Origin of the sequence: Nonomuraea sp. GTA35 (genome assembly GCF_041950525.1) — a bacterium.
Lineage (GTDB): Bacteria > Actinomycetota > Actinomycetes > Streptosporangiales > Streptosporangiaceae > Nonomuraea.
On sequence record NZ_JBGNUV010000022.1, the window covers coordinates 1 to 110,766 of the forward strand.

Here is a 110,766-nt window from a genome sequence, read left to right on the forward strand (position 1 = left end):
CTGGTACAGCAGCGCGTTAACGATCTCGCGCATCTGGTACTTGCCCTGGTGGCCGCTGACCGAAGGGTGGGCGGCCTTCCATGCCGTGATCACCGGCTCGATGAGGGCCCACCGCTCATCGGATAAGTCCGTCGCGTACGGCTTGCGTTCACTCACCCGGCCATCTCAACACGTCCACGCCCACCAGGCAGGCATAACGCTACAGATTCACTCGATCACACTATGACATCAGGGACATCGACCCGCAGACCGCCCTCTCAGATCTTGATGACAGTGACACGTGCGCCGCACAGTGCGGCGAGGTCCTCGGGGTCGGAGGTGAGGACCGTGACGGGGGCGGGGGCAGCGAGGGCCGTCGCGCTGAGCATGGCGTCGATGGCGTACTTGTGCCCGTGCAGGCCGGCGTTGGACAAGAGTGTGGAGGCGTGGCGGGCGATTGGTTCGGTGACCGGCTCGACGATAAGGCGGGACAGCGTCCACTCCAGGGCCGGCCGGTTGACGCGGGGGTGGACCACCTCGACGAGGGTGGCCGCGGAGGTGATGACGCGGAGGTCGTCGGCACGGGCGAGAGCGAGCCAGGCGGTGACCGTACGGTCGCGTAGGACGGCCTTGGCCAGTCCCTCGCTGTCGAGGACAAGGGTGCCGCCGGGAGCGGCGGGAGAACGAGTCACGCGGCGTCCGCCCCACCATCGGCCTGTTCCCGCCGGGCCTGGTGGAGCTGGTCGCGCAGTGCCTGTATCTCGTCGTCGGTGATGGGGCCGTGCTCGGCCTCGGCGACCTGGATGAGCTCGTTGAGGTTGTCGCGCTCGATCTGGCGGGCGACGGCGGCGGCGACGTAGGCGGACAGGCCGGAGGGGCCGCTTCGGGATCGGGCGGCCTCGGCGATGCCGCGCGGCATGGTGATCGAATACTTGCCAGTAGGCTCGCTCATGCTCTCTATGCTACCTCTCATCCTCCCGCGATCTCGCGACCGCCTGTTGGCGTCGGAGGACCGCCACCGGTGAGTTGGGCACCGGTGAGAGCCGAGCGGTCGCGTTTCCGGTGCACTCATCGCATTCGCACCTGTGGAGGAGGCGATCAGCGGTCCCGAGCAGGGTGGCCTCCTGCCAGGCCGCCATGGCGTCCGCTACCGCGCCTGGCCACAGCTCCGGCGCTCGGCCGCCGGCGGGCCGGTGGGACCTGACTTTCGACAGGGGCATCGGTAGACGATCGGCGGATGATGCGCCGGGCTCGGCTTCGACAGGCTGATGCCGTGAACACATTCTTTCCGGGGCGGTGGATCGGCGGTGTGGCGCTCATCCTGGGGCCGGTGGTCATGTGCGCCGGGTATCTGCTGCGCCACCTGAGCACCGTCACCGCCCTCACCCCTCAGCAGCACGCCTGGGCCGAGGCGCAGCCTTTCGCCGCCTACGGACAACTCCTCGCCTACACCTCAGAACCCGCCCTGCTCACCCTCTCCTACGCGGTCTTCGCACTGGGAGCGATCCTGCTCTTCCCCGCCTTCGCCGCCCTGGCCCAGCGCGTGGGCGGCGGCCTCGCCTGCTGGGGGGCGACTCTGCTGGTCGCCGGGCTCTTCGCCCGCCTGTACTTCGCCGGCGCGGATCAGACCGCCTTCCAGCTCACGGAGGTCATGGGGCTGGAACAGGCGACGAACGCGATCATGAAGGAGTACGTGGACATCTCCTACGGGCCGTGGCGGATTCCGGTGTGGGCCTCGGTCGGCCAGTACGCGGGCTCTCTCCTGCTGGCCATCGCCGCCTGGCGCTCAGGCGTCCTCGGCACCGCCCGCTCCTTGATGGTGCTGCTGGCAGGAGGCACCTGGATGGGTGTGCTGAAGGGCGCCTCCGTTCCCGACGTCCTGGTCACCGGGCTGCTCTGCGTGGCGCTGGTCCCGCTGGGCGTGCAGGTGTGGCGGGGGCGGCCGTCTGCCCCGGCCGGGCGGTCGAAGGTGCTGAGCTGGTGAGGAAGGGTCCGCGGCCCGGAGGCCAGGAGGTCATGGGCCGTGGCTTGGTAGGGTGCCCAGGTCGCACCGCTCGGTGAGGTACGGCAGCGTTCCCAGGGAGAGGACACCAGGCGACGATGCAGGCGTCAGAACTCCAGCGTGCGAAGGCCGTGGCCATGTCGATCGCCGCCTCACTCGGCCTGCCGGCCGACGACGCGGTCGTCCTGCATGACTCGAACAAGCTCACCCTGCGGCTGCTGCCCTGTGACGTCCTGGCGCGGGTGGCGCCGGTGGCGCATCAGGTCGCACAGTTCGAGGTCCAGCTTGCTCAGCGGCTCGCCGGCTCAGGGTGTCCTGTGGCCGCCCTCGAGCCGCGGGTGGAGCCGCGCGTCCATGAACGCGATGGCTTCGAGGTCACGCTGTGGACCTACTACGAGCCCGTGAACCCTGGCGAGATCCCGCCGGCCGACTTCGCCGATGCGCTCCAGCGGCTGCATGCCGGCATGCGCGAGCTCGATGACGTCCCGACGCCGCACTTCACGGATCGGGTCGAGGAGGCCCAGCGGCTCGTGGCGAGCCGCGAACGCACGCCGGCGCTCGCCGACGCGGACCGGGCGCTGCTCGGCGACACGTTACGGCGCCTGAGACGGGTGATCGGCGAGCGCGGCGCCCCCGAGCAGTTGTTGCACGGCGAGCCGCACCCGGGCAACCTGCTCGCCACGGAGAACGGGCTGCTGTTCATCGATTTCGAGACGTGTTGCCGTGGGCCTGTCGAGTTCGACCTCGCCCATGCGCCCGAAGAAGTCGGCAAGCACTATCCGGGTGTCGATCAGGACTTGCTGCGCGAGTGCCGGATCCTCATGCTGGCGATGATCACAGCGTGGCGGTGGGATCGAGACGACCAACTGCCGGACGGGCGCCGGCTGGGCGTGGAGTGGCTCGGTCAGATCCGAGCGGCGCTCGATCACGACAGGCTGGACGGCCGTGGTTGATCGCGGGCCTTCGACGTCGCGGCCGGTCGGCCGGCTGTCGACGCCGGGAGCTGCCGTGATCCGCCTCGCCTGACGCGGCGGGGAAACTCCGTGGCGACGCGCTGGTGGCCACGCCATGATGACCTGATGCGCAAGGCGACCGCCTACCATGACGCACTCGGCGATCACTTCGCCGAACGTGCGCAGACCAGTCCCTACAACGCCTACACCGACAGACCGGCGATGCTCGGACTCGCGGGGGAGGTCTCCGGGGCCAGAATTCTGGATGCGGGCTGTGGGGCAGGCCATTACGCGGCCGAGCTCTTGGCTCGTGGAGCTCGGGTGGTCGGCATCGACGGCAGCGCCACGCTGCTGCGCCACGCGCGGGCACGCGTGAACGGCGATGCGGAACTGCGTCTCCACGATCTTGAGGAGCCGCTCGGCTTCGCCGCCGACGGGTCCTTCGACGGGGTGGTCTGCGCCCTCGTGTACGAGCACGTCAGGAACCGCGTGCAACTGCTGAGCGAACTACGCCGCGTCCTTCGGCCTGGTGGCTGGCTCCTGGTTTCGACCACCCATCCCACAGCCGACTGGCGCCACTTCGGCGGCTCGTACTTCAGCCACGACTGGCGGGACCTGCCCCTCGGGGACAGCGAGCTCTCGATCCACTACCAGCGCATGCCGCTGGAGACCTTCCTGGGTGAGCTGCTGGCCGCCGGGTTCGTGCTGGAGCAGTTGATCGAGCCGCGCCCCACGGCCGACCTTCGGGAGATCGACGAGGCCGCCTACGACAAGCTCCATCGGACGCCGTCGTTCCTTGCGGTGAAGCTGCGACGTCCTTGATGGTCACGGGGTCCGGAGGGGACCCCGTGACGGGCTGGAGGGCGGGCATGGTGGTCAGGCGGCGTCGAGGGCTTCGGTGATCTTGCGGGCCATGTCGGTCGTGGTGGGGTTGGGCCGGCCCTGCTGAGCGGCGTCGACGGCGACGGTGACGGTGCGGCGGAAGTTGTCGGCCTCGTCGGGGGCGTGCTGCTTGAGCAGGGTGATGGAGGCGGTCAGGGCGGGCAGCACCTGGTCGGCGAGCTCGGCCACGGTCTTGCCGTACTTCACGCCCTTGGGGGCCTTGGCCAGGATGTGGCCGACCAGGCCGGTGGCCGAGGTCAGGGCGATGGAGCCGTTGGTGGCGGCCTTGTGGGCCGAGCCGGCGGCGCCGGCGGCCGACATCAGCGAGACCGCGCCCCAGGCGGCGATGCGGAGGGTGAGCTGGTCCTGGCCGGAGAGGGTGATCGACATGGCGGGTGCTCCTTGGAGAGTTTCCGGTTGAACGGGCGGGCGTTGCACCGTTCATGTCGTTCACGATCGTCGACCGCGCTGATACTGGGCCGTCGCCGTGCTGATGCGACCGCTGACATGACGGCTGTGCGGTGGGAGCCTGGTCAGCGGGCGGGATCAGCGGGCGGCACCGCCGCTGTCGCCGATCATGCGCGGCCGGGCATGGAGCGGGTGTTCCACCCGAGCCTCGCCTGGGCTTGGGACGCCACCTCGGGATGCGGGTCCTCGGCGAGAACCCGCAGAACGGCTTGCGGGGTGGAGGGCCATGCGGCCAGCCACCATCGCACGTTCACCGAGGGGTCATGGGCAAGGCGTCGCAGCTCGTCGAGGGGGAGCCTGTCCGACTGCACCGCGGCCGCCCGAACGAGGGCCGACTTGTCGTTCGCGAGGATGCGATAGCCGTCGAGGGTGGTGCGGGGGTTCTGGGTGGCGCGGGCGCGAACCTTGGGGTCGGCGTCGGTCATCAGGACGGCGAGGAGGTGCGGGTCGCCGGTGTGTGCGGCCAGGCCGGCTCGAACGTCCGCGGAGGGATCTGCGGCAAGTGTCGCGTTCGTTTCCCCGTCCAAGCCGCCGCTCTCGGCGAGCAGGCGGCGCAGAACCTCGTCCGCGGAACGGCAGATGGCGCGGCGGACCTCGGCGTCGGCGGCCGGATGGTCCGGCAGTGACCAGCGGACCGACCAGTGCGGATCGTCCACCAGGACGATGAGGACCGCAGGGGGACAGGCGGGATTCTCGGCCACGGCCTGACGGGTCTTCAGGTCCGGGTCGCCGGCGAGTGCGCGTAACAGGCCTGCCGGCGCGTCGCTGCGAGCCGCCAGGGCGCGCCTGATCGTGCGAGACGGGTCCGCGGCCATGGCTTCGAGGAGCTCCGGGGGTGTGCCGGGATCGGCCGCCACGGCCAGCCGGACCGCGACCTTCCTGGCGCGGGCGCGTGCCGCGAGGTCGGTTCCGCCGCTCGTCTCCGAAGCCGTTGGTCGTGGCCGCACCGTTCCGTCCTCACTCGAAGGGAGGCAGCATCATCGCAGCCGGCACCGACAGTCCGGCTTCGGCAGGCGGCCGTTTCGCGCTCGGGCAGTCCTCAAGGGACGGGGTCCGGTTCGAGGGCCCGCCAGTTCAGGTGTTCCCGGCGGAGGCGTTCCATGGCCATCCAGCCGAGCGAGAACGGCAGGCCCCCCAGCGCGACGACCGACAGGACGTCGAGCCCGGTCACGTCGAAGACGCCGCCGATGTCGCCGAACAGCTGGGCGACGGTCTGGAAGGCCAGGTGGAAGCCGATGCCCGCCCAGATGTCGCCCGTGGCGATGCGGAAGCCGCCGAGGAGCAGGGCGAACAGGAAGAAGATGACGAGGCGTTCGAGGGAGGTGGCGGATCCGGTCAGGAAGCCGAAGAGGGTGAACAGGGCGGCCTGGGCGAGGACCGCCTGCCAGGCCGGCACCACGGTCATGAGGTTGCGCTGCAGGTAGCCGCGGAAGACGAGTTCCTCCGGCAGCGCCTCGTACAGGAGGACGAGGACGATCAGGAGCAGCGCCGCCTGGAGGGCGTCCGCGGCGGAGGCGCGCAGGCTGATCTCGGTCCAGCCGAAGCCGAGACAGAGCGCGAACCCGCAGGCGGCGGGGATGAGCCAGCAGGCCATGCCGAGCAGCAGGTTGCGCCAGCCGGTACGTGGGGAGGGCAGCCCGAGGCCGGCCCAGGGGCGGCGGTCGAGCAGGCGGCGCGCGGCCACGATCACGGGGACGACGAGGACCGTCGTCAGGATCGCCCTGGCGGCATGGGTGAAGCGGTCGTAGTCGTAGCCGAGCGGGGTGCCGTGGTAGACGAACAACCACAGCAGGACGGCGGCGGCGAAGACGATGAGTATGCGCCAGATCGGGGCGGGACGAGAATCGCGGGCTCTTTCGGGGTCGGACACGTCAGGCTCGCTCTCCACGAATGGCCTGGCAATGGCTTTCGGCAGGCTCCGGCCGCGTTCAAGGAGAGTCGGGTGCGCCGGGCCGGTACTGCCAGACGAATTCCAGCCACGGCGGGGCGACTCCCGTGAAATGCGCCCAGCTGCCCGGTTCCGCGCCGGGATAGTCGCCTCGCACTTCCGACAGGAACGTCAGCACGAAGCCTTCCCGGATCAAGCTGTTGGTCATCCGGCTCAACGTCTGCCGGTACTCCCTGGGTTCCCGGATGCGGTTGCCGGACGGCCTTCTGTCGTAGACCCATTCCTGGTCGGGATAGGAGGTCGTGGTCTCGTCCGTGTAGGGCTGGGTGAGCGTGTAACCGGCGCCGTTCCAGGAATGGTGAGTGAGCCCGGAGAAGAACGGGTTGGCGCACATCAGGTAATAGTGGCCGCCTTTTCCGACGACTTTCGCGACCTCGCGGAAGACGATCCGGCAGTCGGGGACGAAGGTCAGCGAGTACGGATGCCAGACCAGCTCGAAGGAGGAGCCGCCGAGGGCCGACAGGTCGCGCATGTCCCCCTGGACCGTGCGGACGGTGGCGCCGTAGTGCTCCGCGGCCGAGCGGTCCCGCTCCAGTTGGCCCGAGGAGATGTCGAAGACCGTCACGTCGGCCCCCAGCAGGGCGAAGGCCGCCGACTGCTGCCCGCCTCCGCCCGCCAGGCAGAGCACCTTCCGGCCGGCGAGGTCGCCGGGGAGGCCGAGCCGTTCCAGGCCCAGATAGGCCCGGGCCTTCTCCTCGTCCAGGTCGAGCATGGGGCGGGTGAACAACGCGTCCGCCTCCACCAGGGCTTCCCAGCGTTCCGCGTTGTAGCGGTAGACCTCGTCCTGCACGGCGAACACCCTAACCCTCGCCCCACGGCGGGGACGAGCCATTAAGTCCCGGGAAGTCGCGTCTGCGGCGGATCGGGCTGAGCAGGAGGACGGCGAGCGAGCCGAGCTGGACGGCGGCCATCAGCCACATGGTCTCCCGGACCCCGATCGACTCGCCCAGCATGCCGCCGAGCAGCCCGCCGAGGGGGATCGCTCCGTAGTTCAGCGTCGAGGTGCTCGCGGTGATCCGCCCGAACAGCTCGGGCGGGCAGTACTGCTGGCGGAAGGTGCTGGTCAGGATGTTCGAGGCGACGATGCCCGCGCCCGCGCAGAAGCCCGACAGGGTGAAGCAGGCCAGGCCCGCGCCGCCGTCGCCGACCGGCCCGAGCAGCAGCATCGGCGCGGCGAACGCCTCGCACAGCAGGAACCCGCGCGCCGTGCCGAACCGGGCGGCGACGCGGCCGGCCAGCGCCGCCCCGAACAGGCCGCCCGCGCCGGCCAGCGCCAGCACCAGGCCGACCTGGCCCGCGCCCGCGCCGAGCTGCCGGGCGAGGAACACGACCTGGATCGACTGGTAACCCATCAACGCGAGGTTGGACATCGCGCTGAAGAGGGTGAGCGTGCGCAGGTACGGGTCGGGGACGACGAACCGTACCCCGTCGCGGATCTCCGCGAGCAGCCGCCGCTCCGCCGTGCCGCGCGGGCGGGCCTCGCGCGTGCGTACGGAGCGCAGGCAGAGCGCGGCTACCGCGAAGCCGGCCGCGTCGGCCAGCACGCCGCTGACCGCGCCGAAGACGTGCGCGAGGAGCCCAGCCAGGCCGGGGCCGGCGATCTGCGCCGCCGATTCGCTGCCCTGGAGCTTGGTGTTGGCCTCCAGCAGCCGCTCGCTTCCCACCAGGACGGGCAGGTACGCCCGGTAGGCGAGGGTGAAGAACACCTTCGCCACCCCGCCCACCGTGGCCACCAGGAGCAGGTGCGCCATCGTGAGCCCGCCCAGCCACGCCGCGACCGGCACGCTCGCGAACGCCACCGCCGACACGGTGTTGCAGGCCAGCATCACCGGCCGTTTCCGCATCCGGTCCACCCAGGCGCCGGCGGGCAGCCCGGCCACCAACCACGGCACCCAGGCGGCCGCGGTCAGCAGCCCGACGGCGAGGGTGCCGGCGTCCAGCGTCACCACGGCGACCAGGGGGAGTGCGACGCCGGCGACGGAGCTGCCCAGCATGCTGGTCGTCTCGCCGGCCCACAACAGCCGGAAGTCGCGCATCCCCAGCAGCCCGCCGCGCGTGACCGGCGAGGCCGGGGTCACGGCTGTCCGGGCACGGCACGGACGGTGAGGAAGACGAGCTTGCGCTCCTGCCCGTCGTCGGGGATCTCTCTGTCGGCCAGGGAGGACAGCAGGGCGAGGATCCGTTCCTCCAGCTCGGCGAGCTCGGCGACCGACAGCCGCGCCCAGTGGTCGGAGGTGAACGCCGCTCGCCGCCACGGCTCCGGGTAGCCGTCGCGCTCGGCGAACCACTGCCTGACCAGGCCGGCCTGGCGGTCGAGCAGCAACGATTCCGCGGCCGCCGCGACGGGGTCGCCGGGGAAGTCCGACGGCGACCAGCTCAGGACGTCCGGCGATCTGCGCCACCAGCGTTCGCGGCGGTCGCGGGCGAGCTCGGGGGCCTCCTCCACGAGCTCGCAGGCGGCGAGGACCTTGAGGTGGTGGCTGATGTTGCCGACGGCCTGGCCGGTCCTGGCGGCGAGGGCGGAGGCCGTCGAGGGGCCGTCGACCCGGAGGAGGTCGAGCAGGCGCCGGCGCAGGGGATGGGACATCGCGGCCAGCACCTTGGAGTCGCGGATCTCGCGCGTCGGGCGGTCGGGCATGGGCCCAGCGTAGATGCACAAGAGCCCTTGTACAACAACTCTTGTGGGTCAGCTTCGGAGCTGGGTGTTGAGCCGGGCGGCCTGGCGGGTGAGGTGATCCCGCTCGGGCAGGTTGGGCGCCGATCGGGCGGCTTCGGCGTAGAGGCGTGCCGCCGTCACCAGGTCGCCGTCACGCTCGTGCAGGTACGCCGCGGCGGCGGTGTGGCGGGGCAGGGAGGGGTCGACCTCGGCCAGGGCGGCCAGGCCGGCGCGCGGGCCGTCGGCCTCGCCGACCGCGACGGCCCGGTTGAGGCGGGCCACGGGGCTGCCGGTGAGGCGCACGAGCTCGTCGTACCACTCGACGATCTGCACCCAGTCGGTCTCCGCGGCCGTGAGGGCGTCGGCGTGCAGCGCGGCGATCGCGGCCTGGGCCTGGAACTCGCCCAGCCGGTCGCGGGCGAGGGCGGCCTGGAGCACGTCCACGCCCTCGGCGATCAGGCGGGTGTCCCACAGGCCGCGGTCCTGCTCGGCGAGCGGCACGAGCCTGCCGCCTGGGCCCGTCCGTGCGGCGCGGCGGGCGTGGTGCAGCAGCATGAGTGCGAGCAGGCCCGCCACCTCCTCGTGCTTCGTCCTGGCCGCGAGCTGGCGGGTGAGCCGGATCGCCTCGGCGGCGAGGTCCACGTCGCCGGAGTACCCCTCGTTGAAGACGAGGTAGAGCACGCGCAGCACCGTGGCGACGTCACCGGGCTGGTTGAACCGGACGGCCGAGACGGTCCGCTTGGCCCGGCTGATGCGCTGCGCCATCGTCGCCTTCGGCACCAGGTAGGCCTGCGCGATCTGGCGGGTGGTCAGGCCGCCGACCGCGCGCAGCGTCAGCGCGACGGCCGAGGCGGGGGTCAGCGACGGGTGCGCGCACAGGAAGTAGAGCTGGAGCGTGTCGTCCACCTCCTCGCCCGGTCCGGGTTCGGGCTCGCCCTCGACGAGCACCTCGCGGTGCCGCCTGGAGGTGTCGGCGCGGGCGGCGTCGAGGAACTTGCGCCAGGCGACGGTGACCAGCCAGCCCTTGGGGTCGCGCGGCGGACCGTCCGGCCACACGCGCACGGCCTCGATCAGGGCTTCCTGTACGGCGTCCTCGGCCGCCGCGAAGTCGGCCCCGCGACGGACCAGGACGCTGATCACCGTGGGAGTCAGGGCCCGTAGCAGGGGCTCGTCCACCGTTCGTCACTCCGTGACGGTCGGGCACGCGGACATGAACGGGCGTACTTCGAGCCACTCGTGGATCGGCTCGCCACCCGCGCCCGGAGCCGCGGACAGCTCCGCGGCCAGCTCGAGCGCCCGCTCGTACGTCTCGACGTCGATCACCATCCAGCCGGCGATCAGGTCCTTGGTCTCCGCGAAGGGGCCGTCGGTGACCGGCGGCCGCCCCTCGCCGCCGTACCGGACGAACGTGCCCTCCGGGGAGAGCTCCTGGTTGTCGACGAACTCGCCGGTGCTCCTGAGCCGGGCGGCGAAGTCCCGCATGTACTGCACGTGGGCCGAGAGCTCCTCCGGCGTCCACTGGTCCATCGGCACGTCGTTGGCCGCCGCCGGCGCGCCCCGGTAGTGCTTGAGGAGCAGGTACTTGGCCATCGTGTTCTCCTTTGTGCGGTACGGCCCATTGTGGCCGGTGTTCACTGCGGGGACGGAGCCGCGCGCGGGTTCTCGACATCCCGCCGACACGAATCTTCAGAGGCGGCGTTCCTCTCTCTGCCGGATCAGCTCCTCGACCGCGCTCGGCAGGGTCGTCTCGAAGTCGATCAGCTTCGCCCACGTCGGGGTCACGACGACCCGCACCATGCCGTCGTAGAGCGAACGCACCTCCGCCTCCCACTCGACCCGCTGCTCGGGGGTCATCCGGTAGGAGCCGTTCATCTGGAGGTACTCGTCCGGGATGCCCTCGACGACGTCCAGCTCGGCCCGGCCGCGGATGAGCAGGATCTTGGGCGGGTGCACCTCGGTGTCGATCGTCAGGGCGACCATCGGGTTCTCGCGCAGGGCGTGGAGCTTCGGGGCGTTCTTCGTGGTGCACATGACGATCTCCGCGCCGTTCCAGGTGAACCCGATCGGGACGTTGCGGGGAGTTCCGTCCTTGGCGACGTAGGCCAGCCGGGTCAGGTCGCGGGCCAGCAGTTCCTGGCTGTACGGGCGGTTCAGAACCTCGGCGATCTCGTTGGGCTGCATGGGCGTTCCCTTCCGTCGCGGCGGCCGGTGGTGGCCGCTGATGTCCCTGGGACGGAGCCGGGCGGGCATTCTCGACATCCATCGGCGCGCGAATTTTTCACTGAAGCCGGAGCCGGAGCGTCGCCGCGGTGGGGAGGTGGTCGCTGCCGGTGGCGGGCAGCGTCCAGGTGGTGGCCGGGGTCGCGCCGCGGGCCATGATGTGGTCGATCCGGGCGAGAGGGAAGGCGGCGGGCCAGGTGAAGCCGAACCCGTCGAGCGCCGGGGCCAGCAGGGAGGTGAGCGGGGACAGGCCGCGGTCGTGCACGGTGCCGTTGAGGTCGCCCAGCAGGACGATCCGCTCCAGCTTCTCGGCGGCCACGGCGGTGGCCAGCGCGGCGGCGCTCTCGTCGCGCCAGGCCGTGCCGAAGCCGTCCTGAGGGCGGAGGCGCACCGAAGGGAGATGGGCGACATATGCCGCTATATCGCCTACCGGGGTTCGTACGGTGGCGCGCAGTCCGCGGTTCCAGTCGGCGGTGACGTCCTGGGGTTTGATGGCGACGGGGCGGCCGTCGGCGAGGGGAAGCCTGGACCAGAGCCCGACGGTGCCCACGACCACGCGATGGGGGTGCTCCGGAGCGAGGGCGGCCTCGTAGACGGGCAGGGCCTGGGGTGTCAGCTCCTGCAGGGCGATGAGGTCGGCTCCGGCGCCGGCGAGGGCGCGGGCCGTCCCCCCGGGATCGGCGTTGTCGTCGGCGACGTTGTGCTGGAGCACCGTGAGGGTGGGCCCCGGTTCAGGGCCGCCCGCGATCACCGAGCCGGGGAACACCGACGTGCCGAACATGATCACCCAGACCGTCGCCGGCAGGGCCACGGCCGTGAGCGCGATGGCCGAGCGCCGTGACGACGCCAGGACGAGCAGCGCCACGACCACCAGGCCGAGCCAGGGAAGGAACGTCTCCAGCAGGCTGCCCACGTTGCCCACGGCGTTGGGGACGGCGGAGTGGAACGCCAGCAGCCCGGCGACCAGCACGGCCGACGAGATCAGGACCCACGGCCTGCGGGCGCGCGGGCTCGTGTCCCGGCGCGCGTCGCGCGTCACCGATCGAGCTGCTCGACGAGGAGGCGCAGCAGCGTCTCGGGCGCCTCGACGTGCGGGTCGTGCCCCGTCGGCAGGGACACCTGCCGGACCAGCGGGCACTCCTGCGTGACCGCGTCGAGCTGCCGCCGCGTCCACGAGCAGTACGCCTCCCAGGCCGGTACGAGCCGGTCGGGGAACACCGCGGCGAAGGCCATCGCATCACCGCTGACCACCAGCAGCGGGCATCGCGCGCCCCGATAGACGGGGAACAGGTCCGGGCGTCTATCTCCCGCATGACCTGCAGGAACGGCTCCGGAAGCCCCCGGCCCAGCTCCGCCAGGAACGCGGTCATCTCCCGGCAGGCGGTGGCCGCCGCGGCCTCGTCCAGGCCGGCGAACTGGTCGGGGCGCGTCGGGTTGCCGTGGCCGTCGAGGTTCACCGCGAGCCGGCACTCCGGATGCCCGGCCGCCCACAGGGCCGCGACCATGCCGCCGAGGGAGTGGCCGACGATCACCGGCCGGCGCAGCCCGTACGCGCCCGCGACGGCGGTGACGTCCCCGAGCGCCGCCGCCCACGACCACGGCGCGGCTCCGGACTCCCCGTGACCGCGCAGGTCCATGGACACCGGCCGGAAGCCGGCGCCCACGAGCAGCCCGGCGAAGGCCTCCCAGTCGCCGCGCGTCCGGCCGCCGCCGTGCAGCAGCAGCACGTCCTGTCCGGATCCGCCGTGGTCCTCCGCCACGATCGGCACGCCGCCGCCCACGACCGTGGTCGCCCCGGTGCTCATCTCGGATCGAGGAGCAGATAGTCGATCTTGCCGTCGTCCCCGACGGAGATCTTCGTGTCGTACTTCTTGGCTAACGCCGGGATCGATCGCATGGGGCTCCTGGAGATCAGCTTTGCGGAGAGCAGGAATGCTAGCAACCCGCCCCGACGGAAAAGCGCCGGCGCGGGCCGTCGGCACACAGGTCAGAGCAGGACGACGGGGTTGGTGAGCGCCGCCATGCGGCCGTCCGCGTGACGGATCTCGACGCGGACGAACGCCGACTCCGCCGCGCCGGTCCGCCACTCCACGATGCCCGCCCCGCCGCCGGGCAACGACTCGCGCAGCACCGTACCGAGTTCGGTGTGAAAGGTGACGGCGCCGGAGGGGACGCCGCGCACGTCCACCCGGACGGCGACCGGCTCGCCGCCGGTATCCAGGCGCTCCCCGATGCCGGCGCGGCCGTCGCCGGCGGTCGCCTCGAAGGACAGCTCGATCGCGGCCGATCCGGCGATCCAGCTCCGGCCGGCGCGGATCCCCGCGAGCAGGGCGGGGCCGCTGAGCTCATCGGCCAGGACGACGGTGTGCGGCGTGCCCAGCTGCCCCTCAAGATGGGTGTCGCTGTTGCCCATCGCGGGCCGCCACGAGCCCCGGTGGACGTCATGGGCCAGTCCGCGGCCCCATTCGGCCAGCGCGGCCTCGTTGTTCGCGTTCCACGGCAGGCCGGAGGTCCACTGGCCGTTCCACACCTCCACCACGTCGAACCCCTGGTACGGGTACATGAACACCCCGGACGGGTACGGCGCGTGCGGGTGGGCCGCCACGCACAGGCCGCCGGAGTGGCGCACCTGGCCCAGGTGGCGGTCCACGGCGTCGTCGCGGACGCCGTAGCGCCATTCGACCACTTCGCCGGGGGCGAGGCCGAGCGCCAGCCAGTGGCCGGTGCGGGTGGTCACCTCCTGGCCGGGGATCACCAGCAGGTCGTCGCCGGACAGCGAGGCCCACTCGTCGTGCGCGGCGGGGGTGTTGTGCTCGGTGACGGCGATGAAGTCGAGCCCGGCGGCGCGCGCGGCGGCAGCCAGGTGCGACGGCGTCAGGTCCGCGCCGTGCGAGAGGAACGAGTGCACATGGCAGTCACCGCGGAACCAGCGTCGCGGGCCATGATCCGTCGCCATCCCGGCAGCATACTAAGCGGGTGGCGCCGCGTCCTCGGTGGTGATGCGGGTGCCGATGTCCTCGCCCTCGCAGATCGCCCGCATGACGCCCCTGGCGGCCACGTCGAAGACGTGCATGCGCAGGCCCTGCTCGTTGGCCAGCACGAACGCGCTCTCGTCCATGACCCGCACCCCGGCCGCCAGCGCCTCCCGGTAGGTGAGGTTCGTGTAGCGCTTGGCGTCGGGATCGAGGTTCGGGTCGCTGTCGTACACGCCGTCCACGCCGCGCTTGGCCACCAGCAGGGCGTCCGCGTCGAGCTCCAGGGCCCGCTGCACGGCGGGGTAGTCGGTCGTGACGTACGGCTGGCCGATGCCGCCGGCCAGCAGCACGATGAGGTCGCGGCGCAGGTGCCGGTCGGCGCGCAGCCGGATGAACGGCTCGGCCACGCTCTGCATGGGCATGGCGGTCATGACCCGCACGTCCGTGTCCGAGCGGGCGGTCAGCACGCCGCGCAGCATCAACGCGTTCATGACCGTGCCCAGCATGCCGATGTTGTCGGCCTCGGCCCTGCCGATGCCCCAGCCCTCCGCCATGCGCCCGCGGAAGTAGTTGCCGCCGCCGATCACCACGGCGATCTGCACGCCGAGGTCGTGGACGGAGAGGATCTCGTCGGCGAGCTGGGCCAGGCTCGCCGGGTCGGTGCCCCAGCCGGCCTCTCCGGAGAGTGCCTCGCCGCTGAGCTTGACCACGACACGTGAGTAACGACGCATGCCCGCAATCCCTTCGCGGTCGCGCGCTTGGCGACCCGGACAAGGATACGTGGCCTTCGTCCGCTCCCAGGGGCAGCGGAGCGCGGTCGAGATCTGCCGGCCGCAGGGCGCGGTCGAGGTCCGCATCGGCGCCGTCACGGACGGCCGCAGGGCACCGACGCGGGTCTACTGGGCGCAGGGCGCCGGCGAGGCCGTCACAGGGCCAGCACGCCGACCGTCTGGTCGCCGCTCACTTCCCCGGTGAGCTCGAACCCGAGCTTGCGGTAGAACCCCTCGGGCCCGCCGTCGCCCGGGTGCCACGTGACGTACATCCGCGTCGCCCCCCGCCGCCTGAGCTCGGCCGCCACGGACGAGACGGCGAACCGCCCGACCCCGCGCCCCTGCGCGCCGGGTGTCACGTTGAGCCGCCACAGCCCGGACCGGAAGTCGACCCCCTTGCCGTTCCAGTCGATGTCGAGGAACGCCATGAGGAACCCCACCGCGTCGGACCCGTCGAGGATGAGGCGCGGCCAGGCCGTCCGGGGATGGACGTAGGCCTCGGCCAGCGACTTCACCACCGACGTGACGAAGTGCTCCTGGTCGGGGCGGACCCGTACGGCGATGGCCGCGTCGAGGTTGGCGGGGGTGACGGGCACGAGGCGCAGGTCAGGCGTCATGGGCGGATCCTGTGGGAAGGCGGGACGGTCGCTCCAGTGGACTCCCGCCGGGCGACCCGCCGCCACTCGTTTTCGGCGCGGGGCCTCGGAGTAGTGGCCGAAGTGCTGCTGCCTCCGGCGCTCGGCGAGACCGATGGCCGTCATGGCCACGCCGGCCAGCAGCGCCAGCGCGCAGACCAAGGGGATGAGGTCCCACCGCGAGGTCGCGGCGGTGACGATGGCGATCGGCACGCCCGCATCACCGCTCCAGCGCCAGTTTCACGCCGAGCCCGACGAAGATGCCGCCCGTGGCGACGTCGATGCGGCGCCGGGCGGCGCGCCGGTGGCGCAGCCAGCCGCCGATGCGGCCCGCGAGCACGCCGACCGCGCCGTCCACGAGGAATTCCAGCGCGATGAGAATGACCCCGAGAATCGCGAACTGCAGCCACACCTGACCCAGGCTCGGATTGATGAACTGCGGGAGGAAGGCGATGGTGAAGGTGACCATCTTCGGGTTCAGCAGGTTGGTCGTCAAACCGCTCAGGTATGCCCGGCGCCCCGACATGCCGCCGCCGCCCACCGCCACCTCCAAGGGGCTGTCGTCGCGGTTGCGGATGGCCTGGACACCCAGGTAGATCAGGTACGCGGCCCCGGCGATCCGCACCACCGTGAACGCGACCGGCACCGCCTCGAACAGCGCCGCAAGACCCGCCGCCGCCACCGCGACGTGAACGGCCTCGCTGGTGGCCACGCCGGCGGTGGCGAGCAGGCCGGCCCGGGGGCCGCCACGCATCCCGCACCCCAGCACGAACAGCATGTCCGGTCCCGGGGTGATCATGGCCACGATCGTGGTTACGGTGAAAAGCGCAAGAAGATGGGAGTCGATAGGCATGGCCGAATTCTCCCACGACGCCCAAAAAGATGGGAAAAATGGTGACATCTACCTGGGATGAGGCGTTCGCGGATCGATATGCGGAATGGTCGGCGCACATGGCGGCCGACATCGCGTTCTACGTCGGCCTCGCCCAGGAGGCGGACGGGCCGCTCGTCGAGCTGGCGATCGGGAACGGGCGGGTCGCCATCCCGGTCGCGCGGGCGACGGGGCGGCGCGTCACCGGCGTCGACCTCTCCCCGGCCATGCTCGAACAGGCCCGCACGAACGCCGCCGAGCAGGGCGTCCGGCTCGACCTGCGCGAGGGCGACCTGCGCGAGCTCACCCTGGAGGAGCCGGCGGCGCTGGTCTACTGCCCGTTCCGGTCGCTGCAGCACCTCCCGACCTGGGCCGACCGCCGCCGCGTCTTCGAGCGGGTCGCCGCGTCGCTGCGCCCAGGGGGCCGCTTCGCCTGGAACGCCCTCGCCTTCGACCACCACCTCGCCGCCCGCTTCGACGGGATGCGCCGGCAGGAGCCGGTGCCGCACACGACCCGCTTCGCCGTGGGTGACAACCGGATCGACATCGTGCTGGACGACGGGGCGACGAGCTCGTCCTGGTGGGCGACGAAGAACGAGTGGCTCGGGCTGATCGACGTCGCGGGGCTGGAGCTGGAGGCGTTGTACGGGGGGTTCGCCCGCGAGCCCTTCACCGAGGACAGCCGCGAGTACGTCTTCGTCACCCGCAGGCCCGGCCGGTAGGCGGCGTCACAGCGAGCCCAGGGACGTCTCACGACCATGCGCGATCCCACCGCGAGCGCCGGGGGGACGGCCCCGCCCCGCGCCGGGCGGGGCCGTCCGGCGCGCGCTCAGGTCCGGTTGCTCACAACCTCCCCGAGCAGCTTGAAGAACGCGTCACCGCGGACGATCTCGAACGGGTCGCCGAGCAGCTCACCCAGCTCCGCGATGTCGCTCGGCGCCCAGTTCCAGGCGTTGACCGCCCCGGCGACGAACAGCGGCCGCGCGCCGTCCCAGCCCTCGATGTGCCTGACCAGCGTGTCCCGGTACTCCTGCGCCTTGCCCTGCGGCGAGAAGTTCCCGATCACGGGCAGCCCCGCGGGGGCCGCCTGCAGGTCGCCGCTCTCCCACGACTGGATGATGCCGCGCAGCGGCGTGTTCTTCCTGTACGAGGCCGCGATCCGCTCGTCGAGTGCCACCCAGCCGTCGCCCGCCGCGTTGCGATGGTTGTAGGCGTAGACCAGGTCCATCCCCGTACGGCGCAGGAACCGCCCGGTCAGCGCGGTGTAGGCGTCGAGGTCGTCCTGCGGCCACGACCCCGGGTAGGTGTAGCCGGCGCCGGAGGGGCCCGCGATCAGCAGGTCGTTGTCCGTGGCCGTGCGCTGGTAGTACGCCAGCAGCGCCGGCCCGATCTCGGCCAGCAGCGGGCTGACCGTCCAGTTGGTGGGCACCTGGCCGCGCGCGGGGTCGTCCCAGATCCGGCGCATCCTGCGCTGGCAGTACTGGATGTTGTCGCCCTCGCCGACGGTGAGCGTCAGGTAGACGCGGTTGCGCAGCGTGGTGCGCGGCCTCGGGCGTACGCGGTCGGAGACCCTGGCCTGGACGCCCGCGTGCACGGTGGCGTTCATGTAGTAGTCGGCGGGCACCACCTCGACCGCGTGTTGCGAGGCCCGGTCCACCCCGCCCCACTCGCCTGCCACGTCGTTGGAGAACCAGCCCGCGTACGGCGTGGTGGGTTTCACCTTGCTCAGGATCTCGTCCAGCAGCGCGCCCGTCTCGCCGCTGGGCGGCAGCCAGAACACCATGGCCCGCATCGCCACCGTGTAGTCGCGGAAGTACGGGAAGGGCTCCACCCGGGTGGGCGCCGTGGTGGTGGCGGTGACCAGGAACTGGTTCCACAGGTCCACCTCGACGAGCAGCTGCCGCGTGCCGGCGGGGGCGGTGAAGCGATAGATGAAGTAGTTGCCGCCGTCGGCGAAGCGGTTGGCGTCCCCGCCGATGGCGGAGTTGAGGCCGTCGAAGAGGTACGGGGTCTCGGCGTCGGTGCCGGGCGTGAACGAGGCGATCTGCGTCCCGTCGGCCTTCACCACGACAGAGCCGACCGAGGCGCCCCAGCCGTCGTCGCCCAGCGAGTCCTGGAAGCGCAGGTAGACGCCGTCCTGGCCGGTCAGCTCCTGGCTGAGGTCGAACGTGCGGACCTGCCGGTTCGAGGAGTCCCTGATCCGCTCGGTCTCCCTGGCCACCTCGCGCCATCGCACGTCCTCGACCCGCACCGTCCTGGTCGGTGGCAGGCCGCTGAGCAGGGCCTTCGTGCAGCGGGGGAACAGGTTGGCGAGCTGCCAGCGGTACGTGGCGAGCACGTCGCCGGGGTCGAAGCGGCCGCGCAGGTCGGTGATGACCTCGAAGCCGTGCTCGGCGGCCTGTTCGGCGGTGGCGGCGACGGCGTTCTCCAGGCCGGCCAGGGTGGTGGCGACGTTCACCGAGTCGGGGACGGCCGGGTCGTGCAGGATCGCGCCGCGGGCCTCGCCCCGGTAGCGGGCGATCAGGTCGAGGGGCCGGTCGTGGCGGGTGATCCGGGCGCCGGTGCTGTCCAGCCAGGCGGTGTCGTAGTTCTCGGTGGTGTAGTCGAAGTACAGGCGGGGGCGGCGGCGGTTGATGACTCCCTGGAGGGTGGTCAGGAGTAACTGGTCGTCGCCGTGCAGGGTGCTGAGGTCGGCGAAGTCGAGGCTGGTGGGGCGGCCGAAGCCGGGGAGGAGGGGGGTCGCGGCGGCGGCCTGGGCGGGGAGGGAGACTCCGAGCCCGCCGGCCGCGAGGACCACGCCGTTCGCCCGCAGGAAGGTACGTCGGGACACCATCACGTTCACTGCTCCTCGTCGGGGGGAGACCAGGAATGACAGCGTTGTCATCTGCTGGTGTGAACGTAACAACGTGACGGAATGTTGTCCATGGTGTAAAACGCGCCGGCAGGGATTCAGGCGGTCGAACCGTACTTTCGGCCGGTACTGCGATCATGCCCCGGCTCCTACCGTGGGTGGCATGCGGGAGCGATGGGAGGCCGCCGGGCTCGGCGTCGCGTTCGCGGTGGTGCTCGCCGAGTGGGGCTACCGGATCGTGGACAGCTGGGGCGGTGGCTACTGGGTGCCCGGCTGCGTGGCGGGTGCGGTGGCGGGCGTGCTCGCCCTCGTACGCCGCCGCGCCCGGCTGTGGACCGCCGTCGCGGGCATGGCTGTCGCGGCGGTGGCCATCCTGGTCGCGCGCCACTTCGACCTGCCCGCCGAGCCGGGGCCGGGGCTGGCTCTCGGGCTGTCCGTGCTGGTCGGCTCCGCCCTCAGGACGCTGCCGGCGCCCCAGGCCGCCGGCGTCGGCGCGGGCGGGCTGGCGGTCGCCCTCGGCAGCCAGCTGTCCGGGTCCCCGCACGCCGCCGTCCTGATGCTGAACCTCGGGGCCTGGCTCGCCGCCCTCGCGGGTGGCCTGGGGCCACGGCTGCTGGCGGCCCGCCGTGCCGCGGTCGCCGAGCGCGTACGCCAGGCCGAACGGCTGGAGCTGGCCAGGGAGCTGCACGACGTCGTCGCCCACCACGTCACGTGCGTCGTGCTCCAGGCCCAGGCGGCGCGGCTCGTCGCCCGCAAGGACCCCGACCGGGTGGCCGGCTCGCTCGCCGACATCGAGGCGGCCGGGTCCGACGCGCTGGCCGCGACCCGGCGCGTCGTCGGCCTGCTGCGCGAGCCTGGCGGGCCCGCGGCGTTCGGGCCGGCGGAGCGGCTCGGCGAGCTGGTCGCGCACTTCGGCGGGCCTCCCGTGACGCTGCGGCTGCCCGACGGGGAGCCGGCGTGGCCCTCCGAGGTGGCGGGCACCGTCCACCGGCTGGTCCAGGAGTCCCTGACCAACATCGCCCGCCACGCCCCCGGCGCGAGCGCGGTCATCGTCAGCGTCACGCAGGGGGAGGCGGAGCTGGTGGTGGAGGTGACGGACGACGCCCCGCCGTCCCACCGGATCCCCGCCCGCCTGGGCGGCGGCTACGGGCTGGTCGGGATGCGCGAGCGGGTCGAGGCGCTCGGCGGCACGCTGTCGGCGGGCCCGCGCCCCGCGGGCGGCTGGGCCGTGCGCGCCACGCTGCCCCTGCCCGAGCGGGGCGCGGCCGGCGGGATGCCGGCTTCCGCCGGGGGGCGGGGGCGGCGGTGAGCATCACGGTGCTGCTGGCCGACGACCAGCCCATGATCCGCAGTTGCCTGCGCCTCATCCTGGAGGACCAGCCCGGCATCCGCGTGATCGCCGAGGCCGGCGACGGCGCGGAGGCGGTCGCGATGGCGCGCAGGCTGCGGCCCGATGTGTGCCTCGTGGACGTGCAGATGCCCCGGCTCGACGGCATCGAGGTCACCGCCGCCCTGGCGGGGCCCGGCACGCGCGACCCGCTGCGGGTGGTCGTGGTCACCACGTTCGACCTCGACGAGTACGTCTACGGCGCGCTGAGGGGCGGCGCGGCCGGGTTCGTGCTCAAGGACGCCGGGCCCGAGCTGCTCGTCGAGGCGGTCAGGGCGGCGCACGCCGGCGACGCGCTGATCTCGCCGTCGGTCACGCTGCGCCTGCTGCGCCACGTCACGGCCACCGCTCCCGGGCCCGCCGCCGCGCAGCCGCTGTCGGAGCGCGAGAGCGAGGTCGTGCGCGCCGTCGCGAGGGGCCGCACCAACCAGGAGATCGCCAGCGAGCTGTGCATCTCGCTGAGCACGGTGAAGGGTCACGTGTCGTCCGTCATGACCAAGCTCGGGATGCGCAACCGGGTCGAGATCGTCGCCTGGGCGTGGGAGAGCCGGCTCGTGCGCTAGCCCGCTGAGGATCAGTCCACGGGGAACGTGCGCAGCTCCCTGCGCGAGGCCAGCCCGAGCTTGCGCAGCGCGTTGGCGATGTGGCTCTCCACCGTGCGCCTGGACAGGAACAGAGCGTCGGCGATCTGCTGGTTCGTCTTCCCGGCCGCCGCCAGCAGCGCCACCTCGCGTTCCCGCGACGACAGCGTCCCGCCGTGGGAGGGCCGCCCGCCCCGCCAGGGGTACGGGATCGGGACCCCGTTCTGCCGCATGACCCGGCAGATCCGCGCGATGTCGCGATCCGCCCCCATCGCCCCGTATGCCCGCAGGGCCTCCTCCAGCAGCGCCCCGCCGCCGCCGTCCCCGCGCTCGCAGCGCCAGCGCCCCAGCCGCTCCCCGGCCAGCGCCTCCTCGTACCGCAGCCCGGCCTTGCGCAGGAGAACCCGCGCCTCGTCGAGGAGCCGGCCGGCCCGCCCGGCGTCGTCCGCACGCGCGAGCACGGCCTCGGCGGTCAGCAGCGCCGCCCGCGCGAGCGGCGCGTCGGCCCCGGCGAGACCGGCGCGCAGCCGCGCCACCTCCTCCGCGCCGCCGCGCCCGTCCAGGGCGTCCACCAGGCATGACACGCTCTCGGCCGCCCACACCCAGTTCCCCTTCGCCCGTGCCAGGTCCAGGGCGGCGGTGGCCTGCTCGGCGGCGCCGGCGGCGTCGTCCAGCGACAGCAGCAGCCGCGACAGCGCCGTCCTGGCCGGGATGAGCGGCCACACCGCCCCCGTCCGCCCGGCGATCGCGATCACCTCGCGCAGGACCTCGACGGCCTGCTCGGCCGGGCCGGTGGCGGCCAGCAGCGCCCCGCGCAGCAGCCGCGAGTCCAGGGAGGCCGCGGCGAACGTGGCGGACGTGTCGCCCAGCCGGCGCAGCCGTCCCTCCAGCCCGTCCCACCGCCCGGCCGCCCGGTCCACGGCGGCCGTCACCAGCGAGACGACCTCCGCCACCCGCAGGTACTCGGCCTCGTCCGCCACCCGCCGCCCCTCCGCGAGCAGGGTCTCGGCCCGGTCGAGCCGCCCGACGTGCAGGGCGCCCTGGGCCCAGTTGAGGCAGGCGCGGGCGTGCTCCCTGGGCGAGGCACGCAGCCGGTCGTCGGCCAGCAGCGCGTCGATCAGCCGCCAGCTCTCCGGGTCGCCCTGCTCCAGCAGCAGGCTTGCGCGCGTGATGCGGACCGCGATGGCCACGTCCGGGTCGCCGCTGCGGCGCGCCGCCCGCTCCGCCTCGTCGCAGCGGGCGGCGTGCTCGCTGACGTGCCTGTCCACGACGGTCTCCGGCGCGGCCAGCACGGCCAGCGCCCGGCCCAGCAGCGCGGGCCGCTCGCCGAGGTCGTCGACCGCGCGCTCGATCTGCAGGTATCCCGCGAGCGCCTGGCCGTGCTGGCGCAGCAGGCGGCCCAGCGCGAAGCGCAGCTCGCCGCGCAGCGGGGCGGGCAGCGGCTCGGTGGCCAGCAGGCGCTCGAGTATCGGCACGGCCTCCGCGTGCGCGAGCCCGTCCACGGCCGCCCGGCCGAGCTTGACGGCCAGCCGCACGCGTACGTCGCTGGACAGCTCGCCGACCTCCAGCGCCCGCAGCAGGAAGCGGGCGGCCGTGGCGTCGTCCCCGTGGGAGAGCGCCGTGTCGGCGGCGGCCTCGGCGTTGCCCACGAAGTCGGAGGTGCGGCCCGCGTGCAGGAAGTGGTGCGCCAGCCGGGCCACCGGCCGGGGACCGCTGCCGGACTCCAGGGCCCGCGCGGCCCGCAGGTGCAGCCAGCGCCGCCCGGACACGGCCACGGACTCGTACACGATCTGCCGCGCCAGCGCGTGCCTGAACCGGCAGCGGCCGTCCTCCTCGTGCAGCAGCCCCACCGCCTGCGCCTTGGCCAGCGCCCTGGCCACCTCGGGCGGGCTGCGGTCGCTGACCTCGGCCAGCACGCGGTCGTCGGGGGTCATGCCGATGACGGCCGCGGCGCCCAGGATCTCCTGCGCGGGGTCGTCGAGCGAGGACAGGCGCTGCAGCACCACGTCCCGCAGCACGGTGGGCACGGCCAGGTCGGCCAGCACGTCGGGGCGGCCGGGGATCTCGCTGGCGGGCAGCCGCTCCAGCAGCGTGCGCAGCACCTCCTCCACGACGAACGGGATGCCGCCGGTCTTCTCGTAGAGGGGGCCGGCGAACGTGCGGGGGAGCTCGGCCCTGAGCACGCCGCCTGCCAGCTCCTCCACCTCGGGCAGGCTCAGCGGGGCCAGGCTGATCGTCCGGGCCGGGCCCGACGGTGCCCTGGCGAAGGCCTCGCGGATGGGGAGCAGGCCCGCCTCGGTGCGTACGGTGAGGATCACCGCCACGTCGCGCGGCTGGTGGGCGGCGAGGAAGGCGAGGAAGTCGTGGGTGCCGGCGTCGGCCCAGTGCACGTCCTCCAGCACGAGCACCAGCGGGCCGAGGTGGTCGAGCAGCGCGACCGCCGCGCGGAACACCCGGTGCCGCTCCGCCCGCTGGTCGGGCAGCGGCGGGAGAGGCGGGGGCAGGTGCTCGGCGATCTCGGGCAGCAGCGGCGCCAGCGCCCCGGCCACGGGGTTGAGCGGCAGGCGCGACCGGGCCAGCTCGGCCCCCGCCGAGCGGAACGCGTCGAGCAGCGGTGAGAGCGGCAGCGGCTCCTGGAGCTGCTCGCACTGGCCGAGGAGCCGGCGCGTCCCGGCCAGGTCGGGCGCGGCGAACAGCTCCGCCACCAGGCGGCTCTTGCCGATGCCGGCCTCGCCCTCGACCAGGGCGAGCGACGGCGGGGACGCGATGACCGAGCGCAGCAGCGCCAGCTCGGAGCGGCGGCCGATGAGGACGTCGGAGAGCGAGCCCGAGGGGGCCGGTCCCAGAGGCAAGCGGCCACCCCCTACCGGATATCAGCGGCAACAGGCTACCGGATGTTAAATTTCCGTTTTGTGACGCCATAAATCCGTATCCAGTACGGATACCGGCCCAGCCTGCCCCTTATTAGCGTCGGCGATCATCCGCGTGATCTGCGGAACGCATGAAGGGGCGACGATGCATCTGTCCACATCCCCCAGACGGTTGGTGGCGACTGCCGCGCTGACCGGGCTGACGATGGCCGGGCTCGCCTGGCCGAGCACGGCGGCGGCCGGCGCGGAGGAGCAGAAGACTTATCTCGTGCGGCTCGCCGCGGAGCCCGTGGCGACGTACGAGGGTGACGTGGCCGGGCTGGCGAGGACCAAGCCCGCCGAGGGCGAGAAGATCGAGACGGGCTCGGCCGAGGTGACCGAGTACGTCGATCATCTGAAGGGCCGCCACGACGCCGCGCTGCGCAAGGCCGGCGGCCGCAAGCTCTACGAGTACGTCTACTCCTACGAGGGTTTCGCCGCGCGCATGACCGCCGGCCAGGCGGCGAAGATGCGGGCCTTACCCGAGGTCGTGTCCGTGACCGAGGACAGGAAGGTCTCGGTGGCGACCTCCTCGACCCCGGCCTTCCTCGGCCTGGACGCCCGCGGCGGCCTGTGGGACCGGCTCGGCGGGCCGACCGGCGGCAGGAAGGGCGAGGGCGCCGGTGACGGCCTGGTCATCGGGGTGATCGACAGCGGCATCTGGGCGAGCAGCCAGAGCTTCGCCAACCCGGACGCGAGCGGCAGGCGGTACGGCCCGCTCCGCGGCTTCCACGGCGGCTGCGCGCAGAGCAGCCCGGACCAGTCGTGGGACGCCACGCTGTGCAACGGCAAGATCGTCGCGGCCAAGCACTTCAACGCCGGCTGGGGCGGTGACGCGGGCGTCAAGGAGCAGCTCCCGTGGGAGTTCCAGTCGCCGCGCGACTACAACGGCCACGGCACGCACACGGCCTCCACGGCGGGCGGCAACCATGACGTGGCCGTGACGGGGCCGGCGGCGGCGTTCGGCGAGATCAGCGGCATCGCGCCGCGCGCCAGGATCGCCGCGTACAAGGCGCTGTGGTCCACGCAGGACGCCTCGACGGCGAACGGTTACTACTCGGACCTGGTCGCCGCCATCGACCAGGCGGTGGCCGACGGCGTGGACGTGATCAACTACTCGGTCTCGGGCACCAGCACGGACCTGCTCGACCCGGCTGAGCTGGCGTTCCTGGCGGCGGCGGAGGCGGGCGTGTTCGTGGCCGCGGCGGGCGGCAACGACGGGCCGGGGGCCGCCACGGTGGCGCACCCGTCCCCGTGGGTGACCACGGTCGCGGCCGGCACGCACAACCGCGCCACGCAGGGTTCGGCGACGCTCGGGAACGGCGCCTCGTACGGCGGCGCCTCGGTGGCCGCCACCAAGGCGGGGCCCGCGCCGCTCATCGACGCCGCGGCGGCCGCGGTGGCCGGAGCGGACCCGGCGAAGGCCGCGCAGTGCTGGGCCGCCAGGGACAACGGCGGCACGGCGGTGCTGGACCCGGCCAAGGTCAAGGGCAAGATCGTGCTCTGTGACCGCGGCACCACGCCGCGGGTCAACAAGAGCGTCGCGGTCTCCGAGGCGGGCGGCGTCGGCGTGATCCTGACGAACGCGGACGAGAACTCGCTCAACGCCGACCTGCACCCCATCCCCACCGTGCATCTCGCGGTCAAGGACCGGCAGGCCGTCAAGGACTACGCCGCCACGGACGGCGCCACGGCCACGGTCGAGCAGGCGAGGATCACCACGGACGCCCCCGCCCCGTACGTGGCCGCGTTCTCCTCGCGCGGCCCGCTCCAGGCGGCCGGCGGCGACCTGCTCAAGCCCGACCTGATCGCCCCCGGCCAGGACATCCTGGCCGCGTACGCGCCGCCGGGCGCGAACGGGCTGGAGTTCAACGTCTCCAGCGGCACCTCCATGGCCGCCCCGCACGTGGCTGGGCTGGCCGCGCTGCTGAAGGACCTCAACCCGCGCTGGTCCCCGATGGCCGTCAAGTCGGCCCTGATGACCAGCGGCTCCGACGTCAAGGACGGCCCGTCCACCGACCCGTCCGTCATCTTCGGCCAGGGCGCCGGGCACGTCACCCCGAACAGCGCCGCCGACCCCGGCCTCGTCTACGACAGCGGCATCGAGGACTGGACGGCCTTCCTGTGCGGCAGCACCAACGCCGTCGAGCCGAAGGTGTGCGACGCGCTGGCGGGGAAGGGCCGCTCCTTCGACCCCAGCGACCTGAACGTGCCCTCGATCGCCGTCGGCAGGCTCCCCGGCACGCAGCGGGTGACCCGCGAGGTGACCAACGTGGGCCGCTCGACCGCCACGTACACCGCCTCCGTCACCGGCCTCGACGGCATCGAGGCCAAGGTGTCGCCGAGCCGGCTGACGCTGCGTGCCGGGCAGACGAAGTCGTTCACGGTCACGTTCACGCGGACCACGGCCCCCATGAACGCCTACGTGGGCGGGCAGCTCACGTGGAAGGAGCGCAAGCACACCGTGCGCACGCCCGTCGTGGTGCGCCCGGTGCCCGAGAAGTGGGCGGCCACGTACGGCGTCGCGGGCGGCCAGGACACCGCCGAGTTCATCGTCAACGACCCCGCGGGCAAGCGGGTCTACGTCACCGGCGCCAGCTACGGCTCCACGCCCGGCCTGCTCAGCCCGAGCATCGCCACCGTCGCCTACGACGCCGCCACCGGCAAGGAGCTGTGGAGCAGGACCTACGCCGGCCCGGCGGGCAACTACGACGAGCCGTTCGCGCTGGAGCTGAGCCCCGACGGGAGCAAGCTGTTCGTGGCGGGCATCAGCGCCGGCACGGAGACCGGCACCGACGCCGTCACGCTCGCCTACGACGCGGCCTCCGGCGAGCCGCTCTGGACGGCCCGCTACACCGCGGCGAACGCGCACGCCGACCACGCCAACGGGGTGAAGGTCGCGCCCGACGGCAGGACCGCCTACGTCACCGGCATGACCACGGTCGGCGACAACGGCGAGGCCGACTACTTCGTCGCCGCCTACGACACCGCCGACGGCAAGGAGAAGTGGCAGGCCCGCTACGACGGCCCCGGCAAGGGCACCGACGACGCCCGCGTGATCGAGCTGACCCCCGACGGCACGAAGCTCTTCGTCAGCGGTCAGAGCCAGGGCGAGGAGGGCACCGGCCTGTCCGACTGGGGCACGGTCGCCTACGACGCCGCCACCGGCCGGCAGCTCTGGACGGCCCGGCACAACGGCCCGGCGAACGGCATCGACGTGCCCTCGGGCATGGCCGCCGACGCCGGCGCGGTCTACCTCACCGGCAGCATCGACACGCAGGACACCCAGAGCGACGTGATGACGGTCGCGTACGACACCGCCACGGGCAAGGAGCTGTGGGCCGACCGCTACGACGGGCCGGGACACCAGAGCGACACCCCGCACGACCTGACGCTCGCCCAGGGCAGGCTGTACGTCACCGGCAACACCACCGGCGAGGGCACCGGCTCCGACTTCACCACCCTCGCCTACGACGCGGCCACCGGGCAGCGGTCCTGGGCGCAGCGCTTCGACGGGCAGGCCAAGAACGAGGACTACGCCTGGGCTGTCAGGGTGACGCCGGACGGCGGCAAGGTCGTCATCGCCGGCCAGAGCGCCGACGACCAGGCGAAGGGCACGGACTACGTGACCGTGGCGTACGAGGCCGGGAGCGGCGAGCAGCTCTGGGTGGGCCGCTACGACGGCGCGGTCGGCGCTTCGGACAACGCCCACGGCCTGGCCGTGGACGCGACCGGCGCCGAAGGGGTCCGGATCTTCGTGACGGGTTCCAGCGCGACAGGCGGCACCCCGCCGTTCGCGCTGGAGGTCGACTTCGCCACGGTGGCGTACTTCGAGCCGTGGAAGCAGTGACCTTCTGACGCAGGAGCGCCTCCCGGGAAAACGGGGGGCGCTCCTGCCGTTTCGGAAGTGACCACGGCGGGTAAGCCCGTGTTGATTCTGAGCTGCCTGATCTTCAGGAGCCCCAGATGTCCCGTATCACGCTCACCTCCGCAGCCCGTGAAGCGCTCCGCGACGGAGAAGTGATCTTCTTCGACTGGCACGTGACCGGCCTCTGCTGCGCGGACGCGGGGGAATTCTCGGTCAGGGCGTTGAGCCGGGCCAAGCTGCCCCGCCGGGCCCGCCCGCTGGGGCCGACCGACCTGGTGTTCGCCCATCCGACCGCCTGGCTGCATCTCGCCGACCTCCCCGTCACGATCGACTGCCGCCCGCTGTGGCGCTGGCGGCGCTTCGTCTCCGATCTGCCGCCGGACGCCGGTCTGCGCTGCTGTCTGGGCCGCCCCCTCTATGGCCCTCACTACGGGAGGTAATCGGTGAAGGTGCGTTCCATCATCATCTGGACGGCGGTGGCCATCGTCGGCGCCGTGGGGTGGGCCGTGCTCGCCCTGTCCAGAGGCGAGAACGTCAACGCGGTGTGGCTGCTGTGCGCCGCGCTCGGTTCGTACGCCATCGCCTACCGGTTCTATGCCCGCTTCATCGTGCGCAAGGTGCTGCGCGCCGACGACCGCAGGGCCACCCCTGCCGAGCGGCTCGACAACGGCATCGACTACCAGCCGACCGACCGCCGGATCCTGTTCGGTCACCACTTCGCCGCCATCGCCGGCGCGGGGCCGCTGGTGGGGCCCGTCCTGGCGGCCCAGATGGGTTACCTGCCCGGCACCATCTGGATCATCGCGGGAGTGATCTTCGCCGGGGCCGTCCAGGACATGGTGATCCTGTTCTTCTCCATGCGCCGCAACGGCAGGAGCCTCGGGCAGATGGCCCGCGAGGAGATCGGGCCGATCGGCGGGGCCGCGGCGCTCATCGCGGTCTTCGCCATCATGATCATCCTGCTGGCCGTGCTGGCGCTGGTCGTGGTGAACGCGCTGGCGCAGTCGCCGTGGGGCGTCTTCTCGATCGCGATGACGATCCCGATCGCCCTGTTCATGGGGTTCTACCTGCGGGTGATCAGGCCGGGCAAGGTCGTCGAGACCACGGTCATCGGGGTCGCGCTGCTGATCCTGTCGATCGTGGCCGGCGGCTGGGTGCAGGGGTCGAGCTGGGCGCCGTTCTTCACGCTGAGCCCGTCGGCGCTGGCGCTGTGGCTGATCGCGTACGGGTTCGTCGCGGCCGTGCTGCCCGTGTGGATGTTGCTCGCGCCGCGCGACTACCTCTCGACGTTCATGAAGATCGGCACGATCGTGCTGATCGCCATCGGCATCGCCGTCACCGCGCCCCCGCTGCAGACCACGGCCTTCACCGACTTCGCCTTCAGCGGGCAGGGCCCGGTGTTCGCCGGGTCGCTGTTCCCGTTCGTGTTCATCATCATCGCCTGCGGGGCGCTGTCGGGCTTCCACTCGCTGATCTCGTCCGGCACGACGCCGAAGATGATCCAGAAGGAGACCCAGGTCCGGATGATCGGCTACGGCTCCATGCTCATGGAGTCGTTCGTGGCCATCATGGCGATCACGGCGGCCTGCGTGCTGACCCCCGGCCTCTACTTCGCGATGAACTCCCCGGCGGGCGTCGTGGGGGCCACGGTGCAGACCGCCGCCGAGGCGGTCACGAACATGGGCTTCGTCATCACGCCGGAAGAGCTGCAGGCCGCCGCCGCGGCCGTGCAGGAGGAGACGCTGATCGCCAGGACGGGCGGCGCGCCCACGCTGGCCGTGGGCATCTCGCAGATCTTCTCCGGCTTCCTCGGCGGGGCGGGTCTCCAGGCGTTCTGGTACCACTTCGCGATCATGTTCGAGGCGCTGTTCATCCTCACCACCGTGGACGCCGGCACGCGCGTGGGGCGGTTCATGCTCCAGGACACGCTGGGCAACCTGTGGAAGCCGATCTCGCGGGTGAGCTGGTGGCCGGGGCTGGTCGTGACCAGCGCCGTGGTCGTGGCCGCCTGGGGATACTTCCTCTACCAGGGCGTCAACGACCCGCTCGGCGGCATCAACCAGCTCTTCCCGCTGTTCGGCATCGCCAACCAGCTCCTGGCCGCCGTGGCGCTGACCGTGGCCACGACCCTGCTGATCAAGAGCGGGCGGCTCAAATGGGCCTGGGTGACGGGCGTGCCGCTGGCCTGGGACGTGGCGGTCACGCTGACCGCCAGCTACCAGAAGGTGTTCTCGCCCGACCCGACGCTCGGCTTCTTCGCCCAGCGCGACCGCTACCAGACGGCGCTCGACCAGGGGCAGCTCCTCGCGCCGGCCAAGACGACCGGCGCGATGGAGCAGATCGTGGTCAACTCCACCGTGGACGGCATCCTGGCGGCGCTGTTCGCGATCCTGATCATCGTGGTGATCCTCGACGCCGCCCGCGTGTGGATCAAGGCGATCCGGTTGCGGGAGCCGCTGCCCAGCACGGAGGCGCCGTTCGAGGAGTCGAAGATCTACGCCCCCGCCGGGCTCATCGCCACCCGCGAGGAGAAGGAGATGATCGCCAGAGCCTCCTCAAGCGGCTAGCCACCGCGCCGCGGGCCGCCTCAAGCCGTCAGCCACCGCTCCGTGGGCCAGCTCTCGCGCCGCCACGCGCTGTCCCAGAACATCCACTCGTACGCCGCCGCCCGGCAGTACGCCTGCGCCATCGCCTCGCGGGTGTCCGGGCCGGCGGCGGCCGCGAGCCGGTCGGCGATGGCCTTGGCCTGCTCGACGGAGGCCGCGAAGCCCGGGTCGGCGTAGGTGGAGATCCACTTGCCGTACGGGTGGCCGGCGGTGTCGCCGACGCGCTCCAGCAGCGCCGTGCCGACGTCCTGGTAGATCCAGAAGCACGGCAGCACCGCCGCCGCGATCACCGGGTAGGGCGCGGTCAGGGCCGTGGCCTGCAGGTACGACGAGTACGCCAGGCACGTCGGCGAGGTGGGGCCCTTGGCGTCGAGCTCTTCGATGTACCCGGCGTGCAACATGCGCTCGGCCGCCAGCGCCGTGTGCGCGCTCTGCGCCCAGAACGCCGCGTCGTCCGCGGCGGTGGCCCGGACGGAGGCCGTGGCCAGCGCCTTGGAGAACGCCTCCAGATAGCGGGCGTCCTGCACCATGTAGAACCCGAACCGCTCGCGGTCGAGGGTGCCGTCGCCGAGGGCGGTGATGAAGGGGTGCTCGTGGACGGCGCGCATCAGCTCGGCCGTGCGCTGCCAGACGTCGTCGCAGAACATGTCCTGTGCGCTCACCAGATGGCGTGGAAGTGGTGGACGGGGCCGTGGCCGTGGCCGACGTGCAGGCTGTCGGCCGCGCGCAGCGCCTCGGTGAGGTACGCCTTGGCCGCCCGCACCGCGCCCGCCCAGTCGTCGTGGCGCGGGCGCAGCGCCGCGATGGCCGAGGACAGCGTGCAGCCCGTGCCGTGCGTGTTCCTGGTGTCCACGCGGGGCGCGGCCAGCTCGATCGTGCCCTCGGGCGTCGCCAGCACGTCCACGCACGTGTCGCCGTCGAGGTGGCCGCCCTTGAGCAGCACCTGGCGCGCGCCCAGCGCCCGCAGCCGCTGCGCCTGGTCGTGCATCTCCGCCAGGCTCGCGGCCGGCTTCTCGCCGAGCAGGTCGGCCGCCTCCGGCAGGTTGGGGGTGATCAGGTGCACGCGGGGCAGCAGCGTCTCGCGCAGCGCGGCCACCGCGTCGGCGGGCAGCAGCCGGTCGCCGCTCTTGGCCACCATGACGGGGTCGAGCACGACGTACGCGGGCCGGTAGGTGTCGAGCGCCGCCGCCACCGCCTTGATCAGCGGCGCGTTGCCCAGCATGCCGATCTTCACGGCGTCGGCCGGCACGTCGGTCAGCAGTGTGTCGAGCTGCTGGGCCACGAACTCGGCCGGCACCTCGTGGATGCCGGTCACGCCGGTGGTGGTCTGCGCGACCAGCGCGGTGACGACGGTCATGCCGTACGCGCCGAGCGCGGAGAAGGTCTTCAGGTCCGCCTGGATCCCGGCGCCGCCGCTGGGATCGGTGCCCGCGATGGACAGGACTTTGGGAACAGCGCTCACGGCTGTGACGTCCCTTCGCTAGTACGAGCTAGATCAGGTTCGACGGGTGTGATCTCAGCCCGGCCCTCCGGGCACCCCGCGTCAACGGCCTACTCTAACAGGCGTCGTTGTTGACCACACGTTCGAGGATCGGCATCGTAGGGCGGGTGGCCGCTGATGAGACGCGTGACGGGGTCGATCTGACCAACCTGGACCAGCCGCTGTTCGACGGTGCCGGCGCCACCAAGCGCGACCTGGTCGACTACCTCGACGCCGTCCGCGACCGCATCATCCCCGTGCTGCGCGACCGCCCGCTCTCGGTCGTCCGCGTGCGCCCGGGGCAAGCGCCGTTCATGCAGAAGAACCTGCCCAAGTACGCCCCCGACTGGGTGCGGTCGGTGTCCATGTGGGCGGAGGCGTCGCGCAGGCAGGTGACGTACGCGTTGTGCGACGACAGGAAGACGCTGCTGTGGTTCGCCAACCAGCGGGCGGTGGAGTACCACCCGGCGCTGTTCGCCGGCGAGCACGCCACCCACCTGGTGCTCGACCTCGACCCGCCCGAGCACGACGACTCCTTCTCGCTGGCGGTGCGCGGTGCGCTGCTGGTCCGGCAGGCCCTGGAGGACATGGGGCTGGCGGGCGCGGTGAAGACGAGCGGCGCCAAGGGGGTGCACGTGTTCGTGCCCGTGGTGGCGGGCACGGCGATGGACGACCTCGCGGCGGCCACCCGGGCGCTGGCGGCGCGGGCCGAGCGGCTGGACCCGGCGCTGGCGACCACGGCGTTCATCCGGGAGGACCGCGCGGGCAAGGTGTTCCTCGACTCCACCCGGGCGGGCGGGGCCACGGTGGTGGCCGCCTACAGCCCGCGCATCCGGCCCGGCGTGCCCGTCTCCTTCCCGCTGGCGTGGTCGGAGCTGGAGCGCGTGTCGCCGCGGGACTTCACCGTGCGCACCGCGCCGGGGCTGCTGAAGGACGCCGACCCGTGGGCCGAGCACATGCCCGGGCCGCAGCGGTTGCCCGCCGACCTGGTCGAGGAGGGACACACGATCCCGATCGCCCGCGTGCAGGCGATGCACGAGGGCAAGCGGCGCGCCCGCGCCCGGCGCGAGGAGTGATGTCGCAAATTTGCGACAATAGTGGGTCTTCACGCTGATTCTTCGCCGGGTTACGTTCGGGCAGCGGCGCCTCGGGGGGAAAGGCCGCGTTCCTGGTAACCCATGGGGGGACCTGCATGCGAAGAATCATCACCGTCCTGATCGCCGTCCTCGCCTTACCCCTGGCCACGGCCGTGCCCGCGCAGGCGGGCGGCCTCGACGACGCCTTCGCCAAGGTGCTCGTCAAGAAGGTCAAGGGCACCAACGTCAAGAAGCATCTCGACGCGTTCCAGGCCATCGCCGACGCCAACGGCGGCAACCGCGCCGCCGGGACCTCCGGCTACGACGCCTCCGTGGCGTACGTCGAGGGCAAGCTGCGCAGGGCCGGCTACAAGGTCACGCGCCAGCCGATCAACTACGTCGAGAGCTGGAGCGAGAACAGCCCGCCCGTGCTCGACCTCACCGCGCCGACCGCGAAGTCGTACGTGCCCAACGACGACTTCCTCACCTTCCAGCCCTCCCCGGCCGGCGACGTGACCGCCCAGGTCCAGGGAGTGGACCTGACCCTGCCGCCGGCCCCGGCGCCCAGCTCCACCAGCGGCTGCGAGGCCTCCGACTTCGCCGGGTTCGTCCCCGGCCGGATCGCGCTCATCCAGCGCGGCACCTGCCCCTTCGTCAACAAGGTGATGAACGCGGGCCGGGCCGGAGCGTCCGGGATCATCGTCTTCAACGAGGGCCAGCCGGGCCGCACGGACGCCTACGCGCTGGACATCGGCGAGTGGCGGGCCGGGATCCCCATGGTGTTCGCCGACTTCGCCGTGGGCAACGAGCTGGCGGCCACGCCCGGCGCCACCGTCCGGCTCAAGGTCGACGCCAACCTCGTGCTCGGCACCAACGACAACGTGATCGCCGAGAGCCGCTTCGGCGACCCGCGCAACGTCGTCATGGTCGGCGCGCACCTCGACAGCGTGCCGGAGGGGCCGGGCATCAACGACAACGGCTCGGGCAGCGCGGCCATCCTCGAGATCGCTGAGGAGATGGCCCTCGTCCCGACCAAGAACAAGGTGCGCTTCGCGTTCTGGGCGGCCGAGGAGATCGGCCTGCTCGGGTCCGACCAGTACGTCGCGGCCCTGTCGGAGGCGCAGCGCGACCGGATCAGGGTGTACCTGAACTTCGACATGATCGCCTCGCCGAACCACGCGTACAAGCTGTACGACGGCGACGACTCGGACGGCGCCGGCTCGCCCGCCGGACCGCCCGGCTCGGCCGAGATCGAGGAGCAGTTCGAGGCGTTCTTCGGCTCCCGGTCGCTGCCGACCGTGGGCACCGACTTCGACGGCCGCTCCGACTACGGGCCGTTCATCGCCGTCGGCATCCCGTCCGGTGGCATCTTCACCGGTGCGGAGGGCATCAAGACGCCCGAGGAGGCGGCGCTGTTCGGCGGCACGGCCGGCGTGGCGTACGACGTCTGCTACCACCAGGCGTGCGACACGATCGCCAACGTCAACGACACGGCGCTCGACGTGGACTCGGACGCGATCGCGGACTCGGTCGCCAGGTTCGCCTTCAACCTGCGCGCCATCCCGCCCAGGACGCCGCCCCAGGCGGCGGCCGCCCTGTCGGCGGAGTCGACCACCAGCTGACGAGACCCGGCCGGGTGGGGTGGCCCACCCGGCCTCTTCTCGATCTCCGGATCGCGCGGCGCGCCCGCCTCGGCGGCGGGGGTCAGACCCCGGCGAGCATGACGGCGACGAGAAGCGGAAGTGCCGATTTACGGACCCTTTTCAGGGCAAATAGAGATAGTGCCATGACGGCTCCATGAGGATGCTGGGTGTTCCGGGCCGGTCCTTCTCCGTGGACCGGCCCGGAAGGGCTACCGGGTGATCGCCACGTTGTCGATCCCCGCCTCCACCAGGGAGGCGCCCGAGGCGTCGGCGGCGTCCACGAGGATGCGGACGGTCTGGCCGGCGAACGCGTTCAGGCTCGCCGTGGCCGTGGCCCAGGAGCCGTTGCGGTTGGTGGCCGCGCCGGCCTGGTTGAACACCGTGGCGGTGGTGCTGCCGACCACGCGGACCCGGAGGTAGTCGGCGCTGGAGGCGTTCGAGCCGTGCGCCAGGTACCACGAGAACGACAGGTTCAGCGCGCCGGTGGACGGCAGGGTGATCGGCGGCGACTGGATCGAGGTGATCCCGCCGTCGACGTCGTACGCGCCTGCCGAGGAGCCTGCCGGCCGCCCGGTGACCAGGTCGTTCGTGCCGCTGACCGTGGTGCCGAGCTGCTTGGCGCCGCTGGACGTGGTGGCCTCCGGGTCACCGCGCTCCCACTGGCCGAGGGTGGCGGTGTCGGTGGCGGACGGGTTGGCGGTCCAGCCCGTGGCCGTCTCGAACGTGTCCGACCAGACGGTCACCGGCGGGACGGCGGTGCCGATCGTCCACACCGCGTAGGCGATGGCGTCGGCGTTCCTGTCGAGGGCGGTGTCGTTGATGTTGGCGGTCGTGTCGCAGGCGCGGTGGTAGCAGACGTCGAACGCCTGCCCGGAGGTGCCGCCCCACAGCGTGGCCTGGGCGGCGCTCTTGATGCCTTCCGCGCCGGTGAACGTGCCGCCCGCCGGGATGCCCACGGCGATGAACGGCCCGTAGTCGGAGCGCCCGTCGAAGTCGGTGCCCCGGGTGGGCACGCCGATGGAGGCGAAGTAGTCCTGGAGGGTCCGTTCGAGCTGGGCCGAGCCGGCCGGTCCCGGTCCCGACCCCGTTCCGTCCGAGTTGTCGCCGTCGTAGATGAAGTATCCGGCGTTCGGGGAGCCGACCATGTCGAAGTTCAGGTACCCCTTGATCCGCGCCCGCTCGGCGGCCGGCAGGTTGCTCACGTAGAACTGCGAGCCGCGCAACCCCAGCTCCTCCGCTCCCCACCAGGCGAAACGCAGGTGCTTGGCCGGCTGTAACGCTTGGCGGGACACCGCGAGCGCGGTCTCCAGGATGGCCGCGCTGCCCGAGCCGTTGTCGTTGATGCCCGGCCCGGCCGCCACGCTGTCGAGATGCGCGCCGACCATGAGCACGTCGTTCGGATCGCCGCCCGGCCAGTCGGCTATGACGTTGTAACCGGTCGCGCCGTTGTAGGTGAACGACTGCAGGGTGGTGGTGTAGCCGGCGGCGTCGAGCTGAGCCCGGACGTAGTTCGCCGAGGCCAGGTAACCGGGCCGGCCGTGGGCCCGGGTGCCGCCGTTGGCGTTGGCGATGGCCTGGAGCTGGGACAGGTGGGCCTTGACGTTGGCCAGCGGGATGTCCGGTGGCGCGGCGGCCCGGGCGGCCGGTGCGGCCAGGGCGGGGGTGAGGGAGAGGGTGAGGGTGACGATCGCCGCGACGATGAGTGATCTCATGCCGTTTTTCCAGGTCGAGCGCCTAGATAAGAGCATGGCGGCGCCTCCATCCGAGGTCGAGGGTGGAAGATCCCGAGATGGTGCTTACTGGAACGTAACGCCGCAAATGGGGTTCGCCTAGGGCCTGGCGCGGGATGTGCCGGGACAGGTCAGGACCGGGCGGTCTCCCCGCTCCGCAGCGCCGCCAGGACGGCGTCCGGCGAGTCGGCGAAGAACCGGATCGAGGTCACCTCGGCCCGGCGGCCGAGCGGCCGCACGACGGTGAGCGGCTCGGCCAGCTCGATCGCCACGTTCACGCGCGAGGAGACCGCCACGGTCAGCCTGCCGTCCTTGACCGTGACCATGCTGTCCTCGTTGTACGACCCCCCGGCGCGGACGGCGGTGACCAGGTCACGGGGCACGCGCAGCTCGAAGTAGGCGCCGTACCTGATCAGCAGCTCGTCACGGGTCACCACGTGCGGCCGGGTCGCGCAGGCGGCGGCCGTCGTGGCCACGTACAGCAGGCCGTACAGGTCGGCGATCAGCACCCCGAACCGCAGCCACGCCGGCACGTCGAGCGCGACCAGCAGCAGATCGATCACCACGGTCTCGACCGCCATGGCGAACGAGAACAACGTCAGCACGAAGGCCTGCTCCTTGGCGTACGGCACGGCGGTCGCGCCCGGGGGCACCCCGTGCCTGCGCCGAAGCACCCACAGCCCGATGGCGGCCAGTCCCTTGAGCTCGAACCCCAGCAACCGCAGTGCGACCCGGACCATCACGTTTCTCCTTCTCGGTGGCCTCGCCCCCGATTAGAAACGTTGACGTCGCGTCAAGGTCAAGTGGCGGCACCCCGGAGCCGGCCCACGGCAACCAGCCCCGCACCGCCGTCCCGGCCGGACCCATACCGGTTCCCACCAGCGGGAAAGATTTTCACGAATTCGGTTGAACCCATCCCCGCGCGACCGCGTACAACCTGTCGGACAACGGCACGCACCGACCCCGAAAAACGCCACCTGACCTGCGCGAAGGCGGATTTCGAGCGTGCCCTGCCGCGCTGACCGGCTGCCCCGGGGATGGCGATGGAATTTCAGGGATGGAGCGACGGCCTGGCCCTGCGGCCGCGCGATTACCTGGGAAGGGGCCAGACGCTCGCCGCTGCCGTCAGGACGGCGGGCCCCCTCAAGGACGAGGCGCTCTACCTGTTCGCGCTCGGCAGCGCCGCCACCATGGCCAGGCTGCACCTGGGCGGGATCGCGGGGCTGCGGCTCAGCCCGGGCAACGTCATGATCGGGCCGCGCGGCCAGGTGTTCTTCGCCCCGGGGCCGCGCGACAGCCTGTTCCCGGCCCACGACGTCAAGGACTGGGCCGGCGTGGTCGTGTTCGCGGCGACGGGGCGCGAGCCCGACGACGGGGCCGACCTCGACAGGCTGCTCCCCGCGCTGCGCGCGGTGATCGGCGAGTGCCGCCGCTCCGACGCGACCTCCCGCCCGTCGGCCGTCGACCTGGTACGCATCCTGCTCGGCCACTCCGGCGCCGCCCACGGCGCCACGGTGGACGAGCTGCTGCTGGAGGCCGAGCGGCGGACCAGGCCGGAGGAGCCGGCCCCGTACGCGGACCACGTCGTGCCCACGCCGCTCTGGCGCAGGCCGGCGTACCTCACGGGCATCGCCATCGGCATCGCGCTCGTCGCGGGGGCGGCCGGCGCGGTGATCATGATCTCCGGTCAGGGGAGCGGGCCGGAGCCGGGCGCGAGCGACGTGCTGAGCGCTGTCGGCCGGCGCACGGCCACGTTCCGCCAGGTGATCGAGGAGACGCAGGCGACGGAGCAGACGGTGGCGGAGGGGCGGCTGAGCTTCGACCCGGGCGCGCCCGCCACGTCGTACGACATGAAACTCACCTGTGGGAACGATCCACGCCCCACCCCCGTGTCCCTCGTCGGCGGCAGGGGGGTTGCGGGAGGCGTGGCGTTCGACGCCGATCACCCGCCCTTGGAGCCGTGCGCCCAGCGGACGGCGGGCACCGTCAGGGAGCTCAGCTCGCCGCGCACCATCAAGGGCCTGATCGAGGCGGCCGGCTCTACCGTGACCAGCGCGCCCGCCGGCGCGAACGGCCGCACGCTCAGCGGATCGGCCCCGGCCCACCGGGTCAGGGGCGAGGAGGGCCAGGACACGTACGCGGGCCTGCCCGCCGAGGGGCCGGTGCGGTTCACGCTGCAGGTGGACGGCCAGGGCCTGCCGGTACGGCTGCAACTGCGCCTGGAGGGCCGCGGCAGCGTGCCCCAGATCATCGAGACCGTCTATCGGGATTGGCGCACCTTCGAGGCCATCAAGGGGGAGACGAGCAATGGCTGAGGAATTCACCGCGAACCGCCAGGAGGCCGCGAACGTCTCGCGGGATCTCAAGGCCATCCGCGCGGCACTGGACGGCGGCAGGGCCGGCGCGCTCGACGCGAGGACCGGCTCGGAGAAGGTCGACGACGCCGTACGGAGGTTCTTCGAGGAGTCCTCCGACAACCGGGAGCGCATGAACCAGCTCCTGGAGCGCGCGGCGGGCCTGCTGGACGCCCTCGTCGAGGGCACGGGCACGCTCGACGGCTCGCTGGCCGACTCCCTGTCCACCAGCACGGGCGGCTCGTGATGAAGGCGCTCGGCCTCGGCGTGCTCACCGGCGTGCTGGTCGCGACGGTCGCGGCGTCGCTGGTGTTCGCGCTGACGGACCGGCCCGCGGCCCCGGCAGGCGCGCGAGCCGCGTTCCTCCGGGAGCCTTCCGGGCAGGCCGCCGCACCCCACCGGAGCCAGGACCCCACGCCGGAGAAGGCCGACTTCGCCGGGCGGGTGACCGGCAGCGGCGCGCTCGTCGCGCTGTCGGTCCGCGAGGGCAGGGCCGTCGGCTACTTCTGCGACGGCCGCCGCGAGGTCTGGATGTCGGGCGGCGCGCGCGACAACCGCGTGACGCTCACGGCCCCCGAGGGCGGCAAGGCCCTGATGACCGCCGACCTGGACGAGGACGGCGCGACGGGGAACCTGGTGTTCGGCGAGGACGCCTTCCGCTTCACCGCGCCCGTCGTGGAGCGGCCGTCGGGCCTGTACCGGGCGACGGAGCAGGTACGCGGGGCGTCGGTCGTCGGCGGCTGGATCGTCCTGCCGAACGGCCGGCAGGTCGGCGCCGTGAGCTTCGGCGGCGTCGAGCAGCCGGCACCCCGGCTCGTGCCGGGCCGCAACGTCCGCATCGACGACGTCACGCTCGAACCCGAGCCCGTGGACGCCTTCATGGAGGAGCTGACCCATGGCTGATCTACCCTTCGGATTCACCTTGCGGGTGCCCGACTCCTGGTACGAGTTCGACGTCTGGCGCGCCGGCCGTACGGGTGATCTGGCCCGGCTGGTGGACGCCCGCGTGGCGGCCACGCCGGAGCTGGCCCCGCACCGGTCGGTGCTGCTGAAGGTGCTGCGAGAGGTCGCCGACCTGGCGGCGCGGCACGGGGCGGTGTTCGGCGCGGCGATGACCGACCACGTGGAGGACGCCGGCACCGTGCTGGCCACCCTCATGGTCCTGCACACGCGGGGCCGCTCCGACCCCGAGGGCAACACGGTCGAGGCGATCGCCTCGGGCATCGTCGCCGTGCCGCCCACGCCCGGCACGCCCGCCTGGCGCGGCGTCGAGATCGTGGAGCTGGACGCGGGCCGCGCCGTACGCGTGACCGGCGTCGAGACCGGCGAGCTCGACTCGGTGGTCATGCAGACCCTCATCCCCGTGCCCGGCGGGCACGGCGTGCTGGACCTGGTGCTCACCAGCCCGCACCACAGCCTGGCCGAGCCCATGCTCGACCTGTTCGACGCGATCAGCGCCACCCTGGCCTGGTCCGGCCCCCAAGGAGAGTGAACCGTCATGGCAGGTGGAACCCATCACCTCAGCTTCCCGCAGGTGGAGAACAGCGCCACCCGGCTGAACAAGGAGAAGGAGGACATCGAGAGCCGGCTGACCCAGCTCAAGGCGATGATCGACCAGCTCGTGAGCAGCGACTTCGTCACCGAGCGGGCCTCGGGCAAGTTCCAGCAGGACTACGACCAGTGGAACAACGGCGCCAGGCAGGTCATGCAGGGCCTGGAAGGCATGAGCCAGTTCCTCAAGACGGCCATCGCCAAGCACCGCGAGCTGGACGCCTCGCTCAGCGGCGGCGCGGGAGCGTGACGCCATGCCGGGCGGATGGGACGTGCTGGGGCTGGCCGGCGACCCCGCCCCGGGGGACCCCGGGCAGGTCAGAGGGCTCGCCGGCCGGCTGCTCGAAGAGGCGCGGCTGGCCGAGGACAACACGGCCAAGCTGAGCACCGTGTCGGGCAACAGCTCGGCGCTGCGGATGCGCGGCGACTACGCGGCCCGCTACACCGAGGCGCTGGGCGAGCTGCCCGGCGAGCTGGCCAAGCTGGGCAAGGCGTACCGGGGCGCCGGCGAGGCGCTGATGACGTACGCGGGCAGTCTGGAGGCGGCCAAGGCCCGGGCCGGTACGGCGCTGCGCCGGGGCCAGGCCGCCGCGGCCCAGTCGCAGGGGGCGCTGCGCGAGATCCAGGCGCAGCTCCCCGGCCCGGTGCGCGACGTGCCCGAGGCGGAGTCGGCCCTGGCCCTCGCGGCCCCGCCGGCCCAGGAGGCCGCGCGCCCGGCGCTGCTGCGGGCCCGCCGGGCGGAGGACGACCGGGCGCGGGCCCGCCGCATCGCCGAGGAGGCGGCCATGCTGCGCGCGGACGCCGAGACCCGGGCCACCCGGGAGATCGAGCAGGCGCTCGAAGGCAGCGGCATCAGGGACAAGTCGTGGCTGCAGAAGGCCTGGGACACGATCAGCACGCCGTTCAGGTCCTGGGACGACTTCGTGTCCTTCGCGGCCACGGTCGGGGCGGTGGCCGGGCTGGTGGTGCTGGTCATCGGCACCGGCGGGGTGGCCGGGGTGATCCTGGCCGGCGTGGCGGTGGCGGCGGGCGCGGTGGTGCTCGGCGACGCGCTGAACAAGTACCGGCAGGGCAGGGGCTCGCTGGGGCAGGTCGGGCTGGCGGCGCTCGGCGTGCTCCCGATCGGCAGGGGCGTCGCCCTGGTGGGCCGCGGCGCCAGGGCCGTGATGGGCATGAGCGGCGCGGTACGCGGCGGCGGGGGGACCCTGGTCGGCACCGGCGCCCTGGGCATGCGCGGCGGCGGGAGCGCGCTGAGCTCGCCCTCCCTGCGCACGGCGGTGCAGAGCGGCGGCGCCCGCCAGGGGACCGCCGCGACGGCGTCGTGGCAGCGCGGCCGCCAGTTCTTCAGCCAGGACCCGGTGCACTTCCCGACCGGCACCGTGCTGCTCCCGCAGACCGACGTCGAGCTGCCGGGCGTGCTGCCGCTCCGCCTGGAACGCACCCACCTGTCCACGTACCGCACCGGCCGCTGCTTCGGCCGCTCCTGGGCCTCCACGCTGGACCAGCGCCTGGAGGCCGACGCCGACGGGCTGTGCCTGGCCACCGAGACCGGCGCCCTGCTCACGTTCCCGTACCCCGAGCAGGACCGCCCGGCGTACCCGGACGACGGCCCCCGCCTGGCCCTGCGCGAGACCGACGACGGCTACACGGTCACCGACCCCCTCACCGGCCGGACCGTGCACTTCGCCGAGACGACCGAGGCCGGCGTGCTGCCCATCGCGGCGATCAGCGACCGCAACGGCAACCGCGTCGACGTGCGCTACACCGACGGCCTGCCCTGCGAGATCGTCCACTCCGGCGGCTACCACCTGGACATCGAGACGTCGCAGGGCCGCGTCGTGGAGATCCGGCTGCGCGGCGCCGGCCAGCGGCTGCTGTCGTACGCCTACGACGAGGCGGGCGACCTGACCGAGGTGACCAACTCCTCCGGCCTGCCGCTGCGCTTCACCTACGACGACGACGGCCGGATGACGCGCTGGCAGGACCGCATCGGCACCTGGTACGCCTACACCTACGACCTGGAGGGCCGCTGCGTGTACGGCACCGGGTCCGCGGGCGTGTTCAACACCGAGCTCTCCTACGGCGACGGCGTCACCCGGGCCGGCGACTCGCTCGGCCACGTCACGACATATCACTACAACGAGCTGCTCCAGGTCACCGCCGAGACCGACCCGCTCGGCCACACCACCCGCTACCTCTGGGACCACCACGACCGGCTGCTCGCCCGTACGGACGCGCTCGGCCGCACCACCCGCTACACCTACGACGAGGCGGGCGCCCCGCTCTCCATCACCCGCCCGGACGGCGCCACCCGCCGCTGCACGCGCGACGCCCTGCACCTGCCGGTCACCGTCACCGACTTCGACGGCACCACGACCACCCTGCGCCACGACGCCCGCGGCAACCTCGTCGCCGCCCACGACACCACCTGCACCTACGACGGCCGTGGCCACCTGACCACGATCACGAACGCGCTCGGCCACACCCACACCATCACCTCCGACCCCGCCGGCCTCCCCGTGGCGATCACGGATCCCACCGGCGCCACGACCCGCTACGAGCGCGACGCCTTCGGCCGCGTCACCGCCGTCACCGACCCGCTCGGCCACACCACCCGCCACACGTGGACGGTCGAGGGCCGCCCCGCCACCCGCACCAGTCCCGGCGGCGCGGTGGAACGCTGGGCCTACGACGCCGAGAACAACCTGGTCGAGCACGTGGACGCGATGGGCGAGCCCACCCGCTTCGAGATCGGCCCCTTCGACGTCCCCACGGCCCGCACCACCCCCGACGGCGCCCGGCTGGAGTTCTGCTACGACACCGAGCTGCGCCTCACCAAGGTCACCAATCCGCAAGGCCTGACCTGGCACTACGCCTACGACCCGGCGGGGAACCTGGTCGAGGAGACCGATTTCAACCACCGCGTGCTGAGCTACCTGCACAACCCGGTGGGCAACCTCACCGAACGCGTCAACGGCGCCGGGCAGTCCACCAGCTTCGTCTACGACGTCCTGGACCGGCTCATCGGCCGCCGGGCGGGCGACCGGCTGACCACGTTCGACTACGACCCGCTCGGCCGCCTCGTGCACGCCGCGAACCCCGACGCCGACCTCACCATCGGCCGCGACGCCCGCGGCCGCGTCGTCCGCGAGACCTGCAACGGCCGCACGCTCACCTCGGCCTACGACGCGCTGGGCCGCAGGGTGCTGCGCCGCACGCCTTCCGGGGCGGAGACCGTGTGGACGTACGACGCCCGCGACCTGCCCCTGACCCTCGAAACGGCCGGCCAGACCCTGAACTTCACCCACGACCTGGCGGGCCGCGAGACCTCCAGGACGTTCGGCGCCGGCATCGCCCTGCTGCACGACTGGGACGACGACGGCCGGCTCCACTCCCAGACCCTCACCAGGGGCCCGGCCGGCCGGATGGTCCAGCGCCGCACGTACGGCTACCGCAGGGACGGCGAGCTCACGGAGATCGACGACGTCCTCTCCGGCCGCCGCCGCTTCGACCTCGACCCCGCCGGCCGTGTCACCGCCGTCCACGCGGCCGACTGGTCGGAGACGTACCGGTACAACCCCGCCGGCCAGATCACCGACGCCACCTGGCCGTCGCCCGGCGACTCGCAGGGCCCCCGCGCGTACACCGGCACCATGGTCCGCCAGGCGGGCCGCACCCGCTACGAGTACGACCGCCAGGGCCGTACGGTCCTCCGCCAGCGCAAGGGCCTGTCCACCAAGCCCCGCACCTGGCACTACACCTGGGACGCCGACGACCGCCTGACGGCCGTCACCACCCCGGACGGCACCCGATGGCGCTACCTCTACGACCCGCTGGGCCGCCGCATCGCCAAGGAACGCGCCGACGGTGCCCACCGCACCGACTTCACCTGGGACGGCTTCACCCTGGCCGAGCAGTCCACCGACGACCGCACCACCTCCTGGGACTGGGCCCCCGGCTCCTTCCGCCCCTTGATCCAGACGGAACGCTCCCGGTCGTGGGTGGACGAGCGCTTCTACGCCATCGCCACGGACCTGCTGGGGACGCCCGCGGAGCTGGTGTCGGCGGAGGGCGAGATCGCCTGGCGCACCCGCCGCTCCCTCTGGGGCGCCTCGGCGGGCGCGATCACGTCGGGCGCCGACTGCCCGTTGCGGTTCCCCGGGCAGTACGAGGATCCGGAATCAGGGCTGTTCTACAACTTCCTGCGGCACTACGACCCGGATGCCGGGTGTTACGTGGCCGCGGACCCGATCGGGCTGCGGGGCGGCTGGGATCCGCACGCCTACGTGGTCAATCCACAGGTGTGGATGGACCCGCTGGGGTTGAGCCCCTATCCCATCTGGAGCGCGACGAACAACAGGACGCCGGTTCAGAACGCCTACCGTCACTGGCGCTCCCACGGGAGTGAGTTCCCGCACCTGAACAACGCCAAGGAGTATGTGGAAGAGGCTACGGACTTCCTGCGCGGCAACCAGTCAGGCACGCTCACCAGGCAGCGCCCCAACGGAGACATCGTTCGCTACAATCCGCAAACAGACCAATTCGGCGTGATGAATGCTCAGGGTGCTCCCCGGACCTACTACAAGCCGGACCCGCAGATCCATGGACGACCGACGAACCTGGACTACTTCAATGACCAATGACGGCAACCCCTACTGCCGGGTCTGCGGCCTGCTCCAACCGGGCCTGCCATGGGGCGAGGACGGCAAAACGCCTTCCTGGGACATCTGCGACTGCTGCGGCAGCGAGTTCGGCTACCACGACGCCACACCGACGGGCATCCTTCGCGCCAGGAACGCCTGGATCGCCAAGGGTTGCCCGTGGTTCGAGGAGTCCGAGCGGCCCCCGGACTGGAACATGAAGGAGCAGCTCCGCCACGCCCAGCAGCTCTAGACCCCCGCGAACTGCACCAGCTCCAGCCGCCGCGCCGTCCCCATGTAAGCCCGCCCCACCGGCCCCCCGAAGAACTGGTCCGGCTCCAGGTTGATCCCGTGCTCGCGGGCGTGCACCCGGCTGGTGGGCGTCAGCAGGAACCGCGTCCCCGACCGCAGCACCTCGCTCACCTCACCCGACAGCGCCCGCCGATGCCCCTCCAGCAGCGGCGTGGCGTCCCCGCACAACACCAGCGCCCGCCGCCCCAGCTCCGACGGCGCGAGGATGTCCTGCAGCAACGTGGGCAGGGTGTCGAACCCCTGCTCCCGGGGCGTGACGGTCACCTGATCGAGGTCGTCCACCACCACCGCGTACCGTTCCCCCTCGAAGGCCTCCACGGCCTCACGTAACGCGGCGTCCGTGAACGAGGTGCCCGCCAGCGCCCGCGCCTCGGGCAGCGAGCGCACCAGCGGCGAGCGGGGCGGCCCGATGGCCAGCACCCTCACCCCCGCCCGCAGCAGCGCGGTGGCCATGACCAGCGCCGCGTTGCTGCGGCCCGAGCCGGAGGGGCCGGAGACCAGCACGAGGTGCGGTCCGAGGTCGAAGAGGTCCAGCTCGACGGGGGTGACGTCGGGGCCGCCGACGCCGATGGCGGGGTCCGGCAGCTCGCGGAGCGGGACGGCGGCAGGCAGCGGCGGGAAGGGCTTGGGGCCGCTGGCGGGTTCGCGGGCGGGGCGGGCGTGAGAGGGCCGGTGGGCGGGGGCGGGCAGTTCCTCGGGCGGGAGGCAGATCTGGGCGTGCAGCCCGCCGGCCGCCTCGATGGCCCGTCCGGCCAGCACGGGCGGCGACACCATGCCCGACGTGAGGTACGCCCGCCGCGTCTCCTCCCGGGGGAACGGCAGGAACAGCCGCCGCGAGAACAGGTCAGGCGTCTTGCCCCGCAGCATGTCGTGCCCGCCCACGGCCACCGTGTGGATGCCCACGGGAGGCCCGCCGGCGACGATCCCGCGCAGGGTGACCAGCAGCGGCGTCTCGAAGAAGTCGGGGCTGCCGCGATCCTCGAAGTACTCCCACCCGTCGACGACGAGCACGATCACCGGCGCGGACGGCCCTCCGGGCGACAGGCGTGCCAGCCGCCGCCGCTCCACCTCCCCCGCCAGCCACGTCACCAGCCGCCTGATCCGGTCGGGCTCCCCGCCGCCGATGACGGCCCCGCAGTGCGGCAGCGACGCGTACGCGCCCAGCCCGCCCGGCTGGTTCTCCACCACGTAGAGCCACACCTGCGCGGGCGAGCAGCGCGCCGCCAGGCTGGAGATCAGCGTCCGGCAGAACGTCGTCCGCCCCGACTGCGGCCCCCCTGCCACCATGAGCCGCTCGGTCCCGCCCAGGTCCAGCCCCATGGCGGGCTGCGCCTGGTTGGCAGGGTCGTCCAGCAGCGCGAACGGCACCCCGTCCGCCCCCGACAGCGCGGCCAGCGGCAGCGCGGCGGGCAGCGGCGGCAGCAGGGGGCGGAACGGCGGCTCGGTGGACAGGCGTGTTGCGGCCTCCAGCACGGCCGCGATGGCCAGGTCCTGGTCGGTACGGCTGGTCCGCGGCGCGTTCCTCAGCTCGGGCCTGGGCAGCCCGAGCGCCGGCCAGGGGGTCAGCCGGGCGGTGGCGGGAGCCGAGCCGGTGGGCGGCGGGTCGCCCAGGTAGCCGGTCTGGAAGAGCTGGGGTGTGCGCTGCTCGCCGCCCACCCGCATGATCATGCCCCGGCCGCGCAGCCGTGACGGGATCGTCGCGGCGTCGGGCACGCCGAGCACCTCGGTGCTGTCGGAGGGCTCGTTCTGGCGCAGGGTGATGCGCAGCGAGATGTTGTTCTTCAGCTCGGGCGACAGCTTGCCCTGCAGCGACTGCGTGGCCAGCACCAGGTGCATGCCGAGCGAGCGGCCCTTGGCCGCCACGTTCACCAGCTCGCGCAGGAAGTCGGGCGAGGTCTCCAGCACGCGGGCGAACTCGTCGAACACCATGACCAGCCGCGGCAGCCGCCCTCCGGCGTTCCAGTAGGCGTCGATCTCGCCGCCGTACCTGGCCAGGATGGCCTCGCGCCGGCGCACCTCGGCCCGTACGGAGGCCAGCACGCGGCGCGCCGCGCTCTCGTCGAAGACGTCCGCCGCCGTGTCGCCGGTCGAGCGGATCAGCCCCACCACGTGCGGGCAGTGCTCGAACGGCAGGAACGCGCTGCCGCCCTTGAAGTCGACGAGCACCAGGTTCAGCTCGTCGGGACGGTTGGCCAGCAGCAGCGAGGTGACCAGGGTCTGCAGCAGGATGCTCTTGCCCGCGCCCGTCGCCCCGCCGAGCATCGTGTGCGGCCCGTCCGCCGCGAGGTCCACGGTGACGGGGCCGGTGCCGTCGGCGCCGATGCACACCCTGGTGGTCGGCGCGGGGTCGGCGGCCCAGCCCGCCAGCACGGCCTCGGCGTCGGGAACGCCCAGGCCGAGCGCGTCGAGCAGGCGGACGGCGCCGGGGATGACGCTCTCGGCCCTGGCCAGGGTGAGCCGGTCGCGCATCGGCGCCACCGCGCGGGCGATGCGCTCGGCGGCCTGCTCGCCGAGGCTCTCCGGCTGCACCGCGATGGGCAGCCCCTGGCGGCCCCGGGTGAGCAGCATGCCGGTGCCGTCCAGCTCGCAGACGCCGCGGCACTCGTTCAGGCTGCGCTGGTCGGCGCAGATCACGTACACGCCGACGGAGGGGCCCTCCCTGAGCACCTCCTTCATGCCGGGGATGTCGCGCAACGCCCGCGCGCCGTCGAGGACGACGACGATCTCCTCACCGAAGGTGACGCGCCGCTCCTTGGCCTTGAGCCGCTCGGTGACCAGGTCCTTGAGCTCCTCGATGCGTTCCGTGCGGGTCTCGGGCGTGTTGCCGACCAGGCACGGTACGGGGGCGTCCACGTTCAGGTGCGGCAGCCAGCGCGCCCAGGCCAGGTGCTCGCCGCCGGACGCGGTGATCAGCACCAGCCGCAGCTCGTCGGGCGCGCGCAGGGTGCCGAGCTGGACCAGCAGCCAGCGCAGCAGCGCGTCCACCGGTTCGGGCGGGCCGATGACGCCCAGCACGCCGATCTGGCGCAGGTCCACGGTGACGGGCACCCCGCGCAGGGCCGGCGGCGTGAACTCCGGCCACGGCTCGCCGTCGAACGTGATCGTGGCGGGCTCGTCCGCCACCCCCACGCGCAGGGTCAGCCCGTCAGGCGAGTCGGCGTTGCGCGGCCACAGGCCGGGCCCCTCGTGGGTGGCGGCGAACGTCAGGTCCACCTCGTCGGGCGCGACGACGTGCCGCAGCCACTGCTCGTGCACGACGTGCTGCCTGATGCGCTCCATCGTGTCGCGTTTGCGCTGGTCGAACTCGCGCTCCTTCTTCCTGCGCTGGCGCCCTTCCACCCACTGCGTGCCGAAGAACGTGATCGGCGTCAGAATTCCGAACAGCAGAAAGTAGGGGCTTTTCAACAGGACTGCCATCGCGATCGATATCGGCAGCGGCAACAATGACGAAATCAGCGCCACCGCGATATTGCGCTGCGGGATCTCGTTCCTGGGCATGGTGATCCGGGCGCCCGCGACGGCGGGGGCGGGGGAGAAGGCCCGGTCGAAGTCGATGCGGCCGTCCCGCGCGCGGATGGTCCTGAGCCGGGTGGACGGCAGCGGCGCCCACCGCAGCCGGTCGTCGCCCACCTGGAGCACCCCGTCGGGGCGCAAGGCCACCGGGCCCTGGACGCCCAGCTCGTTCACGAGGGTGCCGTTGCGCGAGCCGAGATCGACGACCGTGGCCTCGCCGGTCCAGGACACGTCGAGGCGGGCGTGCCGCCTGGACACCTTCTGGTCCCGGAGCAGGGGGATGTCGGTCCACTCGCGGCCGATGACGTGGCTGCCGGGGCTGAGCCAGATCACGCGGCCGGCGTCCGGACCGGCGAACACGCGGATCGCGCCCGCCGCCGCCAGCGGCCGCCAGGGCTGGGCGCGCTCCGGCTCGCCCACGCTGATCGTCGCCCCCGGCACCAGCGGGCTGTCCGCTACGCGGGAGTCGGGGTCGAGCTTGTCGCTGCCGACGTAGCAGGGGCGGCCCCTGACGGGGAAGGGCAGCGCCCGCAGCAGCGAGCCGACGAGAGTCTCCGGCTCCGCCGTCACCTCGGCGTCCACGGCGGTGGAGGCCGCCGGATCGCGGATCGTCAATCGAATGATCATAATCCCCTCTCCAGGGGACTGAAGCACGATTCAACAGATAAATCTAGCGATATGGCGAGACGGGCAAACTACCCAACCCTGGCCCCGCCTCGTGGCTAGAGTGATAATTCTCAATATCAGCCTACCGAGCGCGATATTTGATGATATCCGCTGCGCGAGGAGCCCCGGAGTGACTCACCGCGTAACCGACGAGGCCATGGTCAGAGCCCTCTACCGCGAATACGGCGCCCCCCTGATGGCCTTCGCCATCAGGCTGACGGGCGGCGATCGCCGCTGGGCCGAGGACGTCGTCCAGGAGACCCTGGTCCGAGCCTGGCGCAACCTCCACGACCTGCGTACGGAGTCCGGTTCGCTGATGCCCTGGCTGGCCACGGTCGCGCGGCGGGTCGTCATCGACAACCGCCGCCGCTCCGGCTCCCGCCCCCTCGACACGGTCGAGGACATCCCCGAACGCGTCATGCCCGTGGCGGCCGAGGACGAGCAGCTCCTGCGGGAGATCGTCGTGACCGACGCGATGATGTCGCTCTCCCCGGCGCACCGGCAGGTGCTCACCGAGACGTTCCTCCTGGACCGCACCGTCCAGGAGGCGGCGGAGACGATCGGCGTGCCCGTGGGCACGGTGAAGTCCCGCGTGTACTACGCCATGCGCGCCTTACGGGTCGCGCTGGAGGAAAGGGGGGTGACGCTGCCGTGATCCAGGTGCGTCACGATGACAGGGGGGTGGCGCCATGACAGAGGTACACCACGAGGACCTGGCCGCGTACGCGCTCGGCCTGCTCAGCGAGGAGGAGCGGGCCGCCTTCGAGCGCCATCTCGACGGCTGCGGGAACTGCGCGTCGGAAGTGGGGTCGTTCGCCGCGATGGGCGAGCTGATCAAGGGCGTCCACCCGGACGACCTGCTGCCCCACCCGCCGGACCCGCAGGTGGAGTCCCTCCTGGTCCACCGCGCCGCCAAGGAGCGCAGGCGCCGCAGCCTCCACCGCGGCCTCATGACCGCCGCCGCGTGCCTCGTGGTCGCGGCCGGCGTCTTCCTCGGCGTCAGCTCCTTCACCAGCGGCCCCAACCCCGACAGCATCCACAGCCCGGCCCGCGCCCTGCTCATGACCGGCCGCACCTACCCCATCAGCGACCCGGCCACCGGCGTGGCCGGGCTCGTCGGCGTGGAGGACAAGGGCTGGGGCACCCACGTCGCGCTGGAGCTCAAGGGCGTCAAGGGCCCGCTGCAGTGCCGGCTCATGGCGGTCGGTGACGACGGGCGCTCGGAGGTCGTCGCGAGCTGGGGCGTGCCCGAGAAGGGGTACGGCGTGCCCGGCTCACCCGACCCGCTGCTCCTGCACGGCGGCACCAGCCTCCCGCAGTCGGAGCTGAACCACTTCACCATCCAGACCTTCGACGGGAGGACGCTCGCGACAGTGGCCGTCTGACGACTGCAGAAGGCCAACGGACTGGGCCGGCGTCACAGGGCCAACAACAGCGCCCGCAGCTCGCTGACCTGCTTGGGCTCGGCGATCCCGTCCCAGGGTGACAGGGCCGCCAGCCCCGCCTCCTGGTGCTCCGCGGCGCGCTCCCGCCGCAACCGGCCCAGGTGCAGGTGGGCCAGCGCGGTGCTCACCCCGGCCGCGGGCAGCCGCGGCTCGGCCTCCTCCAGCAGCGCCACCACCGCGTCCGGCGCGTGACCGGGATCCTCCAGCATGATCCCGGCCCGGTGCACCAGGCAGCGCGCCCGCCCGAGCTCGTCCGCCGCCCCGGCGTAGAGCCGCTCGGCCTCGTCCAGGTGGAGGCCGGCGTCGTGGCTCTGGCCCAGGTAGTGGTGGGTCAGGGCGAGCAGCTCGCGGGCGTGCGCCTCGGTCGCGGGCTCGCCGGCCCGCCGCGCCAGGTCGAGCGCCTGGAACAGCACCACCCTGGCGTCGGCGTGCAGGCGGCGGGCCTCGGGGCCGCGCCCTTCGTGGTCGAGCGTCTGGCCCCTGCGCATGAGCAGCGCCGCCACGTTCGCCAGCCGGATGGCCTGGCCGAGGACGTCGCCGCCGGCCAGCGCCTGCCCGTACCGGACGAGGGCGGACTCGACGGCGGTGAACTCGTCACCCCCGGCCAGCAGGATCGCCGCGTGCGCCAGGTGCAGGTCCGCCGGCCACGACTCGACCCTGACGCGCAGCGCCGCCGAGCGGTTGAAGTGCTGGCGCGCCTTGCGCGGGTCTCCCGAGGTGAGCAGGATCGCGCACTGGCGCAGCTCGGCAGTGGCCTGCACCGGCTCGTCCCCGAGCGCCTCGGCGGCCCTGGCCAGCTCCGCCGCCGCGCGCAGCCGGTCCTCGTGCCGCTGTTCGAGCCGGAACCAGGTCTCCAGCGCGTCCGCGATCCGCGCGAGCGCGCGCCCGGTCCTGGGCGCGGGCGCCTTGCGGGCCAGCACCTGCAGCAGCACCCGGTCCTCCATCGCGAACCAGGTCCTGGCCTCCTCGGCGGGCAGCCGCCCGGCGTACGAGCCGGCCTGCTCGGCGAAGTGCTCGACCAGCCGCCGCCAGGCCGCCACCTCCCGCGCGGCCTCCCGGGGCGTGCCCTCGGCGCCGCCGCCGCGGAACGCGCTCGACACCCTGACGCGCGTCATCCGCACGTTCTCCACCAGCCCGAGATCGGCCAGCTCCGTGATCGCGTCCGCGGCGGACGGCACGCCGAGCAGCGCGGCGGCGGCCTGGTGGTCCACCTCCGCGATCGGCAGCCCGGCCAGCAGCACGAAGAGCTGCTTGGCCGTCGGCCTGAGCTGCTTGACGCCGAGGTCGAGGACGAAGTCGAGCGTGTCGGAGACGGACAGGCTCCGCAGGTCGTCCACCAGCGTCTGGAGCGGCACGCTCGGGTTGCCCGCCAGCCAGCGGCCGACCCTGACGATCTCCAGCGGGCTGCCCAGGCAGACGTCGACCAGCAGCTCCAGCGCCTTCAGGTCGTGGGAGACCCGCTCGACGCCGATGTGGCGGGCCAGCAGCGCCTGACCCGCGTCGGGGGCGAGCGGGCCGAGCTGGATGGGCTCGACGTGCTGCGGAGGCGTGTCGGCGAGCGTGCCCGCCACCACGATGTGCGCGCCCGGCACCCGGGTCGGCAACCATTCGACCTGGCTCCACGAGCTGACGTTGTCCAGCAGCAGCACGCAGCCCGTGCCGGTGAGCGCCTCGATCACCTGCGCGGTCGCGTCCTGGGGCTCCTGGATGCCGCCCGGCGGGCGGTTCAGCGTGCGCAGCACCCGCTGGGCCACGCTCAGCGGCGTCTCCGGACGGTCCCTGTCGGGGCCGCGCAGGTCGGCGTAGCGCTGCTTGCGCGCCTCACCCGCCAGGTCCCACCCCGCCTGGATGGCCACGGTGGACGTGCCCATGCCGATGCCGCCGTGCACGACGACGATCCCGCGCTCCAGGGCCTCGTCCTTGATCCGCCGCAGCTCGGCGTCCCTGCCCACCAGGCCGTCGATCCGGTCGGGGAACGGCATGGGCGCCAGGACCGGGCGGGGCGCGGGCTCGCGGCGGCGGCGGACCAGGTAGGTGAGCACGCCGGCCACGACCGGCACCACCAGGACGAGGACGATCAGCAGCCAGGTCGGCAGCCCGCCGATGAGCTGCTTGATCAGCTCCTCCTGGAGGATCAGGATCGTGCCGCCCACCGTGAGCACCCCGCCGACCCCCAGCTCGGGCAGGTGCGCGGCGGCCCGCCGGTACAGGCGCGACAGCCGGAAGCTCAGCCGCTCCCTGCGCGAGATGTCCGTCACCGGCGCACCCCCCGGGTCAGCCCCCTGTAGAGCCGGCGCCCGGTCACGGCCAGCACCAGCACGGGCACCGCCGTGGCGATCACGGCCTGCGCCGCCAGCGGGCTCGCGGCGCTCATGAAGTGGCGGGCCTGCTCCAGCAGGATCAGCGGCAGGTGGTCGCCCGACGGCCAGTTGAGCAGCAGCCCGACGACCGCGTCGTTCCAGACCAGCACGAACGCCAGCACCCCGGCCAGCACCACGGCCGGGCGCGCCTCGCGTACCACGTGGAACAGCTCCCAGCGGTCCCGCGCGAGCATGGGGGCGGGCACCCGGACGAACGCGTTGTGCAGCACCAGCACCGCCAGCGGCATCACCAGCGCCGCGTGCACGATGGTCAGCGCGAGCGGGGTGCCGACCGGGCTCAGCCAGCGCTGCAGCGGCACGGCGAACGCCTGCGGCGGCAGCGCCGCCAGGGCCACCGACACCAGCAGGACGGGCCGCCAGGCGCGGCGGGGCAGCAGGTGCTCGTGGGCCAGCACGTACGCGGCCGGCACCGCGGCCAGCAGCACCACGCACACCACCGCGACGGCCCGCAGGAACGTGGTGCCGAGCGCCCCGGTGAACGCGCTGTCGGACAGGGCCTCCGCGTACGAGCCGAGCGTCCACGGCTCGCCGTTCCACCACCCGGTCCGCGCGGCGGCGGTCGGCTCGCGCAGTGACGTCAGCAGCAGCGCCGCGAACGGCAGCAGCCACAACACCGACACCGCGCCACCGAGCGGCCACAACCGCCGGCCCCGATCGGCCGGCGGGCGCGCCGCCGGGGCCGGGTCCGCCCAGCTCACCCGCCCGCGCAGGCCGAGCAGCGCCGGCGAGGCCAGCCCCGCCACCAGCAGGGACATCAGCACGGCCAGCGCCGCGGCCCCGGCGTCGCCCAGATCGTCGTTGTGCCGCCACCAGTACAGCCCGCCGCCCTCCACCAGCGCCTGCGTCGACCCCGGCACCCCCATCAGCACCAGGTCGAACACGCGGGCCGCCGCCACCAGCGCGAACAGGTACGCCAGCGCGGCCGGTCCGGCCAGAGCGGGCAGCATCACGGACCAGAGCCGGCGCCGCCGCCCCACGCCGAACGCCCTGGCCATGCGCAGCAGGCTCGACGGCAGCCGGGCCAGGGCCTCGTGGAAGACCAGGAACGCGACGCCGGCGTACTGCCAGACGAAGGCCAGCCCGAGCACCAGCCAGATCCAGCCGGGCCCGAGGAAGGCCATGTCCCTGCCCAGCAGGGCGGCGGCCATGCCGCGCTCGCGGCTGGTGTCGAACAGCAGCCGGAAGATCGCTCCCGTGGTGAGCGGGGAGACCACGGCGGGCAGCACCAGGATGACGCGCATGACCAGGCCGAGCGCGGGGCCGGCGTTCCTGACCAGCCAGGCCAGGCCGAGGCCCACCGCGCACACCACCACGACCAGCACCCACCAGATCAGCGAGTTGCCGACCGCCTGCCAGGCCTGGCCGTCGCTCAGCACGTCGGACCAGGCGCCGGGCCTGGAGAAGCTGATGAGCACGGTCGCCAGGAACGGGGCCAGGATCACGCCCGCCGACAGCAGCACCGCCAGCAGCAGGTAGAGGGCGGCCCGCCAGCGGCTGAGCCCCTGACCGGCCACCGGCACCCTGGCGTCGTGGTGCGGGGCCACCTCGAACAGGAAGGCGTTCTGCTCGCTCATCGGGCGGCGCCCTCCACGATCTTCTCGCGGGCGGCGGCGGCCGCCGTGGCCGGGGCGACCGTGCCCGCCGTGACGTCGGTGAACAGCTCGGTGAGCACCCGCCACAGCCCGCGCCCGTCACCGCCCTCCAGCCGGCCGATGAGCCGGTCCGACAGGTCGTAGTGGCGGTTCTCCGCGCGGCTCAGCGCCTGTGCGGGCGCGCGCAGCAACGGGTGCGACGGCGCTCTGTACGGGGTCAGGAAGCCGCCCTCGTCCACCCAGTCGGTCAGCGCGTCACGCTCGCCGCTCGCGCGCGGCCTGGTCAGCCAGTTCACGAAGTCGACGGCGTCCTGCCCGCCGCCGCGCATCGCCACCGCCACGTCACCCCCCACCACCAGCGGGGACGGCCCGTTCCCGTGCCGGGGGAAGGGGAAGTGGCGGGCCACGTCCCGGCCGCCGTAGAGCTCGATGACGGGCAGCGCGAAGTCGGGGGCGGCCACCACGTCGGCGGTGCGGTAGCTGAACACGTCGAGGACCGAGTCGTGGAACTGCATGGTCAGCGCCCGCCGGCCCTGGTCGTGGGTGAACGCCTCGCGCCAGATCGTGGCGAGCAGCGTGAGCGCCTCGGTGACCTTGGCCACGCCCCACCACGCCTGGTTGCCGCGCTCCGCCGGCGGGAAGAGCCCGTCGTACACCTCGGGGGCGTAGGCGAGCAGCACGTTCTCGAACCAGTCGCTGAGCACCCACCCGTCGGCCGCGCCGATCGCCAGCGTGCCGGGGCGGGGCTGCCAGGCGGTCAGGCTCGCCGGCGCCCACTGCTCGCCCGTGCGGTGCCACACCAGCGACTTGTTCGCGATCTTGAACCAGGCGCCGAGCTCCTGGCCGCTCCCGTGAGGCGTGACGAGCCGCCGCCAGAACTCCGGCTGCGCGTGCCCGCCGGTCCTGGGCCGGATGCGGGGCTGGACCAGCGGGTCGAAGAGCAGCCCCAGCCGGGGGATGACCGCCACGTCGGGGATGACGTCCTCGGCGGGGCCGCGCAGCAGCGCGCTGATGTTGTCGCCCGCCGAGTAGACGCTGACGGGCCGCCGGTAGCGGGCCACGTACGCGTCCACCACGCGCAGGAAGCGGCGTAACTCCTCGCCGCTCCACACCACCGCCACCCGCAACGGCGGCTGCCCGGCGCAGCCCGCCACCAGCGCGGCCGGGACGGCGGCCAGGAACGCCCTACGGCTCAGCGACATCGGCGATCTCCCAGATGCACGAAGGAGAGGCGAGGCTGGCCACCCGCGTGCCGTCGTCGGTGACGACGAGCACGGCCAGCCCGGGATCGGCGCCCAGCGCCCCGCTCACCGCCCCGTGGCACGGCCCGCAGCCCGTCCGGTCCTCGATCACCACCACCTTCACCGGCAGCGGCCGGCACAGGACCCGCGCCAGCGCGACGCTCAGCCGCTCGTCGTGGGCCAGCTCGTGCGGCCTGGAGCGCAGGAAGCCCTGGATGTCCATCCGCCTGGCCATGAACGCGATCCGGCCCTGCACGAACGACGGCGCCAGGTCGTCACGGGCCGCCAGCGCCAGGTTCCGCTCGACGGTCAGGTGCGGCAGCAGCCCCGCGCCCGCCGGGACCAGCCCGACCTCGCGCTCCGCCGGCAGCCGCATGGTGATCTCCTGGCCGCCGAGCCCGATCCGGCCGCCGACGGGCATCTCCAGGCCGAGCAGGAGGTCGGTGAACGCGTCGGCGTCCGCGGGCCCCCTGGCCACCACCACGGCGGTCTGGCCGGGGTCGAGGGTCAGCGGGTCCGGCGACAGGCGGCGCCGGAGCCCGTGCGTTTCCCAGGTGAGCCCGTCGATCTCCAGAAGTGGCACGTCCGCAACCGCCGTCAAGTCGGGATGTCATCCGCACCTGACGTTCGCACAAACCGTGCATGACTTCAACGTGATCGATCAACACCACTACGTGTTCAGGAAGAGGCAGAAGGGATGGCCGTCCGGGTCGAGGTGCACGCGCACGTGCTGCTGGGGCTGGAAGCCGGCGACGGTCGCGCCCAGCTCGATCGCCCTGGCGCTGCTCTCGTCGAGGTCGTCCACCTCGATGTCCAGGTGCGCCATCATCTGCTGCACGCCGGGCCGGGCGGGCCAGGTCGGCCGCACGTACTGGGGGTCGGTCGAGAACGACAGCCCGGCCCCGCCGCCGGGCGGCGCGAGCATCACCCAGCCGGGCTCCTCCTCCCTGACCTGCCAGCCCAGCAGGGCCCGGTAGAAGGCGGCCAGCGCGTTCGCGTCGGGCGACTCCAGGACGGTGGCGGACAGTCTCACATCGGCTCCCGGGGTCCGGAGAAGTACGTGGTGAACCAGTCTCGGGCATGCCCGGCCACGGCCTCCAGCGCGCCGGGCTCCTCGAACAGGTGCGTCGCCCCCGGCACGACCGTGATCCGGCTCTCCGCGCGCAGTCGCCGCCGCGCCTCCTCGTTCAGCCCCACCACGACCGGGTCGCGCCCGCCCACGACGAGCAGGGTCGGCGCGCGTACCGCCGCCAGCCGATCCCCGGCCAGGTCGGGACGCCCGCCGCGCGAGACGACCGCGGCGATCGCGTTGCCCGGCTCGGCCGCCGCCCACAGGGCCGCCGCCGCGCCGGTGCTGGCGCCGAAGTACCCGATCGGCAGGCCCTTGGACGCGGGCTGCTCGCGCACCCAGGCGGTGCGCTCCAGCAGCCGCTCGGCCAGGAGAGCGATGTCGAAGACGTTCGCCCTGTCGGCCTCCTCCTCGGGCGTGAGCAGGTCGAACAGCAGCGTGCCCAGGCCCGCCTCGTTGAGCGCGCCGGCCACGTAGCGGTTGCGCGGGCTGTGCCGGCTGCTGCCGCTGCCGTGCACGAAGACCACCATGCCCTGAGCGGCGTCAGGAACGATCAGGTCGCCGGACATGTGTCACCCTCCTCAACTGCCGCGACCCTGCCGCTACCCGATCGAAGGCGGCTCTATCAGCGACGATGCTGGGCAGAGAAACTGGACATGGAGACCGAAACGGGGCGCGGGCGCGAGGTGGCCGGCTCCCCGCTCGAACGCATCGTGTCCGGCGGGGCGGCGGCGCTCTCGCGCGTGCGGAGCATGGGGGTCGGGCGCTGGCTGCGCATGGAGCGGGAGGCGCTGGCCCAGACGGTCAAGGTGACGGGGGCGTGCGCGCTGGCCTGGTGGCTGGCCGCGTACGTGCTCAAGGTGGACCTGCCGGTGCTCGTGCCCATCGGCGTCCTGCTGACGGTCTCCGCCACCGCGTACAGCACGCTCGTCCGCGGCGGCCAGCAGATCCTGGCCGTGGTCGTCGGCGTGGGCGCGGCCACGGCGCTGATCTGGCTGATCGGCGCCAACGTGGTGACGCTGGCCGTGCTGGTGGTGGCGGGCCTGGTCCTGACGCGCCTGCTGAACCTGCCCGCCCAGAACGTGCAGATCCCCATCACGGGGCTGCTGGTGTTCGCGCTCGGCAGCACGTACGGCTTCGCCCGCCTCGCCGACGTGCTCCTCGGCGCCGGGATCGGCATCGCGGCGAACCTCCTGGTCATGCCGCCCCGCTTCGTGGACAAGGCCGGCAAGGAGCTGTGCGACCTGTCCGCCGAGCTGGCCGACCTGGCCGAGGACATGTCGCACGGCCTGCGCGGCGACTGGGACAGGGACATGGCCGGCGACTGGCTGGAGCGGGCGCGCGCCCTGTCGCAGCGCCTGGAGGACACCGAGCAGGCCGCCGAGCAGGCGGCGGAGTCCGTACGGCTGTCGCTGCGCCGCCGCCGCTACGACCGCCGCCTGCGCCAGGTGGCCGAGGCCGCCACCGCCCTCGACCACGCCTGCCACCAGCTCAGGGGCATCGCCAGGGGGCTGGTGGACCTCATCGCCGGCGTACGCGGGCTGCCCGGCGAGCGCGGCGCGGACCTGCCGGAGCCCCTGGCGGACGAGCTGGCGGCGCTGTCACGCGTGTTCAGGGACTTCGGCATGCTGCAGATCGGCCACGGGCGGCGCGAGGACCTGGAGGACCTGTGCGCCGCGCTCGACGACGGGGAGCACCAGCAGCAGCGGCTGGCCGTGGCGTTCCACCAGACCCGGCACACGGAGCTGCGCTCGCTGCAGGGGGCGCTGCTGGAGGACTGCGCGCGGATCCGCCACGAGTTCGACCCCGACACCGGCCCGCACAGAGCCGCCTTCCCGAGGCAGGATTGACGGATGCTGGAAGATCCGGAGCCCGGCTGCCGGCTCCATCCCGACCTGGAGGTCCGCCCCTCACCGATCGCGGGGGAGGGCCTGTTCGCCACGGCGGCCATCCCCGCCGGCACCGTCGTCTCCCGCATGGGCGGGCGCCTGGTCACCTGGGACCACCTCCAGTCGCTCTTCGCCGACCCCGCCGTCCCCTACGTCGACACGATCACCGTGACCGCCGGCCTCCACCTGGTCCTGCCTCCCGGCAGCCCCATCGGCAAGGCCAACCACAGCTGCGACCCGAACCTGTGGTGGACCGGCCCCTACACCCTCGCCGCCCGCCGTGACCTCGGTCCGGGCGAGGAGGTCACCAGCGACTACGCCACGAGCACCGCCGACCCCGGCTTCGTGCTCGACTGCCGCTGCGCCACCCCGCTCTGCCGCGGCCGCGTGACCGGCGCCGACTGGCGCCGCCCCGAGCTGCGCGAACGTTACGGCGACCACTGGGTGCCGGCCCTCCTCGCGCTCGTCCGCGACGGCCGCCGCTGATCGGGACGGTGCTGACCATGGCATACTGCACGGATGTCCGATTTCGCCGAGTTCCGCGCCAGGGGGCGCGCGGCCCTGCTGGCCGGCGAGGCCACTCATGACATCCCCATGGTGGAAGGCGCCATGCGGTGGGGAGCCGCGGCCGTGCTGCGCCCCGAAGGCGCGATCGTGGACCGCATGACGGAGCTGGCCGCCACCGTCGAGGCCCCCGGTCACTGGGTGCACGGAGGCCGGACCCTGCACGTCACGCTCAGGACGCTGGAGCCGTACCGCACGCACGTCCCCGAGGACGACCCGGCGCGCCGCGCGTACGGGGCCGCGCTCGCCGAGGCGGTGGACGGCCTGCCCCCGGCGGGGGTGCGCCTGGCCGGCGTGAGCCCGCACCGGGGCGGCGTCCTCGTGGGCGCCCACCCGCAGGACGACACCCTGGCCACGATCCGCAAGCGCTTCGCCCACGCGCTGGAGTCGCGCGGCGTGCGGGACCTGGAGCGCGGCCGCGTCCGCGACCTCTGGTACGTCAGCCTCGTGCACTTCGCGGCCCCGCTGACGAACGCCCGCGAGATTGTCGCGTGGTGCGACACCCACGCCGACACCGACTTCGGCACGGCCGAGCTGCGCACGGCGGAGATCGTCCAGTTCCTGCACACCGGCGGCGGCATCCGCGTCCGCTCCCTGGAAGGCGCCGCCCTGGGCGGAGACGGCGGGGCGTCACCCCGGCCCCGTTCCTGAGGTGACACCCCGCCGCCGGCCCGTCAGCCCAGCAGCAGCGCTGTCACGAAGTGCAGCAGGTGCCAGGCCACGTAGGCGCTCAGCGAGCAGAACGCCCACTCCTTCCCCCGGCTGATCCGCGCGATCCACCGCAGCTCCTCCGCCGGCTCCCGCCGCACCCGCAGGCTCCGCGAGACGAAGTACGCCGCCAGCAGCCACGCGGCTCCGGACCCCGTGACGAGCGCGGCCGAGATCGCCACCAGCACCGGCGAGGCGGAGATCTCGCCGGCGGCGGGAAGCTGGTGGGCCCAGGCCCCCAGGAGCCCGGCGAGCAGCCCGACGGTGATCCGTCTGTCCTTGCGCGCCTGTCGCTTGAGCCACTGAAGGTCTCGCCGCAGATGGTTCTTGAGCATCCGGATCACCTCCGCTGGAGTAGCTGGTGTTACCAGCTAACGGGAGTGTCCGGAGAAGATCTGCGACCTCAGGCCCGGGATTTCACGACTTTTGTCGGCATTTCGTGGAGAAGCCGGAGTTCCTCCGCCACCTGCCTCGCCTCGAAGACGTCACCGACCTCCTCCAGGGTTCGCACGGCCTCGCGCAGATGGGAGACGGCGGCCCACCGGTGCCCGAGCCGGGCCGAGGCCAGCCCCAGCGCCCGCAGCGCGCACCCGAGGTCCCGCCGCGTCCCGCACTCGCGGTGCACGTCCCTGGCCTGCCGGGCGTACACCACGGCCTCGTCGGTCCTGTCCAGGTCCAGCAGCACCAGGGCGAGCGTGGTGAGCGCCGCCCCCCACCGGTCGCGGGTGCCGGTCTCGTGCTGCAGCTCGGCCGCCTCCCTGACGGGCCCCAGCGCCTGCGCCGACCGGCCGGCCGCGAGCAGCGCCTGCGCCATCGACAGCAGCGCGCTGCCCCGGTTGTCGCGCAGCTCCTCCCTGATCATCAGCGCCGCCCTGGCCGCCCGCAGCGCCGCCCTGGGCTGTCCCAGCGACAGGTACGTGTACGTCAGCGTCTCCTGCACGTCGGCCTCGACCCGCCGGTTCCCCAGGCCCTGCACGATGTCCAGGGCTTCGAGCGCGTACACGAAGGCCACCTGCGGCCGCCCCTGCCGCCGCCGCACCCGCGCGAGCCGGTTCAGCATGCGGGCCTCGATGGGCCCGTCGCGGATCACCCGGCTGATCGCCAGCGCCTGGCTCAGGTAGTCGTCGGCCAGCAGGTAGTCCGACAGCCGCCAGTGCACCAGCCCGATGTCGCCGAGCGTCTCGGCCCTGCCCTGCTCGTGGTGGAGCTCGACCTGCACGGCCAGGGCCTGCTCGTAGTAGGACAGGGCCTCGTCGTAGCGGGAGCCGTTGCGCGCGATGCGGCCGAGCGCGCACAGGGCCCGGCCGCAGCCGTACTGGTCGCCGGTCGCGGTGTAGCCGGCCAGCGCCCGCTCGGCGTCGCGCCGGGCGTCGTGCGGGAGCCTGAGCAGGTCGTAGATCTCGGCCAGGCACAGCAGCGTCTCGGCCTCGGCGTGCTCGTCGCCGAGCTCGTGGCAGATCGACAGCGCCTCCAGGCCCTCCGACAGTGCGGCGTTCGGCTCGCCCAGGTTGCGCTGCACGGTGGCCAGGATGATCAGGCTCTGCGCGGTGCCGCGCCGGTCTCCGAGCTCCTCGCGGACGTCGAGGGCCTGGCCGGCGTGGTGCAGGGCCAGCTCGTACCGCTCCTGCGACAGGTGCAGCCGCGACAGCGTGTGCAGGCAGCTCGCCACCCCCGCAGGGTCGTCGATCGCCCTGTAGAGCTCCAGCGCCTCGCCGGCGTAGCGCAGCGCGTCCTCGCTGTTGCCCGCGATGCCGTGCACCTCGGCCAGCTCGTTCAGCGCCCGCGCCTGGCCCTCGCGGTCGCCGAGCTCGGCGAAGTCCGCCAGCGCCTCGCCGATCAGCCTGGCCGCCAGCGTGGAGGGCCCGATGTCCCGGTGGAGGGTGCCCAGGCGGCTGCGCATGAGCGCGATGGCCCGCCGGTTGCTCACCTGCATCGCCGAGGTCAGCCCGCCCTGCTGCACCTCCAGGTTGTTCTCGTAGAACCGCAGCCGCCTGAACGGCTCGAACACGGCCTCGGCCAGCCGCCAGGCCATGCCGTGCGCGCCGCTCTCCCCGGCCAGCCGCACGGCCGAGACCAGCGAGCGCCGCTCGGCCTCGAACCACTCGCGCGGCGTCGCCGGGTCGGTGGCCACCGCCAGGTAGTGGTCGAGCAGCCGCGCCCTGGCCTCCCGCACCCCCGCCTCCGCGTGCCTGCCCAGCTCCCTGGCCAGCCGCTTGACCAGGTCGTGCACCCGGTAGCGCGGCCCGGGCAGCGGCTCCACCAGGTACGCCCGGTGCAGCCCCTCCACCGCGATCACCGCCTCGGCCACCGGCACGCCCAGCGCCGCCGCCAGCACCTCGGGCGTGAAGTCGCGCCCCGGCAGCAGCCCGACGTGCCGGAACGCCCGCCGCTGCGCCGGGCTCAGCGACTCGTACGCCAGGTTGAGCGCCTGCGTGAACGCCTCCTCGGGATCGCCCACCAGCCGCCGGTCGGGCCGGCGCAGCTCCTGCGCCCGGGACTGCACGCTGAGCCCGGGGTTCTCGGCCAGCTTGGCCGCCGAGATCCGCAGCGCGAACGGGTGGTAGGAGCACACCCGCGCCAGCTCGGCCAGCGCGTCGCGGTCGGCGGCCCGCGGCGAGTCCTCGCCGAGCACCGCGACCAGCAGCGCCACCGCGTTGCCCGGGTCGAGCACGAGCAGATCCATCAGGTCGGCGTGCCCGGTGGCGCGCAGCGGCGCCATCCGCGTCCTGCTGGTGACCAGCACCACGCAGTCCTTGCTGCCGGGCAGCAGGGCCCGCACCTGCGCGGGGTCGGCGGCGTTGTCGAGGATGAGCAGCAGCCGGCGTCCGGCGATCCTGCTGCGGTACAGCAGCATCAGCTCGGCCTCGTCGGAGGCGGGCTCGCCGATGCCGAGCGAGCGCAGGATCTGGCCGAGGGCCTCGACGGTGCTCATCGGCGGCTGGCTCGGCGACTGCCCGCGCAGGTCGATCACGATCTGCCCGTCGGGGAACCGCTCGGCGTGCAGATGGCCCCAGTGCGTCACCAGCGCGGTCTTGCCCACGCCCGGCAGGCCCTGCACGACCATCGTGTTCGTCCGCCTGGGCCGCTCCAGCCAGGCGGTGAGCAGGTCCAGGCTCTGCTGCCGCCCGATGAAGTCCGGCATGTCGGCGGGGAGCTGGCGCGGCTTGGGCACCTCGCCCACCGGCAGGGGCTCGGCGGGCCCGGCCGGCCGGATCAGGAACGGCGTCACCCGCCCGGCCCACGGCGCCGACAGGTGCTCCCAGCTCCCGGCGGCGGCCCGCAGCGCGGAGGGGTCGGCGATCCGCAGCCGCCGGTAGCGCAGCCGGACCAGCCAGCGGCGCTGCGTCCACTGCGTGATCTGGCGCTGCACCACGTCGGCGGAGCTGCCCACCAGGCCGGCCAGCGTCTCCATGGTCAGCGGCGGCGCCTGGTCGGAGCCCAGCTCGTAACGCTCGTCCAGGTGCAGCAGCCACACGGCCAGCCGGGCGGCGACGGGGGCGCGAGCCAGCGCCTCGTGCCTGCGCGCGGCCACGTTCCTGGCGAACAGCTCCTGCACCAGCGCGGTCGCCACGGCAGGGCCGGCGGAGGCGTGCTCGCGCAGCCGCCGCAGGTCGATGGGCCAGACGCGCACCTCGGTCAGCGCGTCCACCCTGACCCGGTCGGCGGGGCTCCAGAAGGCCAGCTCGCCGACGAGGTCGCCGGCGCCCCGCAGGTCGTGCAGAGCCTCGCGCCCGCCCGCCGGGGTGTACTCGCGGGCGTAGCCCGAGTCGATGAGGTAGACGTTGTGGTCGGCCCGCGACGGCGAGCACATCATCTCGTTGCGGTGGTAGACGCGCGGGCGGGCGCCCTCGTCGACCAGCGATCTGAAAAGGCCCACCCGGACACCACCTCTTTCAGGACGGCGGTGTCCTCGACATGACAGCAGCGCGACAGCGCGTACGACGGCTTGTCACATCAGTGGAGCGCAGCGGGAACCCGCTGTCAATCAGACGTTGGCGGTGTCGGTGCGGTCGGGCACGAAACGGTAGCCGACGTTGCGCACCGTGCCGATCAGTGACTCGTACTCCGTGCCCAGCTTGGCGCGCAGCCGCCGCACGTGCACGTCGACCGTCCTGGTGCCGCCGAAGTAGTCGTAGCCCCAGACCTCCTGCAGCAGCTGGGCGCGGGTGAAGACCCTGCCGGGGTGCTGGGCGAGGTACTTGAGCAGCTCGAACTCCTTGAACGTGAGGTCGAGCACGCGCCCGCGCAGCCGCGCGGTGTAGGTGGCCTCGTCGATCGACAGGTCGCCGCTGCGGATCTCGTCGGGCACGTCCTCCGTCGCGGCCTGCGAGATGCGGCCGGTGGCCATGCGCAGCCGTGCCTCCACCTCGGCCGGCCCGGCGCTGTCGAGCAGCACGTCGTCCACGCCCCACTCGGCGGTCATCGCGGCGAGCCCGCCCTCGGTCACGATCACCAGGAGGGGGCAGTCGATGCCGGTGGTGCGGATCAACCGGCACAGGCTCTTGGCCTGCACGAGCTCCTTGCGCGCATCGACGATGACGGCGTCGGCGGGAGGGGTGTCGATGAGGGCGGACGCCTCCGCCGGGGCGACGCGGACCGAGTGGAGCAGCAACCCCAGCGCCGGTAGCACCTCGGCGGACGGCTCGAGGGCGTTGGTCAGCAGGAGCAGGTTGCTCATTACGGCCTCCTCAAACACGCAAGGACCCGGGGGCTACGTCGCCCAGGTCCTGTAGGCGAGGATATCCCACGAGTAAGTCGCGTCCATTGCGCGTCCAGCAGGTGAACAGCGCGTCTCCTGGAACAAGCTCGTTAAGGGCGACGCACAATAGTGGGGAAAGGATTGTGAGGCACGGTATGGCCACGGGAAAAGTGCGTTATTGGGCGGCTGCCAAGGAAGCGGCAGGAGTGGCCGAGGAACCGTTCGAAGCGGTCACTCTTGGTGAACTCATGACCAAAATCACACAAAATCGGTCAGAGCTTGCACGGGTCGTGCGAAGATGCTCGTTCCTCGTGGACGGCTCCCCGGTGGGCAAGCGGCCCCACGGCGAGGTGGTCCTCGGCGAGGGCGCGACCGTGGAGGTGCTCCCGCCCTTCGCCGGCGGGTGAGCAGTCAGGTGAGTGAGTGCTTTGCGGGGGAATGAGGATGCCAGTCGGTAGTCTCTTGACCCCCCGCTCGAGACAGGGAGCTCCATGCGCAAGCTGATCGTCTTTCTGATCGTGCTCGGCATTCTCCTTGTCGCCGTCGATCGGGTCGCCGTGGCCGGCGTCGAGCGCGATCTGGCCAACCGCATCGCGGCGACGGCCGACCTCTCCGGCACGCCGACCGTGACCATTGAGGGCATCCCCTTTCTCACTCAGGCCGTCTCCGGGCACTATCCGGAGGTACGGTTCGATCTCGGCACGTTCACGTACGGCGACGTGCCGGTCAGGAACCTGCGGGGCGCCGCCTACGACGTGACGGCCCCCCTGGCCGACATCATCCAGAACAGACCCGACATCCGGGCCGGTCGCGTGGCCATCAGCGGCACCCTCACCAGGGCCACGATCGACAAGTACGCCCCCCAGGGCGTCAAGATCGGCGGGAACGGGCGGCGGCTCACCGCGTCGGGCGAGGTCACGATGGGGGCGAACAAGGTGCGGTTCAACGCCGAGATGCGGGTCGAGCTCGCCGACGGAGGGATCAAGATCCAGGCGGAGAAGATCGAGGGCGTGCCCGACCAGGTCGCCCGGCTGGTCTCCTACACCATCCCGTTCCAGGGCAAGCTGCCCTTCGACGTGAAGGTGACCGGGGTCAGGAGCGTGGCCGACGGCCTGGAGTTCTCGGCCGAGGCGGCTGACGTGCCGATCCGTGGATGAGATTGAACCGCTCGCTCCCGGCGTACGTGAAGAGGGGCGTGAGCGACCAGAGCGAGCGAGCCGACCGGCGCAGCAGCAGGCTCACGGACCCGACGCAGGAGGGCCCGTGAGCACAGCCGGGACCGCCGACGAGGAACTCGTGAAGACCCTCTTCGACGAGCACGCCGGGCCCCTCTACGGCTACGTTCTGCGCCTGACCGGTGACTCCGGGCGGGCCGAGGACGTCGTGCAGGAGACGTTGCTGCGGGCCTGGCGGCATCCCGAGGCGATGTCCGGCAGGCCCATCCGCGCGTGGCTGTTCACGGTGGCCCGTAATCTCGTCGTGGACCAGCATCGCGCCAGGAAGGCCAGGCCACCGGAGACCGGCGACGAGGCGCTGGCGGTCCTGCCGGCCGACGACGAGCTGGAGCGCGCGGTCGAGTCGTGGGCCGTGGCCGAGGCGCTGGCCGCGCTGCGGGCCGAGCACCGGGAGGTGCTGCTGGAGGTCTACTACCGGGGGCGATCGGTGAAGGAGGCGTCGGCGACGCTGGGCATACCGCCGGGCACGGTGAAGTCCCGCACGTACTACGCGTTGCGCGCGCTCAAGCTGGCGCTCGAGGAACGGGGGCTGGCACCGTGATGACGTGCGAGGAGGTCCGGATCTCGCTGGGGGCGCACGCCCTGGGCGCGCTCGATCCGGAAGAGGCGTTGGAGCTCGACCACCACCTGGCGACCTGCGAGGCGTGCGGCGCCGAGCTGCTGGAGCTGGAGGGCGTCGGCGCGTTCCTGGGCAAGGTGTCGGAGCGCGACGTGGAGCTGGTGGCCAGCCCGCCGCGCCAGGTGCTCGACCGGCTGCTGAACGACCGCGTCAAGCGGACCAGGCGGGGCCGCGCCCTGATGTCCCTGGTCGCGGCGGCGGCGGTGCTGGTGGTGGGCGGCACGGTGTGGACGGCGATCCAGACCGGTTCGGGCGAACGGACGACGGCGGCGCGGGCCCCGGCGCCCGCCGCGTCGCAGGCCCCCGAGGTCATGCGGGACGAGGGCTTCGTGCCGAAGGCCGAGCCGCAGAGCTCGGCTGAGGCTTCCCGGAGCATCGCCGAGGATTCCCGCGGCGCCGCGGAGGCCTCCCAGAGCCCGGCCCCCCAGAGCGCCACGGACGCCCAGATCCGGCCCAGCCGGAAGCCGGCCAAGGTGGTGGACGAGGTCGCGTTCCCCGGCGAGAACGAGGCCGCGGAGTACTACGCCACCGTGCTCGTCCGGCCGGCGGCCACGGGCGCGGAGCTCGGCGTGCAGGTCACCGGGGTGCCGGTGGGCACCGGCTGCCGGGTCGTGGTGGTCGGCGTGGACGGGCGGCAGGAGCGCTCGGACAGCTGGGTCGTGCGGCGTGCCGACTACGAGACCGGGAAGATCTTCCGCTTCCGGACGGGGATGAGCCTGAAGGAGATCGCCAGGTTCGAGGTCGTGGACACGGCCGGGAACCCGCTCGTCGAGGTTCCCGTGCCGCCGAAGGCCCGAGGGAAGTGAACGACCCTGACGCGCGGTTGCACCAGAGGATGACAGGCTTGTGGGTGGCGCTGGCGACGCTGGCGCTCGGAACGGTGATCGGGGTGGTCCGGTTGCGCCGCGACGGACGCGTGCACGAGGCCGGCGGCGACCGGCTGTCCGCCGACGACCTCGGCTCGGGGCTGGGGGAGAGGGCCACCCTGGTGCAGTTCTCGACCGCGTTCTGCCAGCCGTGCCGGGCCACCCGGCGTGTCCTGGCCGACGTGAGCGCGCTCGTGCCAGGGGTCAGCCACGTCGAGATCGACGCCGAGTCCCGGCTCGACCTCGTACGCAGGCTCGACATCACCCGCACACCCACCGTGCTCGTGCTCGACGCGGCGGGCGGCATCGTCAAGAAGGCCGCGGGGCAGCCGCGCAAGGCCGACGTCCTGGCCGCTCTGGCGGCCGCCGTACCGGAGTCATGACTGTGAGCCGTCTCACAAGTTGTCTCACCAACCGGACGAGATGTGACAGATGACGAGACGCCGAGTAGTGTCGTCGCCATGAACCCATCGACAGAGCTGCTGACGAAGCGGCGCGCGGTTGATTTCTGCCGCGTCGCCACCGCGCTCTGTCGCGCTGCCTGAGGACGATCTCGCGCGGACTAGTGATCCGCCCCAATCGACCCTTCAGGAGCATCCCGCGATGCGTGCCGATCCTAGAGCGCTGCGCTTCGGCGCGGCCATCACCACCCTGGTCCTGGCCTCCGTCCTGGTGACGGAGAGCTTCTGGCTGCTCGCCGCCCAGGCGGTGGTCTTCGCGCTCGGGGCGCACCGGCGCTCGCCGTACGCGATGCTCTTCAAGATGCTCGTAAGGAGCGATCCAACGGAGACCGAGGACGCCCGTCCGCCCCGCTTCGCCCAGGGGGTAGGGCTGGCCTTCGCGGTCGTCGGCCTGGTCGGGTTCGCCGCCGGGATCACCCCGCTGGCCCTCGTGGCCACGGCCGCGGCTCTCCTCGCCGCCTTCCTCAACGCAGCCTTCGGATTCTGCCTCGGCTGCGAAACGTACCTGCTCATTCGCCGACTACTGCCCGCTGCCAACATGGAGGTATCCAAATGAGCCGCTCCGCCGCCCTGGTGGACGCCGACTGGGTCGAGGCCAACCTCGACACACCGGGAGTCGTCCTCGTCGAGGTCGACGAGGACGTCAGCGCCTACGACAAGGGCCACATCCGTGGTGCCGTGAAGGTCGACTGGCGTAACGACCTGCAGGACCCTGTGCGCCGCGACTTCGTGGACAAGACCGGTTTCGAGGCGCTGCTGTCCGACCGCGGCATTGCCAACGACGACACCGTGGTGCTGTACGGCGGGAACAACAACTGGTTCGCCGCCTACGCGTACTGGTACTTCAAGCTGTACGGCCACGAGAACGTGAAGCTGCTCGACGGCGGGCGCAAGAAGTGGGAGCTCGACTCGCGCGAGCTGGTGAAGGACGTGCCGCAGCGGGCCAAGACCCAGTACGTCGCCCAGGAGCAGGACACCGCGATCCGCGCCTTCCGCGACGACGTGGTGTCCGCCATCGGCAAGCTCAACCTGGTCGACGTGCGCTCGCCCGACGAGTTCACCGGCAAGCTGCTCGCCCCCGCCCACCTCCCGCAGGAGCAGGCCCAGCGCGGCGGCCACGTGCCCACCGCCCGCAACATCCCGTGGTCCAAGGCCGCGAACGACGACGGCACCTTCAAGTCCGACGACGACCTGCGCTCCCTCTACCAGGAGGCCGGCGTCGACTTCGGCAAGGACACCATCGCCTACTGCCGCATCGGCGAGCGCTCGGCGCACACCTGGTTCGTGCTGCACGAGCTGCTGGAGCAGTCCAACGTGAAGAACTACGACGGTTCGTGGACCGAGTACGGCTCGCTCGTGGGCGTGCCGATCGAGCTGGGGGAGGCCCGCTGATGTCGGCTGCAGCACAGGGTTGCGGCGCGCCGGAGCAGACCGTCGCGCTGCCCGCCGGGATCGATCTGACCAACCAGGCCGTGATCCAGGGCGTCGTGACCGGCGCCGGCACGGCGTACGCGCGACTGCTCGACCACTCCGGTGAGTTCACCGGCGAGGTCGTGGTCTCCGAGGACGGTGTCTTCCGCTTCTTCGCCGCTCCCGGCGACTGGACCGTCCGCATCATCGCGGGCGGCGGCGTCACCAGGGACGTGCAGGTGGAAGCCAAGCTGGGCGAGGTCGCCCAGCTCGCGGTGGCCGTCTGAGCACCTGCGTGGAGGCCCGCGTTCCCCTTCCGGGGAACGCGGGCCTTTCGCGTGTGACCGGGCAGCGGCTTCGCGGTGCCGTCGTGCAACCGGACGCCGCCTTGCGGTGTTGTAGAGAACGTGGCTGAAACCGACTGTCCCGACCCGGTGCGCAAGGCGCTGCTCGACGACCTCGACGAGGGCTTCGCCGAGCTGTACGGCGCCTACCGCGGCCTGGTCTTCTCGACCGCGCTGCGGCTGAGCGGGCGCTGGGCCGACGCCGAGGACTACACGGCGGAGGCGTTCCTGCGGGCCTACCGGGCCCTGTCCGGATACTCGCCCGAACGCGTCGCGGAGCTGCAGCCGCGGGCCTGGCTGATGACGATCCTCATGAACGTCTGGCGCAACTGCGCCCGCGCCAAGTCCCGCAGGCCGCCGACCGACCTGGTCGAGGAGCCGGTGGACGGCGCGGACCCCGGCGAAGGCGTCGAGGCGGCCGCGGTCCGCCGCGAGACCGGCGACGAATTGGCCGCGCTGCTGGGGCAGCTCCCCGACGAGCAGCGGGCCGCGGTCGTGCTGCGGCACGTCGTGGACCTGCCGGTCAGCGAGATCGCCACCGTGCTGAAGATCCCCCAGGGCACGGTCAAGTCGCACGTGTCGCGGGGGCTGAAGCGGCTACGCGCACTAGGAGGTGCCCGATGACTCAGGATCCCCTGCTCACCGGACTCGCGGCACTCGCCGTGGAGCCGCCGGAGAGCCTGCTCGAACGGATCGCGGCCCGGTGGGTCCGCGTGCCGGCGCCGATCGGGGAGCTGGCGGTGGCGTACACCGATCAGGGTGTGGCCTACGTGCACGCGGGAGAGGGCTTCGCGGAGGCGTTCAGGGCGCGCTTCGGCCGCCCGCTGCTGCCCGCCGCCCGCCCGCCCGCCGGGCTGCTGCCCGCTCTGCGCACCGGCCGCCTGTCGGGGCTGCGGCTCGACCTGCGCGGGCTGAGCCCCTTCCAGCTCGCGGTCCTGGGGGCGGCGCGGGAGATCCCGCGCGGCGAGGTCCGCCCCTACTCGTGGATCGCCGCCCGCGTCGGCAGCCCCAAGGCCGTACGGGCCGTCGGGACCGCGCTCGGGCGTAACCCGGTGCCCCTGCTCATCCCGTGCCATCGGGTCACCCGGTCGGACGGGATGGTGGGCGACTACGTGTTCGGCTCGCCGGCCAAGGAGCGGCTGCTGCTGGAGGAGGGGGTGGACCTGGACCGGCTGCGGGCGTTGGCGGGGGAGCGGGTGTTCTACCTGGCCAGCGACACGACCGGCGTGGTGTGCTTCCCGACCTGCCACAACGCGCGGCGCATCACGGCCGCGCACCGGCACGGCTTCCGCAGCCTCGCCCAGGCACGGGCCGCGGGCTACCGGCCGTGCCGCACCTGCCGCCCGGCCCAGGACGTCCCGGCGTAGCGGCCCCCGCCCGATGTGCCGGGCGTACCGGGCTCAGACGGGCTCAGACGGGCTCAGACGGGCTCAGACGGGCTTGGTCGGGTAGCGCATGAGGAGCGTGGCCCGCACCACGTCCGGCCCGTGCGCCCGGTAGCCGTGCGGCACGTCCGACACCCACGAGATGTGGTCACCGGGCCCGGCCGTGAGCGGCTCGTCGATGGGCCCCGCGCTGAGGGTGCCGGTGAAGACCGTGACGTGCTCGCTGACCCCCTCGTGGTGCGCGGGCGAGGTCTGGGTGAGCCCGGGCGGGATGCGCACGCGGTAGAGCTCGTAGGTGACGCGATCGTCCTCGAACACCTCGAGCAGCTCGGCCTCGATGGCGGTGCCCCGCATGATCTGCGGCTCGGGCGGCGCGTCGAGGATGGCCCCGATCGGCACCCCGAGCTGCGCGGTGATCGCCCAGAGCGTCTCCAGGGTGGGGTTGCGCGTGCCGGTCTCCACGCCCGACAGCGTGGCCTTGCCGATGCCGGCGCGCTTGGCGAGCTCGGAGAGCGAGACGCCGCGCGCCTGGCGCAGCCGCCGCAGACGGTCTCCCACCACGCGCGGATCGGTGTCGAGTGCGGGCTGCGGCTCCATACCGCCATATTGCCGCACATCCGACCAGCGTGCGGGCCGCGCTCCTCGATTCGTCGCGGGGCCGCGCGCCGCGTCCGGAGACGCGCCGCAGAGGCCGGAACCCCCGCTTCATGATCGCCGCGTGTTCATGATCGATCTGCGGAGAGTAGCGCTTTTGCCATGGTGCGGCTGCGTCACAAGGGGCAGACCGATACGATTCCACAGATGTCCGGATCGACAGGTGTGACGGCACCCCCACGACCTGGGCCAACGCCGGCTCAGCGGATGCCGTCGCCGTACTCGCTGCCCCTGCACGCGCTCCGCCTGGCAGGCAAGTGCGCGCTGCCGCTGATCCTGTGGTTCTCGGCGGGTGAGCTGGCACGCTGGGTGGTGCTCTACATCGCCACCGAGATCTCGCACGGCTCGTGGTGGCAGGCCCGGCTGGTCGCCACCCTGGTGCTGGTCACCATGGTGATCCTCATCTCCATGACCGTCGTCACCGGCATGTTCCTGTCGCTGCGCGAGGTCCTGTGGGAGACGCGGGCACGCAGGCAGGACGGGCAGGAGGACGAGAGGTTCTGGGTCTCGCTCAACCGGGTGGCCCCCGCCTTCGCGGTCATCTACCTGGCCTGGGAGCTGTACTACCGGGACGCCGGCGACTTCCTCGCGATGGACAAGTTCCACAACCTGGACGACAACTTCTACACCCCGATTCTCAACAACATCGCCAACGGCACCGACGAGAAGGCCACGTACGGGCTGGGCCTGGTCGGCCTGGACTGGCGGGTCTCCCTGGGCGCCATGGTGGTGACCTTCGGACTGCGGATGCTCTTCTCGAACCTGGTCGAGAAGGGCTCGGGGAAGTACGCCGGTGTCGCCGCCGCGTTCGCCGAGTTCTCGTTCGTGTTCTGCGGCCTGAACGCCATCTTCACCTTCACGGAGCTGCGCGGGGACTGGACCCAGCACCGAGCCGTCGTGAGCAGCGCCACCGAGGCCTGGAAGCACGCGCAGGAGACGGTGCCGGGCTGGAAGGCGTTCTGGGACTGGGTGGGGGCCGTCTGGCCGCATGTCATCGACGCGCTGGTCGTGCCGCTCACCTGGCTGGCGATCGCCGTGCTGGTCTTCGGCGCCTCCGTCGACGACACCCGCCGCGCCGTGCGCGGCACCCGCCTGGAGCGGGGCATGGACAAGCTGGAAGGCAGCCACGACATCACCCAGCGCGCGGTGGACCGGGTCGTCGGCGGCTGGAGGGACCGCTGGGTGCCCGTGGTCAACGCCTTCCGGATCACCTTCCGCGGCGGCATGGCGCTGTTCGGCTTCATGTGCCTGCTGTACGTGGGCGTCCACATCGGAGTCGAATACCTGGACAGGGGCGTGCGCACGCTGATCGGCTCCGACATCGAGTTCATGTGGCTGGTGCTCGGCAAGCCCGTGACGTTCGTCGGGAACCTGCTGACGACCTGCCTGTCCTACTGCGTGCTGGCCGCGGCGTTCGACATCGCGGCGACCAGGGCACGCCTGCGCGGCGAGGACATCACCGCCTGAACACCAGCACGTCCTTGTGCTTGGCCTTCTCCTGCTGCGCGGGGTCCGTCGGGACGGCGAACAGCTTGTCCGTCGGCGTGTCCGAGCGGTAGGTGGTGTTCGGCCGCAGGCGCAACTCGACCTGGCCGGCCACCGCCTTCGGCACGACGGCGACGGCGGTGTAGGTGTAGGCCTTGCCCACCTCGGCGTCCTCGTCGAGCGCGACGTTGTCCTCCGCGACCTGCACCTGCCAGGTGCGGTCCGTGCGGTCCCGCAGCTCCAGCTCCGGCTTGGCGGTGAGCCTGATGCCCGTCTCGTCGACGCCCTTCCTGGTGATGGTGATCTTCAGCCACTGCCTGTCCGGCGCGGTGGCCTGCGGCGGATCCATGGTCTCGATCCGGGCCTTCCACGCCACGTGCTCGAACGTCATCTCCTTGCCCGCGTCCACCACGTGCTCGATGTCGGCGGGCTGGCCGCTGCGGTAGAAGAGGTACGCGTCCACGGTCGGCGCGCCGATCCCGACCAGGAGCGCGACGATCGCGCTCACGCCCAGCATGACCGTGCGCGGACGGCGCGGCGGCGGAGCGGCCTGTCCCTCCGCCGCCCCGTCGGAGGGCGGCGGTGGCGTGGCGGACGAGGCCGTCTCGGGTTCGTCCTGCGCGGGGCTCGCGGGCGCGACCATGCCGTGCGCGCTCCGGCCGGGGTGCTCGCCGCCCTGGCCCGGCTGCCCGCCGGAGGGCGGTGACACCGGGCCTGCCGCGGGAACGACCGGGATGGGCTGGGTGGAGCCGTTGCGGAACCCCGGCTGACCGGCGGGCGGCCAGACCTGCTGGTCCGGCTGGGCGCCGCGCCGGGGCGCGAACGGGTCGGTCCGAGGCGGCTGCCGCCGCGGCACCGGCCGGCGAGCCGCCTGGCCACCGCCCTGCGGGGGCTGCTGGTCGAATCGCGGCCCCTGGTCGAATCGGGGCTGCTGCAGGGGCTGCGTGGGCTGCGTGGCCTGCCCGCGCTGCGGCCGGTACGGGGCCTGCGCCGGCTGTCCGGGCTGGGGGTGCTGCGGCTGAGGCGGGGGTTGTGCGGGGTGGCCTGGCTGTGTGGCCTGGCCCGGCTGTGTGGCCTGGCCCGGCTGGTCGGGCTGCGGCCGGCGCGGCGGCCGGCTGGGCGGCGCGGGCCGCGGATGCGGCTGCGTGGGGCTGCCGTGCTGGGGCTGGTAGTGCGGCTGTGTCGGCCCCTGGTCGTGGGCCTGGTGGTACGGCTGGTGGTGCGGCTGTGTCGGCCCCTGGTCGTGAACCTGATGGTGCGGTTGCGTCGGCCCCTGCTCCTGGGGCGGCTGCCCGTACGCCGCTCGCCCGTCATCGTGGGCCGGAACGGCGGGGTGCGGAACGGTGTCCTCCGACTGGGACGGCTGGCCGGAAGGCGGCGCGAACCAGTCGCGGTTCGATTCGTTCTGGCTCATGGCCTTACTTCTTCTCGTCCAGGTCGAGGACCTCCGCGGGAGCGGAGCCGAGCTGCTTGGCGGCGGCCTCGTCGATGCCGAGGTCGACCTGCGCCTCCGGCGGCAGCGGCTCGGAGTAGAGCCCGCTGACCGGCAGCGTGAAGACGGCCTGCGCCCCCGGCAGCGCCGTGGCCGGCACCTCGAAGACGAACCTGCCCTTCGCCCACCATCCCGGCTGGATCCACGGGTACGCCAGCGTGTCCATCTTGTCGACCTTGTCGCTCGCCACGAACTTCTTGCCGTCGGCGGTGAGCAGCTCGGCCTCGCCCAGGTGCAGCGGCTTCTTCGGCACGGTGGCCGCGGCCTCGACCACCAGGAAGAGCTGATCCGTCGCGATGGTCTTGCCGTCGGCCTCGAGGGTCCTGGCCGAGGACACCTTCTCCACCCGGACGGCGAAGCGGCCCGCGTCGACGTCCTCCCCCTTCGCCCCCGTGTACGTGAGCGGCATGCTGTGATCGTCGCCCGACATGTCCAGGGACTGGATCCCCACGGCCCCGGCGGCCAGCAGCAGCCCCACCACGAGGTGCAGCGCCCCGGACCCGCGCCCTCGCCGGGCGGCCTGCCTGCGGGAGCGCCCTCCGCGTGGCGCGACGCTGCGTTCCTGAGTCGCGGTCATCACGCCCCCTGTGACTCGACCGGAAGTGTGACCTTGGCGACGACCGTGGTCTTGTCCTCTTCCGTGAGCGGATCCTGCTCGCTCTCGAGGAACCATTCGGAGGCGTCCTCCAGGGCGTTCGTCAGCAGCTCGTACTTGCCGAGGTCGTAGCTGACCTGCTCGGGGGGCTGCGCCGAGCCCTCCAGCTCGTAGCGTGCCACCACGGTGGACGGAATTCCGGGATGCAGCTGCGAGTACTTGCCGCCGTGGGAGGAGACGAAGAGCTCGGCCCCGCTCTTGGACTTGATCGCCGGCGTCATCCTCAGCAGCGTGGCCCCGAAGTTCCAGCCGTCGCTCTTGCCCGAGGGCAGGCTGCCCACGCTGATGGTCTCGTCGGTCTTGTTCGTCACCTTGAAGATCACGTCGAGGAACCGCTTGTCCTCGGCGAAGTCGTTCTCGGCAGGTTGTAGAGTGATCTTGGATTCGACGAACTGGGTGTCGAACCGCCCCTGGTCCAGCACCTGTCCGGGCTTGAGCTGGGGCGGCGCGGGATCCGGCCGCTCGTTCAGGCCGCCCAGGAGAGCGGTGATCCCAATGGCGGCGAGCGCCACCAGGGCGATCGCGGGCACCACTACCGGGCGTCTGGGCTTGTCAGTGCTGCCGCCGGAGGGTTCCGTCATGGGTAAGGATGGTAATAGGTCTCGCTTGTCCCATCTGCCGCAATGCTCCCATCGGACCGGTCGAATTGCCGAGAACCCTGCCGCTATGGCGCTTGTAACTCATACGCTGTCACGGAGCGGAAAGGGCTGACCCCCACTCCTCATGACATATCGGCGGCCGGAGGGTCACGTGGCGGACGTGCATCCCGAGCATGCCCAGCTCCAGGCGGACCGCATCTACCTGGGCTGGCAGTACATCCTGCTGCACCCGGACCCCGGCCCCCCGCCCAAACGCCCCTCGCCCGCCGAGGAGTCGCCGGACGAGCCCGACCCGGCCGAGCAGGAACTGCTGCGCCGCGAGCGGATGCAGGAGGACATGCTCAACCGGCCGGTCCGGTTCCTGCGCATGTTCATGCTGGCCCTGACCGTGGTGATCCTGGCCGTCGCCCTGGCCGGCTACCTGGCCTGGTCCTTCGCGCTGGTCGCGCTGGTCGCCGCCGGCGGCGTGGCGGCCATCCTCAGCTACGCGCTGCTGCAGGGCGACCGGGCGGTCAGGTACCGGGTGCTGGAGCAGCAGGCCAGAAACGAACGGCAGCGCAGGAACCGCGACAAGGACCTGTTCCGCGCCCAGGAGGAGCACGCCCAGCGCTACCGCGAGTGGCAGGAGTCCAAGGAGCGCCACGACAGGCAGCTCACCTGGTACGCGGTCGCGGTGCCCGACGAGCTCGACCGCATCGACGTGGCCGGCGGCACCTTACCGGGCTGGTCCGCGCTGGTCACGCTGCTCGGCGCCACCCGGCTCTACAGCGGCGGGCACCTGACCGTGCTGGACCTGTCGGAGGGCGCGATCGCCAAGGACCTCATCGAGCTGGCCCGCAAGGGCGGCGACGACCCGCTGGTCTGGGTGCTGCCCGTCGATCTGCCCCGGCTCGACCTGGGCGCCACGCTCAAGCCTGAGGCGTTCGCGGACGTGCTGGCGCACGTGGTGAGCGTGAGCGAGGAGCAGCGCAGCACCCGCGACCTCAGCTTCGACAACGCGATCCTGGAGCGGGTGCTGGAGGTGCTCGGGGAGAACGCCACGATCAGCCAGGTCACCGCCGCGCTGCGGGCACTGGCGCAGGTGGGCGACCCGCGCGACGACCTGCGGTTCGGCCTGATCACCGCCTCCCAGCTCGAACGCATCGGCACGCTGTTCGGGCGCGGCGTGAGCGACCGGGTGGTGATCGAGCGGGCCTGGGCGCTGGAGTCGCAGTTGCGCAAGCTGGAGACGCTCGGCACGCAGGCCGTACGGCTCCCGCCCGCCCGGCTCCGGGTGGTGAGCATGGACCGGCAGGCAGGCGTGTTCGGCAACCGGGTGCTCGGCACGTACGTGGCCACCGCCCTGACCCACATCCTGCGCCAGTCGCCCTCCTCCGACCGGCCCTGGTACCACACGATCATCGTGGCGGGGGCGGACAAGCTCAGGGGCGACGTGCTGGACCGGCTGATGGACGCCTGCGAGACCTCCCGTACCGGGCTCGTCCTGACGTACCGCTCCCTGACCCCGACCGTGCGGGAGCGGCTCGGCAGGGGGCACGCCGCGGTCGCGTTCATGCGGCTCGGCAACGCCGAGGACGCGCGGGTCGCCAGCGAGCACGTCGGCACCGAGCACCGGCTGGAGCTGGCCCAGCTCACCGAGACGATCAGCGAGTCGCTGCCGGGCCTCGACGGCGGCTACACCTCCACGATCTCCCAGGTCGAGGACGAGCGGGAGGAACGCGACGGCGACCACACGGACCTGGCGGAGGACATCACCGAGTCCACCGAGTGGGGCAGGACCGCCGACAAGATCTCGGAGAAGGAGCGGGTGCTGCAACGCTCGCGCGAGTTCCTCGTCGAGCCGCACCAGCTCCAGCAGCTCCCCACGACGTCCGTGATCGTCACGGACGCCACCGCGGACGGCCGCCGGGTACGCCTGGCGGACGCGAACCCGGCCATCCTCACCTTCCCCAAGACCACGCTGGGTGAGCTGGAGGACGTGCGCGAGGCCGTGCTGGCACTCGACGCCCGGGCCGGCGACGGCAACGGAGAGCCGCCGCCGAACCTCGGGCCACCACCGCCACGCCTGGACTGGCGCAAGGGCAGGCAATGACATGGTCAATGTCGAGGTGATGAGCTGACGGTTGGCGGAATTTAACAAAGAACCGTCTGTGGGGGATTGAAATGCAGCCGAGTGTCTCGCTGAGCGGGCCCTGGTATCGAATTCAGTCGATCGCAGCACCCTCGCGAAGCTCGTCGGCGGAGTGGGATTTCGTCACTGTGCTTCCCGCGGTGCTGTCGGCGGCGCAGCGCGACCGGCCGTTCGTCATCGGATGGTTGTCGCGGGGCTCGGGGGCGCCGCTCGAACTCATCACCAACGCCGGCCCGCTGTCGCCGCCGCGCCAGCCACGCAGGTCCACGGACCTGCCCGACGCCCCGAGCGGGCCGCAGCCACTGCTGTTCCCGGGCGGGGCGCGCGGGGTGCGGCTGAACCAGGAGTACCTGGCCGACCTGGCCGACCTGGTGTGGACGCCGTGCCCGGGGCGGCAGGCGCCACCGCTGGGCAGCAAGGGGCGCGAGTTCGACCCGGACGAGCTCAAGCGCCCCACGCTGTTCGAGTCGACGCTGGTGACGCTGATGTCGCGGCCGTTCGCCTGGCTGGTCGTGGCCGAGCCGACGGACCTGCTCGACGCCGAGGTGGCGCACCTGCGTACGCAGCTCAACGTGCTGCGGCAGTACGGCGACGCCTCCGAGCGCTCGCGCTTCGACGCCGAGCGGGCCGAGCGCCGCATGCAGGAGCTGGACGCCTTCCGCGAGGCGGGCCTGTGGAACGTGCGGGTGCTGGCCGGCGGGGCCACGGCCGACGAGCTGCGGCAGATCGCGCCCGTGCTCGTCGGGTCCGTCGAGATGAGCCAGCACCCGTACCGGCTGCGCAGCACGCACGGCGCCGCCTACTCGCTGCCGGAGGCCCTGGCCATCACCATGCAGGACCCGGCCGACGGCGCCGCCGCCCCCTTCGCCGCCACAGCGGGGGCGCTGGCCGCGCTGGCCGGGCTGCCCAGGCGGGAGGTGCCCGGCGTGCGCGTGCTCGACTCGGGCTTCTTCGACGTGACGTCGGAGTCCGACGAGGGCGCCGACGGGGGCGAGCTGGAGCTCGGCGAGATCCTCGACGGCCAGGACCGGGGGGTCGGCACGTTCCGGGTGCCGCTGGCCACGCTGAACCGGCACGCGTTCGTCACGGGCGCGACCGGCTCCGGCAAGTCCCAGACCGTGCGGCACCTGCTGGAGCAGCTCAGCAGGGCCCGCATCCCGTGGCTGGCCATCGAGCCGGCCAAGTCGGAGTACGCCGCCATGGCCGGCCGCGTCGACGAGCCCGTCACCGTGATCAACCCGTCGGCGCCCGACGGCGTGCCGTTCAGCGTCAACCCGCTCGAACCCGAGCCGGGCTACCCCGTCCAGGCGCACATCGACATGGTCAGGGCGCTGTTCATGGCCGCGTTCGACGCCGAGGAGCCGTTCCCGCAGATCATGTCGCTGGCGCTGCAGCGCGTCTACGAGGCGACCGGCTGGGACGTGGTCACCGGCGGCGCCGTGCCGGGCTCGAACGTCCCGCCCAGCGTCCCCACCCTCGAACAGCTCCAGCAGCACGCGATGGACGTCATCAAGGAGATCGGCTACGGCCGCGAGGTGCAGGCCGACGTCGAGGGCTTCATCTCGCTGCGGCTGCGCTCGCTGCGCGTCGGCTCCGCCGGGCGCTTCTTCGAGGGCGGCCACCCCGCCGACATCGGCGGCCTGCTGGAACGCCAGGTCGTGCTGGCCATCGAGGACGTGGCCAACGACGAGGACAAGGCGTTCCTCATGGGCACCCTGATCATCCGGATCGTCGAGCACCTGCGCATGCGCGCCAGGCGGGAGCGCTCCGCCGAGCTGCGCCACGTCATCGTGATCGAGGAGGCGCACCGGCTGCTGCGCGACCGCGGCCACGGCCGGGCCTCCACCCACGCCGTGGAGCTGCTGGCCGGGATGCTCGCCGAGATCAGGGCGTACGGGGAGGGCATCGTGGTGGCCGAGCAGATCCCCACCAAGCTCGTCTCCGACGTCGTGAAGAACACGGCGCTGAAGGTCGTGCACCGGCTGCCCGCCGAGGACGACAGGCAGCTCGTCGGCGCCGCCATGAACCTCAGCGACGAGCAGTCCCGCCACGTGGTCTCGCTGCAGCCGGGCTCGGCCGCCGTGTTCGCCGACGGGATGGACCGGCCGCTGCGGGTGCGCGTGCCGCTCGGGGAGTCCAGGGAGAAGGCGCTGCCGGGGCCGCCGCCGCCCATCCGGGGCCGCCGCTCGGCGGCCTGCGGGGCGCAGTGCCGTACGGGGCAGGCGTGCACGCTGGTGGAGCTGCGCGAGGCCGACGTGCTGGCCGGCGCGGCCGAGTGGGCGTGGCTGCGCATCTGGTGCGACACGGTCGTGCTGGCCTTCGTCGGCAACCGGCCGCTGCCGGGCGTGCCGCGCGCCCTGTCGGCCGCCTGGGCCGACCTGCCGGCGCGGCGCCGCGAATGCCTGCTCGCCACCCTGATCGAGCGCTCGGTGCAGCGGCGCGCCTGGTCGCTGCGCACGTGGTTCGACCCGGCCCTGCTGACGGAGAAGGCCGCCGAGACCGCCACCCGGCTGCTGGCCGGCGTCGACAGCGGGGGCGAACGCCCCGGCGCCTCGTGGGTCATCCCGCAGGTGCGCTGGCTGCACGAGGTGGACAGGCTCTTCCCGTACGGCCAGCCGGCCCCGAACCTGCGCAGCCCCGCGCCCCCCATGGAGTACGCCCTGTTCCGCCAGCCGGGCGGCACCGGCCCCGGCTCCGTCGAGCCCGAGCTGCTCGGCCACCGGGCCAAGGCGCTGCGCCACCACCCGCTGTCGATGGAGGTGGACCACAACCGGGCGCTGGCCTGGCGGGTGATCCTCGGGGACGACGAGCACGAGAGCGTGCAGCGCGACATCGTGACGGTCGCGATCGGCGTGGAGTCCGCGGCCAGGACCAGGCACGTGGGGCAGACGATGGGGGCGGGCTGGCTGGAGAGCGTGCTGTCGTGGCCGCGCCGCTTCGTGCTGCCGTTCGAGCACGGCGGCTCACCGGAGATCGCCTTCGCCGAGCCACCGGCCTCCTGACCGTCGCGCGGCGAGCTGATCGCAAAGGGGTGCGTTTTCGCGCGTGTCTCCAGACTTGGGGCCAACGCCGACTAGGATCCTTGCTCATGACCCAGCTTCCTCTGCGGGCCCAGCTCGCCAGTGCCCTGGGCCGCAGCGCCGCCACGCTGTCCAGGATGACCGGGCGTGGCGACGGCTCGGTGATCGGCGGTCGGGTCGGCCTGCTGCTCGAGCCTGACCTTCTGCGCAAGCTGGCCCGCGACCGCAAGCTGGCCCTGGTCAGTGCGACCAACGGCAAGACCACCACCACGAGGCTGATCACCTCGGCGCTGCTGGAGCTCGGCGAGGTGGCCACGAACGCGTTCGGCGCCAACATGCCCGCCGGCCACGTCTCCGCGCTCTCCCAGCACAAGCGCGCCCCCTACGGCGTGCTGGAGGTGGACGAGAAGTATCTGCCCGAGGTGCTCGCCACGACCGGCGCCGGCGTCGTCTGCCTGATGAACCTCAGCCGCGACCAGATGGACCGCGCCGCCGAGATCTGGCTGCTGGCGCAGAAGTGGCGCAGGGCCCTGTCCGGCAAGCCCACCCATGTCATCGCCAACTGCGACGACCCGCTCGTCACCTGGGGCGCGTCCACGGCGGCCAAGGTCACCTGGGTCGCGGGCGGTCAGCGGTGGAAGGAGGACTCCTGGTGCTGCCCCGAGTGCGGCGGCCCGCTCGACCGCAAGGACGCCGACTGGGCGTGCCGGGAGTGCACCTTCCACCGGCCCGAGCCGCAGTGGGTGGTCGACGGTGATTCGGCGATCGACCCGCGCGGGCAGCGCTGGCTGCTCGACATCCAGCTCCCCGGCCAGGCCAACCGCTCCAACGCGGTGATGGCGCTGGCGGTGGCCGAGGCGTTCGGGCTGCCGGTGGACCGGGCGCTGCCCCGGCTGCGCGAGGTCACCTCGGTGGCGGGCCGCTACACCACCGTCGAGCGCGAGGGCCGGCACGCGCGGCTGCTGCTGGCGAAGAACCCGGCGGGCTGGCTGGAGGCGTTCGACGTCGCCGACCCGCAGCTGCCGATCATCCTCTCGGTCAACGCGCAGGGCCCCGACGGGCGCGACACCTCGTGGTTGTGGGACGTCGACTACCGCATCCTGCGCGGGCGCCCCGTGTTCGTCACCGGTGAGCGCCGCCTCGACCTGGCGCTCCGGCTCGACGTGGCCGACGTGCCGTTCACGCTGTGCGACACGTTCACGGAGGCGTTGGCCATGCAGCCGCCCGGGCGGGTGGACGTGATCGCCAACTACACCGCCTTCCAGCAGATCCGATCGGAGTTCGGCCGTGCCGTCTGACAGCGCCCTTCGCATCGTCTGGATCTACCCCGACCTGCTGAGCACGTACGGTGACCAGGGCAACGTGCTGGTCCTGGAGCAGCGGGCGCAGCGCAGGGGGATCGAGACGGAGACGATCCACGTACGCTCGGCCGACCCGGTCCCCGAGACCGGCGACATCTACCTGATCGGCGGCGGCGAGGACCGCCCGCAGATCCTGGCCGCCCAGCGCCTGCGCAGGGACGGCGGCCTGCACCGCGCCATCGCGCGCGGCGCGGCCATGCTGGCGGTGTGCGCCGGCTACCAGATCATGGGCAGCACGTTCGGCGGCGAGGAGGGCCAGCCCGTGGACGGCATCGGCCTGCTCGACATCTCCAGCGTCCGCGGCCCCGCGCGGGCGGTGGGCGAGCTGGTGGCCGAGGTGGACGCCGCGCTCAACCTGCCCACGCTGACCGGTTTCGAGAACCACATGGGCGTCACCCACCTGGGCCCCGGCGTCCGGCCGCTGTCGCGGACGGTCAAGGGCGTGGGCAACGGCGACGGGTTCGAGGGCTGCTACGCGGGGCACGTCGTGGGCACCTACCTGCACGGGCCGGCGCTGGCGCGCAACCCGGCGCTGGCCGACCTGCTGCTGTCGTGGCGGGTGGGCGAGCTGGCGCCGCTCGACGACTCCCGCTACGAGGCGCTGCGCCAGGAGCGCCTGACGACGGTGCTGCAACCGTGACGGCCGCTCCAGCCGCCCGGGCGGCTGGAGCGACCACTTCGGGGTAGGACGTCCGCCGTGGGATCCACGGTCACTGTCCCCCAGACCCGCACGATGAGCGGGGAGGAACTGTCCGCCGACGACGCGTGGGAGACGCTGCGCAAGTACGGCGGCTGGCACTTCGTGCGCGACTCGTTCACCAGGTTCCGGTACGGCGACGGCATGAGCCACTCGCGCGCCCTGGCGTTCCAGATCTGCCTGGCCATCATCCCCGGCGCCATCGCCGTCGTCGGCCTGAGCGCGGTCACCCACCAGGAGGAGCTGGGCAGGGTGCTGCGGCTCACGCTGAGCGCCCTGGCGCCCGGCGGCGGCGCGGAGGCCGTCGCGCAGGTGCTCGACGGCGGGAACGGCACCAGGGACGAGCTGGCGCTCTGGCTGGGCCTGGCCACCACGCTGGCCGCGCTCGCCTCCGCGATGGCGCAGTTCGAGCGGGGGGCGAACCGGATCTACGGCGTCGAGCGCGACCGGCCGTTCCACCGCAAGTACGCCAGGGCGGTCGTGCTGGCGCTGACCGCCGGGATCTGCATGATCACCGGCTTCACGGTCCTGGTGGGCGGCGGCGAGCTCGGCGACGCCCTGAGCGAGACCTTCGGCTGGGGCGCCGGAGCCCGCCAGGCCTACCCCTTCGTCCGCTGGCCGCTCGGCTTCCTGCTCGCGCTGGCCTCCACGGTGACGCTGTTCCGGGCCTCGCCCCGGCGCAGGCAGCCGGGTCACACGTGGCTGGCCGTGGGGGCGCTGGTGGCGCTCGGGTTATGGACGCTGTTCACGCTGGCCCTGGCCGCCTACACCGAGTACAACAGCTCGTTCGGCGACACGTACGGGCCGCTGACCGCCGTGATGGCGCTGCTGCTGTGGTCGTTCCTCAGCTCGATCGCGCTCTTCCTGGGCATGGCGTTCGCGGCGCAGCTGGAGGCGTGCCGCGCGGGCTGCGCCCAGCCCGCGCACCCCGATCCGGGGCCCACGGCGGAGGAGGAGCGCGAACCCCTGGCGGGGGAGGTCGGGTCGGCGATGATCGGCGCGGTGCGGGGCCTGCTGGGCGGGAAGCGCGGCAGCCGCTAGGGCCATCGCCGGGCGCCGGGCGATCAGCGGCGACGCCGCAGATCCTGCCGGGCCTCGCGACGCCTCAGGAGACCGGCCGGGCCCTGCCCGCCGGTCAGTAGACCAGGGCCTGCACGCCCTCGGCGGTCACTTCCTCGACGAACGCCGGCGCGCCCGCGATCCGCACCCCCTCGATGAGGTCGTCCACGGTGATGTTCCTGCGGGCGGCGCACTGCGTGCAGAGCGTCACCCGCCCGGCCGCCAGCACGGCGTCGAGCAGGTCGGGGAGCGGCGCGGCGTGCGGCAGGGTGAACTCCTTGGCCCGGCCGGGCAGCGCGAACCACGACGACTCGCCGGTCAGCCACAGGGAAACGGATACACCGCTCGCGAGCGCGGCGGCCGCGACCGTGAACGCCTGGTTGCAGCGCTCGGGAGCGTCGGCCCCCGCGGTCACCTTGATCACCAGTGAACGTGCCATATCCGTCACCCTAGCCCCGGAGGAGCCCGTACGGGCGTGGCGCGCCACTACGCTTGGGGAGCATGGAAGAACCTGAGGTGCACCCCGACCTGGAGCCGATCGCGTTCCTGCTGGGGCGGTGGGAAGGCGCCGGCGTGGGCGGCTACCCGACGATCGAGAGCTTCAACTTCGGCCAGGAGATCGAGTTCGGGCACAACGGCAAACCGTTCCTGACGTACGTGAGCCGCACCTGGCTGCTCGACGAGGCCGGGAACCGGGTCAGGCCGCTGGCCACGGAGTCCGGTTACTGGCGGCCCCAGCCCGACCGGCAGGTCGAGGTCGTGCTCTCGCATCCCACCGGGATCGTCGAGATCTACATCGGCGAGGTCGTCTTCCACAAGATCGAGCTGCGTACGGACGTGGTGGCACGCACCGCCTCGGCCAAGGAGTACACCGCGGGCCATCGCCTGTACGGCCTGGTCAACGGCAACCTCATGTGGGCCTACGAGATGGCGGCCGTCGGTCACCCGCTCACCGACCACATGTCGGCAGAGCTGAAGAAGGTGGCCTGATCCCATGAGCACGCCGTTCACCGCTGACGCCGTCGAGGCGATCAAGCGGCACATGAATGACGACCACGCCGACGACGGGCTGATCATCGTGCGGGGGCTCGGCGGGCGGCCCGCGGCCAAGACGGCGCTGACCAGCGACGTCGACGCCGAGGCGATCACGTTCACGATCGACGGCGGGGAGCGGGTGCGCGTGCCCTGGGGCGAGACGCTCACCGAGCGGGCCCAGGTGCGCAAGGCAGTGGTGCGGCTCTACCGCGAGGCGTGCGAGAAGCTCGGCCTCCAGGCCCGCGGCGAGCACTGAAACTGAAGAAGGGCCCCAGGCAACACTCCGCCGTGGCGGCGGGCCGGATGGACCATGGTCGGGATCGATGTCCCGCCCTCCGGCTGCCAGGGGCCCCGGTGGTTGCCTCGTATTCGCGTCACGTCACGAGACAACAGTCCGCGAGGTCAGCGGACAACCACCTCGCTAGCCCGACTATGACTAACCATTATTCGGACCACCTCCTTTCCGCGTACCCAAGAAGCTATGCGCTCCGCCGCGAAAGGGGCAAGTGAATATCGTCGGGTCGTAGTATCGAAGGCATGACCGAGACGCAGTGGCATGAGGAACTCCGCGCCAAGGGCTACCGGGTCACTCCCCAGCGCCAGCTCGTGCTGGAGGCGGTCAAGGAGCTGGAGCACGCCACGCCGGAGGAGATCTGCGTCAAGGTCCGCCAGACGGCGCGCGGGGTGAACATCTCCACCGTCTACCGCACGCTGGAGCTGCTCGAAGAGCTCGGCATGGTCACCCACACCCACCTCGGGCACGGCGCCCCCACCTACCACCTGGCGGCCGAGGCCGACCATGTGCACCTGGTGTGCCGGGGCTGCGACGAGGTGTTCGAGGTGCGGCCCGAGCTGGCCGAGGGGCTGGTCAAGGGCCTGGACGAGGAGCTGGGCTTCGTCGCGGACGTCCACCACCTGACCGTCTTCGGCCGCTGCCGCAACTGCCGCTGACCCCCCGCGGCGGACAGCCGCCGTCGGCGGTGCGGATAGCCTGGAAGGCATGCGTAGCCCTCTGCTCGACCTCCCCGGCGCCGTCCCGGCGGACGCCCCTGACTCCGACGTAGCCGCGCACTACGGCGACCTGTTCGCCGAGCAGCGCGCACTGGTCAAGGGAGAAGCGGTCGTCGACCGCAGCAACCGCGAGGTGATCCGCATCACCGGCGCGGACCGGCTGAAATGGCTCAACGACCTCACCTCGCAGAAGCTCGACACGCTCCAGCCGGGCGAGTGGACGCAGACGCTCGACCTCGACCTGCAGGGCCGCGTCCAGCACCACCTCACGCTGACCGACGACGGGCAGAGCATCCTGGCCCACGTCGAGCCGGGCACCGCGCAGAGCCTGATCGGCTACCTCGACCGCATGCGGTTCATGCTGCGGGTCGAGGTGTCGCCGGCCGACGACCTCGCCGTGCTGTCCACGGCCACTGAAGACTTCCTGGTGCCGCGCGCCGAGCTCGCCGACCACCTGGGCAAGCCGCTGGCGGGGCTGTGGGCGTACGAGGCCCTGCGCATCGAGGCGCACCGGCCCCGGCTGGGCTTCGAGACCGACCACAAGACGATCCCGCACGAGGTGGGCTGGATCGGCGGGGCGGTGCACCTCAGCAAGGGCTGCTACCGCGGGCAGGAGACGGTGGCCCGGGTGCACAACCTGGGGCACCCGCCGCGGCGCCTGGTGTTCCTGCACCTGGACGGGAGCGTCGACACGCTGCCCGCGCACGGCGCTCCCGTGATCTTCGAGAGCCAGGAGGTGGGCGTCGTCGGCTCGGCCGCCCGCCACCACGAGCTGGGCCCGATCGCCCTGGCGGTGGTCAAGCGCACGGTGCCGGTGGACGCTCCGCTGCTCGCGGGCGGGGTGGCCGCCGCCCAGGAGGTCGTCGTCCCACCGGACGCCGGCCGCAACGTCACCATCGACCCGTCCCTCCGCCGCCGCATCCGCTAACCCACCACGCGGCACCTGCCGACTGTGCGGCGCCGGCCGACCGCGCGATCCCTGCGTGCCGCGCGGCGCCCGCCCAGCGCGGCGCCCGCGCATCGGGCGGGACGGCATCGGTGCTGCACTGGGCGAGCTGCGGCATGCGGAGCGCCGCAAGCGGCGCCGGGTCGGCGGGACGGTGTGCCGTGGTGTTCGTCGCAACGCGCACGGCGCTCAGGGCGGGCACGGCCCCCCACACCCGCACCGCCCAGGCCGGCCCCGGGGTCACATGTCCAGGACGAGGGTGATCGGGCCGTCGTTGACCAGCGCCACCTTCATGTCAGCGCCGAACACCCCGGTCTCCACCCGCGCCCCCAACGCCCGCAACTCCGCCACCACCGCATCCACCAGCGGCTCCGCGACGGGCCCAGGGGCGGCGGCCTGCCAGGTGGGGCGGCGGCCCTTGCGCGCGTCGCCGTACAGGGTGAACTGGCTGATCACCAGGAGCGGCGCCGACACGTCCGAGCAGGACTTCTCGCCGTGCAGGATGCGCAGCCCCCACAGCTTGGCGGCGAGCTTGGCGGCCTCGGCGCGCGTATCCGTGTGCGTGACCCCCACCAGGACAAGCAGGCCGGGCTCGCTGATCGCCCCGACCACGCGCCCCTCGACCTCGACCGACGCCGAACTGACTCTCTGTACGACTGCTCGCATGGCATCCCATTCTGGACCAGGACCAAACCCTTCATACACTCATGTCGAAAGGGGAACGTGAAATGTCGTTGATTGTGGAAGTCGTCCGGTCCGGGTTCGTGGAGTCCACGCATCAGGCTCGCATGCTGACCGTGGACGCGGCAGGCCGCCCGGTCGAGACCAGGGGCGCGGTGCACGTGCCGGCCTCGCCACGGTCGTCGATGAAGCCGCTGCAGGCGCTGGGCATGCTCCGCAGCGGCCTGCGCCTGGAGAACGAGCTGCTCGCGCTGGCCTGCGCCTCGCACTCCGGCGAGCCCTTCCACGTGGACGGCGTCAGGAAGATCCTGGCGGGAGCCGGTCTGGACGAGTCGGCGTTGCAGTGCCCCGAGGACTACCCGTTCGACCGCGCGGCCACCGAGCGCGGGCGCGTCTACATGAACTGCTCGGGCAAGCACTCCGCCATGCTGGCCACCTGCGTGGCGAACGACTGGCCGCTGAGCACGTACCTGGAGCCGGCGCATCCGCTGCAGCGGGCGATCCGCGAGACGGTGGAGGAGCTGACCGGGGAGCGGGTGGCGGCCTCCGGGGTGGACGGGTGCGGGGCGCCGCTGTTCTTCGTGTCGATGCTGGGCGTGACCAAGGCGTTCCGGGCGTTCCCGATGTCGTCGGAGGACTCGTACGAGCGCAAGATCTTCGACGCCATGCGCACCTACCCCGAGTGGACCTCCGGCACCGACAGGGCCGAGGCCAAGCTGATGCGGGCGGTGCCCGGGCTGATGCTGAAGGCGGGGGCGGAGGCCTTCGACGCGTTCGTGTTCGAGGACGGGCGCGCCGGCACCGTCAAGATCGAGGACGGTGGCGCGCGCGCCCGCGTGCCCGTCACCGTGGCGGCGCTGCGCTCGCTGGGCCTGGACGCGCCCGAGCTGGCCGAGCTCGCCGCCGGCACAGTGCTGGGCGGCGGGCGGCCCGTCGGCGAGCTCCGGCTGCGCTGAGGGCCCCGCCTGGCCGGCGACCCGCCGCTGCGCCCAAGGCCCCGCCCGCCTGGTCGGCGAGCTCCGGCTGCGCGTGAGGCGGCTACTCCGCCGCGTCCGGGTCGGCGGGTACGCGGTCGGCGAGGCGTTCGTAGCGCTGCCTGGCGGCCTGCGGGGTGCCGAGGCCGAGCCCGAAGGCGATGTCCTGCCAGGTCATGTTCCGCCCGCGGGCGAGCTGGAGCAGCGTGGCTTCGAGCGCGTCCAGCTCCCCGCGGACCAGCGGGACGAGGCTCAGCGCGGCGGTGATGTCGGCGTGGTCCACCGCCTCCTCGCCGTCGTCCAGCCGCGCGGCCCCGCTGAGCAGGAACGTGACGAGCCTGACCGCCTCGTGCGGCGCGAGGGCCGACGGGTGGACCTGCCGCTGGCGCTGCTCGTCGGTGGCCGCGTGCCGCTCGGCGATGCGGTGCAGGGACGCGTACACGCGCTGCGCTCGCGCCTGCTCGGGCTGCGGGGGGTTGAAGAGGTCGGCTTCGGAAGACATGAGATCACCATGGGGCACGGACGCACCTGATGTCAACAATTTGTTTTAAACAAGTTGTTCACTTCCCTGACGCCGGTGTCAAGCTTCTAGCCTGGTCGGGCGTCCCGCCGCGCCGACCGAGGAAGCAGCAGATGAAATTCGGAATCAGTTACAGCACGCCGCATCACGGCGTGGATCCTGACAAACTCGCCGCGTTCGCCCGGCTGGCCGAGGAGTGCGGGTTCGAGTCGTTGTACGTCCCCGAGCACATCGTGCTGTACCCGGGTGCCGCCATCGGGCCCTTCGAGCTGCCGCCGACGCTGCCGTACGCCGACCCGCTCGACGCCCTCACCTTCGTCGCCGCCCACACCGAGCGGATCCTGCTCGGCACCGGCGTGCTGCTGCTCCCGTACCACCACCCGGTGACCCTCGCCAAGCGGCTGGCCACCATCGACGTGCTGTCCAAGGGCAGGATGCGGCTGCTCACCGTGGGCCTCGGCGCCCTGCCGGGGGAGGCCAGGGCGATGGGGGTGGACTTCGCCGGCCGGGGCCGCCGCGCCGACGAGGCGATCGACGCGCTGCGGCTGCTGTGGGCGGGCGGCGCGGAGGGCGTCAGCTTCGCCGGGGAGTTCTTCGACCTGGACCGCCTCTGCAGCTATCCCAAGCCGCACGCGGCCACCACGCTGCCGATCCACGTCGGCGGGTCGAGCCGGGCGGCCGCGCGCCGGGCGGGCCTGCGTGGCGACGGCTTCTACCCCGGCGGCAGGCTGCGCGCCGAGGAACTGGCCGAGCTGTGGGAACTCGCGCGCACCACCGCCGCCGAGGCGGGCCGCGACCCGGACGCGCTGGAGTACACCCGCTTCGGGGCGATCGACATGCCCGCCGGCCGCGCCGAGGAGCTCGCCGCGCAGGGGGTGACCCGCCTCGTCGTCAGCCCCTCGACCACGGAACCGGACGAGCAGCGCGCGGAGCTGTCGGCGTTCGCCGAACGGTTCTCCCTCTGAACGATCCCTACAGGGAGCGGAACTGGCGGGTGGCGGAGATGGCGCCGGACGTCGTCTGGGTGAACGTACGCATCGAGCCGGCGAACTTCGACAGGTCCCACTCCGCGGGCCCGTGGTACCAGTACAGGTTGTCGGCCTGGTGCCCGTTGCCCGTGACGGAGGCCACCACCCGCGACCAGTGCTCCACCCCGTCGAAGATCACCGCGTACGGCAGGTAGCGGGAGAACAGCTCCACCCGGTGCTGCTCGGGCACGTCCCCCAGCTCGCCGGAGAACAGGTACTGGCGGAAGCCCATCGTGTGCGCCAGCGCCGCCGACCCCTTGGCGGTCTTGGCCGGCATGTACTGGCCGCCGACGGCCAGCGCGCCGCCCGCGATGACCAGGGCCAGGCCGAGCAGCCCGTACGTGGTGAACCAGGCCAGCGCCACCGTGGCCAGCAGCCCCACGCCGACGAGCACCACGCCGATCATGGTCCACCTGGTGCGCTCGGTGTCGGGGCGGCGGGCGAACCAGCCCTGCCGGACCACGTCGGCGTAGAGCGCGTCGCGCACCTTGCCGAGGTTGGCGGCGAACGAGCCGGACAGCTGCGACAGCAGCACCGCGTCGCGCCCGTCGAAGATGGCCTGGTAGAGCGCCAGCTCGTACGGCAGCAGCGCGTTCATCGGCGCGTTCGGCAGCCTGACCAGCATCCAGTCGGGCGCGTCGTACACCTGCCTGGGCTGCTCGTCGATGCGCAGGTAGCCGCGGACGGCGAGGTCGACGATGGTGGCGGTGACGTCGACCACGTCGGCCTGCTCGTCCACGAGCGTGCCGATCTGGCCGGGGCGCACCCCGTCGGGCGGGGTGAAGTGGCCGTTCTGCACCGGATCGACCTTGCCGCTCTCGTGGCCGGCGACCCGCGCGTCGCGGCCGCGCGTCCAGTAGAGCAGGGCGACGCCGCCGAGCATCAGGACCAGCAGCCCGGCCAGAGCGCCGCCGGTGACGGTGTCGAGCGTGAACGCGGCCGACAGGGAGAAGCGCTTGTCCAGGATGGGCTTGCCGTTGCTGGAGCCCTTGGGGTATCCGACGATGACGGTGAGGGCCTGGTCGGGAGCGATGTTCTCCTGCTCGAAGTCGGCCTGCGTGGCGGCGTGGTCCATGGAGGCCGAGGTGCAGCCGATGGCCGAGGTGAGGGCGCCGGCGAAGCAGGACAGGTTCTGGACCTGCCCGGGGCCGGTCACTTTGACCGTGGCCTTGGCGACCGGCTGGTTCCAGCCGTTCACGGCGAACCAGCGCAGCTCCTCGATGCCGCCCGAGGGCGTCACCGCCCCCTTGACGTCGTACTCGACGGTCTGACCCGTCACGGTGAGCACGTCGCCCGCGAGGGTGCCGCCCTTGACGTTCGAGATCCGGTACAGGCGGTCGTTGCTGTCGTCGTACCGCGTCCGGGTGATGAACGTGCGCTTGAGCTGCCCCGACGCGCCGCTGATCTTCTCGACCACGTGCAGGGTGCCGTCCTTGCCGAGGGTCATCGTGACCTCGTCCGTCATCCCGGCCTCCGCTGCGAGGGCGGCGGGGGTTGCGGACAACGTCAGAGCGGTGGCCGCCAGGGCGGCCATCGTGAGTCTGATACCCATGGCGGCAAATCGTATCGGTTCGTACCTGCTCAGGTCAGAACGATGTTGCCGGCCGCCCGCTGGACGCTCTCCGGGGCGGCGCCCTGGCCGGGGTTCTCGTGGGCGAGCGCCTGGTTCGCGGCGACGAACGGGCGCATGCGCTCCTCGTACCTCTCGAAGGCGTCCGCGCCGCCGGCGCCGAGCTCCTCCGCGAGCACGTACGCGCCCACCAGCGCCAGGCTCGTGCCCTGCCCGGACAGCGGCGAGGCGCAGTACCCGGCGTCGCCCACCAGCGCGACCCGCCCCTTGGTGAAGCGCTCCATCCTCACCTGGGCCATGGAGTCGAAGTAGAAGTCGTCGGCCTTCCACATGGCCTCCAGCAGCCTGGGCGCCTCCCAGACCGCCGAGCAGTGCTCCTGGATGAGTCGCTTCTGCTGGTCGAGGTCGCGGTAGTCGTAGTCGATCACGCCGGACCTGAAGCCGAGGTTGACCCGCATCTCGGCAGGGTCGCGGTCGCTGAACAGCGCGCCGCCCGCCTCGCCCGCGTTGAACCAGGTCTGCCAGTGGTCGAGGCCGAGGAAGTTGCCTGCGGTGTAGATGGAGACGTAGGTGCCGAGGTGGTGCAGGAACTGCTGCTCGGGGCCGAAGGCGAGCCTGCGCACGTTGGAGTGCAGGCCGTCGGCGCCGATGATGTGGTCGTAGCGGTCGCGCCACCCGCCCTCGAACGTCACCTCGCCGTCCTGGCCCAGCGTGGCGATCGAGTCGCCGTAGACGTAGCGGGCGGTCGTCGAGGCGTCCAGGAGGATGTTGTTCAGGTCGTCCCGCATGATCTCGATGTCCGGGCTGTCGAACCGGCCGCCGCTGAGCGTCTCCTCCTCGCTGCGCATGATCTCGTTGCCGTCGCCGTCCACCATGTTCATGCCGCGCATGGTCGTCCGCAGCGCGCGGATCGGCTCCAGCACCCCCATCCGCTCGACCACGGTCAGCGCCGCGCCCCTGATGTCCACCGCCTGGCCGCCCTTGCGGGGCGCGGGCGCCCGCTCGACCACTGTCACGTCGAACCCGTGCCGCCCCAGCCAGTACGCCAGGACGGGGCCGCCGATGCTCGCGCCGGAGACGAGAACCTTCTTCATGACTGCGCTCCCTGTGTGTTGACTTTGTACGCAGCACTGAATGTACGTAGTACATACAGCAGGTCGCAAGGGTATAGTGGCAGAATCTGTACTAGTACAGGAGGACGGATGAGCCCCACGCCCCACGCCCGCATCGCGGCCGACATCAAGCAGCGCATCGCCGACGGCCGGCTCCGCCCGGGCGAGCGCGTGCCCTCCACCAGGCAACTCGCCAGAGACTGGAACGTCGCCCTGGCCACCGCCGCCAAGGCGCTGACGCTGCTGGCGCGCGAGGGCGTGGTGGTGGCCGAGCCGCGCGTGGGCACGGTGGTGGCCGAGCGGCCCGGCACCCCGGCCAGGCCCCGGCCGGGCGTGACGGCCGAGCACGAGCTGACGCGGCGGCGCATCGTACGGGCGGCCATCGAGATCGCCGACGCGGAAGGGCTTTCAGAGCTGACGATGCGAGCCGTGGCGGGCCGGCTCGGAGCGGCCACCATGTCCCTCTACCGGCACGTGGGCGGCAAGGACGACCTGGTCATGCTCATGGTGGACGCGGCGTTCGCCGGCTTCCCGCTGCCGGCGGAGCGCCCCGAGGGCTGGCGGGGACGGCTGGAGGCCTCGGCGCGCGTGCAGTGGGCCGCCTACCGGGCGCATCCGTGGATGGCCGGGGCCACGCCGCTGACCCGCCCGGTGCCCTCGCAGGCGCTGCTCCAGCACTCGGAGTTCGTCATGGAGGTGCTGCAGGAGACCGGGCTCGACGCGGCGACCCGGATGTACGTGACGATCCTCATCTACAGCTTCGTGCAGGGGATCGCCGCCCACATCGAGCTGGAGCAGCGCGCCAGGGCGGACACGGGGATCACCGACGAGGAGTGGATGACCGGGCAGGAGGAGTTCCTGAGCGGCATCAAGGCGGCCAACCCGGCCTTCTCGCGGCTGCTCGACGAGCTGGGCGACTTCGACCTCGACCTCGACCGGCTCTTCGAGTTCGGGCTCCGGTCGCTGCTCGACGGGCTGACGAGGCTGGTCGAGCCCCGCTAGTCGGAGATCTGGATGCGCAGGCGGCGGAAGCCGCGGCCCTTGCTCTCGATCTTGGCGACCTTGATCCGCCCGATCTGCTTGGTGGAGGCCACGTGGGTGCCGCCGTCGGCCTGGGTGTCCAGGCCGACGATGTCGACGATGCGCACGTCCTGGACGGTCTCGGGCACCAGGTTCGTGGCCGTGCGGATGATGCCGGGGATGGTGAACGCCTCGGCCCTGGGCAGCACCCGCACGTCGATGCGCCGGTCGGCGAGGATCTCGGCGTTGCAGGCGTCCTCCACGGCCTCCTTGAAGCCGGGAGGCACCTCGGGCAGGTCGAAGTCCATGCGGGCGCTGAGCTCGTCCATGTTGCCGCCGGTGACCAGGCAGCCGTAGTCGCGGAAGACCACCCCGCACAGCACGTGCAGGCCGGAGTGCGTGCGCATGAGGGCCGAACGCCGCTCGTCGGCCACCGCGGCCCTGACCACGGTGCCGGCCGGCGGGATCGGGTCGCCCTCGGCCGGGATCAGGTAGAGGTCGTCGCCCTTGCGCGCCCCCACGATGCGGGTCTCCACGCCCTGCCAGATCAGAACGCCGTGATCCGCCGGCTGGCCGCCTCCACCCGGATAGAATGCCGACCTGCTCAGCACGATCCCCTCTGGCGTGGCGTCCAGGACGACGGCTTCGAAGTCGCGCAGGCTCTGGTCGGACAGTTCCAGTCTTTCGGTGCGCCCGTGGAGATCGGTGCTCATATCGGCAGCCTAGTGCCCTGGGGTGGTCATGCGTGGCCTGATGAGACGCGTCGCGGTGCTCGTCGCGGTGCTGGGGCTGCCCTCGTGCGCGTCCGCGGCGAAACCGGCGCCCGCCGAGCAGCAGGCGCCGGTGATGATGTTCGTGGGCGACAGCTTCACGGTCGGATCAGGCCCGGTGCCGCCCTGGCAGACGTACGCCTCGCAGACCGCCCGCCTGCTGGGCTGGCAGCCGATCATCGCGGGCGCGGGCGGCACCGGCTTCTGCAACGAGGGGCGGGCGGGCCGCACGTTCCAGCGCTCGTTCGAGGTGGAGCTGGCCTGGCGCCCCGCCCCCGACCTGCTGGTCATCTCGGGCGGCCACAACGACCGGCGCTGGAGCCCGGAGCGGGTGCGCGGGGCCGTCGCGAGCCTGCTGGCCGAGGTGCGCGCGCACTGGCCCGAGACCAGGACGGTGGTGGTCGGGCCCATCTGGATGGGGGAGCCGCCGAAGAAGGCGTACGGGGTGCGCGACGCCGTGGCGGAGGCGGCCAGGGCCGGGAAGGTGTCGTTCCTCGACCCGATGCGCAGGAGCTGGCCCAAGGAGGCGGTCCTGCCCGACGGGGTGCATCCCACGCTCGCCGGGCACGAGGGCCTGGCCGCCTGGCTGGCGGCCGAGCTGACCTGATCTACCAGGGGCCGTACGGCCCGTTGTTGCCGCCCCGGCCGCCCATGCCCTTGACGGCGGGCTTGACGTCGACGATGTAGATCGTGGCCGCGATGACGGCCGCGATGGAGAACAGCCCGAGGCCGATGCCGATGAACTGGCCGCCGCCGACCATCATGAAGGCCTGGAAGTAACTCAACGCCCCGGCGGCCGAGAACAGCGTGGCCAGCCCGAGGATCAGCAGCCACAGGTTCTTCTGCAGTTTGCCCGCCGAGATGAACGCGTTGGCCGGCACTCGCAGCGCGTGCACGAGCGCGTAGACCGACATGCCCAGGATGGCCACGGCGAGCACCAGGAAGAGGAGGTTGAAGACCCCGTTGATCATGTCCATGTAGTCGTCTCCGCCCAACGCCGCGATGCAAACGGCTTCAGCCTAATAGGCACCCCCGACATGCGGGCACCCCCGAACGGAAAGGCCCGCCTCCCGGCGGGGAGACGGGCCTCGGGTCTGCGTCAGGCCTGGGCCTTGGCGGAACGGGTCTTCTTGACCGGCTCGACGGGCTCGGCGACGGCCGGCTCGGCGGCCTCCGACACCTCTTCGAGCTCCAGGGCGGCCGTGCCGCTCGCCTTGCTGACGACCTTGCGGCCGCGCGTGGCGAAGTCCTCGTAGGCCTCGGTGGCCTTGAGGGTGAGCTGGTCGGCGTACTCGCGGGCCTTGTCGGGCAGCTCGCGGGCGAAGCCCTCGGCCTTGTCGGCGTACTCGCGGGCCTTGACCGGCAGGTCCTTGGCGATCTCGGAGCGCCGCGACTGCAGCTTGGAGAGCTGCTCGGGCAGCTCGCGCAGCTTCTCGACGGCGAAGTCGCCGACGCCGGCGACGGCGTAGAACGGCTTGGACTCGGTGAGCTTCTTGACCTCGGTGGCCAGCGTCATGGGTTAACCTTCCTTGGTTTCCTGGGTGACGTTGCCGTTGCGTGAGGTCGCCGCAAAGGGCTCAAGTGCGGCGAGAAACTCCTCGGGCAGCGGCGCGTCGTCCGAATCGGAGTCATGCCGGGGGCGGGCATTCTGGGAGGTCTGCTCGTCCTCGGCGTGCTTCTCCTTGCGGAACGACTCGTAGATGTCGATCAGCACCTGGCGTTGCCGTTCGCTGAGGTGCGCGTCGGCCCTGATCGCGGTGATCACGTCGCTGGGCGGCTCGCGGTCCTCGATGAGGCCCGCCTGCACGTAGAGCGCCTGCGAGGAGATGCGCAGACCTTTGGCGATCTGGTTGAGGATCTCCGCGCTCGGCTTGCGCAGGCCGCGCTCGATCTGGCTCAGGTAGGGGTTGGAGACCCCGGCCGCCGCGGCGAGCTGGCGCAGCGAGATCTTCGCCTGCTGCCGCTGCTCGCGGATGTATTCACCGATCGAGCCGACTTTCGGTAGTGCCATGCTGACAAGTTTGCCCGGTGGTGCTTGCAATTGCAAACGGAGTGATTAACACCAGCAAGCATCAGAGCTGGATGACCCACAGGAAGGGCGCGGCGGTGATCAATGTCACAGACAGTGCGATGAAGCCGTAACGCACCGACGTGGCGAGCTCGGGAGCGGGCTTGATCAGGCGATCGACCCTGGCCATGACGTTCTGGACGTGCACGCCCAGCATGCCGTGGGGCGTCGGCATGGCGCCGGCGGTGCCGAACCTGAGCAGCGCCGTGGCCAGCCGGCGCGGCGAGCAGTAGCGACGGGCCCGGTCGTCGGCCGCCATCTCCACCAGCAGCTCGACCTGCGCCTGCGCGTCGGCCACCACCTTCGACCAGGGCAGCGCCCTGCGCAGCGCGGCGAACGGGAGCAGCACCAGGTCGTGGCGCTCGCGTACGTGGGCGGCCTCGTGCGCGAGCACGGCGGCCAGCTCGTCCTCCGACAGCAGCTTGAGCGCGCCCTCGCTGACCACGACCTGCGAGCGCAGCCCCGGCACGCAGTACGCGGCGGCGCTGGGGTGGGCCAGCACCCGCACGCCGGGCACGCCCGGGTCGTCGTGGGAGATCAGCGCCAGCAACATGCGGTGCCTGCGACGGGCCCGCAACGCCTGCACCCCCGCGGTGAGCAGCACCGCGACCAGCACGGCCAGCGCCGTGAGCCCCGCGATCAGGGCCAGCACGTGCAGCGCGTCCCACGCCTGCGCGGGCGTCTCGCCCCGCGCGAACGCGATCAGACCGGGCAGCACCCCGTCGTCGTACGGCTGGACGGCGAAGGCGAGCATCGCGCCCGTGGTGGCCAGGCCCCAGCACACGCCGAGGGACTGCCAGAGAATGATGGCCAGCCGGGGGGCGCGCGAGGTCCACCGGGCCGTGGTGAAACGCCAGGAGCCAACCGCGCACGCCGTGGCGAGCGCTGCCAGCGCCGCTGCCGTGATCACTCTTCCTCCAGCTCCGTAAGGGCTCTGCGCAGGATCTCCGCCTCCGTGCCCGACACGGCTTGGGCGAAGCGGGTCAGGGCGGCCGAGCGGTCGCCCGTCAGGTCCAACGCCTCCAGCATAAGCTCAGCGATGTACGCGTCGCGGCTTTCCGCCGGTTGGTACCGCCATGCCCGCCCGTCGCGGGTGCGATCGAGGAAGCCCTTGCGGGTGAGGCGGTCGAGAACGGTCATGACCGTGGTGGGGGCCAGGTCGCGGTCGGCAATCAGCCTGCCGACCTCGCGGGCGGTCAGCGCGTTGCTCTCCGCCCAGAGGATGTCCATGATGCTGCGTTCAAGCTCGCCAAGACCCTTCACGTCCTTCAGGGTAGCTCTACAAAGCGTCGAGCTGGCATTCGGGGCGGGAGACTTCTCCCTGTCGCCGCGCTGTCACCGTCCGATTCGCCAAGGCGCCCCGCGGGACCGGACAGGCCCGGATTTGGCACGGGCCACCCGTCGCTGCGACTCTGAGTGAGATGAAGCTCACACTGGTCCAAGGCGACATCACCGAGCAGCGGGTCGACGCCGTGGTCAACGCCGCCAACTCCTCCCTCCTGGGCGGCGGGGGCGTGGACGGCGCCATCCACCGCAAGGGCGGCCCCGAGATCCTGGCGGAGTGCAGGAAGCTGCGGGCCGGCCACTACGGCAGGGGCCTGCCGACCGGCCAGGCCGTGGCGACCACGGCCGGGCGGCTGCCCGCCCGGTGGGTCATCCACACGGTCGGCCCCGTCCACTCCGACTCGCAGGACCGGTCCGAGCTGCTGGCCTCCTGCTACCGGGAGTCGCTGCGGGTGGCCGACACGCTGGGCGCCTCCTCGGTGGCCTTCCCCGCGATCTCCACCGGCATCTACGGCTGGCCCATGGACGACGCCGCCCGGATCGCCCTGGAGGCGGTCCGGACGGCGGGCGCCCAGGTGGCGGACGTGCGGTTCGTGCTGTTCGACGCGGCCGCGTACGCCGCCTTCGAGGCGCGTCTCTAGGTCACGGCGCCCAGGGCGGCGCGACAGCCCACGTCACGTCCTGGTCGTAGCTCGCCGCCGCGTCGAAGGCGTGCGAGCCGCCCGGCACCGCGATGTGGACGGCCTCGGCGAAGTGCCTGACGGCGTGGCCGGCGATGTTGTACGAGGCCAGCGTCACCCCGCTGCCCCCGGCCCTGGGCGGCTGGGCGCAGAACGTGGCGTCCTGGTCGAACAGGGCCGTGCCGTCGCGCGCGTCCTTGCGTACCCGGAAGTCGGCGTGCCGCAGGTAGTGGCCGGGGAAGTTGCGCGACTCGAAGGAGTAGCAGCTCCCCTCCGCCAGCCCCCGCCGCACGTGGAACGTGGCGTCCTCCTTGAGGAGCTGCGGGCTGGCGGCGCTCACCACGTCGGTGCGCGCGAGCGAGTCCTGGTGCCGCAGGTACCGGTCGGTGAACCCCGGCGTGGTCACCCGCAGCGACTGGGCGGCCCCCACGGTCAGGCCGGCGCCGCTGCGCCACCAGGGCGTGCCCGGCAGCCAGGTGACGTCGGCGGCGAACGACGTGGCGGTGTCCCAGGCGTTGGGGCCGCCGCTGCGCGCGATGTAGACGGCCTCGTCGTAGTGGCGCAGGTAGGAGCCGGGCTGGTTGAGCGACTCCAGCGACACGCCGGTGCCCGCCTGCGCCGCGCGGGCGCAGAACGTGGCGTCCTGGTCGAACAGGGCCGTGCCGTCGCGCGCGTCCTTGCGTACCCGGGAGCCGGCGTGCCGCAGGTAGTGGCCGGGGAAGTTGCGCGACTCGAAGGAGAAGCACGTGGCGTCCGCCAGGCCGGGCCGGGCCCAGAAGGTGGCGTCCAGCTTCAGCGTGTCCGCGCCGGCGGCGGTGATCACGTCGGTGCGGGCCAGGCCGTCCTGGTGGCGCAGGAAGCGGTCGGTGTGGCCGGCGGTGGTGACGCGCAGCGAGACGAGGCCGCCGGCCGTCAGGCCGGTCGCGGATCGGATCACCGAGCGGTTGACGGTGCGTACGCGCTCCGCGTCCACCTTCAGCACCCGGCGGTCGTACGTCCACAGCCCGTTGACCTCGTTCTCGACGTCCGTGGGCTGCGTGTAGATGGACGCGGACAGGCCGTTGTCCCAGATGAGCGGCTTGAGCTGCTCGTTGACCGAGACGTAGCGGTCGGTCAGCGCCGTGGCGTTCGAGGCCATCTCGTACGCGAAGCCGGTGCCGGGCCACTGGTGGCCGGGGCTGAGCAGGCCGAGGCCGCCGAACTCGCCGAGCACGGCCACCCTGGTCGCGCTGGGCCGCTGCGGCGTGCCGGGGCCGACGTAGATGTGGTCGTCCACCACGTCGCCGTTGCCGCCGTCGAAGCCGCAGCAGTTGGAGCCGGAGTTGTTGTTGACCAGGCGGCTGGGGTCCCAGCTCTTGACCAGGTCGGCGATGCGGGCCGGGTCGTACTCGCCCCAGCCCTCGTTGAACGGCACCCACTGCACGATCGAGGTGATGCCGCGCAGGTGGTCCACCATGCGGCGCAGCTCGCTCTCGAAGTTGGTCCTGTCGGCCGCCGAGGGGCTGACGCCGGTGCGCATGGAGGGCATGTCCTGCCAGACCATGAGGCCGAGCCGGTCGGCCCAGTAGTACCAGCGGGCCGGCTCGATCTTGACGTGCTTGCGCACGGTGTTGAACCCCAGCGCCTTCTGCTGCTCCAGGTCGAAGCGCAGGGCGGCGTCGGTGGGGGCCGTGGAGATGCCGTCGGGCCAGTAGCCCTGGTCGAGGGTGCCGAGCTGGAAGACGAACCTGCCGTTCAGCGTCGGGCGCAGCACGCCGCCGACCATGGCCTTGCCCACCGACCTCATGCCGAAGTAGCCGGTCACGACGTCCCCGCCGCCGGTGCCGGTGAGCGTGACGCGCAGGTCGTACAGGAACGGGTCGTCGGGCGTCCACAGGCGGGCGTTCGGGACCGGCACCCGCAGGTGCGCGCCGATCGCGCCGGTGGCCGTGCCGACCACGTTCCCGCCGGTCAGGACCTCGGCCCTGACCTGCTGCCCCGACGCGCCCGTCGCCTGCACGACGAGGTCGAGCTGCCCGGCGGCGACGTCCGGGGTGGTGTCGAGGCGGGTGATGCTCGCGGCGTTGACCGGCTCCATCCACACGGTCTGCCAGATGCCGGAGTGCGCGGTGTAGAAGATGCCGCTGGGGGAGCGGCGCTGCTTGCCGATGGGGGCGCCTGTCGCGTCCACGGGGGCGTACACGCCGACGATGAGCTCGTTGGAGCCGGAGCGCAGGGCCGGGGTGATGTCGAAGCCGAACGGGTCGTAGCCGCCGGTGTGGGTGCCGACCGCGGTGCCGTTCACCCAGACCCTGGTCTCCCAGCTCACGGCGCCGAAGTTGAGCCGTACGCGCCGTCCCGGCCATCCGGCGGGCACGGTGAACGTCCTGCGGTACCACATGCGGTCCTCGTGCCGCTGGATCCGCGAGAGTCCCGACTCGATCGGGTACGGCACCAGCACCTGCTCGGCGAGGTTCTGGCCGGTCGGCGGGGTGGTGAGGGAGCCGGTCGCGGCGAACTGCCACAGGCCGTTGAGGTTCTGCCATTCGGAGCGTACGAGCTGGGGCCGTGGATACTCCGGCAGGGCGTTGCCCGGGGTGACCTCGGCGGTCCACGGGGTGGTGAGCGGGGGCGCGGCCAGCGCCTCCTGCACGGGTAAGGCGACGACTGCTCCTGAGAGGACCAGCACCGCGGTGAGGCGGCGGGCCCAGCCTGAGAATCTGCTCATCTCGGCTCCTTGACGAGGACCGTGCCTGACTTCCCCCGACAGGTTGCGACCGAACTTGAACGAGTTAGATCGCACTGTGACCATATACCGCAGGTCACCTGTGCGAAATAGACCATTTACCGGGGATCGACGGCGCCCCATGGAAGGGTCAGCTCACCCAGCCGCCACCGCGCGGGACCGCCCAGCGGCGGGTGCGCCGGCACCGGCCAGGACTCGGCGAGGACGCCGACGGCGGCCAGCCACCGCTGCCGCCGCCCATGTGCCCCGTAAGGCGCGCTGACCGCCCAGGCACGGTCGAAGTCGTTCAGGAACGCATGGATCCGCTCACCCGGCACGTTCCGGTGGATGAGCGTCTTCGGCAGCCGGTCGGCCAGGTCGGACGGCCGCTCGAAGGCGTCGAACCGGGCCGCGAACGTGATCGTCTCCGGCCCGTCGGGCGAGAGCCCCACCCACACGGCCCGCCGGCCGTTCTCGGAGCAGGTGCCCTCCACCAGGACGCCGTGCGGGGCCAGCTTGCCCGTCAGCACGTCCCAGTAGTGCCACGCCTCGTCCTCGCCGTACTGCCGCAGCACGTTGAACGCGCGGACCAGCGTCGGCGGGCGCGGGACGGGCAGCTCGAAGCCGCCCAGCCGGAAGGTCAGCCCCTCCCGCTCGTACGGCCTGGCCAGCGCCACCCTGGCCGGGTCGATCTCGACGCCCACCACGTCCACGCCGGGCGCCACCCGGCGCAACCGGGTGAACAGCTCCAGCGTCGTGGTGTGCGAGGCGCCGTACCCGAGGTCCACCACCAGCGGCCGCCCGCCGGGCGCGCCGCGCAGCAGCGGGCCGTGCACCGCCGCGATCCAGCGGTCGCAGCGCCGCAGCCGGTTGTGGCCGGTCGTGCCCCGGGTGATCGTCCCGACCGGCTTAGCCACTGACGCGGTGCACCTTGTGCTGCGCGGCCTGGGCCCGGGGGCGGATGACCATGCGGTCGACGTTCACGTGGGCCGGGCGGGTCACGCACCAGGCGATCGCGTCGGCGATGTCGTCCGCCGTGAGCGGGCCCGGCACGCCCTCGTACACGCGGGCCGCCGCCTCCTGGTCACCCCTGAAGCGGGTGACCGCGAACCCCTCCGTCTGCACCATCCCCGGCGCGATCTCGACGATCCGCACCGGCTGCCCGACCAGCTCCAGTCGGAGCGTCTCCGCCATGGTCCGCTGGGCGTGCTTGGCGGCGACGTAGCCGCCCCCGCCCTCGTAGGCGCCGTGCCCGGCCGTCGAGGTGAGCATCACCAGCACGCCGTCGCCCGACTCGACGAGTTCGGGGAGCAACGCCTGGGTCATGCGGAGGGAACCGAGCACGTTCACGTCGTACATGCGCTGCCAGTCGGTCAGCCGGGCGTCGGCCACCTGCTCCAGTCCGAACGCGCCGCCGGCGTTGTTGACCAGCACGTCACAGCGCTCCAGGCCGGCGGCCAGCGCGTCCACCGACTCCTGAGAGGTCACATCCAACGTCACGGGCCTGATCGAGGGCACCTCGGCGGCCAGCTTGTCGAGCCGGTCGCGGCGCCGCGCGCCCGCGACGACGTCGTATCCCTCGGCGGCGAGGCGCCGTGCGGTCGCCTCTCCGATCCCGCTGCTCGCACCGGTCACCACAGCCGTCTTCCGCATGCTTCACATCCTAGGAGGTGACCTCCCTACGCCTAGTTGTGACCGTCTGTCGGGAATGTCGAAAAATTCGGGATAGTTGTATTCCGTCTGGAGGTGGTGTCGAGTGAGGCGCTTCGGAGGTGAAGTCGGGTGAGGCGACGACGGGTCAGCCGGGTCGCGACCATCAGCATGCACACATCGCCGCTGGACCAGCCCGGAACGGGCGACGCCGGAGGCATGAACGTGTACATCGTCGAGTCCGCCAGACGGCTGGCCCAGCTCGGAGTGGAGGTGGAGATCTTCACCCGGGCCACCGCCCGCGACCTGCCACCCGTGGCCGAACTCGCCCCCGGCGTCCTCGTCCGCCACCTCACGGCCGGGCCGTACGAGGAGATGGACCGCGCCGACCTGCCCGCGCAGCTGTGCGCCTTCCTGTCCGAGGTGCTGCGCACCGAGGCCATGTACGACCCGGGCCGCTACGACGTCATCCACTCCCACTACTGGCTGTCCGGCCAGGTCGGCTGGCTGGCCAAGGAGCGCTGGGGCGTGCCCCTCGTGCACACCATGCACACCATGGCCAAGGTCAAGAACCTCCTGCTGGCCCAGGGCGACAAGCCGGAGCCCCAGGCCCGCGTGGTCGGCGAGCAGCAGGTCGTCGAGATCGCCGACCGCCTCGTCGCCAACACCACCGACGAGGCCCGCGAGCTGATCGACCTGTACGGCGCCCCCGAGCAGCGCGTCGCCGTCGTGAACCCCGGCGTCAACCTCACCCGCTTCCAGCCCGCCTCGCAGGGCGCCGCCCGGCACCGGCTCGGCCTCCCGCAGGACGCCCACGTCCTGCTGTTCGTCGGCCGCATCCAGCCGCTCAAGGCCCCCGACGTGCTGCTGCGCGCCGCCTCCAGGATGCTCATCGACGACCCGTCGCTGCGCTCCCGCCTGGTCGTCGCCTGCGTGGGCGGCCCCTCGGGCAACGGACTGGCCCGGCCCTCCCTGCTGGCGGAGCTGGCCGCCGAGCTCGGCATCCCGGACGTCGTCCGCCTCGTACCTCCCGCGCCGCAGGACGAGCTGGCCGACTGGTACCGGGCCGCGGACGTCACCGTCGTCCCCTCCTACAGCGAGTCGTTCGGCCTGGTGGCACTGGAGTCGCAGGCCTGCGGCACCCCCGTGGCCGCCGCCGCGGTCGGCGGCCTGCGCACCGCCGTCCGCGACGGCGTCTCCGGCCTGCTCGTCGACGGTCACGACCCGGCCGAGTGGGCGCAGGCGCTGCGCCGCTTCGTCACCGCGCCCCGCTGGCGCGAACAGCTCTCCCAGGGCGCCCGCGCCCACGCGGCCGCCTTCGGCTGGCAGGCCACCGCCTCCCGCCTCATGGAGGTGTACGCCGGCGCCCTCGCTCACATGCACCAGGTGCCCGTGGCCGTGTCCTGACTTTTATTCTGGTCGGCATGCGCGATGTCGTCGAAGCCGCGCTCAAGGCCGCGGACGTCTCCTACGACGAGCCGCGGCCCGGAGCGTTCCTGGCCAAACTGCCCGGACAGCACAAGCTCGCCACCATGACCTGGCTGATCGTGGGTGAGCGCGTGCTGCACGTCGAAGCCTTCTTCTGCCGCCAGCCGGACGAGAACCACACCGAGTTCTACCGGTGGCTGCTCGGCAAGAACGGGGCCATGTACGGGGTGCACTTCTCCCTCGACCCCGTGGGCGACGTCTACCTGGTCGGGCGGGTGCCGCTGGCCGCGGTGACCGAGGAGGAGGTCGATCGGCTGCTGGGGTGCGTGCTGACCTACTCGGACGAGTGGTTCGACCGGGCGCTGGAGCTGGGCTTCGCCTCCTCGATCCGGCGGGAGTGGGCCTGGCGCGCCAAGCGCGGTGAATCCCTCGCCAACCTCCAGGCCTTCGCCCGCTTCGCCGACCCCGACCGCTGACCCCGGCCCCGCCATATCGTTGACGCATGACCCGCAGCAGCAGGAAACCGCGGCGGCTCGTGGTGGGCGACGAGACCTTCCTCTGGGTGGTGGCCCACAACCACCGCGACGAGCAGGGCCGGCTCCGCGAGTGCAGGGAGACGCTCAGGCTCCGGCGCAGCGGGGCGCGCGGACGCCTGCTCATCGTCTTCCAGAAGGGTCCAGGACGCCTGGTGCCCGACGGCTACGTCCACTCCGGAGCCGTCGGCACCGGCGGCCTGTGGTTGAACCTGCACGAACCCGGCACCGTACGAGCCCTGCTCGACGAGGTGACCCGCCGGGGCTGGGACAGCGACGACCCGCGAACGTCCCACCTCGACGGCTGGGACCTCTTCGCCGCGGCCGCCACCCGCCTCACCGCGACCGCCCCACCCCCCGCCGAACAGGTACGGCCCTGAATCCCCCCGCCGCACTCCCGCCAACAGCTACGGCCCTCGACTCCGCGCACTTCCCGAACCATAGGATTGGCCCCATGGCGACTTTGGTGCTGCTTAGGCACGGCGAGAGTGACTGGAACGCGAAGGGCCTGTTCACCGGCTGGGTGGACGTGAGCCTTTCGGCCAAGGGCGAGGACGAGGCCCGCCGCGGAGGCAAGCTCCTCCAGGACGCCGGGCTGCGCCCGGACGTCGTCCACACCAGCCTCCTGACCAGGGCCATCCAGACGGCCCAGCTGGCGTTGGCGGAGGCGGACCTGCTCTGGCTCCCGGTGAAGCGCAGCTGGCGACTCAACGAACGCCACTACGGCGCCCTCCAGGGCAAGAACAAGGCCCAGACCAGGGAGGAGTTCGGCGACGAGCAGTTCATGCTGTGGCGGCGCTCGTACGACGTCCCGCCGCCTCCCATCGCCGACGACGACGAGTACTCCCAGGCCGGCGACCCCCGCTACGCCCTCCTCCCGCCGGAGCTCATGCCCCGTACGGAGTGCCTGAAGGACGTGGTCGACCGCATGCTCCCGTACTGGTACGACGAGATCGTCCCCGACCTGGCCGCCGGCCGCACCGTCCTCGTCGCCGCCCACGGCAACTCCCTGCGCGCGCTGGTCAAGCACCTGGACGGCATCAGCGACGACGAGATCGCCGGCCTCAACATCCCCACGGGGATCCCCCTGCTGTACGACCTCGACGCCGACTACCGCCCGACGGCCCCCGGGGGCAAGTACCTGGACCCGGAGGCCGCCAAGGCCGCCATCGAAGCCGTCGCCAACCAGGGCCGCTGACCAACGGCTCGATCTCGGCCCAGGAGCGCGCTTTCGCGCGGCGCGGCTTCAGGCAGCCTTTCGTGGGGGGCGCGGCCGCCCCCCACATCCCTGGTCCAACCGCCCGTGAATCCTCAGGCCGGGCCAGTGTCGCCGCGTGGGTTCGCGGCTCGGGATCGAGGGCGCTGGACACCCGCGATCCCGCCCGCAGCCCGCCACTCCGCCCCCTCCTGGCCCCGGCCCGGCACCTCCCGCCCCGTCTACATGCTCCTGCTCAGACATGTTCCATCACGATCATCCCGGTCGTGTCAGGATCGAGCGCGGTGAAGACATGCGGCGCGTCGCCCGGGTAGGACAGATAGTCGCCGGGCCCCAGCTCGACCGGCTCGTCCAAGGGCCCTGCCAGCGCCCGCCCCGCCCCGATCACGAGGTGTTCGACGGTCCCCGGCATGTGCGGCTCCGATCGCCGCGACTCGCCCGGCTGCGCCTCGATCCTGTAGAGGTCGCGACGGGCACCCGGCGGGCTGGAGGCCAGCAGGGTCGCGGTGTAGTCGGCCTGGCCGGAGCGGGCGGCCTGCCCTTCGCCGGCGCGGATGAGCCGCACCGCCGGGCGCGGCGGATCCACCAGCCGGCTGAACGGCACGCCGAGCGCGACGCCGAGGGCCCACAGTGTCTCGAGGCTCGGGTTCCCGGTGCCCGCTTCGAGCTGGGAGAGCGTCGACTTGGCCAGGCCCGAGCGTCTGGCGAGCTCCGTCAGCGAGATCCCCGCACGGTCACGCTCCCGCCTGATCGCCGCCGCGATCCGATCGAAGGGAGGTCTGTCATCCGCCACTGTTCGCTCCACGCTTCCATTCGTTCGATTTGACGAACACTCACGCCCGGTCCACTATAGCGATCGAGTGTTCCGATATACCGAACAGGGGGGCACATGCGCGACCCAGCAAGCCGGAGTCGGCCTCTCGACTCCGGCAGCGGCCACGACACGCAAGAGCACGGCCGAGCCGCCGCCCCGCCGTCCCACATGCGACATCTCGGCATCCTCGCGCACAGCACGGAAGGCGCGGCGCTCAGCTTCCTGTCCTTCTGCCAGGAGGGCTTCCAGCGTCGGGGCGAGCACGACCACCCCGACGTGACACTCGACTACATCCCGTTCGGCCGCAGCATGCCCGCCTGGGACGCGGGCGATCACGACGCGGTACGCAAGACGCTCGCGGTGAGCGTGGACCGGCTGGCCAGGGCGGGCGCGGAGTTCTTCATCTGTCCCGACAACACCGCCCACCTGGCGCTGGAGCGCCCGGGCCCGGCTCTCGCCCTGCCGGGCCTGCACATCGCCGAGGTGGTCGCCGATCAGGCCGCCCGCGACGGGCGCACGCGCGTCGGGGTGCTCGGCACCTCCTACACGATGGAAGGCACGGTGTATCCCCGCGCCCTCGGCTCGCGGGGAGTTGCTTTCGAGGTGCCGGACGCCGAAGACCGCAAGGTCGTCAATGAGATCATCTTCAGCGAGCTGGTCAATGGCTTGTTCACCGACGAATCACGTGCCGCGTACGTCAAGGTCATCGAGCGGCTGGCCGCCCGCGGCTGCGACGCGGTCGCGCTGGTCTGCACCGAGATCCCCCTCCTGGTCGGGCCGGAGCACTCCCCGCTCCCCACTCTCGACTCGACCCGCCTCCTGTCGACCGCCGCCTACGACGTCGCGGTCGGCCTGCGACCGTTCCCGTCCTGGCGCGGCGGCTCCGAGGGCCTGACGCGATGAGGTGAGTGATCCGGATCCGAGTCCGTGAGGTGATGAGGTGAGTCATCCGGATCCGCGTCTCATCGGCCGCCGAGCCTTCGGCCCCGGAGTCGCCGCGGCATCGCTGGCCCCGGCGTTCGGCTCCGCCCTGCCCGCCGACGCGGCACTCGTCTCTGTGCCTCCCGCCGGCTCTGGGTGGCCCGCCGGCGCCGCGCTCCCGAGTCGTGAGGGGGGTTCGGGGTACCTACCAGCCGATGGCGCGTGCGAGCGGCGTGTCGTCCCCTGGCGTCAGCGGCTTGTTCAGGATGAACGGCATCTGCGCCATGAACCGCGGCTCGGTGCCCAGGTGCTCCTGAGCGGCGTGCACGGTGAACGGATGTACCAGGTAGGCGTCGCCCGGGCTGCCCGTCGCCAGCGCCAGCGGCCGGTCGCGGCCCACCTCGTCGAAGATCGGCCCCATCTTCATGGGGTCGAGCACCTGCTCGTCGTCCAGCACCTTGACCAGGTCGCGGTGCGACCCCACGCGGATCCGGGTCGGTGCGTCGTCCGTACCGACCTCGGAGAACAGCACGAGGAGCAGCATGGTGGCGGGGCGCGCGCTCACTCCCCACGTGCCGTCGGCGCGCATGGTGTTGGAGTCGACGTGCCACCCCCGGTCGTCAGCCGGGGGCACCCGGGGAAAGCGGATCGGGATGTTGCCGACGACGCCGCGCCGCTGCCATCCGCCAGGACCCGCGACGGCGTCCAGGGCCGCGTGCAACTTCGGGCTGGCCATGAACTGCCCGAACGGCCCCTCACCGGTCATGTCCGCCGTCCACACCACCGGCTGCGTCCATCCGGAGGGATCGTCCGGCGACAGGCCGATCCGCTGCCACAACAACGCCCTGGCCGCGTCGCCCACCTCGCGCGGCACGATGCCTTCGAGCTTGGCGAACCCGTCGCGGACGAACTGTTCGACGTCAATGCTGTCCATGTTGAGCACGCTACCGAGCCTGTCCATCGCTTTTCCGGTCCGCTGGTCTGTCTCCGGTCCGCTGGTCTGTCTCCGGTCCGCTGGTCCGTCTCCGGTCCGCCGGTCCGCGCCCGGGCCGTCTTCCGGCTTCTTCTCCGGCCAGGCCGCCCACTCACTGGGCCACGTCCCCCGGGCGGGCGCTGGAGCCCACCGCCCGGGCCCACCGGGGCCCTACGGGGCGGGATAGTCCGTGACGTAGACGGGCGCACCGACCTTGGTGGTGTCGGCCGCGTCGCCGACGCCGTTGACGACGTGGTCGATCGTCCCGGCGCTGAGGTTGACGGTCATGATGTGGTGCAGCCTCACGCCAGGCGACCGAGGCACCTCGAACCCGTTCTCCGTGTGGATCTGCGGGTTGTTCTGGTTGAAGACGTAGACCCCGCCGCCGTACAGGCGGTGCCGGCGCACGCGGTCGCCGACCTTGTAGCCGGCCCAGCCCTCGACGGCGCCGTTCATCCAGTCGGCCTGGGTCGGCGGGTCGTACGGCAGCTCGTTCTGGTACAGGATCGTCGTGCCGTCGTCGCCGTTCCAGATCGTGTTGTACTGCTGGAAGTGCTCGACGAACAGCCCGGTCGCGGTCACGTGGTCGCCGTTGATGACGGCGCCGTTGCGACCCAGGTTGGTGTTCCAGCGCTGGGTGTCGTCGAGGCCTTCGACGCCGTGGTCGGCCCGCCACACCCAGGTGTGGTCGATGAGCACGTGGTCGCTGTTGACCTTGAGCGCGACGTCGGTCCTGCCGATGTGCGGCCCGCCGACCCGGAAGTACACGTCGGACAGGGTCGTCGGGTTGTCGGGCGAGGCCCGCCGTTCGCCGTGCCGCTTGCCCACCCGCAGCAGCACCGGCGACTTCTCCGTGCCGGCGTCGATGGTGACGCCCGCGACGACCACGCCGGGCACGTCGGCGACCTCGATCGGGGTCGAGCCGCGGGTGGCGGTGAGCGTGGCGTGCCCGAGGCCGAGCACGACCGTGTCGGGACGCTTGACCTCGATGCTGCGCGCGATGTCGTACACGCCGGGGGTGAGCAGCAGGTTCTTGCCGCGAGCGAGCTGCCTGTTGATGTCGTGCACGGAGTCGGACGGCCTGGCGACGAAGAAGTCGGTGATCGGCAGCGTGCGGCCGGGCGTCAGGCCGGCGGCCCACGAGACGCCGCGGGTGTCCCGCCTGGCGGCCGGCACGCGGACGTTGTACCTGCCCTTGGCGTCGGCGTACAGGTAGGGCTTCTCGCGGCTGACGGGGGTGG

108 protein-coding genes, 1 pseudogene and 1 riboswitch (1 of these 110 only partly in view) are annotated in these 110,766 nt (G+C 72.3%); of the genes and pseudogenes, 54 read left to right on the forward strand and 55 right to left on the reverse strand.

The window, feature by feature from the left end:
* Nucleotides 1-257: 257 nt before the first annotated feature.
* Both ACBJ32_RS53760 and ACBJ32_RS53765 read right to left on the reverse strand, forming a co-directional pair.
* The gene (locus ACBJ32_RS53760) at nucleotides 258-671 is read right to left on the reverse strand and encodes a type II toxin-antitoxin system VapC family toxin (RefSeq protein WP_375133475.1); all 414 of its coding nucleotides are present in this window, start codon (nucleotides 669-671) and stop codon (nucleotides 258-260) included.
* Nucleotides 668-931, reverse strand: a complete 264-nt coding sequence (locus ACBJ32_RS53765) for a CopG family transcriptional regulator (protein ID WP_375133476.1) — start codon at nucleotides 929-931, stop codon at nucleotides 668-670. Before ACBJ32_RS53765 ends, ACBJ32_RS53760 begins: the two co-directional genes overlap by 4 nt.
* A 321-nt stretch (nucleotides 932-1,252) precedes the next feature.
* On the opposite strand from ACBJ32_RS53765, the gene ACBJ32_RS53770 reads away from it, so the two are divergent.
* From ACBJ32_RS53770 to ACBJ32_RS53780, 3 genes are all read left to right on the forward strand, one after another.
* Nucleotides 1,253-1,963: a hypothetical protein gene (locus ACBJ32_RS53770; protein ID WP_375133477.1), complete on the forward strand. Its 711-nt coding sequence runs from the start codon at nucleotides 1,253-1,255 to the stop codon at nucleotides 1,961-1,963.
* 116 nt (nucleotides 1,964-2,079) lie between these two features.
* The gene (locus tag ACBJ32_RS53775; protein WP_375133478.1) at nucleotides 2,080-2,934 is read left to right on the forward strand and encodes a phosphotransferase enzyme family protein; all 855 of its coding nucleotides are present in this window, start codon (nucleotides 2,080-2,082) and stop codon (nucleotides 2,932-2,934) included.
* A 126-nt stretch (nucleotides 2,935-3,060) separates the two neighbouring features.
* The gene (locus ACBJ32_RS53780) at nucleotides 3,061-3,756 is read left to right on the forward strand and encodes a class I SAM-dependent methyltransferase (protein ID WP_375133479.1); all 696 of its coding nucleotides are present in this window, start codon (nucleotides 3,061-3,063) and stop codon (nucleotides 3,754-3,756) included.
* A gap of 54 nt (nucleotides 3,757-3,810) precedes the next feature.
* On the opposite strand, the gene ACBJ32_RS53785 is transcribed toward ACBJ32_RS53780, so the two are convergent.
* The 16 genes and pseudogenes from ACBJ32_RS53785 to ACBJ32_RS53860 all read right to left on the reverse strand — a co-directional run bounded on the left by ACBJ32_RS53785 (nucleotide 3,811) and on the right by ACBJ32_RS53860 (nucleotide 16,341).
* The gene (locus ACBJ32_RS53785) at nucleotides 3,811-4,206 is read right to left on the reverse strand and encodes a hypothetical protein (RefSeq protein ID WP_375133480.1); all 396 of its coding nucleotides are present in this window, start codon (nucleotides 4,204-4,206) and stop codon (nucleotides 3,811-3,813) included.
* Nucleotides 4,207-4,391: 185 nt separating this feature from the next.
* A complete protein-coding gene (locus tag ACBJ32_RS53790) occupies nucleotides 4,392-5,231 on the reverse strand; it encodes a hypothetical protein (RefSeq protein ID WP_375133481.1) in 840 nt (279 codons plus the stop codon).
* 92 nt (nucleotides 5,232-5,323) lie between these two features.
* Nucleotides 5,324-6,154 carry a lysostaphin resistance A-like protein gene (locus tag ACBJ32_RS53795; protein ID WP_375133482.1) on the reverse strand — a complete coding sequence of 277 codons (831 nt, stop codon included), beginning with the start codon at nucleotides 6,152-6,154 and terminating at the stop codon, nucleotides 5,324-5,326.
* A gap of 58 nt (nucleotides 6,155-6,212) precedes the next feature.
* A complete protein-coding gene (locus ACBJ32_RS53800) occupies nucleotides 6,213-7,022 on the reverse strand; it encodes a class I SAM-dependent methyltransferase (protein ID WP_375133483.1) in 810 nt (269 codons plus the stop codon).
* 10 nt (nucleotides 7,023-7,032) lie between these two features.
* The gene (locus ACBJ32_RS53805; protein WP_375133484.1) at nucleotides 7,033-8,310 is read right to left on the reverse strand and encodes an MFS transporter; all 1,278 of its coding nucleotides are present in this window, start codon (nucleotides 8,308-8,310) and stop codon (nucleotides 7,033-7,035) included.
* Entirely contained in the window at nucleotides 8,307-8,870 is a 564-nt protein-coding gene (locus tag ACBJ32_RS53810) for a helix-turn-helix domain-containing protein (RefSeq protein ID WP_375133485.1), read from the reverse strand. Before ACBJ32_RS53810 ends, ACBJ32_RS53805 begins: the two co-directional genes overlap by 4 nt.
* Nucleotides 8,871-8,918: 48 nt before the next feature.
* Entirely contained in the window at nucleotides 8,919-10,064 is a 1,146-nt protein-coding gene (locus tag ACBJ32_RS53815) for an RNA polymerase sigma factor (RefSeq protein WP_375133486.1), read from the reverse strand.
* Nucleotides 10,065-10,070: 6 nt separating this feature from the next.
* Entirely contained in the window at nucleotides 10,071-10,478 is a 408-nt protein-coding gene (locus ACBJ32_RS53820; protein WP_357890066.1) for a YciI family protein, read from the reverse strand.
* Nucleotides 10,479-10,574: 96 nt separating this feature from the next.
* Nucleotides 10,575-11,069 (reverse strand): pyridoxamine 5'-phosphate oxidase family protein, encoded by a 495-nt coding sequence (locus ACBJ32_RS53825; RefSeq protein ID WP_375133487.1) that lies wholly within the window; start codon nucleotides 11,067-11,069, stop codon nucleotides 10,575-10,577.
* Between the two features lie 97 nt (nucleotides 11,070-11,166).
* A complete protein-coding gene (locus ACBJ32_RS53830; protein WP_375133488.1) occupies nucleotides 11,167-12,147 on the reverse strand; it encodes an endonuclease/exonuclease/phosphatase family protein in 981 nt (326 codons plus the stop codon).
* Nucleotides 12,144-12,341: a hypothetical protein gene (locus tag ACBJ32_RS53835; RefSeq protein ID WP_375133489.1), complete on the reverse strand. Its 198-nt coding sequence runs from the start codon at nucleotides 12,339-12,341 to the stop codon at nucleotides 12,144-12,146. Before ACBJ32_RS53835 ends, ACBJ32_RS53830 begins: the two co-directional genes overlap by 4 nt.
* 41 nt (nucleotides 12,342-12,382) lie before the next feature.
* Nucleotides 12,383-12,913 (reverse strand): annotated as a pseudogene (locus tag ACBJ32_RS53840) (alpha/beta fold hydrolase); the annotation flags it as partial.
* Between the two features lie 182 nt (nucleotides 12,914-13,095).
* A complete protein-coding gene (locus tag ACBJ32_RS53845) occupies nucleotides 13,096-14,064 on the reverse strand; it encodes a CehA/McbA family metallohydrolase (RefSeq protein ID WP_375133490.1) in 969 nt (322 codons plus the stop codon).
* A 12-nt stretch (nucleotides 14,065-14,076) separates the two neighbouring features.
* Nucleotides 14,077-14,814 (reverse strand): UMP kinase, encoded by a 738-nt coding sequence (pyrH, locus tag ACBJ32_RS53850; protein ID WP_375133491.1) that lies wholly within the window; start codon nucleotides 14,812-14,814, stop codon nucleotides 14,077-14,079.
* Between the two features lie 194 nt (nucleotides 14,815-15,008).
* Nucleotides 15,009-15,701, reverse strand: a complete 693-nt coding sequence (locus tag ACBJ32_RS53855; RefSeq protein ID WP_375133492.1) for a GNAT family N-acetyltransferase — start codon at nucleotides 15,699-15,701, stop codon at nucleotides 15,009-15,011.
* Between the two features lie 7 nt (nucleotides 15,702-15,708).
* Nucleotides 15,709-16,341, reverse strand: a complete 633-nt coding sequence (locus ACBJ32_RS53860; protein ID WP_375133493.1) for a LysE family translocator — start codon at nucleotides 16,339-16,341, stop codon at nucleotides 15,709-15,711.
* Between the two features lie 38 nt (nucleotides 16,342-16,379).
* On the opposite strand from ACBJ32_RS53860, the gene ACBJ32_RS53865 reads away from it, so the two are divergent.
* Complete coding sequence (locus tag ACBJ32_RS53865) at nucleotides 16,380-17,081, forward strand: class I SAM-dependent methyltransferase (protein WP_375133494.1); 702 nt, start codon at nucleotides 16,380-16,382, stop codon at nucleotides 17,079-17,081.
* Between the two features lie 107 nt (nucleotides 17,082-17,188).
* On the opposite strand, the gene ACBJ32_RS53870 is transcribed toward ACBJ32_RS53865, so the two are convergent.
* Nucleotides 17,189-19,192 carry a GxGYxYP domain-containing protein gene (locus tag ACBJ32_RS53870; RefSeq protein WP_375133562.1) on the reverse strand — a complete coding sequence of 668 codons (2,004 nt, stop codon included), beginning with the start codon at nucleotides 19,190-19,192 and terminating at the stop codon, nucleotides 17,189-17,191.
* Nucleotides 19,193-19,373: 181 nt separating this feature from the next.
* Between ACBJ32_RS53870 and ACBJ32_RS53875 the strand changes: the two genes are divergently transcribed.
* Nucleotides 19,374-20,519 carry a sensor histidine kinase gene (locus ACBJ32_RS53875; protein WP_375133495.1) on the forward strand — a complete coding sequence of 382 codons (1,146 nt, stop codon included), beginning with the start codon at nucleotides 19,374-19,376 and terminating at the stop codon, nucleotides 20,517-20,519.
* On the forward strand, nucleotides 20,516-21,160 hold the full coding sequence (locus ACBJ32_RS53880; RefSeq protein WP_375133496.1) for a response regulator: 645 nt from the start codon (nucleotides 20,516-20,518) through the stop codon (nucleotides 21,158-21,160). Before ACBJ32_RS53875 ends, ACBJ32_RS53880 begins: the two co-directional genes overlap by 4 nt.
* Nucleotides 21,161-21,171: 11 nt before the next feature.
* On the opposite strand, the gene ACBJ32_RS53885 is transcribed toward ACBJ32_RS53880, so the two are convergent.
* The gene (locus tag ACBJ32_RS53885; RefSeq protein WP_375133497.1) at nucleotides 21,172-24,030 is read right to left on the reverse strand and encodes an AAA family ATPase; all 2,859 of its coding nucleotides are present in this window, start codon (nucleotides 24,028-24,030) and stop codon (nucleotides 21,172-21,174) included.
* Nucleotides 24,031-24,193: 163 nt separating this feature from the next.
* On the opposite strand from ACBJ32_RS53885, the gene ACBJ32_RS53890 reads away from it, so the two are divergent.
* From ACBJ32_RS53890 to ACBJ32_RS53900, 3 genes are all read left to right on the forward strand, one after another.
* A complete protein-coding gene (locus ACBJ32_RS53890) occupies nucleotides 24,194-27,937 on the forward strand; it encodes a S8 family serine peptidase (protein WP_375133498.1) in 3,744 nt (1,247 codons plus the stop codon).
* Between the two features lie 116 nt (nucleotides 27,938-28,053).
* Entirely contained in the window at nucleotides 28,054-28,395 is a 342-nt protein-coding gene (locus ACBJ32_RS53895; RefSeq protein ID WP_357890115.1) for a hypothetical protein, read from the forward strand.
* A 3-nt stretch (nucleotides 28,396-28,398) separates the two neighbouring features.
* A complete protein-coding gene (locus ACBJ32_RS53900; RefSeq protein WP_375133499.1) occupies nucleotides 28,399-30,522 on the forward strand; it encodes a carbon starvation CstA family protein in 2,124 nt (707 codons plus the stop codon).
* A gap of 20 nt (nucleotides 30,523-30,542) precedes the next feature.
* Here ACBJ32_RS53900 and ACBJ32_RS53905 read toward each other — a convergent pair whose 3' ends face one another.
* Complete coding sequence (locus ACBJ32_RS53905) at nucleotides 30,543-31,223, reverse strand: TenA family protein (RefSeq protein ID WP_375133500.1); 681 nt, start codon at nucleotides 31,221-31,223, stop codon at nucleotides 30,543-30,545.
* Nucleotides 31,220-32,023: a bifunctional hydroxymethylpyrimidine kinase/phosphomethylpyrimidine kinase gene (gene thiD, locus ACBJ32_RS53910; protein WP_357890124.1), complete on the reverse strand. Its 804-nt coding sequence runs from the start codon at nucleotides 32,021-32,023 to the stop codon at nucleotides 31,220-31,222. The genes ACBJ32_RS53905 and thiD overlap by 4 nt, the downstream gene beginning before the upstream one ends.
* A riboswitch (TPP riboswitch) is annotated at nucleotides 32,017-32,112 on the reverse strand. It overlaps the preceding gene by 7 nt.
* Before the next feature lie 57 nt (nucleotides 32,113-32,169).
* Between thiD and ACBJ32_RS53915 the strand changes: the two genes are divergently transcribed.
* Together ACBJ32_RS53915 and ACBJ32_RS53920 are read left to right on the forward strand one after the other, a co-directional pair.
* Nucleotides 32,170-33,117, forward strand: a complete 948-nt coding sequence (locus tag ACBJ32_RS53915; protein ID WP_375133501.1) for a DNA polymerase domain-containing protein — start codon at nucleotides 32,170-32,172, stop codon at nucleotides 33,115-33,117.
* A gap of 116 nt (nucleotides 33,118-33,233) precedes the next feature.
* Nucleotides 33,234-34,739: a M28 family metallopeptidase gene (locus ACBJ32_RS53920; protein WP_375133502.1), complete on the forward strand. Its 1,506-nt coding sequence runs from the start codon at nucleotides 33,234-33,236 to the stop codon at nucleotides 34,737-34,739.
* Nucleotides 34,740-34,969: 230 nt separating this feature from the next.
* Here the strand turns inward: ACBJ32_RS53920 and ACBJ32_RS53925 are convergent, their stop codons facing one another.
* Both ACBJ32_RS53925 and ACBJ32_RS53930 read right to left on the reverse strand, forming a co-directional pair.
* Nucleotides 34,970-36,472 (reverse strand): M28 family peptidase, encoded by a 1,503-nt coding sequence (locus tag ACBJ32_RS53925; RefSeq protein ID WP_375133503.1) that lies wholly within the window; start codon nucleotides 36,470-36,472, stop codon nucleotides 34,970-34,972.
* 149 nt (nucleotides 36,473-36,621) lie between these two features.
* Complete coding sequence (locus tag ACBJ32_RS53930; RefSeq protein WP_375133504.1) at nucleotides 36,622-37,230, reverse strand: hypothetical protein; 609 nt, start codon at nucleotides 37,228-37,230, stop codon at nucleotides 36,622-36,624.
* Nucleotides 37,231-37,533: 303 nt separating this feature from the next.
* Here ACBJ32_RS53930 and ACBJ32_RS53935 point away from each other — a divergent pair, with 303 nt between their 5' ends.
* Genes ACBJ32_RS53935 through ACBJ32_RS53965 form a run of 7 tightly spaced genes read left to right on the forward strand, consistent with a single transcriptional unit; the run spans nucleotide 37,534 to nucleotide 45,288 of the window.
* A complete protein-coding gene (locus tag ACBJ32_RS53935; protein ID WP_375133505.1) occupies nucleotides 37,534-38,805 on the forward strand; it encodes a hypothetical protein in 1,272 nt (423 codons plus the stop codon).
* Nucleotides 38,798-39,091: a hypothetical protein gene (locus tag ACBJ32_RS53940; protein ID WP_375133506.1), complete on the forward strand. Its 294-nt coding sequence runs from the start codon at nucleotides 38,798-38,800 to the stop codon at nucleotides 39,089-39,091. The genes ACBJ32_RS53935 and ACBJ32_RS53940 overlap by 8 nt, the downstream gene beginning before the upstream one ends.
* Nucleotides 39,088-39,747 (forward strand): hypothetical protein, encoded by a 660-nt coding sequence (locus ACBJ32_RS53945; protein WP_375133507.1) that lies wholly within the window; start codon nucleotides 39,088-39,090, stop codon nucleotides 39,745-39,747. Before ACBJ32_RS53940 ends, ACBJ32_RS53945 begins: the two co-directional genes overlap by 4 nt.
* Nucleotides 39,740-40,336, forward strand: coding sequence for a hypothetical protein (locus tag ACBJ32_RS53950; RefSeq protein WP_375133508.1), 597 nt, complete (start codon nucleotides 39,740-39,742; stop codon nucleotides 40,334-40,336). Before ACBJ32_RS53945 ends, ACBJ32_RS53950 begins: the two co-directional genes overlap by 8 nt.
* A 6-nt stretch (nucleotides 40,337-40,342) precedes the next feature.
* Nucleotides 40,343-40,645, forward strand: a complete 303-nt coding sequence (locus tag ACBJ32_RS53955) for a WXG100 family type VII secretion target (protein WP_185110477.1) — start codon at nucleotides 40,343-40,345, stop codon at nucleotides 40,643-40,645.
* Between the two features lie 4 nt (nucleotides 40,646-40,649).
* Entirely contained in the window at nucleotides 40,650-45,038 is a 4,389-nt protein-coding gene (locus ACBJ32_RS53960) for a DUF6531 domain-containing protein (protein WP_375133509.1), read from the forward strand.
* The gene (locus ACBJ32_RS53965) at nucleotides 45,028-45,288 is read left to right on the forward strand and encodes a hypothetical protein (protein ID WP_375133510.1); all 261 of its coding nucleotides are present in this window, start codon (nucleotides 45,028-45,030) and stop codon (nucleotides 45,286-45,288) included. The genes ACBJ32_RS53960 and ACBJ32_RS53965 overlap by 11 nt, the downstream gene beginning before the upstream one ends.
* Here the strand turns inward: ACBJ32_RS53965 and ACBJ32_RS53970 are convergent.
* Nucleotides 45,285-49,475, reverse strand: a complete 4,191-nt coding sequence (locus ACBJ32_RS53970) for an FtsK/SpoIIIE domain-containing protein (RefSeq protein ID WP_375133511.1) — start codon at nucleotides 49,473-49,475, stop codon at nucleotides 45,285-45,287. The genes ACBJ32_RS53965 and ACBJ32_RS53970 overlap by 4 nt on opposite strands.
* 208 nt (nucleotides 49,476-49,683) lie before the next feature.
* On the opposite strand from ACBJ32_RS53970, the gene ACBJ32_RS53975 reads away from it, so the two are divergent.
* Entirely contained in the window at nucleotides 49,684-50,181 is a 498-nt protein-coding gene (locus tag ACBJ32_RS53975) for a sigma-70 family RNA polymerase sigma factor (RefSeq protein ID WP_357891201.1), read from the forward strand.
* Between the two features lie 34 nt (nucleotides 50,182-50,215).
* Nucleotides 50,216-50,911: a zf-HC2 domain-containing protein gene (locus tag ACBJ32_RS53980; protein WP_375133512.1), complete on the forward strand. Its 696-nt coding sequence runs from the start codon at nucleotides 50,216-50,218 to the stop codon at nucleotides 50,909-50,911.
* 32 nt (nucleotides 50,912-50,943) lie between these two features.
* On the opposite strand, the gene ACBJ32_RS53985 is transcribed toward ACBJ32_RS53980, so the two are convergent.
* From ACBJ32_RS53985 to ACBJ32_RS54010, 6 genes are all read right to left on the reverse strand, one after another.
* Nucleotides 50,944-53,229, reverse strand: coding sequence for a hypothetical protein (locus tag ACBJ32_RS53985; RefSeq protein ID WP_375133513.1), 2,286 nt, complete (start codon nucleotides 53,227-53,229; stop codon nucleotides 50,944-50,946).
* A complete protein-coding gene (locus tag ACBJ32_RS53990; protein WP_375133514.1) occupies nucleotides 53,226-54,926 on the reverse strand; it encodes an ABC transporter permease subunit in 1,701 nt (566 codons plus the stop codon). Before ACBJ32_RS53990 ends, ACBJ32_RS53985 begins: the two co-directional genes overlap by 4 nt.
* Nucleotides 54,923-56,146: a hypothetical protein gene (locus ACBJ32_RS53995; RefSeq protein WP_375133515.1), complete on the reverse strand. Its 1,224-nt coding sequence runs from the start codon at nucleotides 56,144-56,146 to the stop codon at nucleotides 54,923-54,925. Before ACBJ32_RS53995 ends, ACBJ32_RS53990 begins: the two co-directional genes overlap by 4 nt.
* Complete coding sequence (locus ACBJ32_RS54000) at nucleotides 56,130-56,786, reverse strand: ATP-binding cassette domain-containing protein (RefSeq protein WP_375133516.1); 657 nt, start codon at nucleotides 56,784-56,786, stop codon at nucleotides 56,130-56,132. The genes ACBJ32_RS53995 and ACBJ32_RS54000 overlap by 17 nt, the downstream gene beginning before the upstream one ends.
* 69 nt (nucleotides 56,787-56,855) lie before the next feature.
* A complete protein-coding gene (locus tag ACBJ32_RS54005) occupies nucleotides 56,856-57,218 on the reverse strand; it encodes a VOC family protein (RefSeq protein WP_375133517.1) in 363 nt (120 codons plus the stop codon).
* Complete coding sequence (locus tag ACBJ32_RS54010; RefSeq protein WP_375133518.1) at nucleotides 57,215-57,823, reverse strand: dienelactone hydrolase family protein; 609 nt, start codon at nucleotides 57,821-57,823, stop codon at nucleotides 57,215-57,217. Before ACBJ32_RS54010 ends, ACBJ32_RS54005 begins: the two co-directional genes overlap by 4 nt.
* An 87-nt stretch (nucleotides 57,824-57,910) precedes the next feature.
* Between ACBJ32_RS54010 and ACBJ32_RS54015 the strand changes: the two genes are divergently transcribed.
* Genes ACBJ32_RS54015 through ACBJ32_RS54025 form a run of 3 tightly spaced genes read left to right on the forward strand, consistent with a single transcriptional unit; the run spans nucleotide 57,911 to nucleotide 60,358 of the window.
* Nucleotides 57,911-59,104, forward strand: coding sequence for an FUSC family protein (locus ACBJ32_RS54015; protein WP_357891147.1), 1,194 nt, complete (start codon nucleotides 57,911-57,913; stop codon nucleotides 59,102-59,104).
* A gap of 3 nt (nucleotides 59,105-59,107) precedes the next feature.
* Nucleotides 59,108-59,629 carry an SET domain-containing protein gene (locus ACBJ32_RS54020; protein WP_375133519.1) on the forward strand — a complete coding sequence of 174 codons (522 nt, stop codon included), beginning with the start codon at nucleotides 59,108-59,110 and terminating at the stop codon, nucleotides 59,627-59,629.
* Nucleotides 59,630-59,662: 33 nt separating this feature from the next.
* The gene (locus tag ACBJ32_RS54025; RefSeq protein WP_375133520.1) at nucleotides 59,663-60,358 is read left to right on the forward strand and encodes a hypothetical protein; all 696 of its coding nucleotides are present in this window, start codon (nucleotides 59,663-59,665) and stop codon (nucleotides 60,356-60,358) included.
* Between the two features lie 23 nt (nucleotides 60,359-60,381).
* Here the strand turns inward: ACBJ32_RS54025 and ACBJ32_RS54030 are convergent, their stop codons facing one another.
* The 3 genes from ACBJ32_RS54030 to ACBJ32_RS54040 form a co-directional block, all read right to left on the reverse strand.
* Nucleotides 60,382-60,750, reverse strand: coding sequence for a hypothetical protein (locus ACBJ32_RS54030; RefSeq protein ID WP_375133521.1), 369 nt, complete (start codon nucleotides 60,748-60,750; stop codon nucleotides 60,382-60,384).
* Between the two features lie 68 nt (nucleotides 60,751-60,818).
* Nucleotides 60,819-64,292 (reverse strand): tetratricopeptide repeat protein, encoded by a 3,474-nt coding sequence (locus ACBJ32_RS54035; protein WP_375133522.1) that lies wholly within the window; start codon nucleotides 64,290-64,292, stop codon nucleotides 60,819-60,821.
* Nucleotides 64,293-64,400: 108 nt separating this feature from the next.
* Complete coding sequence (locus ACBJ32_RS54040) at nucleotides 64,401-65,093, reverse strand: response regulator transcription factor (protein WP_357891132.1); 693 nt, start codon at nucleotides 65,091-65,093, stop codon at nucleotides 64,401-64,403.
* Nucleotides 65,094-65,269: 176 nt separating this feature from the next.
* On the opposite strand from ACBJ32_RS54040, the gene ACBJ32_RS54045 reads away from it, so the two are divergent.
* The 11 genes from ACBJ32_RS54045 (at nucleotide 65,270) to ACBJ32_RS54095 (ending at nucleotide 71,416) form a co-directional block, all read left to right on the forward strand.
* Nucleotides 65,270-65,521, forward strand: a complete 252-nt coding sequence (locus ACBJ32_RS54045) for a MoaD/ThiS family protein (RefSeq protein WP_253753138.1) — start codon at nucleotides 65,270-65,272, stop codon at nucleotides 65,519-65,521.
* A gap of 84 nt (nucleotides 65,522-65,605) precedes the next feature.
* Nucleotides 65,606-66,271 carry a DUF2993 domain-containing protein gene (locus ACBJ32_RS54050; protein WP_375133523.1) on the forward strand — a complete coding sequence of 222 codons (666 nt, stop codon included), beginning with the start codon at nucleotides 65,606-65,608 and terminating at the stop codon, nucleotides 66,269-66,271.
* 106 nt (nucleotides 66,272-66,377) lie between these two features.
* The gene (locus tag ACBJ32_RS54055) at nucleotides 66,378-66,890 is read left to right on the forward strand and encodes a sigma-70 family RNA polymerase sigma factor (RefSeq protein WP_357891126.1); all 513 of its coding nucleotides are present in this window, start codon (nucleotides 66,378-66,380) and stop codon (nucleotides 66,888-66,890) included.
* Nucleotides 66,890-67,774 carry an anti-sigma factor family protein gene (locus ACBJ32_RS54060; protein ID WP_375133563.1) on the forward strand — a complete coding sequence of 295 codons (885 nt, stop codon included), beginning with the start codon at nucleotides 66,890-66,892 and terminating at the stop codon, nucleotides 67,772-67,774. Before ACBJ32_RS54055 ends, ACBJ32_RS54060 begins: the two co-directional genes overlap by 1 nt.
* Before the next feature lie 29 nt (nucleotides 67,775-67,803).
* Nucleotides 67,804-68,217: a thioredoxin family protein gene (locus ACBJ32_RS54065; protein WP_375133524.1), complete on the forward strand. Its 414-nt coding sequence runs from the start codon at nucleotides 67,804-67,806 to the stop codon at nucleotides 68,215-68,217.
* 78 nt (nucleotides 68,218-68,295) lie between these two features.
* A complete protein-coding gene (locus tag ACBJ32_RS54070) occupies nucleotides 68,296-68,379 on the forward strand; it encodes a putative leader peptide (protein WP_350668905.1) in 84 nt (27 codons plus the stop codon).
* Between the two features lie 58 nt (nucleotides 68,380-68,437).
* Nucleotides 68,438-68,851, forward strand: coding sequence for a DUF4395 domain-containing protein (locus ACBJ32_RS54075; protein WP_357891120.1), 414 nt, complete (start codon nucleotides 68,438-68,440; stop codon nucleotides 68,849-68,851).
* Nucleotides 68,848-69,687, forward strand: a complete 840-nt coding sequence (locus tag ACBJ32_RS54080) for a sulfurtransferase (protein WP_225271205.1) — start codon at nucleotides 68,848-68,850, stop codon at nucleotides 69,685-69,687. Before ACBJ32_RS54075 ends, ACBJ32_RS54080 begins: the two co-directional genes overlap by 4 nt.
* Nucleotides 69,687-69,992: a DUF1416 domain-containing protein gene (locus ACBJ32_RS54085; protein ID WP_185110452.1), complete on the forward strand. Its 306-nt coding sequence runs from the start codon at nucleotides 69,687-69,689 to the stop codon at nucleotides 69,990-69,992. The genes ACBJ32_RS54080 and ACBJ32_RS54085 overlap by 1 nt, the downstream gene beginning before the upstream one ends.
* A gap of 120 nt (nucleotides 69,993-70,112) precedes the next feature.
* Complete coding sequence (locus ACBJ32_RS54090) at nucleotides 70,113-70,673, forward strand: RNA polymerase sigma factor (protein WP_357891116.1); 561 nt, start codon at nucleotides 70,113-70,115, stop codon at nucleotides 70,671-70,673.
* Nucleotides 70,670-71,416, forward strand: coding sequence for a methylated-DNA--[protein]-cysteine S-methyltransferase (locus ACBJ32_RS54095; protein ID WP_375133525.1), 747 nt, complete (start codon nucleotides 70,670-70,672; stop codon nucleotides 71,414-71,416). The genes ACBJ32_RS54090 and ACBJ32_RS54095 overlap by 4 nt, the downstream gene beginning before the upstream one ends.
* 63 nt (nucleotides 71,417-71,479) lie before the next feature.
* Here the strand turns inward: ACBJ32_RS54095 and ACBJ32_RS54100 are convergent, their stop codons facing one another.
* Nucleotides 71,480-72,031: an XRE family transcriptional regulator gene (locus tag ACBJ32_RS54100; protein ID WP_276083199.1), complete on the reverse strand. Its 552-nt coding sequence runs from the start codon at nucleotides 72,029-72,031 to the stop codon at nucleotides 71,480-71,482.
* A gap of 264 nt (nucleotides 72,032-72,295) precedes the next feature.
* Between ACBJ32_RS54100 and ACBJ32_RS54105 the strand changes: the two genes are divergently transcribed.
* On the forward strand, nucleotides 72,296-73,555 hold the full coding sequence (locus ACBJ32_RS54105) for a hypothetical protein (RefSeq protein WP_375133526.1): 1,260 nt from the start codon (nucleotides 72,296-72,298) through the stop codon (nucleotides 73,553-73,555).
* Here ACBJ32_RS54105 and ACBJ32_RS54110 read toward each other — a convergent pair.
* The 3 genes from ACBJ32_RS54110 to ACBJ32_RS54120 are packed head-to-tail and all read right to left on the reverse strand — an operon-like array spanning nucleotide 73,545 to nucleotide 76,301.
* Nucleotides 73,545-74,987, reverse strand: a complete 1,443-nt coding sequence (locus tag ACBJ32_RS54110; protein WP_375133527.1) for a hypothetical protein — start codon at nucleotides 74,985-74,987, stop codon at nucleotides 73,545-73,547. The two genes, ACBJ32_RS54105 and ACBJ32_RS54110, sit on opposite strands and share 11 nt — an antisense overlap.
* 4 nt (nucleotides 74,988-74,991) lie before the next feature.
* Nucleotides 74,992-75,642, reverse strand: coding sequence for a hypothetical protein (locus ACBJ32_RS54115; RefSeq protein ID WP_375133528.1), 651 nt, complete (start codon nucleotides 75,640-75,642; stop codon nucleotides 74,992-74,994).
* Nucleotides 75,642-76,301 (reverse strand): hypothetical protein, encoded by a 660-nt coding sequence (locus ACBJ32_RS54120; protein ID WP_375133529.1) that lies wholly within the window; start codon nucleotides 76,299-76,301, stop codon nucleotides 75,642-75,644. The genes ACBJ32_RS54115 and ACBJ32_RS54120 overlap by 1 nt, the downstream gene beginning before the upstream one ends.
* Nucleotides 76,302-76,470: 169 nt before the next feature.
* On the opposite strand from ACBJ32_RS54120, the gene ACBJ32_RS54125 reads away from it, so the two are divergent.
* The 5 genes from ACBJ32_RS54125 to ACBJ32_RS54145 all read left to right on the forward strand — a co-directional run bounded on the left by ACBJ32_RS54125 (nucleotide 76,471) and on the right by ACBJ32_RS54145 (nucleotide 84,569).
* Nucleotides 76,471-78,411 carry a hypothetical protein gene (locus ACBJ32_RS54125; RefSeq protein WP_357891096.1) on the forward strand — a complete coding sequence of 647 codons (1,941 nt, stop codon included), beginning with the start codon at nucleotides 76,471-76,473 and terminating at the stop codon, nucleotides 78,409-78,411.
* Between the two features lie 167 nt (nucleotides 78,412-78,578).
* Complete coding sequence (locus ACBJ32_RS54130) at nucleotides 78,579-81,452, forward strand: ATP-binding protein (protein WP_375133530.1); 2,874 nt, start codon at nucleotides 78,579-78,581, stop codon at nucleotides 81,450-81,452.
* A gap of 86 nt (nucleotides 81,453-81,538) precedes the next feature.
* Nucleotides 81,539-82,768: a MurT ligase domain-containing protein gene (locus ACBJ32_RS54135; protein ID WP_357891090.1), complete on the forward strand. Its 1,230-nt coding sequence runs from the start codon at nucleotides 81,539-81,541 to the stop codon at nucleotides 82,766-82,768.
* A complete protein-coding gene (locus tag ACBJ32_RS54140) occupies nucleotides 82,758-83,471 on the forward strand; it encodes a glutamine amidotransferase (protein WP_357891087.1) in 714 nt (237 codons plus the stop codon). The genes ACBJ32_RS54135 and ACBJ32_RS54140 overlap by 11 nt, the downstream gene beginning before the upstream one ends.
* 57 nt (nucleotides 83,472-83,528) lie before the next feature.
* Nucleotides 83,529-84,569: a YihY/virulence factor BrkB family protein gene (locus ACBJ32_RS54145; protein WP_375133531.1), complete on the forward strand. Its 1,041-nt coding sequence runs from the start codon at nucleotides 83,529-83,531 to the stop codon at nucleotides 84,567-84,569.
* A 94-nt stretch (nucleotides 84,570-84,663) separates the two neighbouring features.
* Here ACBJ32_RS54145 and ACBJ32_RS54150 read toward each other — a convergent pair whose 3' ends face one another.
* Complete coding sequence (locus ACBJ32_RS54150; protein WP_357891081.1) at nucleotides 84,664-85,026, reverse strand: DsrE family protein; 363 nt, start codon at nucleotides 85,024-85,026, stop codon at nucleotides 84,664-84,666.
* 62 nt (nucleotides 85,027-85,088) lie between these two features.
* On the opposite strand from ACBJ32_RS54150, the gene ACBJ32_RS54155 reads away from it, so the two are divergent.
* From ACBJ32_RS54155 to ACBJ32_RS54170, 4 genes are all read left to right on the forward strand, one after another.
* Entirely contained in the window at nucleotides 85,089-85,577 is a 489-nt protein-coding gene (locus tag ACBJ32_RS54155; protein WP_347701491.1) for an FABP family protein, read from the forward strand.
* A 4-nt stretch (nucleotides 85,578-85,581) separates the two neighbouring features.
* Complete coding sequence (locus ACBJ32_RS54160; protein ID WP_375133532.1) at nucleotides 85,582-85,878, forward strand: DUF2470 domain-containing protein; 297 nt, start codon at nucleotides 85,582-85,584, stop codon at nucleotides 85,876-85,878.
* 281 nt (nucleotides 85,879-86,159) lie between these two features.
* Nucleotides 86,160-86,573, forward strand: coding sequence for a Fur family transcriptional regulator (locus tag ACBJ32_RS54165; RefSeq protein ID WP_185110434.1), 414 nt, complete (start codon nucleotides 86,160-86,162; stop codon nucleotides 86,571-86,573).
* Between the two features lie 49 nt (nucleotides 86,574-86,622).
* On the forward strand, nucleotides 86,623-87,561 hold the full coding sequence (locus ACBJ32_RS54170; RefSeq protein WP_375133533.1) for a YgfZ/GcvT domain-containing protein: 939 nt from the start codon (nucleotides 86,623-86,625) through the stop codon (nucleotides 87,559-87,561).
* Nucleotides 87,562-87,819: 258 nt separating this feature from the next.
* Here the strand turns inward: ACBJ32_RS54170 and dtd are convergent, their stop codons facing one another.
* The gene (dtd, locus tag ACBJ32_RS54175; protein WP_357891072.1) at nucleotides 87,820-88,245 is read right to left on the reverse strand and encodes a D-aminoacyl-tRNA deacylase; all 426 of its coding nucleotides are present in this window, start codon (nucleotides 88,243-88,245) and stop codon (nucleotides 87,820-87,822) included.
* A 62-nt stretch (nucleotides 88,246-88,307) separates the two neighbouring features.
* On the opposite strand from dtd, the gene ACBJ32_RS54180 reads away from it, so the two are divergent.
* Nucleotides 88,308-89,216: an asparaginase gene (locus ACBJ32_RS54180; RefSeq protein WP_357891069.1), complete on the forward strand. Its 909-nt coding sequence runs from the start codon at nucleotides 88,308-88,310 to the stop codon at nucleotides 89,214-89,216.
* Nucleotides 89,217-89,298: 82 nt separating this feature from the next.
* Here ACBJ32_RS54180 and ACBJ32_RS54185 read toward each other — a convergent pair whose 3' ends face one another.
* Nucleotides 89,299-89,736, reverse strand: a complete 438-nt coding sequence (locus tag ACBJ32_RS54185; RefSeq protein WP_375133534.1) for a DNA-binding protein — start codon at nucleotides 89,734-89,736, stop codon at nucleotides 89,299-89,301.
* Nucleotides 89,737-89,867: 131 nt separating this feature from the next.
* On the opposite strand from ACBJ32_RS54185, the gene ACBJ32_RS54190 reads away from it, so the two are divergent.
* Complete coding sequence (locus ACBJ32_RS54190; RefSeq protein ID WP_375133535.1) at nucleotides 89,868-90,719, forward strand: TIGR03619 family F420-dependent LLM class oxidoreductase; 852 nt, start codon at nucleotides 89,868-89,870, stop codon at nucleotides 90,717-90,719.
* 7 nt (nucleotides 90,720-90,726) lie between these two features.
* Here the strand turns inward: ACBJ32_RS54190 and ACBJ32_RS54195 are convergent, their stop codons facing one another.
* Nucleotides 90,727-92,334 (reverse strand): DUF2207 domain-containing protein, encoded by a 1,608-nt coding sequence (locus ACBJ32_RS54195; RefSeq protein WP_357891060.1) that lies wholly within the window; start codon nucleotides 92,332-92,334, stop codon nucleotides 90,727-90,729.
* Nucleotides 92,335-92,363: 29 nt separating this feature from the next.
* Nucleotides 92,364-93,446 (reverse strand): FAD-dependent monooxygenase, encoded by a 1,083-nt coding sequence (locus ACBJ32_RS54200; RefSeq protein ID WP_375133536.1) that lies wholly within the window; start codon nucleotides 93,444-93,446, stop codon nucleotides 92,364-92,366.
* Nucleotides 93,447-93,554: 108 nt separating this feature from the next.
* On the opposite strand from ACBJ32_RS54200, the gene ACBJ32_RS54205 reads away from it, so the two are divergent.
* On the forward strand, nucleotides 93,555-94,466 hold the full coding sequence (locus tag ACBJ32_RS54205; protein WP_375133537.1) for a TetR/AcrR family transcriptional regulator C-terminal domain-containing protein: 912 nt from the start codon (nucleotides 93,555-93,557) through the stop codon (nucleotides 94,464-94,466).
* Here ACBJ32_RS54205 and ACBJ32_RS54210 read toward each other — a convergent pair.
* Nucleotides 94,463-95,197, reverse strand: coding sequence for an alanyl-tRNA editing protein (locus ACBJ32_RS54210; protein WP_375133538.1), 735 nt, complete (start codon nucleotides 95,195-95,197; stop codon nucleotides 94,463-94,465). The genes ACBJ32_RS54205 and ACBJ32_RS54210 overlap by 4 nt on opposite strands.
* A 40-nt stretch (nucleotides 95,198-95,237) precedes the next feature.
* Between ACBJ32_RS54210 and ACBJ32_RS54215 the strand changes: the two genes are divergently transcribed.
* Complete coding sequence (locus tag ACBJ32_RS54215; protein WP_357891048.1) at nucleotides 95,238-95,861, forward strand: SGNH/GDSL hydrolase family protein; 624 nt, start codon at nucleotides 95,238-95,240, stop codon at nucleotides 95,859-95,861.
* A 1-nt stretch (nucleotide 95,862) separates the two neighbouring features.
* Here the strand turns inward: ACBJ32_RS54215 and ACBJ32_RS54220 are convergent, their stop codons facing one another.
* From ACBJ32_RS54220 to ACBJ32_RS54240, 5 genes are all read right to left on the reverse strand, one after another.
* Complete coding sequence (locus ACBJ32_RS54220) at nucleotides 95,863-96,231, reverse strand: DUF2516 family protein (protein WP_357891046.1); 369 nt, start codon at nucleotides 96,229-96,231, stop codon at nucleotides 95,863-95,865.
* Nucleotides 96,232-96,353: 122 nt separating this feature from the next.
* Nucleotides 96,354-96,770 carry a hypothetical protein gene (locus ACBJ32_RS54225; RefSeq protein ID WP_357891043.1) on the reverse strand — a complete coding sequence of 139 codons (417 nt, stop codon included), beginning with the start codon at nucleotides 96,768-96,770 and terminating at the stop codon, nucleotides 96,354-96,356.
* 3 nt (nucleotides 96,771-96,773) lie between these two features.
* Nucleotides 96,774-97,301, reverse strand: coding sequence for a helix-turn-helix domain-containing protein (locus tag ACBJ32_RS54230; protein WP_375133539.1), 528 nt, complete (start codon nucleotides 97,299-97,301; stop codon nucleotides 96,774-96,776).
* Nucleotides 97,302-97,326: 25 nt separating this feature from the next.
* The gene (locus ACBJ32_RS54235) at nucleotides 97,327-98,232 is read right to left on the reverse strand and encodes a M56 family metallopeptidase (RefSeq protein ID WP_357891037.1); all 906 of its coding nucleotides are present in this window, start codon (nucleotides 98,230-98,232) and stop codon (nucleotides 97,327-97,329) included.
* Nucleotides 98,229-98,585 carry a BlaI/MecI/CopY family transcriptional regulator gene (locus ACBJ32_RS54240; protein WP_375133540.1) on the reverse strand — a complete coding sequence of 119 codons (357 nt, stop codon included), beginning with the start codon at nucleotides 98,583-98,585 and terminating at the stop codon, nucleotides 98,229-98,231. Before ACBJ32_RS54240 ends, ACBJ32_RS54235 begins: the two co-directional genes overlap by 4 nt.
* A gap of 158 nt (nucleotides 98,586-98,743) precedes the next feature.
* Here ACBJ32_RS54240 and ACBJ32_RS54245 point away from each other — a divergent pair, with 158 nt between their 5' ends.
* Nucleotides 98,744-99,247: an O-acetyl-ADP-ribose deacetylase gene (locus tag ACBJ32_RS54245; protein WP_375133541.1), complete on the forward strand. Its 504-nt coding sequence runs from the start codon at nucleotides 98,744-98,746 to the stop codon at nucleotides 99,245-99,247.
* A 1-nt stretch (nucleotide 99,248) separates the two neighbouring features.
* Here ACBJ32_RS54245 and ACBJ32_RS54250 read toward each other — a convergent pair whose 3' ends face one another.
* From ACBJ32_RS54250 to ACBJ32_RS54260, 3 genes are all read right to left on the reverse strand, one after another.
* Nucleotides 99,249-101,993: an AbfB domain-containing protein gene (locus ACBJ32_RS54250; protein ID WP_375133542.1), complete on the reverse strand. Its 2,745-nt coding sequence runs from the start codon at nucleotides 101,991-101,993 to the stop codon at nucleotides 99,249-99,251.
* 116 nt (nucleotides 101,994-102,109) lie between these two features.
* Entirely contained in the window at nucleotides 102,110-102,907 is a 798-nt protein-coding gene (locus tag ACBJ32_RS54255) for a class I SAM-dependent methyltransferase (protein WP_375133543.1), read from the reverse strand.
* Nucleotides 102,900-103,643, reverse strand: coding sequence for an SDR family NAD(P)-dependent oxidoreductase (locus ACBJ32_RS54260; RefSeq protein ID WP_375133544.1), 744 nt, complete (start codon nucleotides 103,641-103,643; stop codon nucleotides 102,900-102,902). Before ACBJ32_RS54260 ends, ACBJ32_RS54255 begins: the two co-directional genes overlap by 8 nt.
* A 129-nt stretch (nucleotides 103,644-103,772) precedes the next feature.
* Between ACBJ32_RS54260 and mshA the strand changes: the two genes are divergently transcribed.
* From mshA to ACBJ32_RS54280, 4 genes are all read left to right on the forward strand, one after another.
* Nucleotides 103,773-105,047: a D-inositol-3-phosphate glycosyltransferase gene (mshA, locus tag ACBJ32_RS54265; RefSeq protein ID WP_357891022.1), complete on the forward strand. Its 1,275-nt coding sequence runs from the start codon at nucleotides 103,773-103,775 to the stop codon at nucleotides 105,045-105,047.
* A 17-nt stretch (nucleotides 105,048-105,064) separates the two neighbouring features.
* The gene (locus ACBJ32_RS54270) at nucleotides 105,065-105,544 is read left to right on the forward strand and encodes a YbjN domain-containing protein (RefSeq protein ID WP_357891019.1); all 480 of its coding nucleotides are present in this window, start codon (nucleotides 105,065-105,067) and stop codon (nucleotides 105,542-105,544) included.
* Nucleotides 105,545-105,570: 26 nt separating this feature from the next.
* Nucleotides 105,571-105,981, forward strand: a complete 411-nt coding sequence (locus ACBJ32_RS54275) for a hypothetical protein (RefSeq protein WP_375133545.1) — start codon at nucleotides 105,571-105,573, stop codon at nucleotides 105,979-105,981.
* Between the two features lie 74 nt (nucleotides 105,982-106,055).
* Nucleotides 106,056-106,799, forward strand: a complete 744-nt coding sequence (locus tag ACBJ32_RS54280) for a phosphoglyceromutase (protein WP_375133546.1) — start codon at nucleotides 106,056-106,058, stop codon at nucleotides 106,797-106,799.
* A 253-nt stretch (nucleotides 106,800-107,052) separates the two neighbouring features.
* Here ACBJ32_RS54280 and ACBJ32_RS54285 read toward each other — a convergent pair whose 3' ends face one another.
* A complete protein-coding gene (locus tag ACBJ32_RS54285; protein ID WP_375133547.1) occupies nucleotides 107,053-107,610 on the reverse strand; it encodes a helix-turn-helix domain-containing protein in 558 nt (185 codons plus the stop codon).
* Nucleotides 107,611-107,799: 189 nt separating this feature from the next.
* Between ACBJ32_RS54285 and ACBJ32_RS54290 the strand changes: the two genes are divergently transcribed.
* Entirely contained in the window at nucleotides 107,800-108,534 is a 735-nt protein-coding gene (locus ACBJ32_RS54290) for an aspartate/glutamate racemase family protein (RefSeq protein ID WP_375133548.1), read from the forward strand.
* A gap of 223 nt (nucleotides 108,535-108,757) precedes the next feature.
* On the opposite strand, the gene ACBJ32_RS54295 is transcribed toward ACBJ32_RS54290, so the two are convergent.
* A complete protein-coding gene (locus ACBJ32_RS54295; RefSeq protein WP_375133549.1) occupies nucleotides 108,758-109,486 on the reverse strand; it encodes a phytanoyl-CoA dioxygenase in 729 nt (242 codons plus the stop codon).
* A 210-nt stretch (nucleotides 109,487-109,696) separates the two neighbouring features.
* Nucleotides 109,697-110,766: the 3' portion of an adenylyl cyclase gene (locus ACBJ32_RS54300; protein WP_375133550.1), read on the reverse strand. It continues 796 nt past the right edge of the window; the window shows 1,070 of its 1,866 coding nt (coding positions 797-1,866); the start codon falls outside the window, past its right edge; the stop codon is at nucleotides 109,697-109,699.

Bases quoted from the DNA above. Each gene is read 5' to 3' on its own strand.
- ACBJ32_RS53765 (WP_375133476.1), bottom strand. From the start codon at position 931: ATGAGCGAGCCTACTGGCAAGTATTCGATCACCATGCCGCGCGGCATC.
- ACBJ32_RS53775 (WP_375133478.1), top strand. From the start codon at position 2,080: ATGCAGGCGTCAGAACTCCAGCGTGCGAAGGCCGTGGCCATGTCGATC.
- ACBJ32_RS53780 (WP_375133479.1), top strand. From the start codon at position 3,061: ATGCGCAAGGCGACCGCCTACCATGACGCACTCGGCGATCACTTCGCC.
- ACBJ32_RS53785 (WP_375133480.1), bottom strand. From the start codon at position 4,206: ATGTCGATCACCCTCTCCGGCCAGGACCAGCTCACCCTCCGCATCGCC.
- ACBJ32_RS53810 (WP_375133485.1), bottom strand. From the start codon at position 8,870: ATGCCCGACCGCCCGACGCGCGAGATCCGCGACTCCAAGGTGCTGGCC.
- ACBJ32_RS53820 (WP_357890066.1), bottom strand. From the start codon at position 10,478: ATGGCCAAGTACCTGCTCCTCAAGCACTACCGGGGCGCGCCGGCGGCG.
- ACBJ32_RS53825 (WP_375133487.1), bottom strand. From the start codon at position 11,069: ATGCAGCCCAACGAGATCGCCGAGGTTCTGAACCGCCCGTACAGCCAG.
- ACBJ32_RS53835 (WP_375133489.1), bottom strand. From the start codon at position 12,341: ATGGCCTTCGCCGCGGTGTTCCCCGACCGGCTCGTACCGGCCTGGGAG.
- ACBJ32_RS53845 (WP_375133490.1), bottom strand. From the start codon at position 14,064: ATGGCGACGGATCATGGCCCGCGACGCTGGTTCCGCGGTGACTGCCAT.
- pyrH (WP_375133491.1), bottom strand. From the start codon at position 14,814: ATGCGTCGTTACTCACGTGTCGTGGTCAAGCTCAGCGGCGAGGCACTC.
- ACBJ32_RS53860 (WP_375133493.1), bottom strand. From the start codon at position 16,341: ATGCCTATCGACTCCCATCTTCTTGCGCTTTTCACCGTAACCACGATC.
- ACBJ32_RS53865 (WP_375133494.1), top strand. From the start codon at position 16,380: ATGGTGACATCTACCTGGGATGAGGCGTTCGCGGATCGATATGCGGAA.
- ACBJ32_RS53870 (WP_375133562.1), bottom strand. From the start codon at position 19,192: ATGGTGTCCCGACGTACCTTCCTGCGGGCGAACGGCGTGGTCCTCGCG.
- ACBJ32_RS53875 (WP_375133495.1), top strand. From the start codon at position 19,374: ATGCGGGAGCGATGGGAGGCCGCCGGGCTCGGCGTCGCGTTCGCGGTG.
- ACBJ32_RS53890 (WP_375133498.1), top strand. From the start codon at position 24,194: ATGCATCTGTCCACATCCCCCAGACGGTTGGTGGCGACTGCCGCGCTG.
- ACBJ32_RS53895 (WP_357890115.1), top strand. From the start codon at position 28,054: ATGTCCCGTATCACGCTCACCTCCGCAGCCCGTGAAGCGCTCCGCGAC.
- ACBJ32_RS53920 (WP_375133502.1), top strand. From the start codon at position 33,234: ATGCGAAGAATCATCACCGTCCTGATCGCCGTCCTCGCCTTACCCCTG.
- ACBJ32_RS53925 (WP_375133503.1), bottom strand. From the start codon at position 36,472: ATGAGATCACTCATCGTCGCGGCGATCGTCACCCTCACCCTCTCCCTC.
- ACBJ32_RS53930 (WP_375133504.1), bottom strand. From the start codon at position 37,230: ATGGTCCGGGTCGCACTGCGGTTGCTGGGGTTCGAGCTCAAGGGACTG.
- ACBJ32_RS53935 (WP_375133505.1), top strand. From the start codon at position 37,534: ATGGAATTTCAGGGATGGAGCGACGGCCTGGCCCTGCGGCCGCGCGAT.
- ACBJ32_RS53940 (WP_375133506.1), top strand. From the start codon at position 38,798: ATGGCTGAGGAATTCACCGCGAACCGCCAGGAGGCCGCGAACGTCTCG.
- ACBJ32_RS53950 (WP_375133508.1), top strand. From the start codon at position 39,740: ATGGCTGATCTACCCTTCGGATTCACCTTGCGGGTGCCCGACTCCTGG.
- ACBJ32_RS53955 (WP_185110477.1), top strand. From the start codon at position 40,343: ATGGCAGGTGGAACCCATCACCTCAGCTTCCCGCAGGTGGAGAACAGC.
- ACBJ32_RS53960 (WP_375133509.1), top strand. From the start codon at position 40,650: ATGCCGGGCGGATGGGACGTGCTGGGGCTGGCCGGCGACCCCGCCCCG.
- ACBJ32_RS53965 (WP_375133510.1), top strand. From the start codon at position 45,028: ATGACCAATGACGGCAACCCCTACTGCCGGGTCTGCGGCCTGCTCCAA.
- ACBJ32_RS53975 (WP_357891201.1), top strand. From the start codon at position 49,684: ATGGTCAGAGCCCTCTACCGCGAATACGGCGCCCCCCTGATGGCCTTC.
- ACBJ32_RS53980 (WP_375133512.1), top strand. From the start codon at position 50,216: ATGACAGAGGTACACCACGAGGACCTGGCCGCGTACGCGCTCGGCCTG.
- ACBJ32_RS53990 (WP_375133514.1), bottom strand. From the start codon at position 54,926: ATGAGCGAGCAGAACGCCTTCCTGTTCGAGGTGGCCCCGCACCACGAC.
- ACBJ32_RS53995 (WP_375133515.1), bottom strand. From the start codon at position 56,146: ATGTCGCTGAGCCGTAGGGCGTTCCTGGCCGCCGTCCCGGCCGCGCTG.
- ACBJ32_RS54010 (WP_375133518.1), bottom strand. From the start codon at position 57,823: ATGTCCGGCGACCTGATCGTTCCTGACGCCGCTCAGGGCATGGTGGTC.
- ACBJ32_RS54015 (WP_357891147.1), top strand. From the start codon at position 57,911: ATGGAGACCGAAACGGGGCGCGGGCGCGAGGTGGCCGGCTCCCCGCTC.
- ACBJ32_RS54020 (WP_375133519.1), top strand. From the start codon at position 59,108: ATGCTGGAAGATCCGGAGCCCGGCTGCCGGCTCCATCCCGACCTGGAG.
- ACBJ32_RS54025 (WP_375133520.1), top strand. From the start codon at position 59,663: ATGTCCGATTTCGCCGAGTTCCGCGCCAGGGGGCGCGCGGCCCTGCTG.
- ACBJ32_RS54030 (WP_375133521.1), bottom strand. From the start codon at position 60,750: ATGCTCAAGAACCATCTGCGGCGAGACCTTCAGTGGCTCAAGCGACAG.
- ACBJ32_RS54040 (WP_357891132.1), bottom strand. From the start codon at position 65,093: ATGAGCAACCTGCTCCTGCTGACCAACGCCCTCGAGCCGTCCGCCGAG.
- ACBJ32_RS54045 (WP_253753138.1), top strand. From the start codon at position 65,270: ATGGCCACGGGAAAAGTGCGTTATTGGGCGGCTGCCAAGGAAGCGGCA.
- ACBJ32_RS54050 (WP_375133523.1), top strand. From the start codon at position 65,606: ATGCGCAAGCTGATCGTCTTTCTGATCGTGCTCGGCATTCTCCTTGTC.
- ACBJ32_RS54060 (WP_375133563.1), top strand. From the start codon at position 66,890: ATGACGTGCGAGGAGGTCCGGATCTCGCTGGGGGCGCACGCCCTGGGC.
- ACBJ32_RS54065 (WP_375133524.1), top strand. From the start codon at position 67,804: ATGACAGGCTTGTGGGTGGCGCTGGCGACGCTGGCGCTCGGAACGGTG.
- ACBJ32_RS54070 (WP_350668905.1), top strand. From the start codon at position 68,296: ATGAACCCATCGACAGAGCTGCTGACGAAGCGGCGCGCGGTTGATTTC.
- ACBJ32_RS54075 (WP_357891120.1), top strand. From the start codon at position 68,438: ATGCGTGCCGATCCTAGAGCGCTGCGCTTCGGCGCGGCCATCACCACC.
- ACBJ32_RS54080 (WP_225271205.1), top strand. From the start codon at position 68,848: ATGAGCCGCTCCGCCGCCCTGGTGGACGCCGACTGGGTCGAGGCCAAC.
- ACBJ32_RS54085 (WP_185110452.1), top strand. From the start codon at position 69,687: ATGTCGGCTGCAGCACAGGGTTGCGGCGCGCCGGAGCAGACCGTCGCG.
- ACBJ32_RS54095 (WP_375133525.1), top strand. From the start codon at position 70,670: ATGACTCAGGATCCCCTGCTCACCGGACTCGCGGCACTCGCCGTGGAG.
- ACBJ32_RS54100 (WP_276083199.1), bottom strand. From the start codon at position 72,031: ATGGAGCCGCAGCCCGCACTCGACACCGATCCGCGCGTGGTGGGAGAC.
- ACBJ32_RS54105 (WP_375133526.1), top strand. From the start codon at position 72,296: ATGCCGTCGCCGTACTCGCTGCCCCTGCACGCGCTCCGCCTGGCAGGC.
- ACBJ32_RS54110 (WP_375133527.1), bottom strand. From the start codon at position 74,987: ATGAGCCAGAACGAATCGAACCGCGACTGGTTCGCGCCGCCTTCCGGC.
- ACBJ32_RS54115 (WP_375133528.1), bottom strand. From the start codon at position 75,642: ATGACCGCGACTCAGGAACGCAGCGTCGCGCCACGCGGAGGGCGCTCC.
- ACBJ32_RS54120 (WP_375133529.1), bottom strand. From the start codon at position 76,301: ATGACGGAACCCTCCGGCGGCAGCACTGACAAGCCCAGACGCCCGGTA.
- ACBJ32_RS54135 (WP_357891090.1), top strand. From the start codon at position 81,539: ATGACCCAGCTTCCTCTGCGGGCCCAGCTCGCCAGTGCCCTGGGCCGC.
- ACBJ32_RS54150 (WP_357891081.1), bottom strand. From the start codon at position 85,026: ATGGCACGTTCACTGGTGATCAAGGTGACCGCGGGGGCCGACGCTCCC.
- ACBJ32_RS54155 (WP_347701491.1), top strand. From the start codon at position 85,089: ATGGAAGAACCTGAGGTGCACCCCGACCTGGAGCCGATCGCGTTCCTG.
- ACBJ32_RS54160 (WP_375133532.1), top strand. From the start codon at position 85,582: ATGAGCACGCCGTTCACCGCTGACGCCGTCGAGGCGATCAAGCGGCAC.
- ACBJ32_RS54165 (WP_185110434.1), top strand. From the start codon at position 86,160: ATGACCGAGACGCAGTGGCATGAGGAACTCCGCGCCAAGGGCTACCGG.
- ACBJ32_RS54170 (WP_375133533.1), top strand. From the start codon at position 86,623: ATGCGTAGCCCTCTGCTCGACCTCCCCGGCGCCGTCCCGGCGGACGCC.
- dtd (WP_357891072.1), bottom strand. From the start codon at position 88,245: ATGCGAGCAGTCGTACAGAGAGTCAGTTCGGCGTCGGTCGAGGTCGAG.
- ACBJ32_RS54180 (WP_357891069.1), top strand. From the start codon at position 88,308: ATGTCGTTGATTGTGGAAGTCGTCCGGTCCGGGTTCGTGGAGTCCACG.
- ACBJ32_RS54185 (WP_375133534.1), bottom strand. From the start codon at position 89,736: ATGTCTTCCGAAGCCGACCTCTTCAACCCCCCGCAGCCCGAGCAGGCG.
- ACBJ32_RS54190 (WP_375133535.1), top strand. From the start codon at position 89,868: ATGAAATTCGGAATCAGTTACAGCACGCCGCATCACGGCGTGGATCCT.
- ACBJ32_RS54195 (WP_357891060.1), bottom strand. From the start codon at position 92,334: ATGGGTATCAGACTCACGATGGCCGCCCTGGCGGCCACCGCTCTGACG.
- ACBJ32_RS54200 (WP_375133536.1), bottom strand. From the start codon at position 93,446: ATGAAGAAGGTTCTCGTCTCCGGCGCGAGCATCGGCGGCCCCGTCCTG.
- ACBJ32_RS54205 (WP_375133537.1), top strand. From the start codon at position 93,555: ATGAGCCCCACGCCCCACGCCCGCATCGCGGCCGACATCAAGCAGCGC.
- ACBJ32_RS54210 (WP_375133538.1), bottom strand. From the start codon at position 95,197: ATGAGCACCGATCTCCACGGGCGCACCGAAAGACTGGAACTGTCCGAC.
- ACBJ32_RS54215 (WP_357891048.1), top strand. From the start codon at position 95,238: ATGAGACGCGTCGCGGTGCTCGTCGCGGTGCTGGGGCTGCCCTCGTGC.
- ACBJ32_RS54220 (WP_357891046.1), bottom strand. From the start codon at position 96,231: ATGGACATGATCAACGGGGTCTTCAACCTCCTCTTCCTGGTGCTCGCC.
- ACBJ32_RS54225 (WP_357891043.1), bottom strand. From the start codon at position 96,770: ATGACGCTGGCCACCGAGGTCAAGAAGCTCACCGAGTCCAAGCCGTTC.
- ACBJ32_RS54245 (WP_375133541.1), top strand. From the start codon at position 98,744: ATGAAGCTCACACTGGTCCAAGGCGACATCACCGAGCAGCGGGTCGAC.
- ACBJ32_RS54250 (WP_375133542.1), bottom strand. From the start codon at position 101,993: ATGAGCAGATTCTCAGGCTGGGCCCGCCGCCTCACCGCGGTGCTGGTC.
- ACBJ32_RS54260 (WP_375133544.1), bottom strand. From the start codon at position 103,643: ATGCGGAAGACGGCTGTGGTGACCGGTGCGAGCAGCGGGATCGGAGAG.
- ACBJ32_RS54270 (WP_357891019.1), top strand. From the start codon at position 105,065: ATGCGCGATGTCGTCGAAGCCGCGCTCAAGGCCGCGGACGTCTCCTAC.
- ACBJ32_RS54275 (WP_375133545.1), top strand. From the start codon at position 105,571: ATGACCCGCAGCAGCAGGAAACCGCGGCGGCTCGTGGTGGGCGACGAG.
- ACBJ32_RS54280 (WP_375133546.1), top strand. From the start codon at position 106,056: ATGGCGACTTTGGTGCTGCTTAGGCACGGCGAGAGTGACTGGAACGCG.
- ACBJ32_RS54290 (WP_375133548.1), top strand. From the start codon at position 107,800: ATGCGACATCTCGGCATCCTCGCGCACAGCACGGAAGGCGCGGCGCTC.
- ACBJ32_RS54295 (WP_375133549.1), bottom strand. From the start codon at position 109,486: ATGGACAGCATTGACGTCGAACAGTTCGTCCGCGACGGGTTCGCCAAG.